The sequence below is a fragment of the Ruegeria arenilitoris genome, assembly GCF_013031355.1.
In the GTDB taxonomy this organism is placed as follows: domain Bacteria; phylum Pseudomonadota; class Alphaproteobacteria; order Rhodobacterales; family Rhodobacteraceae; genus Ruegeria; species Ruegeria arenilitoris_C.
Map to the genome: position 1 here is coordinate 285,651 of NZ_WPZO01000003.1, position 111,471 is coordinate 397,121.

112 protein-coding genes, 1 tRNA gene and 1 other RNA gene (1 of these 114 cut by a window edge) are annotated in these 111,471 nt (G+C 60.0%); 56 read left to right on the forward strand and 58 right to left on the reverse strand.

Annotated elements, in window-relative coordinates:
* The 4 genes from betC to GOX63_RS09940 all read right to left on the reverse strand — a co-directional run.
* Positions 1–1,092: the 5' portion of a choline-sulfatase gene (gene betC / locus GOX63_RS09925; RefSeq protein WP_170545633.1), read on the reverse strand. 417 nt of this gene lie to the left of the window's left edge; 1,092 of the gene's 1,509 nt are visible here — the first part of the coding sequence; it begins with the start codon at positions 1,090–1,092; its stop codon lies off the left edge, out of view.
* Positions 1,089–1,661, reverse strand: coding sequence for a choline-binding transcriptional repressor BetI (gene betI, locus GOX63_RS09930; RefSeq protein ID WP_170325809.1), 573 nt, complete (start codon positions 1,659–1,661; stop codon positions 1,089–1,091). Before betI ends, betC begins: the two co-directional genes overlap by 4 nt.
* Positions 1,662–1,751: 90 nt before the next feature.
* A complete protein-coding gene (locus GOX63_RS09935; protein WP_170545635.1) occupies positions 1,752–2,660 on the reverse strand; it encodes a DMT family transporter in 909 nt (302 codons plus the stop codon).
* Between the two features lie 40 nt (positions 2,661–2,700).
* Entirely contained in the window at positions 2,701–3,300 is a 600-nt protein-coding gene (locus GOX63_RS09940) for a LysE/ArgO family amino acid transporter (protein ID WP_170545638.1), read from the reverse strand.
* 87 nt (positions 3,301–3,387) lie between these two features.
* On the opposite strand from GOX63_RS09940, the gene GOX63_RS09945 reads away from it, so the two are divergent.
* Positions 3,388–4,278, forward strand: a complete 891-nt coding sequence (locus GOX63_RS09945) for a LysR family transcriptional regulator ArgP (RefSeq protein WP_170545641.1) — start codon at positions 3,388–3,390, stop codon at positions 4,276–4,278.
* 9 nt (positions 4,279–4,287) lie between these two features.
* Here the strand turns inward: GOX63_RS09945 and GOX63_RS09950 are convergent, their stop codons facing one another.
* Positions 4,288–5,553, reverse strand: a complete 1,266-nt coding sequence (locus tag GOX63_RS09950; RefSeq protein ID WP_170325813.1) for a permease — start codon at positions 5,551–5,553, stop codon at positions 4,288–4,290.
* 141 nt (positions 5,554–5,694) lie between these two features.
* Positions 5,695–6,435, reverse strand: a complete 741-nt coding sequence (locus tag GOX63_RS09955; protein ID WP_170325814.1) for a YebC/PmpR family DNA-binding transcriptional regulator — start codon at positions 6,433–6,435, stop codon at positions 5,695–5,697.
* A gap of 110 nt (positions 6,436–6,545) precedes the next feature.
* Here GOX63_RS09955 and GOX63_RS09960 point away from each other — a divergent pair, with 110 nt between their 5' ends.
* The 4 genes from GOX63_RS09960 (at position 6,546) to GOX63_RS09975 (ending at position 11,672) form a co-directional block, all read left to right on the forward strand.
* Positions 6,546–8,318: an SLC13 family permease gene (locus GOX63_RS09960; RefSeq protein WP_170325815.1), complete on the forward strand. Its 1,773-nt coding sequence runs from the start codon at positions 6,546–6,548 to the stop codon at positions 8,316–8,318.
* Between the two features lie 16 nt (positions 8,319–8,334).
* Positions 8,335–9,069 carry a glutamine amidotransferase gene (locus GOX63_RS09965; RefSeq protein ID WP_170325816.1) on the forward strand — a complete coding sequence of 245 codons (735 nt, stop codon included), beginning with the start codon at positions 8,335–8,337 and terminating at the stop codon, positions 9,067–9,069.
* A gap of 72 nt (positions 9,070–9,141) precedes the next feature.
* Positions 9,142–9,999 (forward strand): bile acid:sodium symporter family protein, encoded by an 858-nt coding sequence (locus tag GOX63_RS09970; RefSeq protein WP_170325817.1) that lies wholly within the window; start codon positions 9,142–9,144, stop codon positions 9,997–9,999.
* Between the two features lie 11 nt (positions 10,000–10,010).
* Complete coding sequence (locus GOX63_RS09975; protein ID WP_170325818.1) at positions 10,011–11,672, forward strand: FAD-binding dehydrogenase; 1,662 nt, start codon at positions 10,011–10,013, stop codon at positions 11,670–11,672.
* A 10-nt stretch (positions 11,673–11,682) separates the two neighbouring features.
* On the opposite strand, the gene GOX63_RS09980 is transcribed toward GOX63_RS09975, so the two are convergent.
* The 3 genes from GOX63_RS09980 to GOX63_RS09990 form a co-directional block, all read right to left on the reverse strand.
* Complete coding sequence (locus tag GOX63_RS09980; RefSeq protein ID WP_170545644.1) at positions 11,683–12,117, reverse strand: META domain-containing protein; 435 nt, start codon at positions 12,115–12,117, stop codon at positions 11,683–11,685.
* Between the two features lie 99 nt (positions 12,118–12,216).
* Positions 12,217–13,995: an SLC13 family permease gene (locus tag GOX63_RS09985; RefSeq protein ID WP_170325820.1), complete on the reverse strand. Its 1,779-nt coding sequence runs from the start codon at positions 13,993–13,995 to the stop codon at positions 12,217–12,219.
* An 80-nt stretch (positions 13,996–14,075) separates the two neighbouring features.
* Positions 14,076–14,891, reverse strand: a complete 816-nt coding sequence (locus GOX63_RS09990) for a TIGR00282 family metallophosphoesterase (RefSeq protein WP_170545647.1) — start codon at positions 14,889–14,891, stop codon at positions 14,076–14,078.
* 89 nt (positions 14,892–14,980) lie between these two features.
* On the opposite strand from GOX63_RS09990, the gene GOX63_RS09995 reads away from it, so the two are divergent.
* Entirely contained in the window at positions 14,981–15,214 is a 234-nt protein-coding gene (locus tag GOX63_RS09995; RefSeq protein ID WP_170325822.1) for a putative hemolysin, read from the forward strand.
* 5 nt (positions 15,215–15,219) lie between these two features.
* Here the strand turns inward: GOX63_RS09995 and GOX63_RS10000 are convergent, their stop codons facing one another.
* Both GOX63_RS10000 and mgtE read right to left on the reverse strand, forming a co-directional pair.
* Complete coding sequence (locus GOX63_RS10000; RefSeq protein WP_170325823.1) at positions 15,220–15,783, reverse strand: 5-formyltetrahydrofolate cyclo-ligase; 564 nt, start codon at positions 15,781–15,783, stop codon at positions 15,220–15,222.
* The gene (gene mgtE / locus GOX63_RS10005; RefSeq protein WP_170325824.1) at positions 15,780–17,174 is read right to left on the reverse strand and encodes a magnesium transporter; all 1,395 of its coding nucleotides are present in this window, start codon (positions 17,172–17,174) and stop codon (positions 15,780–15,782) included. The genes GOX63_RS10000 and mgtE overlap by 4 nt, the downstream gene beginning before the upstream one ends.
* Positions 17,175–17,314: 140 nt before the next feature.
* Here mgtE and guaD point away from each other — a divergent pair, with 140 nt between their 5' ends.
* The gene (gene guaD / locus GOX63_RS10010; RefSeq protein WP_170325825.1) at positions 17,315–18,604 is read left to right on the forward strand and encodes a guanine deaminase; all 1,290 of its coding nucleotides are present in this window, start codon (positions 17,315–17,317) and stop codon (positions 18,602–18,604) included.
* Positions 18,605–18,728: 124 nt separating this feature from the next.
* On the opposite strand, the gene GOX63_RS10015 is transcribed toward guaD, so the two are convergent.
* The 4 genes from GOX63_RS10015 to GOX63_RS10030 form a co-directional block, all read right to left on the reverse strand.
* Positions 18,729–19,211, reverse strand: coding sequence for a DUF995 domain-containing protein (locus GOX63_RS10015; protein ID WP_170325826.1), 483 nt, complete (start codon positions 19,209–19,211; stop codon positions 18,729–18,731).
* Between the two features lie 155 nt (positions 19,212–19,366).
* Positions 19,367–20,701 carry an 8-oxoguanine deaminase gene (locus tag GOX63_RS10020; protein ID WP_170325827.1) on the reverse strand — a complete coding sequence of 445 codons (1,335 nt, stop codon included), beginning with the start codon at positions 20,699–20,701 and terminating at the stop codon, positions 19,367–19,369.
* A gap of 116 nt (positions 20,702–20,817) precedes the next feature.
* A complete protein-coding gene (hisN, locus tag GOX63_RS10025) occupies positions 20,818–21,609 on the reverse strand; it encodes a histidinol-phosphatase (RefSeq protein ID WP_170325828.1) in 792 nt (263 codons plus the stop codon).
* 45 nt (positions 21,610–21,654) lie between these two features.
* Positions 21,655–22,026, reverse strand: coding sequence for a helix-turn-helix domain-containing protein (locus tag GOX63_RS10030; protein WP_058280151.1), 372 nt, complete (start codon positions 22,024–22,026; stop codon positions 21,655–21,657).
* A gap of 326 nt (positions 22,027–22,352) precedes the next feature.
* On the opposite strand from GOX63_RS10030, the gene GOX63_RS10035 reads away from it, so the two are divergent.
* Positions 22,353–23,309: an NADPH:quinone oxidoreductase family protein gene (locus tag GOX63_RS10035; RefSeq protein WP_170325829.1), complete on the forward strand. Its 957-nt coding sequence runs from the start codon at positions 22,353–22,355 to the stop codon at positions 23,307–23,309.
* On the opposite strand, the gene GOX63_RS10040 is transcribed toward GOX63_RS10035, so the two are convergent.
* Positions 23,306–24,187, reverse strand: coding sequence for a LysR family transcriptional regulator (locus GOX63_RS10040; RefSeq protein ID WP_170325830.1), 882 nt, complete (start codon positions 24,185–24,187; stop codon positions 23,306–23,308). The two genes, GOX63_RS10035 and GOX63_RS10040, sit on opposite strands and share 4 nt — an antisense overlap.
* A gap of 127 nt (positions 24,188–24,314) precedes the next feature.
* Between GOX63_RS10040 and GOX63_RS10045 the strand changes: the two genes are divergently transcribed.
* Together GOX63_RS10045 and GOX63_RS10050 are read left to right on the forward strand one after the other, a co-directional pair.
* Complete coding sequence (locus tag GOX63_RS10045) at positions 24,315–24,524, forward strand: DUF1127 domain-containing protein (RefSeq protein ID WP_170545649.1); 210 nt, start codon at positions 24,315–24,317, stop codon at positions 24,522–24,524.
* A gap of 183 nt (positions 24,525–24,707) precedes the next feature.
* Positions 24,708–25,478 (forward strand): Bax inhibitor-1/YccA family protein, encoded by a 771-nt coding sequence (locus tag GOX63_RS10050; protein ID WP_170545652.1) that lies wholly within the window; start codon positions 24,708–24,710, stop codon positions 25,476–25,478.
* Positions 25,479–25,644: 166 nt separating this feature from the next.
* Here GOX63_RS10050 and GOX63_RS10055 read toward each other — a convergent pair whose 3' ends face one another.
* Both GOX63_RS10055 and rpmG read right to left on the reverse strand, forming a co-directional pair.
* Positions 25,645–26,151 carry a hypothetical protein gene (locus GOX63_RS10055; RefSeq protein WP_170325833.1) on the reverse strand — a complete coding sequence of 169 codons (507 nt, stop codon included), beginning with the start codon at positions 26,149–26,151 and terminating at the stop codon, positions 25,645–25,647.
* Positions 26,152–26,355: 204 nt separating this feature from the next.
* Positions 26,356–26,523, reverse strand: a complete 168-nt coding sequence (rpmG, locus tag GOX63_RS10060) for a 50S ribosomal protein L33 (RefSeq protein WP_005630270.1) — start codon at positions 26,521–26,523, stop codon at positions 26,356–26,358.
* Between the two features lie 580 nt (positions 26,524–27,103).
* Here rpmG and GOX63_RS10065 point away from each other — a divergent pair.
* Positions 27,104–27,436 carry a GYD domain-containing protein gene (locus GOX63_RS10065; RefSeq protein WP_170325834.1) on the forward strand — a complete coding sequence of 111 codons (333 nt, stop codon included), beginning with the start codon at positions 27,104–27,106 and terminating at the stop codon, positions 27,434–27,436.
* Between the two features lie 8 nt (positions 27,437–27,444).
* Here GOX63_RS10065 and rnpB read toward each other — a convergent pair.
* The 5 genes from rnpB to gatC form a co-directional block, all read right to left on the reverse strand.
* Positions 27,445–27,842, reverse strand: an RNA gene (gene rnpB, locus GOX63_RS10070) — RNase P RNA component class A.
* A gap of 129 nt (positions 27,843–27,971) precedes the next feature.
* Positions 27,972–28,688: an N-acetylmuramoyl-L-alanine amidase gene (locus GOX63_RS10075; protein ID WP_170325835.1), complete on the reverse strand. Its 717-nt coding sequence runs from the start codon at positions 28,686–28,688 to the stop codon at positions 27,972–27,974.
* A complete protein-coding gene (locus GOX63_RS10080) occupies positions 28,627–29,340 on the reverse strand; it encodes a hypothetical protein (RefSeq protein ID WP_170325836.1) in 714 nt (237 codons plus the stop codon). Before GOX63_RS10080 ends, GOX63_RS10075 begins: the two co-directional genes overlap by 62 nt.
* Positions 29,341–29,380: 40 nt before the next feature.
* Positions 29,381–30,868, reverse strand: a complete 1,488-nt coding sequence (gene gatA / locus GOX63_RS10085) for an Asp-tRNA(Asn)/Glu-tRNA(Gln) amidotransferase subunit GatA (protein ID WP_170325837.1) — start codon at positions 30,866–30,868, stop codon at positions 29,381–29,383.
* Between the two features lie 3 nt (positions 30,869–30,871).
* Positions 30,872–31,159 (reverse strand): Asp-tRNA(Asn)/Glu-tRNA(Gln) amidotransferase subunit GatC, encoded by a 288-nt coding sequence (gene gatC / locus GOX63_RS10090; RefSeq protein WP_170325838.1) that lies wholly within the window; start codon positions 31,157–31,159, stop codon positions 30,872–30,874.
* A gap of 228 nt (positions 31,160–31,387) precedes the next feature.
* Here gatC and GOX63_RS10095 point away from each other — a divergent pair, with 228 nt between their 5' ends.
* Together GOX63_RS10095 and GOX63_RS10100 are read left to right on the forward strand one after the other, a co-directional pair.
* Positions 31,388–31,546, forward strand: a complete 159-nt coding sequence (locus GOX63_RS10095) for a hypothetical protein (protein WP_170325839.1) — start codon at positions 31,388–31,390, stop codon at positions 31,544–31,546.
* Positions 31,547–31,690: 144 nt separating this feature from the next.
* On the forward strand, positions 31,691–32,254 hold the full coding sequence (locus GOX63_RS10100; protein WP_170325840.1) for a DUF4202 domain-containing protein: 564 nt from the start codon (positions 31,691–31,693) through the stop codon (positions 32,252–32,254).
* A 3-nt stretch (positions 32,255–32,257) separates the two neighbouring features.
* Here the strand turns inward: GOX63_RS10100 and GOX63_RS10105 are convergent, their stop codons facing one another.
* Positions 32,258–32,914: a ceramidase domain-containing protein gene (locus tag GOX63_RS10105; RefSeq protein ID WP_170545655.1), complete on the reverse strand. Its 657-nt coding sequence runs from the start codon at positions 32,912–32,914 to the stop codon at positions 32,258–32,260.
* 60 nt (positions 32,915–32,974) lie between these two features.
* On the opposite strand from GOX63_RS10105, the gene GOX63_RS10110 reads away from it, so the two are divergent.
* Together GOX63_RS10110 and GOX63_RS10115 are read left to right on the forward strand one after the other, a co-directional pair.
* On the forward strand, positions 32,975–33,667 hold the full coding sequence (locus tag GOX63_RS10110; protein WP_170325842.1) for a metal-dependent hydrolase: 693 nt from the start codon (positions 32,975–32,977) through the stop codon (positions 33,665–33,667).
* A gap of 41 nt (positions 33,668–33,708) precedes the next feature.
* Entirely contained in the window at positions 33,709–34,683 is a 975-nt protein-coding gene (locus GOX63_RS10115) for a nuclear transport factor 2 family protein (RefSeq protein ID WP_170325843.1), read from the forward strand.
* Positions 34,684–34,704: 21 nt separating this feature from the next.
* Here the strand turns inward: GOX63_RS10115 and GOX63_RS10120 are convergent, their stop codons facing one another.
* Positions 34,705–35,157, reverse strand: a complete 453-nt coding sequence (locus tag GOX63_RS10120; RefSeq protein WP_170325844.1) for a nucleoside deaminase — start codon at positions 35,155–35,157, stop codon at positions 34,705–34,707.
* On the opposite strand from GOX63_RS10120, the gene GOX63_RS10125 reads away from it, so the two are divergent.
* From GOX63_RS10125 to GOX63_RS10195, 15 genes are all read left to right on the forward strand, one after another.
* Complete coding sequence (locus tag GOX63_RS10125) at positions 35,156–36,028, forward strand: pseudouridine synthase (protein ID WP_170325845.1); 873 nt, start codon at positions 35,156–35,158, stop codon at positions 36,026–36,028. The genes GOX63_RS10120 and GOX63_RS10125 overlap by 2 nt on opposite strands.
* Before the next feature lie 174 nt (positions 36,029–36,202).
* Entirely contained in the window at positions 36,203–37,117 is a 915-nt protein-coding gene (locus tag GOX63_RS10130; RefSeq protein ID WP_170325846.1) for a 5-bromo-4-chloroindolyl phosphate hydrolysis family protein, read from the forward strand.
* Positions 37,118–37,147: 30 nt separating this feature from the next.
* Complete coding sequence (locus tag GOX63_RS10135; RefSeq protein WP_170325847.1) at positions 37,148–38,338, forward strand: toxic anion resistance protein; 1,191 nt, start codon at positions 37,148–37,150, stop codon at positions 38,336–38,338.
* Complete coding sequence (locus tag GOX63_RS10140) at positions 38,313–39,308, forward strand: DUF2927 domain-containing protein (protein ID WP_170326021.1); 996 nt, start codon at positions 38,313–38,315, stop codon at positions 39,306–39,308. The genes GOX63_RS10135 and GOX63_RS10140 overlap by 26 nt, the downstream gene beginning before the upstream one ends.
* A 21-nt stretch (positions 39,309–39,329) precedes the next feature.
* Positions 39,330–40,478: an SPFH domain-containing protein gene (locus GOX63_RS10145; protein WP_170325848.1), complete on the forward strand. Its 1,149-nt coding sequence runs from the start codon at positions 39,330–39,332 to the stop codon at positions 40,476–40,478.
* A 35-nt stretch (positions 40,479–40,513) separates the two neighbouring features.
* Positions 40,514–41,605 (forward strand): TFIIB-type zinc finger domain-containing protein, encoded by a 1,092-nt coding sequence (locus GOX63_RS10150; RefSeq protein WP_170325849.1) that lies wholly within the window; start codon positions 40,514–40,516, stop codon positions 41,603–41,605.
* Between the two features lie 91 nt (positions 41,606–41,696).
* Entirely contained in the window at positions 41,697–42,365 is a 669-nt protein-coding gene (locus tag GOX63_RS10155) for a nitroreductase (protein ID WP_170325850.1), read from the forward strand.
* Between the two features lie 25 nt (positions 42,366–42,390).
* A complete protein-coding gene (dtd, locus tag GOX63_RS10160; protein ID WP_170325851.1) occupies positions 42,391–42,828 on the forward strand; it encodes a D-aminoacyl-tRNA deacylase in 438 nt (145 codons plus the stop codon).
* Entirely contained in the window at positions 42,828–43,931 is a 1,104-nt protein-coding gene (locus GOX63_RS10165; RefSeq protein WP_170325852.1) for a glycerate kinase type-2 family protein, read from the forward strand. Before dtd ends, GOX63_RS10165 begins: the two co-directional genes overlap by 1 nt.
* 51 nt (positions 43,932–43,982) lie before the next feature.
* Positions 43,983–45,974 (forward strand): CocE/NonD family hydrolase, encoded by a 1,992-nt coding sequence (locus tag GOX63_RS10170; RefSeq protein ID WP_170325853.1) that lies wholly within the window; start codon positions 43,983–43,985, stop codon positions 45,972–45,974.
* A 120-nt stretch (positions 45,975–46,094) separates the two neighbouring features.
* A complete protein-coding gene (locus GOX63_RS10175) occupies positions 46,095–47,681 on the forward strand; it encodes an ABC transporter substrate-binding protein (RefSeq protein ID WP_170325854.1) in 1,587 nt (528 codons plus the stop codon).
* Between the two features lie 15 nt (positions 47,682–47,696).
* Positions 47,697–48,653 (forward strand): ABC transporter permease, encoded by a 957-nt coding sequence (locus GOX63_RS10180; RefSeq protein ID WP_170325855.1) that lies wholly within the window; start codon positions 47,697–47,699, stop codon positions 48,651–48,653.
* The gene (locus tag GOX63_RS10185; protein WP_170326022.1) at positions 48,653–49,468 is read left to right on the forward strand and encodes an ABC transporter permease; all 816 of its coding nucleotides are present in this window, start codon (positions 48,653–48,655) and stop codon (positions 49,466–49,468) included. The genes GOX63_RS10180 and GOX63_RS10185 overlap by 1 nt, the downstream gene beginning before the upstream one ends.
* A complete protein-coding gene (locus tag GOX63_RS10190) occupies positions 49,465–51,102 on the forward strand; it encodes an ABC transporter ATP-binding protein (protein WP_170325856.1) in 1,638 nt (545 codons plus the stop codon). Before GOX63_RS10185 ends, GOX63_RS10190 begins: the two co-directional genes overlap by 4 nt.
* Positions 51,103–51,244: 142 nt before the next feature.
* Positions 51,245–52,081, forward strand: coding sequence for an alkaline phosphatase family protein (locus GOX63_RS10195; protein ID WP_170325857.1), 837 nt, complete (start codon positions 51,245–51,247; stop codon positions 52,079–52,081).
* Positions 52,082–52,085: 4 nt separating this feature from the next.
* Here GOX63_RS10195 and GOX63_RS10200 read toward each other — a convergent pair whose 3' ends face one another.
* The 8 genes from GOX63_RS10200 to GOX63_RS10235 all read right to left on the reverse strand — a co-directional run bounded on the left by GOX63_RS10200 (position 52,086) and on the right by GOX63_RS10235 (position 60,997).
* Positions 52,086–53,009: an alpha/beta hydrolase gene (locus tag GOX63_RS10200; protein WP_170325858.1), complete on the reverse strand. Its 924-nt coding sequence runs from the start codon at positions 53,007–53,009 to the stop codon at positions 52,086–52,088.
* 13 nt (positions 53,010–53,022) lie between these two features.
* Positions 53,023–54,912 (reverse strand): acyl-CoA synthetase, encoded by a 1,890-nt coding sequence (locus GOX63_RS10205; protein ID WP_170325859.1) that lies wholly within the window; start codon positions 54,910–54,912, stop codon positions 53,023–53,025.
* Between the two features lie 157 nt (positions 54,913–55,069).
* Positions 55,070–56,890, reverse strand: a complete 1,821-nt coding sequence (locus GOX63_RS10210; RefSeq protein WP_170325860.1) for an ABC transporter transmembrane domain-containing protein — start codon at positions 56,888–56,890, stop codon at positions 55,070–55,072.
* A gap of 128 nt (positions 56,891–57,018) precedes the next feature.
* A tRNA-Gly gene (locus tag GOX63_RS10215) sits at positions 57,019–57,093 on the reverse strand.
* A gap of 118 nt (positions 57,094–57,211) precedes the next feature.
* Positions 57,212–58,348, reverse strand: a complete 1,137-nt coding sequence (gene nagA / locus GOX63_RS10220; protein WP_170325861.1) for an N-acetylglucosamine-6-phosphate deacetylase — start codon at positions 58,346–58,348, stop codon at positions 57,212–57,214.
* The gene (locus GOX63_RS10225; protein WP_170325862.1) at positions 58,345–59,373 is read right to left on the reverse strand and encodes an SIS domain-containing protein; all 1,029 of its coding nucleotides are present in this window, start codon (positions 59,371–59,373) and stop codon (positions 58,345–58,347) included. Before GOX63_RS10225 ends, nagA begins: the two co-directional genes overlap by 4 nt.
* A gap of 18 nt (positions 59,374–59,391) precedes the next feature.
* Entirely contained in the window at positions 59,392–60,141 is a 750-nt protein-coding gene (locus GOX63_RS10230) for a GntR family transcriptional regulator (protein WP_170325863.1), read from the reverse strand.
* Positions 60,128–60,997 carry a BadF/BadG/BcrA/BcrD ATPase family protein gene (locus tag GOX63_RS10235; RefSeq protein ID WP_170325864.1) on the reverse strand — a complete coding sequence of 290 codons (870 nt, stop codon included), beginning with the start codon at positions 60,995–60,997 and terminating at the stop codon, positions 60,128–60,130. Before GOX63_RS10235 ends, GOX63_RS10230 begins: the two co-directional genes overlap by 14 nt.
* A 170-nt stretch (positions 60,998–61,167) precedes the next feature.
* On the opposite strand from GOX63_RS10235, the gene GOX63_RS10240 reads away from it, so the two are divergent.
* The 7 genes from GOX63_RS10240 to GOX63_RS10270 all read left to right on the forward strand — a co-directional run bounded on the left by GOX63_RS10240 (position 61,168) and on the right by GOX63_RS10270 (position 69,281).
* Positions 61,168–62,052: an N-acetylmuramic acid 6-phosphate etherase gene (locus GOX63_RS10240; RefSeq protein WP_254435920.1), complete on the forward strand. Its 885-nt coding sequence runs from the start codon at positions 61,168–61,170 to the stop codon at positions 62,050–62,052.
* Between the two features lie 26 nt (positions 62,053–62,078).
* Entirely contained in the window at positions 62,079–63,332 is a 1,254-nt protein-coding gene (locus tag GOX63_RS10245; protein WP_170325865.1) for an ABC transporter substrate-binding protein, read from the forward strand.
* 65 nt (positions 63,333–63,397) lie between these two features.
* Positions 63,398–64,312: a carbohydrate ABC transporter permease gene (locus tag GOX63_RS10250; protein ID WP_170325866.1), complete on the forward strand. Its 915-nt coding sequence runs from the start codon at positions 63,398–63,400 to the stop codon at positions 64,310–64,312.
* A 10-nt stretch (positions 64,313–64,322) separates the two neighbouring features.
* A complete protein-coding gene (locus GOX63_RS10255; protein WP_170325867.1) occupies positions 64,323–65,162 on the forward strand; it encodes a carbohydrate ABC transporter permease in 840 nt (279 codons plus the stop codon).
* On the forward strand, positions 65,159–66,193 hold the full coding sequence (locus GOX63_RS10260) for a Gfo/Idh/MocA family protein (protein WP_170325868.1): 1,035 nt from the start codon (positions 65,159–65,161) through the stop codon (positions 66,191–66,193). The genes GOX63_RS10255 and GOX63_RS10260 overlap by 4 nt, the downstream gene beginning before the upstream one ends.
* Entirely contained in the window at positions 66,190–67,182 is a 993-nt protein-coding gene (locus tag GOX63_RS10265; protein WP_170325869.1) for an ABC transporter ATP-binding protein, read from the forward strand. The genes GOX63_RS10260 and GOX63_RS10265 overlap by 4 nt, the downstream gene beginning before the upstream one ends.
* 209 nt (positions 67,183–67,391) lie before the next feature.
* Positions 67,392–69,281, forward strand: coding sequence for a PhoX family protein (locus GOX63_RS10270; RefSeq protein ID WP_170325870.1), 1,890 nt, complete (start codon positions 67,392–67,394; stop codon positions 69,279–69,281).
* 48 nt (positions 69,282–69,329) lie between these two features.
* On the opposite strand, the gene GOX63_RS10275 is transcribed toward GOX63_RS10270, so the two are convergent.
* Together GOX63_RS10275 and GOX63_RS10280 are read right to left on the reverse strand one after the other, a co-directional pair.
* The gene (locus GOX63_RS10275; RefSeq protein ID WP_170325871.1) at positions 69,330–69,893 is read right to left on the reverse strand and encodes a tetratricopeptide repeat protein; all 564 of its coding nucleotides are present in this window, start codon (positions 69,891–69,893) and stop codon (positions 69,330–69,332) included.
* A 30-nt stretch (positions 69,894–69,923) separates the two neighbouring features.
* The gene (locus GOX63_RS10280; RefSeq protein WP_170325872.1) at positions 69,924–70,412 is read right to left on the reverse strand and encodes an Lrp/AsnC family transcriptional regulator; all 489 of its coding nucleotides are present in this window, start codon (positions 70,410–70,412) and stop codon (positions 69,924–69,926) included.
* Positions 70,413–70,514: 102 nt separating this feature from the next.
* Here GOX63_RS10280 and putA point away from each other — a divergent pair, with 102 nt between their 5' ends.
* A complete protein-coding gene (gene putA / locus GOX63_RS10285) occupies positions 70,515–73,916 on the forward strand; it encodes a bifunctional proline dehydrogenase/L-glutamate gamma-semialdehyde dehydrogenase PutA (protein WP_170545658.1) in 3,402 nt (1,133 codons plus the stop codon).
* A 42-nt stretch (positions 73,917–73,958) separates the two neighbouring features.
* Entirely contained in the window at positions 73,959–74,702 is a 744-nt protein-coding gene (locus GOX63_RS10290) for a rhomboid family intramembrane serine protease (RefSeq protein ID WP_170325874.1), read from the forward strand.
* Positions 74,703–74,795: 93 nt separating this feature from the next.
* Here GOX63_RS10290 and GOX63_RS10295 read toward each other — a convergent pair whose 3' ends face one another.
* Entirely contained in the window at positions 74,796–75,581 is a 786-nt protein-coding gene (locus GOX63_RS10295) for an inositol monophosphatase family protein (protein WP_170325875.1), read from the reverse strand.
* 96 nt (positions 75,582–75,677) lie between these two features.
* A complete protein-coding gene (locus GOX63_RS10300; protein WP_170326024.1) occupies positions 75,678–76,583 on the reverse strand; it encodes a LysR family transcriptional regulator in 906 nt (301 codons plus the stop codon).
* A 94-nt stretch (positions 76,584–76,677) separates the two neighbouring features.
* Between GOX63_RS10300 and metF the strand changes: the two genes are divergently transcribed.
* A complete protein-coding gene (gene metF / locus GOX63_RS10305) occupies positions 76,678–77,544 on the forward strand; it encodes a methylenetetrahydrofolate reductase [NAD(P)H] (RefSeq protein WP_170325876.1) in 867 nt (288 codons plus the stop codon).
* 212 nt (positions 77,545–77,756) lie between these two features.
* Positions 77,757–78,410, forward strand: coding sequence for a DnaJ domain-containing protein (locus GOX63_RS10310; RefSeq protein WP_170325877.1), 654 nt, complete (start codon positions 77,757–77,759; stop codon positions 78,408–78,410).
* A gap of 53 nt (positions 78,411–78,463) precedes the next feature.
* On the opposite strand, the gene GOX63_RS10315 is transcribed toward GOX63_RS10310, so the two are convergent.
* Positions 78,464–78,982: a YHS domain-containing (seleno)protein gene (locus tag GOX63_RS10315; protein WP_170325878.1), complete on the reverse strand. Its 519-nt coding sequence runs from the start codon at positions 78,980–78,982 to the stop codon at positions 78,464–78,466.
* A gap of 230 nt (positions 78,983–79,212) precedes the next feature.
* On the opposite strand from GOX63_RS10315, the gene yghU reads away from it, so the two are divergent.
* Entirely contained in the window at positions 79,213–80,091 is an 879-nt protein-coding gene (gene yghU, locus GOX63_RS10320; RefSeq protein WP_170325879.1) for a glutathione-dependent disulfide-bond oxidoreductase, read from the forward strand.
* Between the two features lie 40 nt (positions 80,092–80,131).
* On the opposite strand, the gene GOX63_RS10325 is transcribed toward yghU, so the two are convergent.
* Both GOX63_RS10325 and GOX63_RS10330 read right to left on the reverse strand, forming a co-directional pair.
* Positions 80,132–80,920 (reverse strand): SseB family protein, encoded by a 789-nt coding sequence (locus GOX63_RS10325; RefSeq protein ID WP_170325880.1) that lies wholly within the window; start codon positions 80,918–80,920, stop codon positions 80,132–80,134.
* On the reverse strand, positions 80,913–81,500 hold the full coding sequence (locus tag GOX63_RS10330) for a uracil-DNA glycosylase family protein (protein ID WP_170325881.1): 588 nt from the start codon (positions 81,498–81,500) through the stop codon (positions 80,913–80,915). Before GOX63_RS10330 ends, GOX63_RS10325 begins: the two co-directional genes overlap by 8 nt.
* Before the next feature lie 228 nt (positions 81,501–81,728).
* On the opposite strand from GOX63_RS10330, the gene GOX63_RS10335 reads away from it, so the two are divergent.
* Genes GOX63_RS10335 through GOX63_RS10350 form a run of 4 tightly spaced genes read left to right on the forward strand, consistent with a single transcriptional unit; the run spans position 81,729 to position 86,290 of the window.
* Entirely contained in the window at positions 81,729–82,388 is a 660-nt protein-coding gene (locus GOX63_RS10335) for an ABC transporter ATP-binding protein (RefSeq protein WP_170325882.1), read from the forward strand.
* The gene (locus GOX63_RS10340) at positions 82,366–83,940 is read left to right on the forward strand and encodes a capsule biosynthesis protein (protein WP_170325883.1); all 1,575 of its coding nucleotides are present in this window, start codon (positions 82,366–82,368) and stop codon (positions 83,938–83,940) included. The genes GOX63_RS10335 and GOX63_RS10340 overlap by 23 nt, the downstream gene beginning before the upstream one ends.
* Positions 83,941–83,945: 5 nt before the next feature.
* Complete coding sequence (kdsA, locus tag GOX63_RS10345; RefSeq protein ID WP_170325884.1) at positions 83,946–84,779, forward strand: 3-deoxy-8-phosphooctulonate synthase; 834 nt, start codon at positions 83,946–83,948, stop codon at positions 84,777–84,779.
* Between the two features lie 14 nt (positions 84,780–84,793).
* Positions 84,794–86,290 (forward strand): phosphomannomutase/phosphoglucomutase, encoded by a 1,497-nt coding sequence (locus tag GOX63_RS10350; RefSeq protein ID WP_170325885.1) that lies wholly within the window; start codon positions 84,794–84,796, stop codon positions 86,288–86,290.
* Positions 86,291–86,325: 35 nt separating this feature from the next.
* Here the strand turns inward: GOX63_RS10350 and GOX63_RS10355 are convergent, their stop codons facing one another.
* Positions 86,326–88,287, reverse strand: a complete 1,962-nt coding sequence (locus GOX63_RS10355; protein WP_170325886.1) for an AsmA family protein — start codon at positions 88,285–88,287, stop codon at positions 86,326–86,328.
* Positions 88,288–88,383: 96 nt separating this feature from the next.
* On the opposite strand from GOX63_RS10355, the gene rimO reads away from it, so the two are divergent.
* Positions 88,384–89,772, forward strand: coding sequence for a 30S ribosomal protein S12 methylthiotransferase RimO (rimO, locus tag GOX63_RS10360; protein WP_170325887.1), 1,389 nt, complete (start codon positions 88,384–88,386; stop codon positions 89,770–89,772).
* A gap of 104 nt (positions 89,773–89,876) precedes the next feature.
* Positions 89,877–90,263, forward strand: coding sequence for a hypothetical protein (locus GOX63_RS10365; protein ID WP_170325888.1), 387 nt, complete (start codon positions 89,877–89,879; stop codon positions 90,261–90,263).
* A 16-nt stretch (positions 90,264–90,279) separates the two neighbouring features.
* On the opposite strand, the gene GOX63_RS10370 is transcribed toward GOX63_RS10365, so the two are convergent.
* The gene (locus GOX63_RS10370) at positions 90,280–90,636 is read right to left on the reverse strand and encodes a diacylglycerol kinase (RefSeq protein WP_170325889.1); all 357 of its coding nucleotides are present in this window, start codon (positions 90,634–90,636) and stop codon (positions 90,280–90,282) included.
* 129 nt (positions 90,637–90,765) lie between these two features.
* A complete protein-coding gene (locus GOX63_RS10375) occupies positions 90,766–90,954 on the reverse strand; it encodes a hypothetical protein (RefSeq protein ID WP_170325890.1) in 189 nt (62 codons plus the stop codon).
* 229 nt (positions 90,955–91,183) lie between these two features.
* Between GOX63_RS10375 and GOX63_RS10380 the strand changes: the two genes are divergently transcribed.
* Positions 91,184–91,426 (forward strand): CDGSH iron-sulfur domain-containing protein, encoded by a 243-nt coding sequence (locus tag GOX63_RS10380; protein WP_170325891.1) that lies wholly within the window; start codon positions 91,184–91,186, stop codon positions 91,424–91,426.
* Here the strand turns inward: GOX63_RS10380 and GOX63_RS10385 are convergent, their stop codons facing one another.
* From GOX63_RS10385 to GOX63_RS10405, 5 genes are all read right to left on the reverse strand, one after another.
* The gene (locus tag GOX63_RS10385; protein WP_170325892.1) at positions 91,427–91,687 is read right to left on the reverse strand and encodes a DUF6455 family protein; all 261 of its coding nucleotides are present in this window, start codon (positions 91,685–91,687) and stop codon (positions 91,427–91,429) included.
* The gene (locus GOX63_RS10390; protein ID WP_170325893.1) at positions 91,684–91,956 is read right to left on the reverse strand and encodes a DUF6455 family protein; all 273 of its coding nucleotides are present in this window, start codon (positions 91,954–91,956) and stop codon (positions 91,684–91,686) included. The genes GOX63_RS10385 and GOX63_RS10390 overlap by 4 nt, the downstream gene beginning before the upstream one ends.
* 15 nt (positions 91,957–91,971) lie before the next feature.
* A complete protein-coding gene (locus GOX63_RS10395) occupies positions 91,972–92,223 on the reverse strand; it encodes a DUF6455 family protein (protein ID WP_170325894.1) in 252 nt (83 codons plus the stop codon).
* 66 nt (positions 92,224–92,289) lie between these two features.
* On the reverse strand, positions 92,290–92,658 hold the full coding sequence (locus GOX63_RS10400; RefSeq protein WP_170325895.1) for a YigZ family protein: 369 nt from the start codon (positions 92,656–92,658) through the stop codon (positions 92,290–92,292).
* On the reverse strand, positions 92,655–93,362 hold the full coding sequence (locus tag GOX63_RS10405; RefSeq protein WP_170325896.1) for a M48 family metallopeptidase: 708 nt from the start codon (positions 93,360–93,362) through the stop codon (positions 92,655–92,657). Before GOX63_RS10405 ends, GOX63_RS10400 begins: the two co-directional genes overlap by 4 nt.
* 121 nt (positions 93,363–93,483) lie before the next feature.
* On the opposite strand from GOX63_RS10405, the gene GOX63_RS10410 reads away from it, so the two are divergent.
* Positions 93,484–93,732, forward strand: a complete 249-nt coding sequence (locus tag GOX63_RS10410; RefSeq protein ID WP_170326025.1) for a hypothetical protein — start codon at positions 93,484–93,486, stop codon at positions 93,730–93,732.
* Here GOX63_RS10410 and GOX63_RS10415 read toward each other — a convergent pair.
* Entirely contained in the window at positions 93,720–93,995 is a 276-nt protein-coding gene (locus GOX63_RS10415) for a DUF167 domain-containing protein (RefSeq protein ID WP_170325897.1), read from the reverse strand. The genes GOX63_RS10410 and GOX63_RS10415 overlap by 13 nt on opposite strands.
* 137 nt (positions 93,996–94,132) lie before the next feature.
* Between GOX63_RS10415 and GOX63_RS10420 the strand changes: the two genes are divergently transcribed.
* Both GOX63_RS10420 and GOX63_RS10425 read left to right on the forward strand, forming a co-directional pair.
* Positions 94,133–94,711: a nitroreductase family protein gene (locus GOX63_RS10420; protein ID WP_170325898.1), complete on the forward strand. Its 579-nt coding sequence runs from the start codon at positions 94,133–94,135 to the stop codon at positions 94,709–94,711.
* Positions 94,711–95,406 (forward strand): EI24 domain-containing protein, encoded by a 696-nt coding sequence (locus GOX63_RS10425; RefSeq protein WP_437436610.1) that lies wholly within the window; start codon positions 94,711–94,713, stop codon positions 95,404–95,406. The genes GOX63_RS10420 and GOX63_RS10425 overlap by 1 nt, the downstream gene beginning before the upstream one ends.
* A gap of 3 nt (positions 95,407–95,409) precedes the next feature.
* Here the strand turns inward: GOX63_RS10425 and GOX63_RS10430 are convergent, their stop codons facing one another.
* Together GOX63_RS10430 and mce are read right to left on the reverse strand one after the other, a co-directional pair.
* Positions 95,410–95,685: a DUF1467 family protein gene (locus tag GOX63_RS10430; RefSeq protein ID WP_170325900.1), complete on the reverse strand. Its 276-nt coding sequence runs from the start codon at positions 95,683–95,685 to the stop codon at positions 95,410–95,412.
* Positions 95,686–95,701: 16 nt separating this feature from the next.
* Positions 95,702–96,106, reverse strand: coding sequence for a methylmalonyl-CoA epimerase (gene mce / locus GOX63_RS10435; RefSeq protein WP_170545661.1), 405 nt, complete (start codon positions 96,104–96,106; stop codon positions 95,702–95,704).
* Between the two features lie 134 nt (positions 96,107–96,240).
* Here mce and GOX63_RS10440 point away from each other — a divergent pair, with 134 nt between their 5' ends.
* Positions 96,241–96,957 carry a response regulator gene (locus GOX63_RS10440; protein WP_170545663.1) on the forward strand — a complete coding sequence of 239 codons (717 nt, stop codon included), beginning with the start codon at positions 96,241–96,243 and terminating at the stop codon, positions 96,955–96,957.
* A gap of 190 nt (positions 96,958–97,147) precedes the next feature.
* On the opposite strand, the gene aspS is transcribed toward GOX63_RS10440, so the two are convergent.
* The 4 genes from aspS to GOX63_RS10460 all read right to left on the reverse strand — a co-directional run bounded on the left by aspS (position 97,148) and on the right by GOX63_RS10460 (position 101,400).
* Positions 97,148–98,923 (reverse strand): aspartate--tRNA ligase, encoded by a 1,776-nt coding sequence (aspS, locus tag GOX63_RS10445; RefSeq protein ID WP_170545665.1) that lies wholly within the window; start codon positions 98,921–98,923, stop codon positions 97,148–97,150.
* A gap of 79 nt (positions 98,924–99,002) precedes the next feature.
* Positions 99,003–99,674: a CPBP family intramembrane glutamic endopeptidase gene (locus GOX63_RS10450; protein ID WP_170325904.1), complete on the reverse strand. Its 672-nt coding sequence runs from the start codon at positions 99,672–99,674 to the stop codon at positions 99,003–99,005.
* Positions 99,671–100,318, reverse strand: a complete 648-nt coding sequence (locus tag GOX63_RS10455) for an aminotransferase class IV family protein (protein ID WP_170545668.1) — start codon at positions 100,316–100,318, stop codon at positions 99,671–99,673. The genes GOX63_RS10450 and GOX63_RS10455 overlap by 4 nt, the downstream gene beginning before the upstream one ends.
* Positions 100,273–101,400, reverse strand: coding sequence for an aminodeoxychorismate synthase component I (locus GOX63_RS10460; RefSeq protein ID WP_170325906.1), 1,128 nt, complete (start codon positions 101,398–101,400; stop codon positions 100,273–100,275). The genes GOX63_RS10455 and GOX63_RS10460 overlap by 46 nt, the downstream gene beginning before the upstream one ends.
* Before the next feature lie 176 nt (positions 101,401–101,576).
* Between GOX63_RS10460 and carB the strand changes: the two genes are divergently transcribed.
* Both carB and GOX63_RS10470 read left to right on the forward strand, forming a co-directional pair.
* Entirely contained in the window at positions 101,577–104,921 is a 3,345-nt protein-coding gene (gene carB / locus GOX63_RS10465) for a carbamoyl-phosphate synthase large subunit (protein WP_170325907.1), read from the forward strand.
* A 249-nt stretch (positions 104,922–105,170) separates the two neighbouring features.
* On the forward strand, positions 105,171–105,581 hold the full coding sequence (locus GOX63_RS10470) for a VOC family protein (RefSeq protein ID WP_170325908.1): 411 nt from the start codon (positions 105,171–105,173) through the stop codon (positions 105,579–105,581).
* Positions 105,582–105,600: 19 nt separating this feature from the next.
* On the opposite strand, the gene GOX63_RS10475 is transcribed toward GOX63_RS10470, so the two are convergent.
* Genes GOX63_RS10475 through GOX63_RS10485 form a run of 3 tightly spaced genes read right to left on the reverse strand, consistent with a single transcriptional unit; the run spans position 105,601 to position 110,154 of the window.
* A complete protein-coding gene (locus GOX63_RS10475; RefSeq protein WP_170545669.1) occupies positions 105,601–108,642 on the reverse strand; it encodes an efflux RND transporter permease subunit in 3,042 nt (1,013 codons plus the stop codon).
* A gap of 10 nt (positions 108,643–108,652) precedes the next feature.
* The gene (locus GOX63_RS10480) at positions 108,653–109,690 is read right to left on the reverse strand and encodes an efflux RND transporter periplasmic adaptor subunit (protein ID WP_170325910.1); all 1,038 of its coding nucleotides are present in this window, start codon (positions 109,688–109,690) and stop codon (positions 108,653–108,655) included.
* Positions 109,687–110,154 (reverse strand): MarR family winged helix-turn-helix transcriptional regulator, encoded by a 468-nt coding sequence (locus GOX63_RS10485; protein WP_170325911.1) that lies wholly within the window; start codon positions 110,152–110,154, stop codon positions 109,687–109,689. Before GOX63_RS10485 ends, GOX63_RS10480 begins: the two co-directional genes overlap by 4 nt.
* A 167-nt stretch (positions 110,155–110,321) precedes the next feature.
* On the opposite strand from GOX63_RS10485, the gene GOX63_RS10490 reads away from it, so the two are divergent.
* The gene (locus GOX63_RS10490) at positions 110,322–111,446 is read left to right on the forward strand and encodes a beta-ketoacyl-ACP synthase III (RefSeq protein ID WP_170545673.1); all 1,125 of its coding nucleotides are present in this window, start codon (positions 110,322–110,324) and stop codon (positions 111,444–111,446) included.
* Positions 111,447–111,471: the final 25 nt, after the last annotated feature.

A 111,471-nucleotide genomic window follows, 5' to 3' on the forward strand; every position in this document is an offset into this window, starting at 1 on the left:
TTGTGCCAATGGCACGAGGTCTTCGCCATCAGTCCATGGCGCAATCTCGTCCATATCTACGCCCGCTAACGTGCCCAAAGTCGGTGTGACGTCGATGGTCGAAACCGGCGTGTCGATCCGTCCGGCAGGCATATCCGGCGCTGAGATCATCAGTGGCACTCGGGCCGAACCTTCGTAGAAGTTCATTTTGAACCACAGACCGCGCTCACCCAGCATATCGCCATGATCCGAAACGAAGAGGATGATCGCCTCTTGCCGCGTGGTTTCCAGAACCTCGAGAATCTCTCCGATCTTGTCGTCCAGATACGAGATATTGGCGAAATACGCGCGACGTGATTTGCGAATATCTTCCTCAGTGATGTTAAAACTGCGCCAGTCGTTGGCATCGAAGATACGCTTGGAATGCGGGTCCTGATTGTCATAGCCCAGATCCGAGACCTCGGGCAGCAGGTGTTCGCAATCCTCGTAGAGGTCCCAGTATTTCCGGCGGGCCACATAGGGATCATGCGGGTGGGTAAAGCTGACGGTCACGCACCACGGACGGTCATCATTGCCACGCGCCAGATCGTACAGCTTGGCCTTGGCGTTGTATGCGACCTCGTCGTCATACTCCATCTGGTTCGAGATTTCGGCCACGCCCGCACCGGTCACCGATCCCATGTTGTGATACCACCAGTCAATCCGCTCACCCGGCTTGCGATAGTCCGGCGTCCAGCCGAAATCGGCGGGGTAGATGTCGGTGGTCAGACGATCTTCGAACCCGTGCAGTTGATCCGGGCCGACAAAGTGCATCTTGCCCGACAGGCAGGTGTAATACCCGGCGCGGCGCAGGTGGTGCGCGTAGGTGGGGATGTCGCTGCGGAACTCGGCGGCGTTGTCATAGACCCCGGTACGCGAGGGCAACTGGCCGGACATGAAGCTGGCCCGCCCCGGCGCACACAGCGGCGAGGCCGTGTAGGTATTGGCAAATCGTGTCGACCGCTCTGCCAGCTTTTTCAGGTTCGGAGCATGCAGCCAGTCTGCGGGACCGTCGGGAAAGAGGGTTCCGTTGAGCTGATCCACCATCAGGATCAGAATGTTTGGTTTTGTCATTTTTCAGCCTCGAGCAGAGTGTTGAGAACACGCATCGCGTGGTCCACGGCCAGTTGGGGTTCCTCAGGGGCGCTCAGCGCAGCGCGAATATACAATCCGTCAATCAGCGCGATCATATTCTCGGCCGCTTCGACCGGGTCGCTCAGCAACGGGCGCAAGGCGTCAACCAGATTGGACCGGAGACGCGCCTGATAAATCTGCCACAAACGCAGGGCGTCTTCGTTTGTCTGGGCCAGAACGTAAAACGTCATCCATGCCGAGATGACGTCCGGCGTAAAACAGGATGGTGCAAAGCAGGCGCGGATGATGGCCTGTGCCCGTTCCTTTGGCGCTGCTGTTTTCAGCTCCCCCCGCGCTTCGGCGCCAAAATCTGACAGGATGCGCCGCATTGCGGCCAGAAATATCTGGTCCTTGCCGCCAAAATAGTGATGCGCCAGGGCGCTGGACATTCCGGCCCGCTTGGCGATTTGGCTGACGGTCACGTCGAGGGACTTCTTCGACCCAAGCTCGGCGATCGTCGCGCGAACGATCGCGTCGCGACGGATTGGCTCCATTCCGAGTTTCGGCATAGCTATCCCCTCCCAACGATAAGTGGGGAAAACGCTACGGGGTTTTTATTGACTCGTCAATTAATAACCGCACACACGCGCAGAATACCGCTAAATCTTGGGCGCAATACTGGGAGTCGTCAGATTACTCCGGTTCAGAACCGCTTCGCGCCAGGCGATAAAGCTGACGGCAGACAGGATCAGTGTACCGCCTGCGACAACCCACGCATCGACGCTTTCATGAAAGACCAGTGCGCCGACCAACGTGGCCCAGATCAGTTGCAGGAAAGTTACCGGCTGCGTGACCGCCACAGGCGCCGCTTTTAACGCGATCGTCATGAAATAGTGTCCCGCTGTGGCAAAGCTGGCGACCAAGAAAAGTACACCCAGATCACGCAGACTGGGCGGCGTCCAGACCGCCACCGCAAATGGGATCAGGGCAATCGTCACCCAGATTGACATGTGCGCGACGACAACCGATGGCGGAAGATCACGCACAAGTGCCTTTGCGATCAGGTAGGACCCGCCCAGCCCCAGAGATGTACCCAGCATCGTCAAGTGGCCTGCTGAGACTTCGCGGAATCCGGGCCGCAGAATAATGAGGACGCCGATCACCGCCACACAGATCGCGGCAATCCGGCGAAATGCCAGCTTCTCGCCTAGAAACAGCGCCGCGCCCAAGGTGACATAGACCGGAGTCATGTAGTTCATCGCCGTGACCTCAGCCAAGGGAATCTGTGTCATCGAGAAAAACCACAGCATCACCGCCACTGCGTGCACGATCCCGCGTATTCCGAACAGCGTCAGGTGTCGTCGTGTCAGATGTGTTGTCAGGACAAGTTTCAGGGCGGGCAGCAGAAAAACCAGACCGAAGACAAATCTGATGAACGCCGCCTGTATCGGGTCCATCGTTGAGCCCAGCGACTTGACCAGCGCGGTCATGACAACAAAGGACACCCCGGCGGCAAACATCCAGAACATGCCCACCAGTGGGCGATAAGTGGGGGCAAGAGTTGTCATGTTAACGGTTGAACACCGAAACCCCAGCCGGAGCAACCCGTCACATCACCACAAGTTTGAGAGCAATCCCCAGCATGACCACCCCGATCACAACATCCAGAACCTGCCAGGCGCGCGGTCTGGCAAAGACCGGAGAGAGAACTCCGGCCCCATAACCCAAGGAAAAGAAGAACACGAAACTGGACGACATCGCGCCCAACGCAAAGGCCAGCCGATCGTCATATTGGGCTGAGATCGACCCGATCAGCACAACCGTATCCAGATAAACATGCGGGTTCAGCCAGGTGAAGGCCAGAACGGTTAGCAGTACCGACCGCAAGCTGGCACGCTTCCCTTCGGCCAGGTCCATCACCGCACCGCCGCGCCAGGCCGATTGCAGGCTGCGCAGACCGTACCATGTCAGAAAGATCGCCCCGCCGTAGCGCATGACCGTTTCGAACCAGGGCGCTGCCGAGGCCAGCGCGCCGAACCCTGCTACGCCCGCCGCAATCAGGATGGCGTCGGACACTGCGCAGGTCAGGCACAAGGGCAGTACATGCTCGCGCCGCAAGCCTTGGCGCAGCACAAAAGCGTTCTGTGCACCGATGGCGAGGATAAGGCTGAAGCCCAATGCGAAGCCTGCGATCAGGGATGTAGACATGTGACCTCCTGTGGTTTCGAGGCATTGACTACGGCTATTGCTGCCTTCTATCAAATTAAATATGTTGACCTCAGTTAAGTATGACTAATGCTGCTTGATCCCAATCATCTGTCGGCGCTGTCTTCCATCCTGCGCCACGGTAGCTTTGAAGCCGCCGCAGTCGAGTTGGCCGTGACGCCCTCGGCCATTTCACAGCGGATCAAAGCGCTGGAGGATCGCGTCGGCGCGGCCCTGATCCATCGCGGCACGCCCTGCACGGGCACCCCGGCCGGGTTGCGGATTGCGCAACATGCCGAGGATATCGGGCTGCTTGAGGCCAAGCTGGCCCGAGAACTGACCCTGGATCAGGCAAGTGGCCCGGCCCGCGTTCGCGTGGCCGTTCCCGCCGACGTTCTGGCGACATGGTTCATCGATGCCATGGCGCAGGTTGATGGCTTGCTGTTCGATCTGGTGGTTGATGATCAGGACCATTCCGCGGAATGGCTGCGGCGCGGAGAGGTCAGCGCTGCCATCACGGTGGGTAGCCAACTGGTGGCAGGTTGCGACACCACCGATCTGGGGGCCCTACGCTATATTGCGACAGCAAGCCCAAGCTATATGCACCAGTGGTTTGCCGATGGTGTGACCGCACATACGCTGGCACGGGCTCCCTGCCTGACATTCAACCGCAAAGATAGCCTGCAGAAATCGTGGATCACCGAACAAACCGGTCAGAGGATTGCGCCGCCCTCGCATTTCCTACCCTCACCGCAGGGTTTCGTGGACGCGGCAATGGCGGGGATGGGTTGGGGTATGAACCCAATCGGGCTGGCACAGCAAGCGTTGGATGACGGGCGGTTGGTTCCGCTGCTGCCCGACGCGCCCCTGGACGTACCGCTGACATGGCAAGTGGGCCGCGTATTGTCCTCTGCGCTGGCACCACTGACCGCTTCGGTCAAACAAGTTGCGGCACAGGCGTTGCTCCCCACTCAGCACTGACAGAACGCCTCAAGCCGCCTCAGGCTTTTTTGTGTTCGGCAACACCACCCGGTAACAGGTGATGGCAGCAAACAGGCTGACGAGCACGATGAAGAATACCGCCCAGGCGACCTCGTGCATATGCGCGACCGCCGCCAGTGCGGCCGACAGGATAACCGCCGTAATCCGACAGATACTCTTGATCGCCGCTGCCCCTTTGACGCGCTGATCCTTGGGGGCCACGTCCCAAAAATACAGTCTTCTGGCCCCGCTGATGCCCGTCACGGCCACGGTGACGATGAACAGCGCCACCGCGTGAAGATGCACCGCATGATCGATCCCCAGAAAATGCACCGCCAACAGCGTACCCCCGGTGAAGGCCACCATGAGGTTGCCCACCACCATCACGGCGCGGTGCGATTTCATATTCACCAATTGCCACAAAGGGGCCGAAACCAGATAGCCCGACGCGGATGAGATGATCATGGCCGTCAAACCTTTGGCTGACGCGTGATGCGCCTCGGCTGCAATCAGGGCAAAGAAGGGCACAGACAGAGACACCACAACCAAAGGCATGCGCATCATCATATAGCGGCGGAACCAGGCCTGATCGAACATGGCAAGGATGTCGGTGAAATTCTCCGAGAGCTTGCGTTTCCGCACAGCCGGTGCGTCACCCTTGCCCTCGGTCTTCTTGGCGATCTCGGACATGGCCAGAATGCACAGCCCCGACAGGACGAAGAACGTGACCGAGACGGCAATCACCGCGGAATGGCGCGAAAAGGGTGGGTTTTCCTTGGTGATCTCATGCACCAGCAGCGCCAGCCCGATGGCCCCCAACCCGCCAATGCCCAGCTGCAAATAGTGCAAGATCATCCGCGATTTGGAATGCACATGATCGCCGATGAGGTCGGTATACATCAACGACTGAATCTCTTCGATCAGACCGATCAGGAAGAAGGCCGCAACAAACGCCATGCCGATGGCGGGAACCACTCCGGTCGATGCCACCACCACCGCCATGACAAGGCAGGCGCCGATGGCAATTTCAGTCAGAGCAATCCCGCGTTTCTTCTGTTGGCGGGCCGCAATCGGCTGCGCCAGAAACACGTCCGAGATCATGCTGCCCGCCATTCGGATCGATACCAGAGCCCCGGCAATGAACATCGGCAGTTCCAGCGATACGGCCAGAAACGGCAGCACCACAGAGGGGCTGCCCAGCGTCCACGCGACCTGAGACAGAATGCTCTGCCCGGCCAGAACCGGAATGTTCCGCTTGGGTATGGCGTCGGTCATACGATCTCTTGCTTCATCTGCCCCACGGGAAAACTGCCTGCCAGCCTATAGGGTTCCAGGCAACCGGCCAAGAAGCACATGAACGGAAAAAGAAAAACCCGACCAGTGGCCGGGTTTTCTATGACTGCTATTTGGTGCGGATCAGAGCTGCGCCATGACCTCGTCCGTGGCCTCGAAGTTGGTAGTGACGCGCTGGACGTCATCATCGTCTTCCAAAGCATCGACCAGCTTCATCAGCTTTTGCATGTCGTCCAGACCCAACTCGGTCGTTGTGGTCGGCTTCCAGACCAGCTTGGTCGACTCGGACTCACCCAGCGCGGCTTCCAGCGCGTTCGACACGTCGTTCAGATCGGTATCGGCGCACCAGATGATGTGCCCTTCGTCCGAGCTTTCGACATCTTCGGCACCCGCTTCGATGGCTGCTTCGAACACGGTGTCGGCATCGCCAACAGCGGCGGTATAAACCACCTCGCCCTTGCGTTCGAACATGAATCCGACCGAGCCGGTCTCGCCCAGGTTTCCGCCGTTTTTCGAGAAGGTCGAGCGCACGGTCGACGCGGTCCGGTTGCGGTTGTCGGTCATCGTCTCAACGATCACGGCGACGCCGTTCGGGCCATAGCCCTCGTACCGGATTTCTTCGTAATCGTCGCCCTCGCCTGCAACCGATTTCTTGATCGCTCGGTCGATCACGTCCTTGGGGACCGAGTTCGACTTGGCTTCCTTAACAGCCAGACGCAGGCGCGGGTTCTTGTCGGGATCGGGATCGCCCATCTTGGCGGCGACGGTGATCTCTTTCGACAGTTTGGAAAACAGTTTGGACCGCGCGGCGTCCTGACGCCCCTTGCGGTGCTGGATGTTGGCCCATTTGGAATGGCCTGCCATGTTGCGTCCTCATGATAGTGATTGCGTATTCGGCGCTCATATAGACGTTTGCGGGGCATGGGATCAAGAGAGCGGCTTGTCCAAGACCGCCTTGCGGGTATGGTGGCGGCATGACGACAGATCAGATTATTCTTTTTGCCCTTTTCGCCACTGTATTCGGAATGCTTCTCTGGGGGCGCTTCCGCTATGATCTTGTAGCCTTTTCCGCGCTGCTGTTCGGAGTCGTGCTGGGGGTTGTGCCTGTCGACGACGCTTTTGCCGGATTTGGCCATCCGGCGACCATAATCGTGGCATTGGTTCTGGTCGTATCAGCCGGGTTGGTCCGGTCGGGCGCTGTGTTCCTGATCACCCGCACTCTGGTCGATGCCTCGCGGGGGCTGGGTGCGCATATCGCACTCATGGGCGGAATCGGCGCGATTTTGTCGGCCTTCATGAACAACGTTGCCGCGCTGGCGCTGCTGATGCCGGTCGATATCCAGACCGCGCGCAAGGCGGGGCGGTCGGTGGGCCTGACCCTGATGCCGTTGAGCTTTGCCACCATTCTTGGTGGCATGGCGACGCTGATCGGCACACCTCCGAACATCATCATCGCCTCAATCCGGCAGGAAACACTGGGCGAGCCGTTCAAGATGTTCGACTTTGCCCCGGTTGGTGGGCTGGCTGCGATTGCCGGGCTGGCTTTTGTCTCGCTGATCGGATGGCGGTTGATCCCGAACCGGGGCCCGCAGGAAGAAACGTCCGAGGCGCTGGCGGAATACATCGCCGAACTGACGGTTCCCCCGGAATCACCGCATATCGGCAAACGGGTGAGCGAGCTTTATGAGGCCGCCGAGAAGTCCGACGTCGCCATCCTCGGCCTGATCCGGGACGGCAAGCGGCGCTATGGCCGCTCGGCCCATGCTACGCTGAAACAGGGCGATGCGCTGGTGCTTGAGGCCCGACCCGAGGCGCTGGACGAATTTCGCGCCGCACTGAACCTCGATTTCTCGGACACACGGCGGCAGGAATTGCTGACCGCCGAGGGCGACGGGCTGGAGGTGATAGAAGTCGTCGCCCCCGAAAGTTCCCGCATCACCGGGCGCACGGCGCAAGGGCTGGGCTTGGCCTGGCGACAAAGCACCGTGCTGATGGGGATCTCGCGCCAGGGCCGCCGCATCACCGAACAGGTCCGCAAGACCGAGGTTGAGGCGGGCGACATCCTGCTGCTGCTTTGCCCGCGCGACCGGAGCGTGGATGTGACCGAGTGGCTGCGTTGTCTGCCGCTGGCCGAGCGTGGCCTGAACGTCACCGCCAATGACAAGGCTTGGCTGGCCATCGGCCTGTTTGCCGCCGCGGTGCTGGCGGCCAGTGTTGGGTTGATCTACCTGCCGATTGCTCTGGGGCTGGTCGTGGTGGCCTATGTGCTGACCAAAATCATGCCGATCGCCGATCTCTACAATCATATCGAATGGCCGGTCGTCGTGTTGCTGGGCTCGATGATCCCGCTGGGCAGCGCGTTGGAGACCTCGGGCGGCACCGAATTGATCGCCAATGCGCTGGTGCAGCTGACCGACGGCCTGCCCGCATGGGCGATTCTGACGGTGCTGATGATCGTCACGATGACCCTGTCGGACGTGCTGAATAACACCGCCACCGCGATCGTAGCCGCCCCAGTCGGAATCCAGATGGCGCGCACGCTTGAAGTTTCGCCCGATCCGTTTCTGATGACCGTCGCCGTGGCGGCCTCGGCCGCGTTCCTTACGCCGATCGGGCACAAGAACAATACGCTGGTTCTGGGTCCCGGCGGTTATCGCTTTGGCGACTATTGGCGCATGGGGCTGCCTCTAGAAATCCTCATCGTCGCGGTTTCCATTCCCGCCATTCTTGTCTTTTGGCCGCTTTGACGGGTAAAGGCACCGCATGAAACGATTTCTGATCCTGCAACTGCGCCCCGAAACCGAGGCGTCGGACGCCGAATACGCCTCGATCCTGGACAAGACCGGCCTGTCGCCGGACCAGACCCACCGCATTCGTCTGGATTGCGAGGACCTGCCCGCAGGGCTGAATGTCACTGACTATGCCGGCGTGATCGTTGGTGGCGGCCCCGGCTGCGTCAGCGACGATCCGGCCACGAAATCCCCAATGGATGCGCGTATCGAAGCGGCCATCATGGGTCTGATGCCACAGATCACCGCGAAGGATCATCCGTTCATGGGTTGCTGCTACGGCCTCGGCATTCTGGCTGCGCATCTGGACGGTAATGTCAGCAAGGACCAGTACGGAGAACCCGTCGGCCCCTCGACCTGTCACCTAACCGAAGACGGCGCGCGTGATCCGCTAACCTCCGGACTGGATCAGACCTTCGACGCTTTCGTCGGCCATAAAGAGGCTGTGCAGACCCTGCCCGACGGGTGTGTTCACCTTGTGGCCTCGGACCCCTGCCCGTTTCAGATGATCCGCTGGGGCCAGAACGTCTATGCCACGCAATTCCACCCCGAGGCCAACGCGCGCGATTTTGAAGAGCGCATCAATATCTACAAGCACCACGGCTATTTCCCGCCCGAAGACGCCCAGCGCCTGATCGATATCTGCCACGCCGCCGATGTCACCCAACCCGGCGAAATCCTGCGCCGATTCACTCAGCGCTATATGTGACCCAACGGCGCGGTTGCCTGACTCTTCACCCCTCGCATAGGCTGGTCCGAACGGCTTTGGGAGGAGTTGTTCTTGGATCTGCTTATCAATGTCGGCCTGCCGTTGTCGCTGGCCGTGATCATGCTGTCTCTGGGCGTCGGGCTGCATGTCGCTGATTTTCGACGCGTACTGACACGAGGCTACCCCTTCGCCATTGGTGCACTAAGCCAGGTGGTGCTGCTGCCTATCGCAGCCTTCGTGACCGTCAAGCTGTTCGCCCTGCCGCCCGAGATCGCGGTGGGCTTCATGCTGCTCAGTTTTTGCCCTGGCGGTGTGACCAGCAACATCCTGTCGAAACTGGCCAAGGGGGATGTCGCCCTGTCGGTCAGCCTGACTGCGGTCATAAGCTTGCTCTCCATGCTGACCGTTCCCATTCTGGCGGCCTGGTCCATCACTCACTTCATGGGCGAGGACGCCCCCGAGGTCTCGATCACCGGTCTGGCGGTCGCCCTGTTCCTGATCACCACCCTACCCGTGGCTATCGGCGTCAGCCTGCGCCATTTCGCGCCCACCTTTGCGGAACGGATTGACGCGCCTCTGTCCAAACTTGCGACTGCCCTTTTTGTCCTGATCGTCCTCGCAGCACTCGCCGGGAACTGGCGGCTGTTTATCGACAATCTTGGGATCATGGGGGCCGGGTTGGTCACCTTGAACATCGCTCTGCTGGCCATCGGGCTGGGGTTGGCGCGTGCCGCGAAACTGTCGTGGAATGAGAGTAAGACGGTCTCAATCGAAACCGGCATCCAAAACTCGACGCTGGGGATTACGCTGGCGGCGCTGATCACGGGAACGGATAGCGGGTTTAGCCCGCTGGCCCTGCCCTCGGCCGTTTACGGGATCATGATGTACGTCGTAGCCCTGCCCTATATCGCCTGGCTTCGCAGCCGCTGAAAGGACAAGACATGACCAACAACACTGCTGATGCCATCGTCGTGGGCGCCGGATTGGCTGGGCTGGCTGCCGCAGCCGAACTGGCGGATCGCGGCAAGAAAGTAATCGTACTGGATCAGGAACCCGAGCATTTTCTGGGCGGGCAAGCGTTCTGGAGCCTCGGCGGGTTGTTCATGGTCGACACCCCGGAACAGAGGCGGATGGGGATCAAAGACAGCCACGATCTGGCCTTGCGCGACTGGATGGGCAGCGCGCAGTTCGACCGCGACGAAGACGCCTGGCCGCGCAAATGGGCCGAAGCTTATGTCGAATTCGCCGCCGGAGAGATGCGCCCCTGGCTATACGAGATGGGCCTGCGCTGGTTCCCCATCGTCGGTTGGGCCGAGCGTGGCGGGTCTTATGCGGATGGTCACGGCAACTCGGTTCCGCGGTTTCACATTACATGGGGCACCGGGCCGGGCGTTTTGAAACACTTCATCCGCCGTGTGCAGGACCATGTCAGCGCCGGACTGATCGAGATTAAATTCCGCCACCAAGTCAGCCACATCATCATGCAGAACGGTGGCGCCAAAGGGGTATCGGGCGAGGTTCTGGCCGATGACTCCGCCCCTCATGGTGCCAAAACCAACCGCGATGAAGTGGGGGAATTCGAGGTCTATGCGCCCTCGGTCATCGTAACCTCGGGCGGGATCGGCGGCAATTTCGAGATGGTGCGCAAGAACTGGCCCCGCGACCGGCTGGGCGAGCCGCCAAAGGACATGGTGGCCGGCGTGCCGTTCCACGTCGATGGCCGCATGATCGGCATCAGCGAAAAGGCCGGCGGCCACGTGATCAACGGTGACCGGATGTGGCATTACACCGAGGGCGTGCGCAACTGGAACCCGATTTGGCCCTCGCATGGCATCCGTATCCTGCCCGGGCCCAGCTCAATGTGGTTTGACGCGCGGGGCAATCGGCTGAAACCGCCCTGTATGCCGGGGTTCGATACGCTGGGCACGCTGAAGGAGATCCTGAAAACCGGTCATGAATACAGCTGGTTCGTGCTGACCCAAAAGGTGATCAAGAAGGAATTCGCCCTGTCGGGTTCCGAACAAAATCCCGACATGACGGAAGGCGGCTGGCGCGAGGTGCTGTTCCAGCGCGTCCTGACCGGATCAAAAGCCACCGCGCCGGTTGAGGCGTTCAAGGAGCATGGTGAGGATTTCATCGTCGCCAACACTCTGACCGAGTTGGTCAGTGGCATGAACCAGTTGGGCGGCGGTCTGATCGACGAGGCGCATCTGCGCGCTCAGATTGAGGCGCGGGATAGTCAGGTCGACAACCCGTTCACAAAGGACGCGCAGATGGCAGCCATCCTTGCCGCGCGTAATTACCGGGGGGATAAGCTGATCCGCACCGCCAAGCCGCACAAGTTCCTTGATCCGGCCAATGGCCCGCTGATCGCAGTGAAGCTGCATGTGCTGACACGCAAGACGCTAGGCGGGCTGCAAACCAATCTCGACAGCCAGATGATCGGCGCAGATGGTCAGGTCGTCCCTGGCCTGTTCGCCGCCGGAGAGGTCGCCGGGTTCGGTGGCGGCGGCTATCACGGTTACAACGCGCTGGAGGGCTCGTTTCTGGGCGGCTGCATCTTTTCGGGCCGCAATGCGGGGCGGTCACGGGCGGTGGCCTGACCGCCCGGTCTTATGGCATACGCACAAATTTCAGCACCGGCTCACCCGCGCTGTCCAGCATGACCAGATTGTCCCCTGCTACAGCATAAGCAGTCACGTTTTGCAGCGCGTCCAAAAACTGGCGCTCAACCTGTTCCATTTCTGGCGGGCAGGCCATCAGGGTTGCCGCGATATTGTCCGGAAAGTCGATCTGCCCATCAGATATCTCGACCTGCCCTTTGATACGGTTGCAGCCTCCGCTGCCGCCAAAAGCCCCACCGGCCTCAAACGCGATTTCGGGGCGTTTATCCATGTCCAGAACGCCACCGTTCAACCCAATGGCGGACCATTTGGTATCTTCAAGGCTCACCGGTTCGTTTGTAGTTTGGGCAGTGCTGTAACCACCCAGCAACCCCAATACGACCGCACTGGCCACAATGGCCTGACCTATCTTTGGAAAAGGCATGATCCTGTCCTTTCTCTTCAGACGCTTTGAAGAGAAAGATTGGGGCGGGATCAGAGATTACAAGCTAAGCCCCTAAAAACCGGCGGTTCCGCGCCGATCTTAAAGGGGCCAGATAAACGGGATCAGCAAAGAGGCCAGCAAACCGACCGTCAAGTTCAACGGCACGCCAACTTTCAGGAAGTCGGTGAATCTATAGCCGCCGGGGCCGTAAACCATCATGTTGGTCTGATACCCGATCGGCGTAGCGAAGGAGGCCGAGGCCGCCACCATCACCGCCACCACCAGCGGGCGCGGGTCGATCCCGACCGCCTGCGCCAAACCGATGGCAATCGGTGTCACCACCACGGCCACGGCATTGTTCGACACCAGTTCAGTCAGCACCGAGGTCAGCAGGTAGACGGCCCAGATGATCAGGAAAGGCGGCAGCACGCTTAGGCCCGGAGCAATCGCTTCGACAATCAGCGAAACGGCCCCGGATTTGTCCAGCGCCGCACCGATGGCAAGCATAGAAAAGATCAGCGCCAACAGGCGGCCCTCGACAAAGGAAAATGCCTCATCCGCGTCGATGCAGCGGGTCAGCAGCACCACCGCGACCGCCAGAACCGACAGCAGCAGGATCGGCGCCACGCCCAGCGCGGCCAGCACGACGATCCCCACCAGCGCACCAATGGCGATCGGCGCATGGCTACGGCGGAACGCACGGGCCGAGGGTTGCGTTACGTCGACCATATCCATGTCGGACGCCAGTTTTTGGATGTCTGCGGGGGACCCTTCCAGCAGCAGCGTATCGCCGACCCGCACCACCAGATCATCCAGCTGACGCCCGATATTCTGGTTCCGCCGATGCACCGCCAGCACATAGACACCATACCGGCGGCGCAGACGCAGCGTGCCAAGCGTTCGGCCCACCATGCGGCAACCGGGAGTGATCAGCACTTCGACCGTCTTAGTTTCAACCGCCGAAACCTGATCGACGCGCTTGAGTTCCTTGTTGCTTTGCAGGCTCAGCAACTCGGTCATTTCAGTACGCAGAACCACGCGGTCACCGAGTTTCAGCTCAACCCCTTTCAGGTTGCGCCGCAGCGACTCGTCGCCCCGGATCACGTCGATCAGACGCACGCCGGGGCGTTTGAACAACTGCACCCCTGTCACTTCGCGCCCGATCAGGTTGCTGTCGGGGGGAATGACAGCTTCGGTGAAGAACTTCATCTTGGACCGGTCGGACAGCAGCGAGGCCATGCTGTCGCGGTCCGGCAACAGGCGTGGAGCTATGAAACGCAGGTAGACCATGCCATAGATCACCAGCGCGATGCCCAGCGGCGTAACCTCGAGGATCGAAAACGCCTTCATCCCCTGTGCCCGGGCCACACCATCGACCAGCAGGTTGGTCGAGGTCCCAATCAGGGTTAGCGTACCGCCCAAAATCGCCGCGTAGCTCAGCGGGATCAGCAGTTTCGAGGCCGGAACGTTCAGCGTGCGTGCGATTTGCACAAAGACCGGAATCATCACGACCACGACCGGCGTGTTCGACACCACGGCCGAGGCCAACACGACGAACGCCATCAACAGACCAATGGCAAAGCGCGGATTCACCTGCGCCTGCTTTTGCGCGGTCGAGGTAAACGCATCCAGCGCCCCGGTCCGCACCAATGCCCCCATGATGATGAACATTGCCGCGATCGTCCACGGTGCAGGGTTGGACAGCACCCCCAGCGCGCTCTGATACGGCAGAATGCCGGTCACCAGCATGATGGCAACGCCACCGATGGCGACCACCTCGGTCGGGTAAACCTCGCGCAGGAACATGACGAACATGCCCGCAACGACCATCAGCGCCACGATCGCGCTGCCCGTTTCTGTCAGTTGAAGGAATTGCATTCTTGGTTTTGTGTCCGAACCTTGACCTGGCTTGCGCGCCCGCCGGGCAGTTTCCCGCATTGCGCGCGGCAGAGCAAGCCTTACTGCGGCCCAGCCTGCTGCAAGCGCCCGCCAACGCGGACCATCTGCACAGATTTTGCCTGCCCGTCGCGGTCATCGGTCTCGACGAACACACCGCTCAGCGTTGCCTCGCCATTTGCAGGGGTGAACCGCGCCTTGGGCATTCCGGTGATGAAGCGGCGCATCGGTTCGATCTTGTCCATGCCGATCACCGAGTCATAGTCTCCGCACATCCCAGCATCGGTCAGGTAAGCTGTGCCACCTGGCAGGATCTGCGCGTCTGCCGTGGGCACATGGGTATGCGTCCCCACCACAAGGCTGGCGCGTTTGTCGCAGTAATGGCCCATCGCCATCTTCTCGGACGTCGCCTCGCAATGCATGTCAACGATGATGGCGTTTGCCTGCCCCCCGCGCGGGTGGGACTTAAGGATCGGTTCAATCGCCGAGAACGGATCATCGAAGGGCCGTTTCATGAACACCTGCCCCAGCACCTGCACCACCAGCACCTTGCGGCCTCCGGGTGCATTGAATAGGCGATGTCCCCGACCCGGCGCGCCTTTGGCAAAGTTCACCGGGCGTACGATGCGCGACTCTTTTTCAATGAATTGCAGCATGTCTTTCTGGTCAAACGCGTGATCGCCCAGCGTCAGACAATCGGCACCGGCGTCCAGCAGCAGCTTGGCGTGATCCCCGGTCAGACCCATCCCGTTCGAGGCGTTCTCGCCATTGATCACAACAAAATCCAGCCGCCATTCGTCACGCAAACGCGGCAGATGTTGCTGTACGGCCGTGCGTCCCGCGCGGCCCATGACGTCACCCAGAAAAAGTATCCTCATCCAACCTGTCCTAAGTGTGGTAATGGCCAAGCACAAGTGGTTAAGCTGCCTGCATAAACTGCCAAAGCCCTTTCAACAGGAGATTCTTGATGCCTCGCCCTCTTATTGCCGCTCTTGGCCTGATCGCACTCACCGCTTGTGATGAGGTGCCCGCGTCGGATTCATCGACGCAACTGGCAAATCCCGCTGCCACGTTCTGCGTGGAAAGTGGTGCAAGATACGAAATTCGCGACGGCGACAACGGGCAATCAGGCGTCTGCATTCTGCCCGATGGGCGCGAAGTCGATGCCTGGGAATACTTCCGCGAAAACAGCCCGACCTGAGGCGATCAGGCCGAAAAGGTCAGCACCCGGCTTTCGGTGATCACCATATCCAGCGGCTGATCGGTGGGCTCCAGCGGCAGCCCTTCGGCCTCTTGCGCGTCAAAGGCAAAACCGATGGCCAACGTAGGGCGTTTTGCGCGCAAGCCTTCCAGCGTGCGGTCATAAAAACCGCCGCCGTAACCCAGCCGCCCGCCCTGCGCATCGAAGGCGACCAGCGGTACGATCAGAATTTCGGGGTCGAAATAGTCATCGACCTCAGGCACCTTGGCGCCGAACGGGCCGTCTTTCAGCGCACCTTCGGGCGTCCAGCGCGAAAACTTCAGCGGTTGCCCGGCTGCTTGGATCACCGGCACACCAACGGGGCCATAAGCCGAGGCCTCGGCCATCGCAGCCAGCGGATCAATCTCGGTACGGATCGGCATGTAGCCAGACAGAGGCACGCCCCGGTGTCCGGCCAGAACCTCGGACAAACGTCCGGCGGCTCCGGGCAAACGGGTGTCGAACGCAGCCTTTCGGCGCGCAAAAGCCGCCTTGCGCGCGGCGGCTTTGATGTCGGTCAGATCGGTCACAGTAGCACCACGCTGGCAAGCCCAAGAAAGATGAAGAACCCCATGACATCCGTTGTGGTGGTCACGAAGGTCCCCGACGCCAGCGCAGGGTCAACGCCCATGCGGTCCAGCACCACCGGTACTACCGTACCTGCAAAGCCCGCGATGACCATATTCACGACCAAGGCCGACCCGATCACGACACCCAGCATCGGAGAATCGAACCACATCATCCCCACCGTCCCCAGCACGATGGCAAAACACAGCCCGTTCAGCATCCCCACCAGCAATTCCCGCCGGATAACGCGCATGACGTTGGCGTTGGTCAGGTCGCGCGTCGCCAGCGCCCGCACCGCAACCGTCAACGACTGCGTCCCCGCATTGCCGCCCATCGACGCCACGATCGGCATCAAAATCGCCAGCGCCACCAATTGATCAATCGCCGCCTCGAACTGCGAGATAACCAATGAGGCACAGATCGCCGTACACAGGTTCACCGCCAGCCACGGCAGACGCCGCCGGCTGGTGGCGGCCACACTGTCCGAGATCGAGCTTTCGTCGCTCACGCCCGCAAGGCGCAGAATGTCTTCTTCGTGTTCTTCATCCAGAACGACCATTGCATCGTCGATGGTGATCACGCCGACCAGCCGCCCATTCGCATCGACCACCGGGGCCGAGATCAGGTGGTACTGGTTGAAGGCATAGGCCACATCCTCTTCGTCCTGATCGACGGGGATCGAGTGGAATTCTTCCTCGGCGATGTCATGCAACGGCACGTCGCGCCGGGTCGCCATCAGCTTGCCCAGCGTGACCTGCGCCACGGGTTTCAGCCGCGGATCGACCAACACCACGTGATAGAACTGTTCCGGCAGATCGTCATTGGCCCGCATGAAGTCGATGGCCTGCCCAACCGCCCAATGCTCGGGCGCCATGACCACCTCGCGCTGCATGAGACGACCGGCCGAGTTTTCCGGGTAAGACAGCGCTTGTTCAGCCGCGACCCGTTCGGAATCCTCCAACGCGTCAAGGATGGCTTCCTGCTGCGGCTCTTCAAGGTCTTCCAGCAGGTCGACAACGTCGTCGCTTTCCATCTCGCGCACGGCGTCGGCCAGAACGTCGGGCTTCAGGATACCAATGATCTCTTCGCGCACCGCCTCATCGAGTTCCGAGAGGATGTCGCCGTCAAACTCCTTGTCATACAGGCGGATCAGGCGGGCCCGATCATACGGGTTGATCTGTTCCAGAAGGTCGGCGATGTCGGCCGGGTGCAGCGGCTCCATCAGCTCAACCAGCTTGTCGCGGTCGTCTACATCAACTGCATATAGTATGGCCGCTACGGTCTTGCGATCCAGCGCATAGACATCGTCGTCACTGGTTGACTCGTTTACGGGTTCATCAAAGCCTGTCGTCATGTCTGCCCCCGTATCATTCGGTCATTGGCCCCTAATTAGAAGAAGCTGCTACCGGAAAACAATGACAATACGGCGATTTACCGACAAGTTTCGCCCGCCTATGCTGTTTCGCAGTCCCTTACAGGCGGAGATGAAGGAAAATGGCGCAAAAAACGCTGCTGAAAGGACGTGTTCTGAGCTTCACCGGTTCACCGTTCGAAGGTGAGCCGACCGAGGCCGTCAAAATCAGCGAAGCAGTTCTGGTCGAAGACGGCCGCATTTCCGCTGTGGCGGATGCCGACAGCCTGCGCGCCGCCCATCCGAATGCAGACCTGATCGACTACGGCCAGCACGTCATTATGGCCGGGTTCGTGGACGCCCACGTGCATTATCCACAGACCGCCATGATCGCCAGTTGGGGCAAGCGCCTTATCGACTGGCTGAACACCTATACCTTCCCCGAAGAGATGAAGTTCGGCGACCCCGCCTATGCGTCCGAAATTGCCAACCGCTATCTCGATTTAACCGCGGCGCACGGCACGACGACCATGTGCAGTTTCTGCACCATCCATCCCGAAAGCGTCGATGCCTTCTTCGCCGCCGCGCAGCAACGCAATCAGCGCGTCGTGGCCGGCAAAACCTGCATGGACCGCAACGCGCCCGAGGGGCTGCAGGACACGGCGCAGACCGCCTATGACCAGTCAGCAGCTTTGCTGGAGAAATGGCACGGTGTCGACCGGCTGTCTTATGCCATCACTCCCCGCTTTTCCCCCACCTCCACGCCCGAACAGCTTGAAGCGATGGGCGCGCTCTGGGCCGAGCACCCGCATTGCCTGATGCAAACGCATCTGAGCGAACAGACCGACGAAATCGCGTGGGTCCGCGAGCTGTTCCCCGAGGCGCGCGACTATCTGGATACCTATGAGAATTTCGGCCTGCTGGGCGCGCATGGTGTCTATGGCCACGTCATCCATCTGGAATCGCGCGAGCGCGACCGGCTGCGCGAGGTGGACGCGGCGCTGATCCACTGCCCGACCTCGAATACGTTCATTGGCTCGGGTCTGTTCGACATGACCGGGCTGATGCGTGACGGTCACAGGGTCGGGCTGGCGACAGATACCGGCGGCGGGTCCAGCTTTTCGATGCTGCGCACAATGGCTGCTGCCTATGAAATCGGGCAACTGCGGGGCGCGCCGCTACACGCCGCACAGCTGCTGTGGCTGGGCACCGTCGGGTCGGCGCGCACATTGCGAATGGACGATTGCGTCGGCAACGTTGCACCGGGGATGGAGGCCGATCTGGTCGTCCTCGACCTTGCCTCGACCCCGGCCATCGCTCAGCGCGAGGCCTGCGCTGACGACTTGTGGGAGGCCATCTTCCCCACCATCATGATGGGCGACGACCGGGCGATCTCGGCCGTTTGGATCGGCGGAGAGCCCGTCGCACGGTAAAACGGGCATCGCCTAGTTTTGAGCGCAAACCAGAGACGAGGCGCTCAAGGCCTTTGGTCCGAACCATCGGGCAGCCAGATGACGGCTGCCTGATTTCCCCGATAAGTCGAAAGAGAAAGTAAGCCTATAGACCCAGCTTGCGAATATTCTTTCTTTTCTTCGATTTGAATTTGTCACCCTTCACTAGGGTGCTGTCCCCGGTTGCCCGCCACCATTCCTTATCGTCTGGCCATTTGCGCCAGATTTGACCATCCGGAGCGACAACATGCTCGATACAGCCCAGCTCATCCGGCTCGGAGTCGACGGAATCGCCTTTTGGCCAGTACCAGACCAATTCACGGCAAACGCGGGCCTTGCGGTCCACTTTCCACGTGCCGATAGCCACGTTGTCGCTGTGCTTTTTGCACCATGCGCTCGCCTGCCAGCCGGAACCAAAGTAAATTCCGCCCTCACATCCTTTCCAGATTTGCGTCTTGCCCCCATAGAGCTGTGCAATCACATTGGGGTCGGCAGGCTTCGCACCCTGCGGTTTGGGGTCAGCCCAGGCGAATGCTGAATTCAGAACGATCAGGACGGCAGTGCCAACAGAAATTGCTTTAAATTTCATCTAACCACTCCTTCTAAAATGAAGAAAAGATACCACAAAAACGCCAATTTCTCAAAAATCCGGCCGCCCCAAAAGCCTCACTACTGGGCGTCTTTTCTTGCTGTTGCAGCTAAACAGCCACCGCACCCAGCCTTGTGAAAGCGACGATACTCAGCCTAGCGTTGCAAGGCCTGCGCCAGACTGTTCTGGCGCTCGATGATCCTTGGCAGGTCTATCGTTGCAATCTGCCCGTGGCGCACGATCTGGCGCCCTTCCACGAACAGATGCTTCACATTCATCGGCCCGGACAATAGCAACGCCGCCGAGTCCCAACTGCCGGCGCTTTCAATCCCGCTCGTGTCCCAAACGGCAATATCGGCGCGCTTGCCGGGCTCCAGCCGCCCACAATCGGGGCGGTTCAGAACATCAGCACCGCCGCGCGTGGCAATCTCCAGCGCTTCACGGGACGACATCGCATCCGCACCGTTCGCGACGCGCTGCAATAGCATGGCCTGTCGCGCCTCGAGGATCAGGTTGCTGCTGTCGTTGCTGGCCGACCCATCGACCCCCAAACCAACAGGAACGCCGTGGTCGCGCATGGCACGCACCGGTGCGATACCTGACCCCAAACGGCAATTGGAACAGGGACAATGTGCGACACCGGTCTGGGTTCTGGCGAACAGATCGATCTCGGTCCCGTCCAACTTAACGCAATGGGCGTGCCACACATCCGAACCGGTCCAGCCCAGATCCTCGGCATATTGCCCTGGGCGACAGCCGAACTGCGCCTGCGAATAGGCGATGTCTTCGTCGTTTTCCGCCAGGTGGGTGTGCAGCATCACCCCCTTATCGCGCGCCAGAATTGCCGCATCACGCATCAGGTCGCGGCTGACCGAGAACGGTGAACACGGTGCCAGCCCGACGCGGCACATTGCGCCCTCGGAAGGATCGTGAAACGCATCAACGACCCGGATCATGTCATCGAGGATCGCGGCCTCGACTTCGACCAGCGCATCCGGCGGCAGGCCGCCGTCACTTTCGCCAATGCTCATGGCGCCGCGTGTGGGATGAAAGCGCAGGCCGATCTCAGCCGCCGCCGCAATCGTGTCATCCAGCCGCGCACCGTTCGGGTACAGATACAGGTGGTCAGAACTGAGCGTGCACCCGGACAGAGCCAGTTCGGCCAGACCGATCTGGGCCGAGACGAACATCTCTTCCGGCCCAAAGCGGGACCAGATGGGATAGAGCGCCTTCAGCCAGCCAAACAACAGCGCATCCTGCCCGCCGGGCACCGCGCGCGTCAGGGTCTGAAAAAGATGGTGATGGGTGTTCACCAAACCCGGCGTCACGACGCACCCAGCCGCATCATGAGTTTCGCCGGTGGTCTGCAGGTTGTGGCCAATCTGTTCGATCTGCCCGCCTCGGATCAGGATATCAGCGCCAGAGAGTTCACGGCGCGTGTCGTCCATCGTCAGGATGGTATCTGCGTTCTTGATCAGGGTTTCGGTCATTCCGCCCTCCTTGCAATACACCCGTTTCGTGCAAGAGGAGCGTCGGCTGGCGGAAAACGGGTACAAGAACCAGCCGGGCAAACCCTACCCGACCGGTTCAGACCCGGCAATCTTTTTCAGTGCTTGCGCAAAAGTTCCAGCGCCGCCGCATGCAGATCAGCGTTCGCGGCCGCCAAAACGCGGCCACCTTCATGCGCGGGACCGCCTTGCCAGTCAGTGACAACTCCGCCCGCAGCTTCGATCACCGCGATAGGCGCCTGAATGTCATAGGCGTTGAGGCCAGCCTCGATCACCAGATCGACCTGCCCCGCAGCCAGCAGCGCATAGGCATAACAATCCATGCCATATCGCGTCAGCCGAACATGCCGCGCCACGGCCTCGAACCCAGCGCGTTCGTCAGGGGTGCCAACCTCGGGGAAAGTGGTGAACAGAATCGCCTGGTTCAGACTGGACGTCGGGCGGGTCTTCAGTGGTGCCGTTCCGGTTGGGCCGGTCACTTGCGCGATGTCGGCTGATCCCACGAAACGCTCGCCGATATAAGGCTGGTCGATGACGCCCATGATCGGGCCGTCCTGCGTGCTTAGCGCGATCAATACACCCCAGGTGGGCGTGCCGCTGATAAAACCGCGGGTGCCGTCAATCGGGTCCAACACCCATGTTCGGCCGCTGGTGCCCTCATCCTGGCCGAACTCTTCGCCAAAGATACCGTCATCGGGCCGGTGTTTGGCCAGAACCGCGCGCATGGCCTGTTCGGCGTTCCGATCAGCAACGGTTACCGGGTCGAAGCCCTCGTCCAACTTGTTGTCGGTCTCAAGATTGGATTGTCTGAAAAATGGAAGAATGGCCGCGCGCGCAGCGTCGGCCATTTCTTCGGCAACTTCCAGATCGCTTAGAATGGTCTCTTGCATACGCTACCCGTGCGGTCCGCGCGTGCCAGAGTCAACCCCGTTCGCTCAGGCGACGTCGCTCAGCACACGTGCGAGCTCGAACAGGCGGCGGCGTTGGTTTTCAGGGATCGCATAGTAGGAACGTACCAAATCCAGTGCTTCCTTGTCCCCCATCAGATCAGCCGGAACCGATTTCTTGCCGGTTGCTTCTTTTTCGGCCTCTTCCAGACCTTCAAAGAAAAAGCTGACAGGCACATCCAATGCCTCGGCGATGTCCCACAAACGGGAAGCGCTGATGCGGTTGGCACCTGTCTCGTATTTCTGAATCTGTTGAAACTTAATACCAACTTGCTGCGCCAACTGCTGCTGGGTCATGCCAATCAGCCAGCGGCGATGCCGGACGCGCTTGCCCACATGGACATCGACGTGATGGGTCATTGGTATTCTCCTCTAAACTACACACACAACCGATCTGAGTGCGCGACATGCCTTTTTACGCAACACTAGCGAGCCGCCCTTAACCACTTCCTAATTAGGAACATGCCCCCAAATCAGCACCTCAGACAATATTGCGCTTTTTGGTTTTTTTTTCAAGAAGGTTGAATCTGATTCCCGGCGCAGAGATTTAAAGTTGTGCCACGCAAGCCTCGCACACGTCCCTGCCGTCAGGTAAGTCTGACGTGCTTGCCACACCCCCTGCCGGGTAAGAGATTGACAAACCCCAAGCAGCACGAACCTATGCCCCAAACCACAGGAGCAGACTCATGCTGGCCTACAGAATTCCGTCCCAAGGCGCCGCCGCCCGGCTTTGCGATATTGACGTCCCTCAACCTCTGGAAGGTCAGGTGCGGGTCGCGATCAAAGCCTGCGGCCTGAACTTTGCCGACTTGCTGATGCAGAAGGGTACGTATCAGGACACGCCGCCCGCCCCCTTCACGCAGGGTATGGAAATCGCCGGTGTGGTCGATGCGACGGGGCCAGGCGTATCGCACCTGCAACCAGGTGACCGGATCGCGGTCTATTCGGGTCAGGGCGGCTTGGCGGAGTTCGGAGTGTTCGACGCGGACCGCGCAATCCCCCTGCCCGATTCGATGAGCTTCGAAGACGCCGCCGCCATCCAGATCGCCTATGGCACCAGCCACATTGCATTGGATCACCGTGCCCGCCTGCAACCCGGCGAGACGCTGCTGGTCACCGGTGCAGCAGGCGGTGTCGGCCTGACAGCGGTCGAGATCGGCAAGCTTATGGGCGCAACCGTGATCGCTCAGGCCCGGGGCGCGGACAAGCTGGCTGTTGCGCAAGCCGCCGGGGCGGACCACCTGATCGACGCATCCGAGGATCTGCGCACGCGCGTCAAGGAACTTGGCGGCGCGGATGTCGTGTATGACGCAATCGGCGGCGATGTGTTCAAAGCCGCCTTCCGCGCCACCAACCCCGAAGGGCGCCTGCTGCCCATCGGTTTTGCGGGCGGTGAGGTACCGCAGATTCCCGCCAATCACCTGCTGGTCAAGAACCTGACAGTGATCGGGTTCTACATTGGAGGGTACCTGACCTTCCGGCCTCAGATCGTGCAGAACAGTTTTGAAACTCTGTTCCGCTGGCACGCCGAGGGGAAAATCAAGCCCCATATCAGTCACGTGTTGCCCTTGTCGGACGCCGAAAAAGGCCTGCAACTGCTGCGAGACCGTACGGCGACCGGCAAGGTCGTGATCACGCCCTAGCCGACAACGGCCTTCAGGGGGCTGCTGCCGAGCATACGGAAATTCTGCCGGACGAGGTCGGCCAGCGCCTCAACCACGGGGCCACGTCCGGGCTCCCCGCCGTACAGGTTGATCATATGCGCGGGCAGATCGGGCAGCACACCGCCGTCATCGATCTGCACCAGATGCGCGGCCTCGGTGCCATCCAGCATGGCGTGAATCGCCAAGTCGGCAGACACGGTGGCCTCAATGGTGCGGTCGTTTTCGGTTTCCACCGACAGCTCCCACGGAAGGCCCGCTTCATCCAGCGCCGCGATCATCTGCGGCCGGAACATGCAACGACGACCGACTGCAATGGGAATCGGCCGCTTGCGCCAAGCCGACCCGCCGGGCGCGCCAATCCAACGCAGCGGCAGCTCGGCAATGGTTTCCGCCGCCTCGCCGCCGTTCGCTTCGGTCGTTAGGATCAGGTCGCATTCGCCGCGCTTGAGCATGTCTTTCAGTTGCAGCGAGTATGAGGACACCAACTGCACCCGCACCCGCGGGAAATCCGCATTGAAGCGCTGCAACACCCGGGGAATAGCTGGGTACACAATGTCATGCGGCACGCCCAGCACCACCTCACCCTCGAACGCCTGATCGGTGAGCTTCGAGATCACCTCATCATTCAGCGCGATCATGCGGCGGGCATAGGCAAGCAGTTGCTCTCCCGAGGCGGTCAGCGCGATGGTACGGCCGCTGCGGTCCAGCAGTTCAAGGCCCAGCAGCTCCTCCAGCCGCTTCAACTGCATCGAAACGGCAGATTGCGTCAGGTGCAGGAACCCGGCGGCACGCGTCACGCCACCCTGATCGGCCACCGCCACAAAAGAACGCAAGGTTGTAATGTCCAGATTTCGCATGTTCACGAATCCTTATGTGTTACTTCATAAACATTCATTTTCAAAATGTGCCCTATTGCGCCATATAAATCAAGGAACTTGATGAAACCCCAAAAACTCATCGAGAAAGCATGAAAGGACAAACATTATGACCCAAATTGCAATTAACAGACCCTGCCCGCCCCGCCGCCGCTTTGGCCTGTCTCTGCTGTGGGATGCGCTTTCTCTGCACCGCCAGCGTCGCACTTTGGCAAGGCTGGACGCCCGGGCGCTGGAAGACATCGGAATCACGCGTGAACAGGCCGAGGCCGAAGCCGCCCGTCCCCTTTGGGATGCGCCGGAATTTTGGCAAAAATGATTCTGACACTCATCTTTTCCCGATGAATGGCGACCCGCTCCCGCAGGTCGCCATTTTTGTTTCGTGTTTTAGCCGGAATCCAGCGCTAAACCCTTGAAACATGACCCGCAGTTGCCGATATTTGCGAGGAACGGGGTCCGATTTTCGGACCACGAAAAGAATTATGTGAAGGGAGACCCTTTAATGGCACAATTTGACACGATCCGGACGGCGACCGGCGCGCGCGCTGCCCAGATTGACGAGGGCCTGCGCGCCCACATGAACAAAGTCTACGGCACGATGTCCGTGGGTATGCTGATTACGTTTGCAGCGGCCTGGGCAATTGCCGGTCTGGCGGTTTCGTCCGTACCGACAGAATACCAGATCAGCGCAAGCACTTACCTGACGCAGTTCGGTGCAACACTGTTCGCGTCGCCCCTTAAGTGGATCATCATGTTTGCCCCGCTGGCCTTTGTGTTCGGCTTCAGCGCCGGTATCAACCGCCTGTCCGCAGCAGCAGCACAGACGGTATTCTATGTGTTCGCGGCCGTTATGGGCGTGTCGATCAGCTGGATTTTCCTGGTCTTTACCGGGCAGTCGATCATCCAGGTGTTCCTGATCACATCCATCGCCTTCGCGGGCCTGTCTCTCTATGGTTACACCACCAAGAAAGACCTGTCGGGCATGGGCACGTTCCTGATGATGGGCCTGATCGGCCTGATCGTTGCGATGATCGTCAACTGGTTCCTGCAGTCGCCTGCAATGATGTATGCGATCTCGGTTATTGGTGTACTGATCTTCGCGGGCCTGACCGCTTATGACACGCAGAGCATCAAGAATACCTACCTTCAGATGGCTCACTCGGGCGATCAGGAATGGTTGGGTAAAGCCGCTATCATGGGCGCACTGAGCCTGTATCTGGACTTCATCAACATGTTCATGTTCCTGCTGCAGCTCTTTGGCAGCCGCGAATAAGGCTACAGCGACTTAAATATCCAAAGGGCGGGTCCTTGCAGACCCGCCCTTTTCTTTTGATGAGTTGGGAAATCGACCGATACGCCCTGTGATCCTCGCGCCCGACACGTACAAAAAAGGCCCCGTCCAGATGGCGGGGCCTCAATCATTGCATATGCTTGTTCGATCAGCTGCAGTTCAGCGCCACGGCGAAACCCGAACTGCGATCGGAATTGCCCTTGCGGTAGACATCACCCGCCGGCAGGCAGCCGGTGAACTGCTCGGCATCGCGGCCGAATGTTGCGCCGACCGCGTTATCCACTCGGGTGCTGTTGTTTGCGGTGCGCAGGACGCCGTACAGAGTACCATTCACGTTGACTGTGCTCAGGAACAGGTTGGTGTCCGATCCGGTCAGAAGCACCGCATCAGTGTCGCTGCGCCCGCCATTGTCGATTGCGACACGCGCAACTTTCTGCGGATCGGTCTGGTCGGTTACCACGGGAACTGCGGGCAGCACGGCCAATTCAGCCGGTACGTTCGTCGCAGGCGACAGGAAGGCAGCCGCTCCCTGAACATCCGAGATAGAGCGGGGTTCACCATCGATCCCCGTGAACCCGACGCCTTCGCGGTTATAGGGGTCTTCGCAGGCCGCAAGGGCCAGAACGGTCATTGTGGAAAACAAGATTTTTTTCATGACGGCCAACATTTTGGAACGGTTTGTTGAAGCGTATCGGCAAGCCTCTGCAAAAAGCAACCCACTGCGGACCCGATTGCCCTGCCCGCTGATGCTTCGTTGCAACGGAGTGAAGCGTCATGAAACCCTGCCCCAAAAGGTCCGCAAAGAAAAAGGGCCCTGCCGAGGCAGAACCCTATGAAACTGTCCAAGTTGGACGGCAGATTACTTAATCTTGCCTTCCTTGTACTCGACATGCTTCCGAGCAACCGGGTCGTATTTACGAACGGTCATCTTCTCGGTCATGGTGCGCGCGTTTTTCTTGGTCACGTAGAAGTGGCCCGTGCCCGCGGTCGAGTTCAGACGGATCTTGATTGTCGTCGGCTTCGCCATGGTTATCTCCTGCGTCCGAAAAGGCAGGGGCCTTTCGGTTGAATTCCTATGAGCGTGCGCTTTTACCCGGTCGCGCGGCTGAGTCAACCGGATTCCGCCCGGAAAGCGCACAAATCCTGCACTCGAAGCCCGCCCCGGTTTGGTTGGCTCACGGTTTTGTGATATGCTCACGCGATTATACCCTAAAAAGAAGCCGACATCAGGCTCGAACCCCGAGGCGCCGCGACCAGGCAAGACGTTCTGCCAGCAGAATCGAAATGATCACTTTGGGGGAAGTTGTCATGACAGGTGAAGACACTGACGGGATGGCGACGCCGCATGTCTTCGACTCCAGGACTCCAACGACGCAAAAATCTTCGCATGCCCCTGTGGGCAAAGACTTGGACCGGGAAAGGCGTACCGGGCGTTGCTTTCGCAATTCGCCACTGACGCGCAATGCGGTCAGCCAACCCTTTTCCGCCGGGTCCGCATGGCGTGTTCCCGGACTCAGAGAGGCATTTGAGAGGTCGCGACACGTGCAAGAAGGCTAAAGGACCAGCCTGATTACAGGTCCTGCATCAACTTTTTACAGGAGGTAGACATGCCTATTTTCATTACCTACGCGTCCTATTCGCAGGAGGGGGTCAAGGGAATGTTGAAGAAGCCCGTGGACCGTACAGCGCCTGTCCGGGCATTGCTGAAAAAGGTCGGTGGCAAGCTTTTGGGTTTCTACATGACAACGGGCGAAAATGACGTGGTGGTCATCAGCGAGGCCCCGGACGGCACGGACGCCGTGGCCGTCGGCATGGCGGTTGCGGCCTCGGGCGCGGTCTCGAAGGTTGAAACGGTGCGCGCATGGAAGGCGAAGGACTTTGTCAGCGTTGCCAAGAAAGCCGCGAAACTAAGCGGCGCCTATGCGCCACCAGGCAAGTGACAGGGAATACGCGCGGAGGGCCTATAAGCCGGATCTTGTTCCGGGGTTGCCCCCTTCGATGACCATTCCTCTAGGCCGCGCATTGCTGCGCGGCTCAAGCTGCCAACCCGGTCCCTCTCGGCCAAGACGCGCTTAGCGGTGGTATCGGCTGACGCCGACCATCCCGCGCGGGGACCCTATTTGGCATTGCTCCCGGTGGGGCTTGCCGTGCCGCCGCTGTTGCCAGCGGCGCGGTGGGCTCTTACCCCACCGTTTCACCCTTACCGTTGACCGAAGTCGCGGGCGGTCTGATTTCTGTGGCGCTTTCCGTCGGGTTGCCCCGCCCGGGCGTTACCCGGCACCGTTGTCTTGTGGAGTCCGGACTTTCCTCTCGGGCTTGCACCCCAGCGGCCATCCGGCCCTCCGCGCAGTGCGGTGGGTATGCTTTGGGTCAGGTGGCGTCAAGGGGTTAGGGCGCGAAGGGGCCTGCCCCTTCTTGGCCTGCGGCCTATTCAACCCCGAGATATTTTTGGCCCGATGAAGCCCGGATCGGTGTCTATCGGTCCAGCGGCGCGAAATCTGCAGGATGCAGGGTGCCCGTGGCCCACGGACGGTATCTGAGCCGGACCGCAGCCAGCAGTGTGTCGTCGTCGACCTCAAAAGAATACCCAGCCGCGCGTGCCGCGGCCCGGAAGGATTGCATCGTCAGGTGTTTCGGGGCTTTCCCCTCTCCGCGCCGCCCCACGAGGTTCAGGCGCTCTAGCCGTTGCCAGGGGAATCGGGGGCCGGGGTCGCATTTTCGTCCCGGCGCCATGTCGGAATGGCCGATCACGTGGTCCGGGCTGATCGACCACCGTTTCTGGATTTGGCGCAGCAGGGTTTCAAGCACGGCTATCTGAGGTTCTGAAAACGGGTGCGCCCCGGTATTGTCCAGTTCGATGCCGATTGAGCGGGAGTTTATGTCGCTCTGGCCGTGCCATTCACCTGCGCCTGCATGCCAGGCGCGGTGCTCCTCGTGCACCATCTGCCAAAGCGTGCCATCTCCGCCGATCAGGTAATGTGCCGAGACTTCATGTTCGGGATTACACAAGCGATCCAGCGCCGCCTGCGGGCTGTCCATCGCGGTATAGTGGATGACCACCAAGGACGGAGTCAGCCCGTCCCTTCGCTCACCAAAATTCGGGGACGGGTGCCATATGGGAGTCGGTGGTTCAGTTATTGACGGCACTGCGGAACGCGCTCGGGTCCCAGCCGCAGGCGAAACCGTCACCATCCGGGTCCAGACCTTTGCGATCCTTCTGCGGGCCGCCATTGGACAGGAAATCGATCTGCGCTTGATCGGCCGACGGGTAGCGGGCGCAGTTGCGCTGCGCCTTGGCCTGCAGATTGAACCCGGCGCGGCTGTAGAGCTGGGTTCCGACCGGGTTCGAGGTGTTCAGCGCATATTGGACAATATTGGGCTGACCGTCCGAACCACGGGCCGGAACGGCTGTTGGCGAAACAACCTCATAGGTCTGGCGGTTCTGTTCGATCCGCGCAGCATCGGATTCGATGGTTCGGCGATCCGAAACCGCGTCGAAGTCCTGTTCATCCGAGATCCCGTTATTGATGGGATCTTCGACCGTTGACGCGGGCGGTACATATGTGGGCTGTCCGGACGTGCTGGCCAATGCGGCTGCGGTTGCCGAGGCAAGGTCAGCATTCTCACCGGTTGGCAGAGGGGCACCAGCGCCCGGCGCGCCCAGTTGTTCCTCGGTCACCTCAGAGGGCCCAAGCAGCGGATTTCCGGTGTATCCCTGCCCTGCCAATTGCGCCTCACGCTGTGCCTGATAGGCGGGCGTGTTGAAATCCGGGCCACCTACCGGTGCCACCGTATCACAGGCGGCCACCAACCCGATTGCGAGGATCAGAAGCGTAAAGCGCATCCAGCTGCTCCGTCTTGCGTTGTCTTGCCTGACCTGAGGCTTACCACCATTTGCCTGGCTTGGCCACAAAGCCCGCTGCGTTCTCCAACGCGTAGGCTGTGTTCAGCAGATCGCCCTCTTCCCAAGGACGCCCGATCAGCTGCAGACCAAGCGGCAGACCTTGCTTGTCCAGACCGGCAGGCACCGAAACACCCGGCAGGCCGGCAAGGTTCACGGTCACGGTGAAGACGTCGTTGAGGTACATCTGAACCGGATCAGCCTCGGTCATTTCGCCCAGACCAAACGACGCTGACGGTGTGGCCGGGGTCAGGATCGCATCGACACCTGCGGCGAAGACATCTTCGAAGTCTTCCTTGATCAGAGTACGGACGCGGCGGGCGCGGTTGTAATAGGCGTCGTAGAAGCCTGCGGACAGAACATAGGTTCCGACCATGACGCGGCGCTGCACCTCGTGACCGAACCCCTCGGCGCGGGTTTTCTCGTACATCTCGGTGATGCCGTCGCCCTGCGCCAGCGTAGCGCGGCGACCATAGCGGACACCGTCATAGCGGGCGAGGTTCGAGGATGCCTCGGCCGGGGCAATCACGTAATAGGCAGGCAGCGCGTATTTGGTGTGCGGCAGCGAAATATCGACGATCTCAGCACCCGCGGCTTTCAGCATCTCGGCACCGTCAGCCCAGAGCTTTTCGATCTCGGCGGGCATACCGTCCATGCGGTATTCCTTGGGGATACCGATCTTTTTGCCCTTGATGTCGCCAGTCAGCATCGCCTCAAAGTTCGGTACGGCCAGTTCGGCGCTGGTCGAATCCTTGGGGTCGTGACCGCACATGGTCTCCAGCATGATCGCCGCGTCGCGCACGTTCTTGGTCATCGGTCCGGCCTGATCCAGCGAGGAGGCAAAGGCGACGATGCCCCAGCGCGAGCAGCGGCCATAGGTCGGCTTGATGCCGGTGATGCCGGTGAACGCGGCAGGCTGGCGGATCGAGCCGCCGGTGTCAGTACCGGTTGCGGCCAGACACAGGTCAGCGGCCACAGCCGAGGCTGAGCCACCCGACGAGCCGCCCGGGGTCAACTGCGCATCATCGTTGCCACGGCGCCACGGGCTGACCGCGTTGCCATAGACGGATGTTTCGTTGGACGAGCCCATGGCGAATTCGTCCATGTTCAACTTGCCCAGCATCACGGCCCCGGCATCTGCCAGTTGCTGCGACACGGTGGATTCGTATTCGGGTTTGAAGCCTTCAAGAATCTTCGAGGCCGCCTGCGAGGGCACGCCCTTGGTGCAGAACAGATCCTTGATGCCGATCGGCAGACCACACATGGCAGGCGCGTCGCCACCCTTGATCCGCTCATCCGCCGCCTTGGCGCGTTCCAGCGCGATTTCAGGCGTCTTGTGGACAAAAGCGTTCAGCGCGTCGGCCTCATCAATGGCCTTCAGGCAGGATTCGGTCAGCTCGACCGAGTTCACTTCACCCTTGCGCAGCGCGTCGCGGGCCTCAGCCAGGCCCAGTTTGTTCAGATCGCTCATGTCTTACTCCACCACTTTGGGGACTGCGAAAAAGCCTTCGCGCGCGTCGGGGGCATTGGCCAGAACCTTGTCCTGCTGGTTTCCGTCGGTGACCACATCCTCACGACGCTTCAGGCGCATCGGCTCGACCGAGACCATCGGCTCGACGCCTTCGACATCCACTTCGTTCAGTTGTTCGATGAACCCAAGGATGGTGTTGAACTCGGACGCCAGCGCGGGCAGCGCGTCATCCTCGACCTTGATCCGGGCCAGTTTGGCCACCTTGGCGGCGGTGCTTTGGTCAATCGACATCGGAAAACCTCATATGCGTTAGGGGGCATTTACCTGTCTGGGGTCCGGGTCGCAAGACCGGCTAGGGATCGATCGGTCCCGTTTCGACCTGCGCATGGTAACTGCCATTCAAATTTGCATATCCCCTATACGCAAAAGTAAACCGATTAGTTCATTTTGCACATTGAAAAAGTGAACCGAACTGTTCATTTCAAATGTTACGGCACAGCCTTAAACCGGAGAAAGACAATGAAAACGTTCATGACTGCTTTTGTATTGGCCACCACGGTTCTTGCCGCCCAGGCGCAGGCTTTTGGCCCCACCATGAACACCCTGACGCGCGACCTGACATTCCCCGAAACTGCCTCTCAACCTGTCACGCAGGATCAGGCCAAATTGGGTAATTGATATGACCCCCTGTCCGGGTCGGGTATTCGACGTCCGGCCCGGAAAAACTGCAATTGACTGCTGCGCATATTGCGTCCAACCGCTAGGGTGATCAAAGTGATCCGTCGAACCAAAATCAGGTTCGGCAAGCCAACGGAGCAGTAGATGAGCGCGCGCAAACAAGCAGTTCTGGACGCAATTGATGCGGCCAACACCCAAGACCCCAACCTTGATGACGGCCAGCCGGTCGAGCTTCTATACGGCCAGCGTATGAGCGCCGAGCTGGACAGGCTTTTCCCGAACGCTTCGGATGTGCTGCAGATTGCGGCTCGGGGTCAGCATGTTGAACGTTGGAAACTGGCGCGCAGCGAATACCCCGAAGGCCGCGCCGGATACTTGGCCTGGCGTAAGGCACAAGGTGTCCATCACGCCGACGTTGTCATGGCGATGATGGAACAGGCCGGTTACGGCGCGGATGAGATCGAAGCCGCCGGACGGATGCTGCGCAAACAGGGTATCAAGCGGGATGACGACGTTCAGGCATTGGAAGATGTGATCTGCTTCGTGTTCCTGAAATGGTACTTCGCGCCCTTCGCCGAGAAACACTCAGCTGAGAAAATCCAGAGCATCGTCGAAAAGACCGCCCGCAAAATGTCGACCGAGGGCCGCGCGCGGGTTCTGTCCGAATTCGATCTGCCAGAACATCTGGCCGCCGCATTTCAAGTCTGAGTTTCAGGACTGAGACGCGCGGGCCATGTGCCTGCGATAGACCTCGATCATCCAGCCAAGCATGGTGGCGTTCAGGATGTGCCACATGAAATGTGTGCCCAGTGGAAGCTGGGCGCAAAGGGGTTCGTCCAGTGCCCGGAAGGTGATCGAGGCGATCAGGATGCCCGCCCCGATCGCAAGGCCACGCGCTGTTTCGGGGACGCGATTGCGCAGCAAAAATGCGTAGATCAGAATCAGCAGCGGTACCGGAGCATATGCCGACGATCCACCCAGACCCGGAATGAACTGGAACAGAGGGACCGTGGCTGCGGCATAAGGCACGAACAGGACGGTGACGATCAGGGCATAGACTGGCCGCATGTGCCAGACATCCCGATTGATCGCGAAGATATAGACCAGAATGTACAGCAGGATCGGTGCGACATCGGCCATTGCGGCCCAGACCTGCGCGTGGGTGTGGAACAGATAGCTACCCACCCCGATCACCGCGAGGATGACCACCAGCCCCATCGCCAGAGGTATCCCCTGCCCGCGCACGCGCCGCCACATGATGAACGCCGCGATCAGAAAAGCTGCGTTTGTCACCGCGTTGATCGGCTCGGCCCAATAGGCGGGCGACAGGCGCTCGCAATATCCGTCAATTTCCTGAAACCAGTCCATGAACTTTTACATATCCGATGCTAGGTTGATGCCAAGAGTTTGTTTTGGGAGGACGTTTTCATGAACATCATTTGGCTGGGGCACGGCAGTTTCCGTATTGAAACCGAAGGACAGGTTCTGCTGATCGACCCCTGGCTGACCGGTAATCCGGCTCTGTCCGAGGAACAACACGATGCTGCTGTGGACGGTGCGACGCATATTCTTTTGACGCACACGCATTTCGATCATGTGGCCGACGTTGTGTCACTGGCCAAGCACCTGAAGGTGCCAGTGGTGGGCCAGTACGACCTGATGGGATATTGGAGCGAGGCCGAAGAGCTGGAGACCATCGGTTTCAACAAGGGCGGCACGGTGAACCTGAACGGGGTCATGGTGTCGATGGTGCCCGCGTCTCATAGTTCGACCTTCTCGACGCCCGACGGTCTTCGCACCGGTGGCAGCGAGGTCGGTTTCATGATCGCCTCGGAAGGGCACATGCTCTACGTCTCCGGCGACACAGATATCATGGCGGATATGGAGTGGATGGGGGACTACTACAAACCCGATATCGGAATCCTGTCGGCGGGCGGCCATTTCACCATGGACATGAAAGCGACGGCTTACGCGGCCAAGCGGTACTTCAACTTCAAGACCGTGATTCCCTGCCACTACAAGACCTTCCCGATTCTGGAACAATCGGCGAAGGCGCTGATCGACGGGTTGCCAGGCGTGGACGTTATTGAACCAGAAGTGATGACGCCGCTGAGGCTATAAGATATAGTCCGAGACGTATTTCGAGCCAAAATCCTCATGGAATGAAAGACCGTATCGCCACATCTCCTGAATTGGAGGCCATAGTTCAAAGGTGGGTCTCGGCATTCGGCGCGCGTGATACAGATGTCGTGATCAACCTGTTTTCAAGGTCCAAAGCTCTGACATATCTGGGATCAGCGGATGACGAGTTCTGGACCGGAGAAACGCTGCGGACCGGGTATAGGGCATATATTGAGGACGTCCCGAAGTTCATTATCAACGAGTCCAACATCGTCGCGCACGAAGTTGGCTCGGTCGGGTGGGCGATATGGCGGGCCAAAGTCTACGCGCCGGAAACCGAAAAAGCCGTGGATTTTAGAATTTCCTTTGTTTTCCTCCTTGAGGACGCGGTGTGGCGCATTGTTCAGATTCACAACTCCAACCCCGTTTCGAATATCGAGGCAATGGGGTTTGAAACCCAAAGTTTCGACGATCTGTTGCTGGCCGTAGATCAGGAAGAATTGCAGCAAACCCCTTCGGGTATCGCGTCGATCATGTTTACCGATATCGCAGATAGTTCGTCCATTGCCCAGACGATCGGCGATCATCTCTGGAATCGGGCCGTCAGGTACCACTTGGAAAACGTCGAAGTAGAGATCGATCGGACAGGCGGCAGAATGATAAAGTCTTTGGGGGACGGAACAATGTCCGCGTTCCCAACGGCCCGTAGCGCCCTTGAGGCCGCCCAGTCCATCCAACGAAAATTGCACTCGGAAAAAATCGAACCACGCCTTCGGGCCAGAATTGGCATTCATACAGGTGATGTTCTGGAAAACGACGGGGACTTTTTCGGAACTGTGGTCAACAAAGCCGCGCGGATCGCCTCAATGTGTGCGCCGGACGAGATTCGGGTATCCGACGCGACCAGGATTATGGTCGGAAGTGGGGCTCAGTTCTCGTTTTCCGATGCCGCAACCGTGCCTCTGAAAGGGCTGAAGGGCGCTCACAAGATCTACAAGCTTGATTGGCAGAAATAACGGCTATTTGCGGCCCCAATCTCAGGGCGCGCGCCGCTCTGCAAAAAAGGATCTCAGCAGATTTTCGGATTCCGTGGCCGAGATGCCGTCGTAGACCTCGGGCACATGGTGGGTTTGCGGATGCGAAAAAACGCGCGCGCCGTGCGCCACACCTCCGGACTTTGGATCGGCAGCGCCGTAGTAGATGCGCCGGATACGTGCCGCGGCCAGCGCCGCCGCGCACATCGCGCAGGGTTCCAGCGTGACGTAAAGATCATGGTCCGGCAACCGCTCGGACCCGGCCTCGGCGCAGGCGGCACGCAGGGCCAAAATCTCGGCATGGGCAGTGGGATCGTTCAGCTCACGCGTCCGGTTGCCCGCTGCGGCCACCACACGGTCGCCCAGTACGATAACGGCGCCCACCGGTACCTCTCCGCGATGTGCGGCTGCGCGCGCCTCAACCAGCGCTTTGTCCATATGCGATCTGAACTCCATGCCCCTGACTGCATCAGAAACCTGTCTTTCGCAAGCGGGCGGGATGCGCTATGGGCTGCGGATGACCAAAACCACTCCTCCCGGCGACCGGATCGCCAAAGTGCTTGCCCGCGCGGGCGTGGCCTCGCGCCGTGAAGCCGAACGCATGATCGAAGCCGGTCGTGTGACCGTGAATGGCAAGGCCATCGACAGCCCTGCCCTGAACGTCACTGGCAAAGACAAGATCACCGTTGATGGCAAACCGGTGTCCGAGCCCGAACCCTCGCGCCTGTGGCTTTATCACAAGCCGCCGGGGTTGGTGACCACGACACGCGACGAAAAAGGCCGTGCGACCATTTTCGACAACCTGCCCGAGGACATGCCCCGCGTCATGAGCGTTGGACGGTTGGACCTGAACTCGGAAGGGTTGCTGCTGCTGACCAATGACGGCGGCATCAAGCGCAAGCTGGAGCTACCCTCGACAGGATGGCTGCGCAAATACCGCGTGCGGGTGAATGGACGCCCCAAGGACGAAGACTTTGCCCCCCTGCGCAAGGGGCTGGTGATCGATGGCGAGCGGTTTCTGCCCATGGATGTTTCACTGGACCGCCAACAGGGCGCAAACGCCTGGCTGACCATCGGTCTGCGCGAAGGCAAGAACCGCGAAATTCGCCGCGCGATGGAGGATATCGGCTATGCCGTGAACCGCCTGCTGCGCGTGTCTTACGGCCCGTTCCAACTGGGCAGCCTGAAGCCCGGAGAGGTCGAGGAAATCCGCCGCCGTGTGATGCGGGACCAATTGGGTTTGGACGGCGAACCTGAAGCCAAGCCGAAACGCCCCGCGCGACCGCAACGAAAACGGCCCCCCATCGGCAAGAAAACTCGCAAGTGACGCGGGTTTGGCAACCTTCCCCCTAGCGCCAAGCCCTCGTATCGCCTAAATTTTCCCAGAGCGTTGCTTTTGGGGGGCGTCATGTCAGGGACCGGAGTGCAAAAACTGGCCTACGCGGCCCTGCTGGTACTGTTGTTCGGCGTCTGCACCGGCGTGCTGGGAGGGCTGTAGCGCATGTCACAGCGGTATGGCGGAAAATTCAGCCCTCAAGGTGGCGGGTCTGACGACGACAAACCCCCTCGTGGTCAATTCCACGGCGCACGGGTCGAACCGGCGGGCGCGCGGGTGAATATCCTGTTTCTGCCAGCTATTCCTTTGGTGTTTCTATCCCTGAACGACGGTGCGATCGGGATGACGATCGGGCTGATCGCAGCCGGCCTGCTGACCGGCGCGGCCTTTTTGCTGCGCGAGGGTCTGCGCGCCGAAGCCGCCTATAATGAGCGCCGTACCGCTCGCCGACCGGCCTTTCCCCGAAAGATTTTCGCAGGCGTTCTGACCGGGTTGGGAACCGCGCTGGCCGCGTATCGATCCGAATATCTGGACGCCGAGACTGCCGCGCAGGCCAGCCTGTTGGCTCCGATCCTGTTTGGGGCCGTGGCCTCGGTGCTGCATTCCGTGTCCTTCGGGCTGGACCCGATGAAAGACAAGGGCATGGAAGGGGTCGACACCTTTCAGCAGGACCGCGTGGCCCGGGTGGTCGAGGACGCCGAAACCCATCTGTCCGAAATGACCGACGCCATTAAACGCGCCGGTGATCGCCGGGTCGAGGCACGCGTCGAACGCTTCCAGGACACCGCCCGCGATCTCTTCCGCACGGTCGAGGAAGACCCGCGCGATCTGGCCGGTGCCCGCAAGTACCTGACCGTCTATCTGCAGGGCGCGCGCGATGCGACGGTTAAGTTCGCCGATGTCTATGCCCGCACCCGTGATGCGCAGGCGCTGGCCGATTACACGGCCTTGCTGGACGATCTGGAACAGAATTTCGCGGCCCGCACCCGCAAGATGCTTTTGGATGACCGCAGTGATCTGACGGTTGAAATTGACGTGTTGCGCGAACGTCTGCAACGCGAAGGCGTCCGGTTGGACTGACCGGACAGTTATTTGAGAAAGGATTACCCCATGTCCGATGCGATCAAGAACAAGGCGGTCGAGGCCGAAACGCTGGTGCAGGAAGTAACCGCCGTGGCCCTGCCCGAACCTACGGCCGAAGTTGTTTCGCTGGAAGAGGCCGACGAACCCGTCAGCGCCGAGATCCGCAAGCGGATGGACGAGATCGACATGGAGAACACCAACTCGATCGTGTCCTTTGGCTCGTCCGCTCAGGCCGAACTGCAGGAAATCAGCCAGGCGATGCTTGCCGATGTGCGAAATAAGGATGTCGGTCCCGCCGGGGACAGCCTGCGCAACATTGTAACCACGATCCGTGGTTTTTCGGTCAGTGAATTGGACGTGCGCCGCGAGCGGAGCTGGTGGGAAAAACTGCTGGGCCGCGCAGCGCCTTTCGCCAAGTTCACAGCTCAGTACGAAGAGGTTCAGGGCCAGATCGACCGCATCACCGACGATCTGCTGGGCCACGAACACACGCTGCTCAAGGACATCAAGTCGCTGGACCTGCTCTATGAAAAAACGCTGGGTTTCTACGACGAACTAGCGCTTTACATCGCGGCGGGCGAGGAAAAGCTGACCGAGCTGGACAGCCACGATATCCCGGAAAAAGAGGCCGAAGTTCAGGCCGCGCCCGAAGATCAGCAGGTGATGAAAGCGCAGGAACTGCGCGACATGCGCGCCGCACGCGACGATCTGGAACGTCGGGTCCATGACCTGAAGCTGACCCGTCAGGTGACGATGCAATCGCTGCCGTCGATCCGTCTGGTGCAGGAAAACGACAAGTCGCTGGTGACCAAGATCAACTCGACGCTGGTGAACACCGTGCCGTTGTGGGAAACCCAGCTGGCGCAGGCCGTCACCATCCAGCGCAGCGCTGAAGCCGCAGCCGCCGTGCGTGATGCCAATGACCTGACCAACGAGCTGCTGACCTCGAACGCGGCCAACTTGCGCGAGTCCAACAAGATGATCCGCGAGGAAATGGAGCGCGGCGTGTTTGATATCGAAGCCGTCAAGCAGGCCAATGCTGACCTGATCGGCACCATCAACGAAAGCCTTGCCATCGCGGATGAGGGCAAAGCCAAACGCGCCGCCGCCGAGCAGGAACTGGAGAAGATGGAAGCCGAACTGCGTGACACGCTGGCTTCGGCCAAAGCGCGGCAGGACGGCATCGGTGACAATGCCGGAACGGCGGTTCCGGGCTGACGGCGGGCTGCGCGTGCGGTTTTCGGGATATCTGAAGCCCCTTTTGGGTTTTGTCGCGCTGTTGGTTTTGGCCAATTGCGATGAAACTCTGACGTCTTCTGTTGTCCCGCAACCGCGCCCCGCGGCGCCCACGCCTGCACCCAATGCCTATGTCCCTCCGTCCGCGGCCAGTCAGGATCTGGCCCGATTCTATCAGCGGGTTGAACGAGACCTGCTGACCCGTGGTTTGTTGCGCATAGACGGTGGCGGCCCAGACACGCCTTATGACGCCGACGATCTGGCGCGCAATTTCGAGGCCATTGCGTTCTACAGCGAATATCCCGACCACGCGGTGACCGCGTCTTCGCGCAAAACGGACGGGCAGCTTAGCCGGTGGACGGGCCCGGTACGTGTGCAGACCGAATTCGCCCCGTCAGTTGCCCCCGAGTCGCGGGAACAAGATTCCGCGCAGGTCGAAGCCTTCACGGCGCGGCTGGCCAAACTGACCGACCACCCGATCTCGGTCGTCAATCGCAAGGCGAATTTTCACGTGTTCTTTGCGGGCAAGGATGACAGCAGCTATGTGGTCATGCGCCTCAAGCAGTTGATCCCGAACATCAGTCAGGCCTCGCTGGATCTGGTCGCAAATCCGCGCGCCAATATCGACTGTTTCGTGTTTGCCTCGGCCACAAGCAACGCACCGAACCGATATGTGCGGGCGGTGACGCTGATCCGGACCGAACTGCCCGATCTGCTGCGCCGCAGTTGTATTCACGAAGAGATTGCACAGGGCCTTGGACTGTCCAATGACAGCCCGGCTGCGCGGCCCTCGATTTTCAACGACGACGACGAGTTTGCGCTGCTGACCAGCCATGACGAGAAATTACTAACGATGCTTTATGATCCGCGTCTGACCCCCGGTGTGACGGCCGAAGACGCCCGCCCGGTGGTGCGGATCATTGCGCGTGAATTGATGGGCCAGAAGCTCTGAGCCCAAGGAAAGGAGACCCCGATGGGTATTTTCGATTTTCTGACCGGAGAGTTTATCGACGTCATTCACTGGGTCGATGACACCCGCGACACCATGGTCTGGCGGTTCGAACGTGAGGGGCACGAGATCAAATACGGCGCCAAGCTGACCGTGCGCGAAGGCCAGGCGGCCGTGTTCGTGCATGAGGGGCAGCTGGCGGATGTGTTCACGCCCGGTCTCTATATGCTTGAGACCAATAACATGCCGATCATGACGACCCTGCAGCACTGGGATCACGGCTTTCAGTCTCCGTTCAAGTCCGAAATCTATTTCGTCAACACGACGCGGTTCAACGACCTGAAATGGGGCACCAAGAACCCGATCATGCTGCGCGATCCCGAGTTCGGCCCAACCCGTATCCGGGCTTTCGGAACATATACCGTGCGTGTGAAGGACGCGGCGAAATTCCTGGTTGAGATCGTGGGCACCGATGGTGAGTTCACGATGGACGAGATCAGCTTTCAGATCCGCAACATCATCGTGCAGGAATTCAGCCGCGTGATCGCCGGGTCGGGTATCCCGGTTCTGGACATGGCCGCCAATACTGCCGATCTGGGCAAATTGATTGCGGCAGAGGTATCGCCCGTATTGGACAGCTATGGGTTGGAGATGCCCGAGTTCTACATCGAAAACATCTCGCTTCCGCCTGCGGTTGAGGCCGCGCTGGACAAACGCACCTCAATGGGGCTGGCGGGTGATCTGGGCAAATTCACCCAGTATTCTGCAGCCGAGGCAATGACCGCCGCCGCCAACAACCCCGGACAGGGCGGCGGCATGGGCGCAGGTCTTGGCATGGGCATGGGAATGGCGATGGCACAGCAGATGTCGAACATGGCAGCGGGTCAACCGAGCGGTCCGTGGGGCAGTTCCGCCCCCGCTGCCCCGCAACCGGCAACGCACTCGGCGCCGCCGCCCCCTCCGCCGGTGGAGCATGTGTGGCATATCGCTGTCGATGGGCAGTCCAGCGGGCCATTCTCGAAGGCCAAGATGGGGCGCATGGCGACGGACGGAGAGATCACCCGCGACACCTATGTCTGGACCGCTGGTCAGGACGGCTGGAAAAAGGCCGGAGACGTGCAAGAACTGGCGCAGCTGTTTACGATCCTGCCACCGCCTCCGCCCGGAGCCTGACCTTTCAGACGTCGGCGTAGGAACAGGGTTGCACGATGACCGAAGAACACAGATTTCCCTGCGAGCAATGCGGCGCGGATTACCGGTTCAATCCCGGTGACGGCAGCCTGACCTGCGATCATTGTGGGCATTCCGAAGCAATCGGCGCTGGCCCCTGGGGCGGTGCCAGCCTGAAAGAACTGGATTTCGATGCGGCCATTGCGGACCGCCTGCCCGACAGCGAGATTGAGGAAACTCGTGTTCTGTCCTGCCCCAACTGCGCAGCTCAGGTCGAATTCGACCCGGCGACCCACGCCGCTGAATGCCCGTTTTGCGCGACGCCGGTTGTGACCGATACTGGGGTCAATCGACACATCAAGCCCCGGGGCGTTCTGCCCTTTGCGCTGGACGAACGCGCGGCGCATAAGGCGATGGGGGATTGGCTGGGCCGGTTGTGGTTCGCGCCGAACGGGCTGAAGGATTACGCCCGAAAGGGACGCAAGATGCAGGGTATCTATGTGCCTTATTGGACGTTTGATGCGGACACACAGTCCAACTACCGCGGCGAGCGCGGCACCGTCTATTATGAGACCCGAACCGTTATGCGGGACGGAAAGCGGGTGCAGCAACAGGTGCCCAAGGTGCGATGGTCTCCGAAATCCGGGCGGGTAAAGCGGTTCTTTGACGACGTGCTTGTGCTGGCCTCGCGGTCCTTGCCCAAAAGCTATACCGACGCGCTGGAACCCTGGGACCTTCCGGCGCTGGAGCCTTATCAGCCGGAATATCTGGCAGGCTTCCGGGCCGAAGCCTACACAGTCGAATTGCAGGAAGGCTACACCGAGGCGCGCGGGTATATGGCGCGGGTGATCGAGCGGGATGTGCGCTTTGACATTGGTGGCGACCGCCAGCGGATACACACGATCGATACCGATTTACGCAACGTGACCTTCAAGCATATCCTGCTACCGGTCTGGATGGCGGCCTACAAGTATCGCGGCCAGACATATCGCTTCGTGGTGAACGGCCGCACCGGTCGCGTTCAGGGTGAGCGCCCCTGGTCCGCTATCAAGATCACTATCGCCGTTATTGTGGGTCTGCTTGTGGCCGCTGGTGTCGGATATCTTATGGCGACCGGCCAGCAAGGCTAACACTGCTTCGATAACTGCAATTGTTAGCGCTTGAACTTCGCGCAATCAGACGCCATTCTGCGCCGCGTCAACGCCGAGCGGGGAGGCCTGTGTGACACTATCCGATCTGAACCAGTTGCTGACCGCACGGTATTCCTGTCGCGCGTTCCGTCCCGACCCGGTGCCAAAAGAGCAGATCGAACAAATCCTGACCAGCGCCGCACGTGTGCCCAGTTGGTGCAATGCCCAACCTTGGCACGTGGTTCTCACCAGCGGTGAAGAAACCGACCACTTTCGAGAGGCGATGCAGAACGAGGCCATGACCGGCGCCCCTGCCCCGGACCTACCGTTTCCGACCTCCTATTCCGGTGTTTATCAGAACCGCCGCCGGGCCTGCGGCTGGGCCTTGTATGAGGCGGTGGGCGTGGAACGTGGCGACCGCGCGGCCTCGGCCCGGCAGATGATGGAGAATTTCTCGTTGTTCGGCGCACCGCATTGCGCGATCATCACCAGCCCGAAAGAACTTGGGGCCTATGGCGCGCTGGATTGCGGCGGGTTCGTCACAGCCTTTTCACTGGCCGCACAGGCGCTTGGTGTGGCCACGATCCCACAGGCAGCGATCGCCACCTACGGCCCATTCCTGCGCAGCTATTTCAACATCCCAGACGCCCGGATGATTTTATGCGCGATTTCTTTTGGCTATGCGGATACGGACCACCCAGCCAACAAGTTTCGCACCGACCGCGCCGATCTGAGCGAGATTGTCGAATGGGTCGGATAACAAACGCATCAAGCGGAGAGTAAATTTGCGCGCAGTCCTACAACGAGTTTCACGCGCCAGCGTATCAGTGGAGGGTCAGGTCATCGGCCAGACCGGACCGGGATTGATGATTCTGGTTTGCGCGATGCAGGACGATGATGAAACGAAGGCGGATCAACTGGCCGCCAAGGTCTCGAAACAGCGCATCTTCAAAGATGACGCCGGAAAAATGAACCGCTCGGTGAAAGATATCGAAGGCTCGGCGCTGGTGATCAGCCAGTTCACACTGGCCGCCGATACGTCCCGCGGCAACAGGCCCGGCTTTTCCGAAGCCGCGACGCCGGACCTTGGCAAGCATCTGTATGAGGTGTTCGCCCAGCGACTTGCGGCGCATGGCGTGCCTGTGGAAACCGGTGAGTTCGGGGCGGATATGGCAGTAGAGCTGGTCAATGACGGGCCAGTCACGATTTGGGTGGAAAGCTGATGGACAGAAAAGAACAGGCAATTCGCATCTGGCAGGCCGGTGTCGATGCCGTGGGCGGTCATGCGGCGACCAGCAAGGTGCTAAACGATATCCCCGCCCCAGATCAGATCCTGGCCGTGGGCAAACCCGCGGCTGCTATGGCCCGTGCCGCGCTGGAACACTTCGGCCCGCGCCCGACGCTGGTGGTCACCAAGGACGACCATGGGCGCGATCTGCCGGATCATGTGACAGTGATCGAGGCGTCCCATCCCGTTCCCGACAATCGCAGCCTTCAGGGTGGTCAGGCCCTGCGCGAAGCGATCGAAGCGATGCAGCCCGGCTCGCACCTGCTGTTGCTGGTGTCCGGCGGGGCGTCCTCGCTGGCCGAGGATTTGCTGCCGGGCAAAACGCTGTCTGATCTGGAGCAGTTGAACAAGAAGCTGCTGGCCGAGGGGCTGGACATCACGGCCATGAACGCCGAACGCCGCAAACTGTCCCGGATTAAAGGCGGCGGGCTTCTGTCTCATTTCCAAGGGAAAAAGGCGACCGTACTGGCGATTTCTGATGTACCCGGAGATGACCTGAATGTTGTCGGCTCGGGGATCGGGGCACTGCCGGAGAGCTATGATTTCGAGGCAAGCACGCAGATCGTGGCATCGAATGCTCATGCCCGCGCGGCTGCTGCGGGTTTGGCGCAGGATGAGGGGCTGAAGGTGCTCGCTGACGAGGAATGCCTGCATGATGACTTTCTGAAAGTCGCCAAAGCGCTGGGTGAGCGTATCCGCTCCATGCCCAGCGGCGTCATGATCTTTGGCGGAGAGCCGACGGTCGTCCTGCCCGAAAACCCGGGGCGTGGCGGGCGCAATCAGGGGTTGGCGCTGGCATTGGCACGCGAGATTGCAGGAACAGAAGGGCTTACCGTGGTCGTAGGCGGTACAGATGGAACGGACGGCCCGACAGATGCCGCCGGGGCGGTCATTGATGGAACCACCTGGGGCGAAGGCGCGGAACAGTCCCTGCAGCAGGCGGATAGCGGCAGCTATCTGGATCGCACGGGTGCGTTGCTGGTGACAGGCCCCACGGGAACAAACGTAATGGATCTACTTGTCGCAATCCGCAACTGATCTGACGATTTTGAGCCAACCTGATTTGAATTTCCCACGGACAGTGTGGAAATGACGCCGCCTGCCAATGCGCTACGCACCATCGAAGACCTTCCTGACGTAGGCATTGAAATGCCCGATGGCTGTCGCTTGTCTGCGCGCGTCTGGCGTCCGACGGATGCGACGGACAACCCCGTCCCCGCCATTCTGGAGTTTCTGCCTTATCGAAAACGCGACGGCACCACGGTGCGTGATGCGCTGACGCACCCGTGGATTGCCGAACGCGGCTATGCCTGCATCCGCGTCGACATGCGCGGCAATGGTGACAGCGAAGGGCTGATGGAGGACGAGTACACCCAGCAAGAACTGGATGATGCCGTCGCAACGATCCATTGGCTGGCGCAGCAACCCTGGTGCACGGGTTCGGTTGGGATGATGGGGATCAGCTGGGGTGGGTTCAACGCGCTTCAAGTTGCTGCGCTGCAACCCGAACCGCTGAAGGCGATCATCACCCTGTGTTCGACCGCCGACCGCTATGCGGACGACATCCATTATAAAGGTGGCTGCCTGCTGAACGAGAATCTGGGTTGGGGCGCGACGATGTGGTCTTACTCGTCCCGTCCGCCCGATCCCGACCTGCGTGCGAACTGGCGTGAACTTTGGTTGGAAAGGTTAAAGCACGAACCGTTTCTACCCTCGGTCTGGCTGCGTCACCAACGGCGGGACGCTTATTGGCAGCACGGTTCGGTTTGCGAGGATTTCGGCGCCATTCAGGCGGCGACTCTGGCGATTGGCGGCTGGGGAGATGCCTATAAGAACACGGTACCTTTGCTGGTTGAGCAACTTAAGGCCCCGGTCAAAGGGATCGTTGGGCCTTGGGTGCACAAATATCCTCATTTCGCGGTGCCCGAACCGCGAATCGGGTTCCTGCAAGAGGCCCTGCGCTGGTGGGATCACTGGCTGAAAGGCATCGATACTGGCGTCGAAACCGACCCCGCCTATCGCGCCTATCTGATGGATGGCGTGCGGCCGCAGCGCTGGTACAGCGAACGACCCGGGCGCTGGATCGCTGAGGCTGACGGGGTCACATCCCACCTGCCCGGCCTGACGCTGGGCCTGTCGGATGAGGGTCTTGGGCAGGACGGCCCGCTGGACGTTAGTGTGCGATCACCGCAGACCTGCGGCCTTGAGGGCGGCGAGTACTGCGCTATCTGGCTGGGCCCCGACATGCCCGGAGATCAGCGCGCCGACGATGCGCTTTCGGCCTGTTTCGATGGTGCACCACTGGCTGAGGACATGGATATCGTGGGCGCCCCGCGCGTCCGCCTTCGTCTGAGCGCCGACCGACCGCAGGCTCAGATCGCCGTTCGGCTGAACCATGTGCACCCGGACGGGGCCTCTACGCGCATTACCTATGGCGTGCTGAACCTGTCGCATCGCGACAGCCACGCAGAGCCAACACCGCTGACACCGGGCACCGAATATGACGTTTCGCTGGATCTGGACCACATCGCCTATCGTGTGCCCAAGGGGCACAGGCTGCGGGTCGCAATCTCCAGCGCCTATTGGCCGCTGATCTGGCCCTCGCCCGAACGTACCGAACTGCACCTGACGCAAGGCGACATCACCATACCGCAACGCCCGTCCGGTGATGACGAGTACGCGTTTCCCCCGCCCGAGTCGGCCCCGGACCTGGGTCAGGCATCACTACGTGCGCCGAATAATTCGCGGCGGGTTGAAACGGACATGAACTCGGGCGAAACCCACCTGATCATCGAGGATGACTTTGGCCTGGTCACCAACAACGACCACGGCCTGACTCACGGCGGAACGGCGTATGAACGCTGGACAATCCATCCGGACGATCCACTTTCTGCGCATGGAGTGTGTCGATGGACACAGGAAATCAGGCGGAACGATATCGCCCTGCGCACCGAAACCTCTTGCGAAATGTGGGCGGATAAGAACACCTTTTTCCTCAAGGCCCGCCTAGATGCCTATGAGGGCGACACACTGGTATCAACCAAGCAACTGGAGGATGCCGTACCTCGGGATCAAATGTGATGCGGGTCACTCAAGTGTCAGACATTTGTTCTTGCCCGCCCGACCGAATTCCGCCTACTTTGACTCATGCGTCAATAAAAAGCCCAAAAGGGCAACAATCCAATCAACTGGGAGACCATAATGAACGAACAAATCACTCACATGACCAAGCAGGTCACAGCCGGCAAGCTCACCCGTCGTGAATTCATGGGGAAAGCAGCGGCCTTGGGTGTGTCCGCGGCCATGGCCAGCACCATGTTTGCAGACGCCGCACGCGCGGCTGGCCCGAAAAAGGGTGGCACACTGAAGTTCGGCCTGCAGGGCGGTGAATCCACCAACTCACTGGACCCGGCAACCTATGCAAGCTCGGTTCCGTTCCAAAACGGCAAGCAGTTCGGCGACCAACTGGTCGAGGTTGCGCCCGACGGTACAATCGAACCTCGTCTGGCCGAAAGCGTCGAAGGCAGTGCCGATGCCAAGGTCTGGACCTTCAAGCTGCGTCAGGGCGTGGAATTCCATAACGGCAAAACCATGACCAGCGAAGACGTGCTGAAGACCATGCAGCGTCACTCGAACGAAGATTCGAAGTCCGGTGCCCTGGGCATCATGAAGGGCATCGAATCGATGAAGGCCGATGGCGACAACTTCCAGGTCACCCTGTCCGAGCCGAACGCCGACCTGCCCTATCTGATGGCGGACTACCACCTGATCATTCAGCCGGACGGCGGCATGGAAGACCCCGGCGCGGGTATCGGCACCGGTCCTTATCAGGTGGAAGTCAACGAACCCGGCGTCCGCCACGTGTACAAGAAGTTCGCAAACCACTGGAACCCGGACTTCGGTCACTTTGACAGCGTCGAAGTGGTTGTCATCAACGATGCAACCGCCCGTACCGCTGCGCTGCAATCCGGTCAGGTCCAAGCGATCAACCGGGTTGAACCGAAAGTGGCTGACCTGCTGGGTCGCGCACCTAACCTGACAGTGCATTCGACCGCTGGTCGTGGTCACTATGTGTTCATCATGCATTGCGACACCGCGCCGTTCGACCAGAACGAACTGCGTCTGGCGCTGAAATATGCGATCAACCGTCAGGAACTGGTCGACAAGGTTCTGCGCGGCTATGGCACCGTGGGCAACGACATGCCGGTCAACGCAGCCTACCCGCTGTTTGACGGCTCGATCCCGCAGCGCGAATTCAGCATTGAAAAAGCGGCCGAGCACTACAAGAACTCGGGCCACGATGGTTCGCCGATCATTCTGCGCGTTGCTGATGGTGCCTTCCCGGGTGCCGTGGATGCCGCAGCCCTGTTCCAGCAGACCGCCGCGCAGGCCGGTATCCCGCTGGAAATCAAGCGCGAGCCCAACGATGGCTACTGGTCCGAAGTCTGGAACGTTCAGCCCTTCTGCGCATCCTACTGGGGCGGCCGTCCTGTACAGGATCAGATGTACTCGACCGCTTACCTGTCGACCGCAGACTGGAACGACACCCGCTTCAAGGTACCGGCATTCGACGAGATGCTGTTTGCGGCGCGCGCCGAGTTGGACAACGACAAGCGCAAGGACATCTACAGCCAGATGGGCATGATGGTCCGCGACGAAGGCGGCCTGATCTGCCCGATGTTCAACGACTTTGTCGAGGGCGTCAGCAATCAGCTGGAAGGTTGGGAAAGCGACCCGACCCAAGAGATGATGAACGGCAACATGTCCCGCAAGATGTGGTTCGCCTAATAGGAACCACGGATCATGCATCCTATCATCAAACTGGTTTCCCAGCGCCTTGCGCTGGGAATCCTGCTTCTCTTCGGTGCATCGGCTCTGATTTTCGGCCTCACTGAAGCCCTTCCCGGGGACGCGGCGCAAGCGGTCCTTGGCCAATCCGCAACCCCCGAGGCGCTGGCAAACCTGCGCGAGGAAATGGGCCTCAACCGTCCCGCTCTGACCCGCTATTTCGAATGGCTGGGCGGCATCCTACAAGGTGATCTGGGTCAGTCTCTGACTAACAAGCTCGACATCGCTGAGAGCATCGGCAAGCGATTGGGGAACACCCTGTTTCTGGCCTGTGTAGCAGCGATCGTGTCCGTTCCGTTGGCCATCTTTCTGGGCCTGCTGGCCGTCCGGTTCCGCAACCGCTGGCCGGATAAACTGATCTCGGCGATCACGCTTACAACAGTTTCCATCCCGGAATTCCTGATCGGTTACGTGGTGATCTACTTCATCTCAGTGAAACTGGGCTGGTTTTCCTCTCTCGCAATGATCAATGAATCGATGTCTTTCGGGGAAAAACTCAATGCGATCGCCTTGCCTGCCTTCGTGCTGACGCTGGTGGTTCTGGCGCAGATGATGCGGATGACCCGCGCGGCGATCCTGAACCTGATGCAATCGGCCTATATTGAAACAGCTGAACTGAAAGGCCTGTCGAACTTTCAGGTCATTGCACGCCATGCCTTCCCCAACGCAATCTCCCCCATCGTCAACGTCGTGATGCTGAACCTGGCCTATCTGGTCGTGGGCGTCGTCGTTGTAGAGGTGGTGTTCGTCTATCCCGGCATGGGGCAATACCTGGTGGATTCGGTGACCAAACGTGACGTGCCGGTCGTTCTGGCCTGCGGTGTCGTCTTTGCCGCCGTTTATATCGGACTGAACATGGTGGCCGATATTGTGTCGATCCTCGCCAACCCAAGACTGAGGCATCCGAAATGATGAAGAATGTTCCTATTTCGGCTATGATCGGTCTGTTTTTCACAGGGCTGTACTTTTTCATAGCCTTTGCAGCTCCGCTGATCGCCCCCTACGGCATGGCCGAAGTTGTCGGCGATGTGTGGGAACCGTCAAGCGCCGAGCACCTGCTGGGCACTGACAACATCGGGCGCGACCTGTTGACCCGCATGATCTACGGTGGCCGTACGACCATCTTTATCGCCGCGGCAGCCACGATCCTCAGCTTTGTCACCGGCACCTCTCTGGGTCTGCTGGCGGCCGTGCTGGGCGGATGGGCCGATCAGGTGCTCAGCCGGGCAGTTGATCTGGTCATGTCGATCCCGACACTGATCCTGGCGCTGGTTATTCTGGCAATCGTTCCGGTGACCGTTCCGATCCTGATCCTTGTTATGGGCCTGCTGGACGCCACGCGGCCCTATCGCCTGTCGCGATCCGTCGCCGTTGACATCAACGTGATGGACTATGTCGAGGCCGCAAAGCTGCGCGGTGAAGGTCGGGGCTGGATCATCTTCCGGGAAATCCTGCCCAATGCTCTGTCGCCTCTGGTGGCTGAGTTTGGGCTTCGGTTCATCTTCATGGTTCTGTTCATCTCGACTCTGTCATTCCTGGGTCTGGGCGTTCAGCCGCCGCTGGCGGACTGGGGCGGCATTGTGAAGGAAAACAAGGACGGCATCGTCTATGGCATCGGCGCGGCGCTTTACCCTGCTGTGGCCATCGCGACGCTGGCCATCTCGGTCAACCTGGTGGCTGACTGGGTCCTGAACCGTACCACATCGCTGAAAGGAGGCCGGGGATGAGTGATATCCTTCTCAAGGTCCGCGACCTCAAAATCGGCGCGACCGTCTATCCGCCGGGCGAAAAGCCCCATGACATCGAAATCGTGCACGGGGTCAGCTTTGACCTCGAACGCGGCAAGGTGCTGGGTCTGATCGGTGAATCCGGCGCCGGTAAATCCACCATCGGTTTGGCCTCGATGGCCTATGGCCGGGGTGGTGTGAAAATCACCGGCGGCGAGGTCTGGGTGAACGGGCGCGATATCCTCAAGACGTCTCATGGGGATATCCGCAAGCTGCGCGGGGGAGAGGTCACTTATGTGTCCCAATCCGCTGCCGCGTCGTTCAACCCCGCCAAGAGGATCATGGATCAGGTGGTCGAAGCAGCTGTCGAACAGAAGAAATTCACCCGCAAAGAGGCCGAGGCCCGCGCGCGTGAACTGTTCGCCAAGCTGGGCCTGCCTGACCCGGACAATATCGGTGAGCGCTACCCGCACCAGGTTTCGGGCGGTCAGTTGCAGCGTTGCATGACGGCGCTGGCGCTGTGTCCCGAACCTGATCTGGTGGTATTCGACGAACCCACGACGGCCTTGGACGTGACCACTCAGATCGACGTTCTGATGGCCATCAAGGAAGCCATCGCAGATACCGGCGTTGCCGCGCTCTACATCACCCACGACCTGGCGGTTGTGGCGCAGGTGAGCGACGACATCATGGTTCTGCGGATGGGGAACACGGTCGAATACGGCAACACCGATCAGATCATCAACAACCCGCAGGAAGACTACACCAAGGCGCTGGTCTCGGTGCGGTCGATCGAGCACGAAGAGAAAAAGCCCACACCCGAAGCGGTGCTGAGCGTTGACGGTATCACCGCGCGCTACAAGGGTCTGAACTTCGACGTGCTGCACAATGTCAATGTCGAGCTTCATCCGGGGCAGACACTGGCGGTTGTGGGTGAGTCAGGCTCGGGCAAGTCGACACTGGCACGGGTGATCACCGGCCTGCTGCCGCCTCGTGATGGTGAGATCACCTTTAACGGGCGCAAGCTGAGCCCCGATCTGAAGGGCCGTTCACTGGAAGACCTGCGTGAGCTGCAGATGATCTATCAGATGGCTGACACGGCAATGAACCCGCGTCAGACCGTTGGCACAATCATCGGTCGCCCGTTGGAGTTCTACTTCAACATGCGCGGATCCGAGAAACGCAAGCGCGTCATCGAATTGTTGGATGAGATCGAGCTGGGCGAAAAGTTCATCGATCGCTATCCGGCAGAGCTGTCAGGTGGTCAGAAACAGCGTGTCTGTATCGCCCGGTCACTGGCGGCCAAACCCAAGATGATCATCTGCGATGAGGTCACCTCGGCACTGGACCCGCTGGTTGCGGACGGCATCCTCAAACTGCTGTTGGACCTGCAACAGATCGAGGATGTGGCCTATCTGTTCATCACCCACGATCTGGCGACTGTCCGCGCGATCAGCGACAGTATCGCGGTGATGTACCAGGGCCGCGTGGCGCGGTACGGGTCGAAGAGCGAGGTGCTGACACCGCCGTTCGACGACTATACTGACCTGCTGCTCAGCTCGGTGCCCGAGATGCATCTGGGTTGGCTGGAAGAGGTTGTCGCCCACCGCAAGATGGAGAGCGCGGGGAACTGATCCCCCCTCTCAAAAAAGCTTCGAAATCCCGGCGCTTGTCACAAACAAGTGTCGGGATTTTGCTATTCGGGGCGCGAATTGGCAGCCCATGCTTGGCGAATCCCCTAGGCTCGCCTGAAGTGTTAAAGAAAAGGGTCAGACTATGGACCGCAAACTCCTCCTCATCATTCTGGACGGTGTTCCGTGGCGCAACTTTCGCCGGTTGTTCGGCAACCTCGAAGGCTGGGTCGACAGTGGCGAGGCGCAGGTCTGGAAGCTGCGCGCAGTACTGCCATCGACCTCGGCCAGCTGCTATGCCTCGATCCACACCGGCGTCACACCGCAGGAACATGGCTGCACCGGTAATGGCAATGTATTCCGCCTGAGCCACAAGGACGTCTTCAGCCAGGTGCGTGAGGCAGGTGGCGTGACCGGAGCGGTTACTCACAGCTATTGGTCGCAGTTCTTCAACCGCCACCCGTTCGACTATGTCCGTGACATCGAATATGACGAACCGGACAGCAAGACCATCAATCATGGTCGCTTTCACACGATGACGGGGTATGGCAAAGCCAACCAGATGACCCCGTCGGACGTTGATCTCTACGGGACACTGACCAATCTTTGTCTGCGGTTTGGGCTGGATTACGGCATCCTGCACACCTGTACGCTGGACAGCATGGGGCACCGTTTCTACCACGACTGTGAAGAGATGGACCACGCCTGTTTCGTTGCGGACGAAATGCTGGCCCCCTTCATCCCCCGCTGGCGGCAGTTGGGCTACGAGGTCATCGTCACCGCCGACCACGGCCAGGACGAGCGCGGCCACCACGGCGGACGCAGCCCGTTACAGCAGGAAACCGCGCTGTACTATTTCGGCGACGCAAAAGGCCCCGAGGCGGACGCTGTGATCGACCAGCTACAGCTGGCGCCCACGATCCTGAACCGCATGGGCGCACCGATTGCCGAAACGATGAAGGCCGCGCCGTTCCTGAAATAGGGGATCAGTCGTAGGGCCAGACCTGTTGGCCCAACGCTTCAATGGCGATCGAAATCCGCTCAAAACTGTCTGCGGCGCGCTTTACCGAGGTTCGCGCCCGCAGATAGCCATGCACAAGGCCGGGTTCATTGATCCAATGCGCCTGCCCGCCGGCAGCTGCGATCTGTTCGCAATAAATCGCCCCGTCATCGCGCAAGGGGTCGCAATCTGCCGTCACGACCACGGTCGGCGGCAAGCCCGAGAAATCGGTATCATGCAAAGGCGCAAATGTCGGGTCGCTTTGCGGAACCGTGCCGCCACAGCGCACTTTCTCGTAGAACTTGATTTCGTCCAGTGTCAAAAGCGGCGCATGTGCGTGTTCGATGTAGGACCCGGTCGATGTGTCTCCGCCCAGACCGGGATAGACCAGGACCTGCCCCAGCACGCCCTCAAGGCGCCCGCGGCCATAATGCACGACCGCAGCCGCGAGGTTCGCCCCCGCGCTGTCCCCCGCCAGAACCAGAGGGTCGCTGAATTCTTTTGCTGCCCAGTTGGTGGCTGTCCAGCCGTCCTCAAACTGCGCGGGATGCACATTCTCAGGGCACAGGCGGTAATCCACGGCAACCACCCGATACCCGGTCTGTGCGCAAATCTCGGCGCAGACGTCGTCGTGGCTGTCCAGCCCGCCGACGACAAAACCGCCGCCATGAAAATAGACGACGGTTCGTGTCGGATCTCCGGCGGTGTAAACGCGGACAGGCACGCCATCGGCGGACCTGTCCTGTACCTCCAGACCCGGAGGCCGGGGCTGGCGAAAGTCCTGACACATCTCGTTATAGACGCGGCGCTGGTCTTCGATTGAAAGATCAACTGCATCCTCAGGATAGCTTTCAGCCGTTCGTCTTATGAACGCCCAGGTTTCTTCATCGATCAGACGTTCATAATCCATTGTCCCTCCGCGGTCAGGCAGCCCATTCCCATGGCCGGGTGAACGATCCCAGCACCTTACCGACATCGTCCTCCGAGGAGCCGTTCGCGTCAAGCTGCGCGACAAGCCCGCGCTTCTTGTCGTCGATCACAGAGACAACGCGTGCATCCACCCCGGCCTTTTCCAGCGCGCCGTTATAGATGCGGGTAATCGCCTGTTTGCGAAGCTCAGGCTTGAACACCTTGCCCACCGCGGTTTTCGGCAGTTCATCCAGAATGGTCATGTGCTTGGGCTGTGCTGCGCGCTCATGGACATGCACACCGCAATACTCCATCAGCTCTTTCTCGGTCACGCTGGCCCCATCGACCAGTTCGACAAAGGCACAGGGCACCTCGCCCGAATAGGCGTCGGGCTGACCGATGGCACCTGCAAAGGCAACGGCATCGTGGCCCAGCAGAGCTTCTTCGATCTCGGCCGGGTCGATGTTGTGACCGCCGCGAATGATCAAATCCTTGGCGCGGCCGGTGATCCACAAATAGCCATCTTCGTCAAACCGCCCCAGATCTCCGGTGCGCAGGTATTTGTCGAAGTGGTAGAGGTCTACGTTCTTGTCGACTTCGGTATAGGTGTTGCCCGCATAGACACCAGGGTTCGAGATGCAGATCTCGCCGATCTCATCCGCGCCGCATTCCTTGGGTCCATCCGGCCCGTCCTGCAGGATTTTCACATCCGTATAGGGGAACGGTATCCCGATCGAGCCAATCTTCTTTTCACCATCCACCGGGTTGCACGACACAAGACAGGTTGCCTCGGTCAGACCATAGCCTTCGACGATGGTCACGCCGGTTGCGTCTTCAAAGCGGCGGAACAGTTCGACGGGCAGCGGGGCCGAGCCCGAAAACGCCGTTTTCACCGTCGAGATATCCGCGTCCACCGGGCGCTGCATCTTGGCGGCAATGGCAGTGGGTACGGTGATGATGAAGGACACTTTCCAACGTTCGATCAATTTCCAGAAATTGTCGAACACGCCGTCGCCGCGATAGCCCGCAGGGGTTGGGAAGACCACATGCGCACCCGACGACACCGCCGCCATCACGATCACATGCACGGCAAAGACGTGGAACATCGGCAGCGGGCACATGATCACGTCTTCGTCCGTGAACAGCAGCGTGTTGCCCAACCATCCGTTGTAGATCAGGCCCGAATATTTGTGCTGCGCCACCTTGGGCATACCCGTGGTGCCGCCGGTGTGGAAATAGCAGGCAACACGGTCTTCCTTGCTGTCCTCGAAGGTCAGCGTCGTGGGTTGCTTGGCCAGTTCCTGGTTGAAATTCTTGTAATCCGCGTGGGCCAGATGCTCCTTGTCGCCCATCTTTGGGCGCAGGAATGGCACCAGCCAGGATTTCGGCGGTGTCAGGTATCGGTTGAGGTCAATCTCAAGAATGGTGTTGACCTTGGGCGCGTGACGCACCGCCTCTTCGACCTTTTGCGCCACGTCGGTCTTGGGGAAGGACTTCAGCGTCACAACCACCTTGGCGCCGGTTTCCCGAAGGATTGCGGCGATCTGTTCGGGTTCCAGCAGAGGGTTGATCGGGTTGACGATCCCGGCCACTGCACCGCCCATCATGGTGACCAGCGTCTCGTTACAGTTTGGCAGCACATAGGCCACTACGTCTTTCTCGCCAATGCCCAAGGACCGGAACAGGTTGGCGGCCTGGTTGACCTTGCCCAGCAGTTGGGACCAGGTCAGCGTTTCAGCCTTGTCGGTCGGGCCGGACAACAGCTGAAAGCTGATCGCATTGCTGTTGGGAAACTTCTCTGCCGTGCGTGACAGCAACTGGTGGAAAGTGACCGGAACGTCGCGGTCCTCCCACGACATTTCCTGCTCCATCCTTGCCTTGTCTTCCAAACCCACAAAGGCCATGTGGTTCCTCCCTTATCTCTCCCATGTCCAGCACGGGTTTTGAATCCACCGCCAAGATGGAAGCAAAACCGCGCAGGTTCAAGAAAGGCCTTAGCTGTGAAGCCAGCAAAGAGGTAGAATTACGCTGCGGACTTAGCCGTATTGCCCCAGCGTCACTTTATTCGGCGGCCATACCGTCGGTGAACTGCAGACGCGCCAGGCGGGCATACAGGCCGTCCTGCGCCACAAGATCATCATGAGTACCCTGTGCAACGATGCGCCCGGCCTCCATCACCACGATCCGGTCAGCCTTTTTCACTGTCGCCAGACGGTGCGCCACGATTAGCGTAGTGCGGCCCGCTCGCATCTGGTCAACAGCGCCCTGCACCGCACGTTCGCTTTCCGCATCCAGCGCCGAGGTCGCCTCGTCCAGTAGCAAAACCGGCGCGTCGCGTAGGATCGCGCGGGCGATGGCAATGCGCTGTTTCTGGCCGCCCGACAGCATCACGCCGCGTTCGCCGACAAAACTGTCATAGCCTTCGGGCAGCGCAGAGATGAAATCATGCGCGGCGGCGGCGTGGGCGGCAGCTTCGACCTCAGCATCCGAGGCGTCCAAACGGCCAAAGCGGATGTTCTCACGAGCCGAGGTGGCAAAGATGATCGGGTCCTGCGGCACCAACGCCATGTGGCGGCGGAAGTCGGCCCGGTCGATGTCGCGCAGGTCGACGCCATCCAGCATGACCTGCCCCGAGGCCGGATCATAGAACCGCTGGATCATCTGAATGACGGTTGTCTTGCCTGCCCCCGAGGGGCCGACAAACGCCACCGTCTCACCCGGATTGACCTGCAACGACAGGTGCTCCAGCGCAACAACATCCGGGCGCGAAGGATAACGGAATGTCACGTCGTCAAAGCGAATCTCACCCCGGACCGGTGACGGCAAAGCGGCCGGTTTTGCCGGGTCGTTGACCGTGTCCTGCGCGTTCAGCAGCTCGACCAGACGCTCGGTCGCGCCGGCGGCGCGCTGCAGTTCGCTCCAGATTTCGGACAGGGCCGCCACGGACCCCGCCATGATGATCGAGTAGATCACGAACTGGATCAGCACCCCTTCGGTCATCACACCATTGCGGACGTCATTGGCGCCCATCCACAGCACGCCGACAATGCCGGTGAACACCAGGAAAATCACGATGACCGTCAGAACCGCGCGGGTCTGAATGCGACGTAGCGAGACAACATAAGAGGTCTCGGTCATGTCATCGAACTGCTTGCGGCTGGCTTGTTCGTGGGTGAACGCCTGCACCGTTTGCACCGCGCTCAGCGCCTCGCCCGCGTTACCGGACGACGCCGCGATCCAATCCTGATTTTCGCGGCTGATGACACGCAGACGCCGCCCCAGCAGCAGAATCGGCACCACGACGATCGGGATCAGCAGCATCACCATCCCGGTCAGCTTGGCCGAGGTCAGCAGCATCAGCACCAGACCACCCAGGAACAACAGCATGTTTCGCAGCGCAATGGACACGGACGAACCCAAAACCGATTGAATCAGGGTCGTGTCGGTGGTGATCCGGCTCAGGACTTCTCCGGTCATGATGCGTTCGTAGAACTCGGGGCTCATGCCAATGACGCGATCGAACACCGCTTTGCGGATATCGGCCACTACGCGTTCACCCAGACGAGTCACCAGCGCATAGCGCAGGCCGGTTCCCACGGCCAAAACTGCGGCAATGACCAGAGCGGCCAGAAAATACCAATCCAGCAGTTCGCCATCTTCGATGCGGAAATTATCGACCACACGGCGCACGGCCAGTGGCAGCGTCAGGGTCATGCTGGCGGTCAGAACCAGTGCCAGTGTCGCACCGATCATCAACAACCGGTATGGCCGCATGAACGGCCATAGGGATGCCAGAACGCCAATTTTCTTGGACCCGGCGCGCTCTTCGCTGGCGCCTGGCGCGGATTGCTGTGCTGGACTGGCTGAGGCTCGTCTTGCCATGCTTGGCCCTTAACTCATGTTCGCATTCATTTTCCCGCTTCTTGGAGGTACCGAAACGCGGGGTCAAGCTGTGCGTCGCGAATTGGTCCCTTCACAGGGCCATTTGACGCAGAATTTTCGGGCTGACTTGGAGCGGGCGGCGGGAATCGAACCCGCTTCATCAGCTTGGAAGGCTGAGGTAATAGCCAGTATACGACGCCCGCTCAGCGCAGGTCGGTTTAAGCGATGCACCTGACGCCGTCAAGCGCCGTTCGACGGTAGAGTTCAATTTCTGCGCACACTCTTTCCGACGGATCTGGCGAACCGCAAACACCGGCCCAACTAGCCCAGCTCCGGTAGCCATTCACAGGCGTCGAGACCTGACGAAATGCGGATCATCGCCTCATATTGCAGCGGCTGCGCAGTCGTTTGGCCGATCAGTGACGCCGGATAGGTCGTTACGGCGGCCAGCGCCTCGTGCAGCGGTACCCCCACCTGAGTGACAAGATTGTGGATGGCTGTGGTCAGGTCCAGATCGGCCCCAGCCAGGGTTCCGTCGTCAAGCGTCAAACGACCGTCGGTTCGCGCGATCCGGCGGCCTTCCAGTTCGAACGAGGTTTGATCCGTACCTGCAACGGCCATGGCGTCGCTGACCAGAAACACCTGACCGGGCGCGGTTTTGGCGGCCCACGCGGCGCGCATCACCTCGGAGTGAACATGGATCCCGTCAGCGATCAGCCCCGCCGACAAGCCGCCATTGGCCAGCGCCGCACCGACCAGCCCCGGTTCGCGGCTGCCCAACTGGCTCATGGCATTGAACAAATGCGTCACACAGCGCGCACCCGCCGCCGCATAGCGCTGGCAGGTCGCGAAATCCGCATCGGTATGGCCCAGCGACACCAGAACACCGGCGTCAAACAACGCGCTCACCTGCTGCTCGGACACGGATTCAGGCGCGAGGGTCACCTTGAGGCACGGCAGTTCCTCCGCCGCCGCGATCAAATCCGCCAGATCCTCGTCCTCCATCGGACGGACCAACGCTCCGTCATGGGCACCCTTTCGCGCAACCGACAGGTGCGGCCCCTCCAGATGCAGCCCGACCACCCCCGGGACACCCGCGCGCGCAGCCTGTATCGCGGCCGCGATGGCGGCCTGCGTTTTCTCTGGTGTGTCGGTGATCAGGGTCGGCAGCAAAGACGCCACGCCCAGCCGGCGATGCGCACTGGCGATACGTCGGATCGTGTCGACCGAGGGGTCATCGTTTAACATCACTCCATCGCCGCCATTGACCTGCAGATCGACATACCCGGGGCTCAGGATATCCCCACTCAGGTCGATGACCTGCCCTTCGTTCTTCGCCTGCTCTTCCGGTACAAGCGCGACCAGTGCGCCGTCACGAAATACAATCGCCCGACCGAAATGCAGGCGCCCACCATCGAACAGGGCCCCATTGCGAAATGTCACTGAACCTGAGGTCATACCGTCTCTGTCACCTTTCTCAGATGGCGCGGCGCGTCCGGATCGATTCCACGGGCGCGGGCCACGGCCTCGACCATACTGTAAAACGAGGTGATGGTGGCAATGGGGTCGGTCAGCCAGTGATCGGTGCGCGTCACCGGCAGGCTCTGTGCACGGGCCACCTTTTCGGTGGCCGCAAAAACCGCAGCCCCTTTGACGGCCAGAGCATCCGCAGCCTCGGCCGTCGTCTGCTCCGCCGCATCCGCTGCAGCGAATACGATGGTGGGGAACCCTTCTTCGACAATCGAGACCGGCCCATGCAAAACCTCGGCCGCCGAATAGCTTTCGGCGTGAATTTGGCAGGTTTCCTTGATCTTCAGCGCGGCCTCGTTGGACATCGCAAAGGATGGACCGCGGCCCAGCGTGAACAGCGACCGGCCCGTGATCGCCTCGGCTGCGGCCGACCAGTCGCCTTGTGCAGCCTGCGCCAGATGACCCGGCAGGGATCGGATCGCGCCGGACAATTCGCTGTCGCGCTTGATCTCTGCCATCAGCCACAAACCAGCCACCAGCGAGGTGACAAACGTCTTGGTCGCGGCCACGCTCAGTTCCGGCCCCGCGTGCAGAGGCAGTACGGCGTCTGTCACTCCGGCCAGTCGCGAGCTTTCGTCATTGGTGATGGCTACGGTCAGCCCGCCGCCGGATTTCAACGACCGTGTCATTCCCACGATATCGGGGCTTTGGCCGGACTGGGATACCGACAGGCACAACGCCCCCTTAGCCCGCAGGTCCACGCCATAGATCGAACTGACCGACGGCCCGACGGACGCCGCAGGCAGTTTCAGCAGCAACTCGGCGGCGTATTTCAGATACAGGCAGGCATGATCGGACGATCCCCGCGCTACCGTGATCAGAAACCGGGGATCGGCGTCCTTGACCAGCCTTGCCGCGTCCAGAATGTTGGTCGCACCCTGGCTCAGCAACCGATCAACGGCGTCGGGGATCTCCAGAATCTCCTGACGCATTTTCGAACTGTGTTCAGTCATGTTTTCCGGCCTTTCCGGTTACAACCGCAACTCGGCGACAAAATCATAGGCGTCACCGCGATAAAGCGACCGGGTCAGTTCCGCGACCCGTCCGTTTTTGAGGAATGAAATTCGTTCGATGTTCAACCCGGCGGCCCCTTCGGGCACGTCCAGCAACTCGGCCTCGCGCGCCGCCAGATTGAGCGCCGAGATCTTCTGCACCGCGCGCACCGGCCGCCGGCCCAAACCGTCCAACACCTCGTAAAGCGAGGTTGTCACCTCAATCGGGTTCGGCAGGATATCCAGCGGTAGTGCCGCGCGCTCAAGCGCCAGCGGACGGCCGTCCGCCTCGCGCAGGCGGTAGATGCGGGAAATCTGTTCGCCATCTTTCAGGCTCAGCGCCTTGACCTCTTCCGGGGTGGGCGCAAAGACACCGCGTTCCAGCCATTTCGAGGTTGTGCGCATTCCCCGGCTCGACATGTCCTCGGTAAACGATGTCAGATGCGTCAGCGATTGCTCGACCCGCGGCACAGGTTCGCGAATGAACGAGCCAGAGCCTTGCCGCTGTTCGATCACGCCCTCCTGAACCAGTTCCTGAATTGCCTTGCGCACGGTGACCCGCGACAGATCGGTGATCTCAACCAGTTCCCGTTCCGAAGGCAGAGAAGTGTTCGGAGCCAGTACGCCGGTATCGATCCCCTCTTGCAGCCTACGCCGCAACTGGACATAGCGCGGGCCTTTTTCGGGGCTCAGCCATTGATCGGCGCGCAGGAAGTCAGCGATGCTCATGACGTACCTCCTTGGCCATGGCCAACGCGCCGGTCAGGGGTTCACCTTGCGGAGGGCGAATGGCGGATTGCATCTCGTCCGGCAGATAGGGCCCGTAGTGCCCCGCGATCCCGCCGGTCAGACAGATCGCCCCACCCGATTGCCAGCCCAACCGCTTCGCGGTTTCGGTGATGTAATCAGCCCCGGCCTTCAGGATTTCCACTGCAACGGAGTCGCCGGCCTGTGCGGCAGACGTCACTGCGGGCGCAAGCGCACCGAACTGCGCGGGCGTCGCAGAGCCCGCGAAAGACACGATGCCTGCCGGACCGTGCAAGTCAGCCAGCAGCTTTTGCGTCAAGCCGGTCTGAACCTGAGTGCCATCATAGGCGCACAGCGTTTCGGACAAGGCCCGGCGCCCGACCCACTGGGCCGAGGCCTCATCCCCCAGTACCGACCCCCAGCCCCCGGCGAACCGCATCGCACCATCCAGCTGAACCGCAAGGAATGATCCGGTGCCGCAATGCGCTATCAAACCGTCCTGTGCACCCAAAGCGCCGCGCACGGCGGCGGGGCGATCATCCTCGACCCGCGCGCAAGTCAGGCCCAGCGCATCGCGCAAACGCCCGGCGATGACATCATCGGTCACACCTGCAAGGCCAACAAATGCAGGCCAACTGCGCAGGTCCGCGACCTCAACCTGACGGGACAAGGCGTCAAGCCCGGTTCGAATCTGGTCAAGCGCCCCGTCAAAATCGGTCGAGACATTGGCAGCGCCCGTTTCAACGCAATGGGTCACCCCATTGATTTCACAGGCCACCCGGCAGCGCGTTCCGCCACCATCCACCGCCAATACGGCGCTATTTCGAGACTCGGTCATGACAATACCATTATAATACCTATTGAGGATAAGAAAGCCCGCATTTCGAAAAAATCTTGGCGCAGAGCCCAGTTTTACTGATTTAGCCGCAGAAATCTCACGGTGAAAGAAAAATCTAGACAAGTGGTATTAGATAGGTATCGTATAACGAACACACGAGGGGGATTCTCTTGACGCTGCCGCCGACTGAACAATTGCACCCTGACGCCTTACAGCTGACCCCAGGCAATCTGGTCGGTGCGGCGCGCGCGCTGGCCGAGGGGCAGATCGCCGCGGCCACCGCCGTCCGCGACGCGCTGGACAACATCGCGCGCGGCGCCGAGGCTATGGCCGAAACGATCCGCACCGATGGCGTGCTGCATTTCGTGGCCGCCGGATCGTCGGGGCTGATGGCGGCAGCCGACGCGCAAGAGTTGGGCGGCACTTTCTCAATCGCCCCTGCCCGCCTGCGCATTCATATGGCCGGAGGCCTGCCAACTGGTGTCCAGATGCCAGGCGGAGCCGAAGACGCGACCGACGGTCTCGACGACGTACTGAGCGCACTGACCCCGCACGACACGGTGATCGCAGTGTCGGCCAGCGGATCCACGCCCTATACATTGGCGGCCGCGAAGATCGCCAGCGCACGCAACGCCACCGTGATCGGCATCGCCAACAACGCTGGCAGCCCATTGTTACAAGGCGCAAATATTCCGATCCTTCTAGCCACACCGCCCGAGCTGATCTCGGGCTCGACCCGCATGGGCGCGGGAACGGCACAGAAGATCGCGCTGAACATGCTGTCCTCACTGATGGCGGTCGAGTTGGGCCATGTGCATGGCGGGATGATGGTCAATATGCGCGCTGATAATGACAAGCTGCGGGCGCGCGCAACCGGGATCGTCGCCCGGATCGCCGAAGTGGACACCAACACTGCACAGCAGGCGCTGGATGCGGCAAACGGAGAGGTAAAACCCGCCATCCTGATCGCCGCAAAGGGCCTGTCGCTGGCGCAGGCCGAAGCCCGGCTGCAGGCCAGCAAAGGAATTCTGACCGCAGCACTGACGCAATACTGACAAAGACAAACAAACGGGAGAGAACAATGACATACAGAAGCCTGAAGTTGGCCTTGCTAGGCACGACCCTGATAGCGACAAGCGCCCTTGCCGAGGACGTGACGCTGACCATTGAAAGCTGGCGCAACGACGACCTGACCCTGTGGCAGGACCAGATCATTCCAGCCTTCGAAGCCGCGCACCCCGGCATCAAGATTCAGTTCACCCCCTCAGCCCCGGCGGAATACAACGCCGTGCTGAACTCGAAACTCGACGCGGGCTCGGCTGGCGACCTGATCACCTGCCGCCCGTTCGACGCCTCTCTGGCGCTGTATGAAGCCGGCCACCTGACCGACCTGTCGGGTGTCGAAGCGATGGGCAACTTCTCGGACGTTGCGAAATCGGCGTGGCAGACGGATGACGGCGCGGTCAGCTTCTGTGTTCCGATGGCCTCGGTGATCCATGGCTTCATCTACAACAAGGACGCGTTCAACGAACTGGGCATCGAGGTTCCCACCACTGAGGATGAGTTCTTTGCCGCCCTCGACAAGATCAGGGAAGACGGCACCTATGTTCCTCTGGCCATGGGTACCAACGACCAGTGGGAAGCCGCCACGATGGGCTACAACAACATAGGTCCGAACTATTGGAAGGGTGAGGAAGGCCGCCAGGCGCTGATCTCGGGCGAACAGAAACTGACCGATGAGGTCTGGACTGCCCCCTACGCGACCCTCGCCCGCTGGGCCGAATATATGGGCGACGGGTATGAGGCGCAGACCTATCCCGACAGCCAGAACATCTTTACTTTGGGCCGGGCCGCGATTTATCCCGCCGGATCTTGGGAAATCTCGGGCTTCAACGCGCAGGCCGATTTCGAGATGGGCGCGTTCAAGCCTCCGGTCCGGAATGCGGGTGACACCTGCTATATCTCGGACCACACCGATATCGGCATCGGCATGAATGCAGCCACAAAACACCCTGAGGCGGCTGAGATCTTCCTCGCATGGGTTGCAAGCCCCGAGTTCGCCGAGATCTTCGGCAACGCCCTGCCCGGCTTCTTCCCGCTGTCCAGCACTCCGGTCGAACTGCAGGACCCGCTGGCTAAGGAAATCGTCGGCTGGCGTGAGGAATGCGAGTCGACCATCCGCTCGACCTATCAGATCCTGTCGCGCGGCACGCCGAACCTTGAGAATGAGACCTGGGGCGCGTCGGTCGCTGCCATCAAGGGCGCCAAATCGCCCGAGGAACTGGGCGCCGAGCTGCAGGAAGGCCTGTCCAGCTGGTACGCCCCGCACCAGTAAGCTGACACCTACCCGGGCGGAAATGCCCGCCCGGGTACACCCTACACTCCGTTGAAAGCAGTCCAATGAACCGCCCCCGCATCCGCTGGCATATCGTCGTGTTTCTGGCACCGGCCGTACTTGTCTATACGGCGGTGATGATCTTTCCGCTGTTCAACACGCTACGTCTGGCGCTGTTTACCGAAGTCGATCAGACCCGCGTGTTCGTTGGATTGCAGAACTTTAAGACGCTGTTTTTCGATCCAGTCTGGTCCGAGCAGTTCTGGAATGCACTGGGAAACAACTTCTGGTTCTTCCTGATCCACATGCTGGTGCAGAACCCCATCGGGATCGCACTGGCAGCGCTGCTGAGCCACCCGCGCCTGCGGTTTGCCGCGCTGTACCGCTCGGCGATTTTCATTCCGACAATCCTCAGTTTCGTGATCGTTGGTTTTGCGTGGAAACTGATCCTGTCTCCGATCTGGGGCATCGCTCCGTCGATGCTGGACGCCATCGGGCTGAAATCGCTTTTCGCGCCATGGCTGGGGAAAGAGGAATACGCCCTGACCACGCTAGCGCTGATCTCGGTCTGGCAGTTCGTCGGCATCCCGATGATGCTGATCTACGCCGCCCTGCTGACCATCCCCGAAGAAATCCTTGAGGCCGGAGAAATCGACGGCATCACTGGCGCCTCGGCCTTCTGGAAGATCAAGTTGCCGCTGATCCTGCCGTCGATCGGGATCATCTCGATCCTGACCTTCGTGGGGAACTTCAATGCGTTCGACTTGATCTATGCGTCCCAAGGCGCACTGGCGGGGCCGGATTTCTCAACCGACATTCTGGGCACCTTCATGTATCGCACCTTCTTTGGCTTCCAGCTGCAACTGGGCGACCCGCATATGGGATCGGCCATCGCCGGGGCCATGTTCGCGATCATCCTCGTGGGCGTCTGCATTTACCTGTTCGGCATCCAGACCCGGATGCGCCGGTATCAACTGTGAGGGCGCAGGGATGAACAAAGCACGCCAAAACCCGCTGAATACTACCGCGATGCACGGGGCGCTGATCCTTTACACGCTGATCGCACTGTTCCCGGTCTTCGTGATCCTGATCAACAGCTTCAAAACCCGCCGCGCGATCTTTCGCGAGCCGCTGGCCCTGCCGAATGCCGACAGTTTCTCGCTGATCGGGTATGAGACGGTGATGAAGCAGGGGGATTTCTTCCTCTACTTCCAGAACTCGATGATCGTCACCGTGGCGTCGCTGTTCTTCATCCTGCTGTTCGGAGCCATGGCGGCCTACGCGCTGTCGGAGTACCAGTTTAAAGGCAACCTGCTGATGGGGCTCTACCTAGCTCTGGGGATCATGATCCCGATCCGTATCGGCACCGTGGCGATCCTTGAGATGATGGTGGCCACCGGGCTGGTGAACACGCTCTGGGCACTGATCCTTGTCTACACGGCGCAAGGCTTACCCTTGGCGGTGTTCATCCTGTCCGAATTCATGCGGCAAGTCAGCGATGACCTGAAGAACGCAGGACGCATCGACGGGTTGTCGGAGTATACGATCTTTTTCCGGCTGGTGCTGCCTCTGGTTCGGCCGGCAATGGCGACCGTGGCCGTGTTCAACATGATCCCGATCTGGAATGACCTCTGGTTCCCGCTGATCCTTGCGCCTGCCGAAGAGACCAAGACTCTCACGCTGGGCAGTCAGGTCTTCATTGGCCAGTTCGTCACCGACTGGAACGCGGTTCTGTCTGCCCTGTCGATGGCGATCCTGCCGGTGCTAATTCTCTATGTCATCTTCTCGCGCCAGCTAATCCGCGGCATCACTTCAGGAGCTGTCAAATGACCCGTGTTCTGATTGCAGGCCTCGGCAATATGGGGCTGAGCCATGCGCTGGCCCATCACCACCACCCGGACGCGCAGATCGTGGGATTGGTGAACCGGTCCGGCCGCGTGGATCACCCGGACCTTGCGAACTATCCAGCCTATTCGGATTTTCAGACTGCGCTGACCGAGACGAAGCCCGATCTGGTCGTGATCGCCACCTATTCCGACAGCCATGCTGATTATGCCTGTGCCGCGATGGAGACCGGGGCGCATGTGTTTGTCGAAAAGCCCCTGGCCACCAACGTCGCCGACGCACGGCGCGTGGTCGAAACCGCCACCCGGCTGAACCGCAAACTGGTCGTAGGTTACATCCTGCGCCATCACCCCTCATGGATGCGCCTGATCGCCGAGGCGCGGGATCTGGGCGGGCCGTACGTGTTCCGGCTAAACCTGAACCAGCAATCCTCCGGCGCTGAGTGGGAAACGCATAAAGCACTCATGCAGACGACTTCGCCCATCGTGGATTGCGGCGTGCACTATGTCGACGTGATGTGCCAGATCACCGATGCCCAGCCCGTTCGCGTGCACGGCATGGGCCTTCGCCTGTCCGATGAGATCGCCGAGGACATGTATAATTACGGGCAGTTTCAGGTGATCTTCGACGATGGTTCGGTCGGTTGGTACGAGGCCGGATGGGGCCCGATGATGTCTGAGACGGCGTTCTTCGTAAAAGACATCGTCTCGCCCAACGGTTCAGTTTCGATCACCGATGGCAACAAAGGGGCATCGGCCAATATCGACGGCCACACCAAGGTTGGCGGCTTACTGGTCCACACGCCAAGCGGAGATCGCACCATCGAGATGCCCGATGAGCCCGGCCATCAGGAACTCTGCGATGCCGAGCAAGCCTATATGCTGCACGCCATTGCGGAAGACATCAACCTGACACGTCACATGAATGACGCCGTCCAATCCCTTGCCATTTGTCTGGCCGCCGATGAAAGCATCCGCACCGGCCACCCCGTTTCGCTAAAGGAGCCCACATCATGACCGCTCTGACCCTGACCAATGTGAACAAATCCTTTGGCAACGTACATGTCCTGAAAGACATCACGCTGGAGGTGGAAGAAGGCGAATTCGTCGTCTTCGTCGGCCCTTCGGGATGCGGTAAATCCACCCTGTTGCGGGTGATCGCGGGGCTCGAGGATGCGTCCTCGGGCGAGATCAATATCGGCGGCCAACAGGTCAATCTGGTGCCCCCCTCCAAACGCGGGATCGCGATGGTGTTCCAAAGCTATGCGCTCTATCCCCATCTGAACGTGCGTGGAAACATGACGCTGGCGCTTAAGCAAGAGAAACAGCCCAAAGCGGTAATCGAAGAGCGCGTCGCCAAGGCCAGCCGAATGCTGAACCTTGAGGACTATCTGGACCGCTACCCGTCCGAGCTGTCCGGCGGGCAGCGGCAGCGCGTCGCCATCGGGCGCGCCATCGTGCGCGAACCGAAACTGTTCCTGTTTGACGAACCACTCTCGAACCTCGACGCCGCCCTGCGGATGAACACGCGGATCGAAATCGCCAACCTGCACCGGGCGCTGGATGCCTCGATGATCTATGTCACCCATGATCAGACCGAGGCGATGACGCTGGCCGACAAGATCGTGGTACTGCGTGATGGACGGGTGGAACAGATCGGCACCCCGATGGAGCTGTATAACAACCCCGCCAACCAGTTCGTTGCAGGCTTTCTAGGCTCACCGTCGATGAACTTTTTGCCCGAAGATCTGCTGGGGGATGGTGAGAACACCATTGGCATCCGCCCCGAAGACCTGTTCCTGTCCGACGACGGCCCGTTGGCCGCACAGGTCAGCCACGTGGAAAAACTGGGCGGAGATACCAATGTCATCGCCAAGGTGCAGGATCATGCGGTGACGGCACGGTTGTTCGGCCAGCACGCGATCGCGGAAGGTCAGGAGTTGAGATTCGCCTTTTCCGCCGACAAGGCCTATCGGTTCGATCCGGCGGGCCAACGCCTTCGCTGAGAGCACGTTTCACGAGAAGGTGATATTGGCCCGTTGTCATGATCCGCCGCGAAGCTTGTACTTATTTCAGTGTTCAGCCTGTTTTTTAGCGTCGGAAAAGCCATTATTAGATGCCTCGGGTAGCGTCCTTCAGGTTGCTGTCAACACCCTGTCACAAAGACCCCCTAAATCCATTTCATCACTCTTTATAGGACAGCCAGGAGCCATCCATGACCACCATAGACCCCACCACTTTATCTGCCGACGATTGGGACGAAGTGCACTTCCCCCGCCCCGAGGAAAACGACTTTGACCGCGTTGTCGAAAGCGCCCTTTCGCGCCGTGGCTTCCTGGGCGGCGTGCTGGCCTTTGGCTCGGGTGCTGCCGCTATGGGCGCGGGTCTGATGGGGTCGACTGCGGCCCACGCTGTCGGCGCCTCGCGCTTTGCCTTCACTCCTATTGCTGCACAAACCGATGGCACCGTGCATGTCCCGGAAGGGTACGAATGGAAAATGCTGATGCGCTGGGGCGACCCGCTGTTCTCCGACGCGGACGGCTATGACCTGACTGACGGCGGCGCGGTCGAGAAATCGGATCGCGTGTTTGGTGAAAACACCGACGGAATGGAGACCTTCTCGTTCCAGGGTCACGAGTTGATTGCGATCAACCATGAATACCCGAACCGCAAGATCAACCTGCCCGCCGCGAACGAAGGCGTTCCGGCAAATGCCGACGATGTTCTGAAACTGCAGAACCTGCAGGGCGTCACCGTGATGGAAATCACCGAAGGTCCCGACGGCTGGTCGGTTGTCAAGGACAGCCCCTTCAACCGCCGCATCCACCACAATACCCCGATGAAGATCGTCGGCCCCGCGGCCGGTCACGACCTGCTGAAGACCGCCGCTGATCCGACCGGCACTACTTCGCTGGGCACCATGAACAACTGTGGCGCGGGCAAGACCCCATGGGGCACCTACCTGACTTGTGAAGAGAACTTTAACGGCTATTTCGGCTCATCCAACGAAAACGCCAGCTATGACCAGAAAGTCGCGGATGGCATGGCGCGCTACGGCATCAAAGCGACAAGCTGGAACGGGTATGAACTGTTTGATCCACGCTTCGACACCTCGAAAAACCCGAATGAACCGCACCGCGCGGGCTGGATCGTGGAAATCGACCCGACCAATCCTGACAGCACGCCAGTCAAACACACCGGTCTGGGCCGCTTCAAGCACGAAAACGCCGAGGTGACGCTGGCCGCCGATGGCCGCGTGGTCGTCTATATGGGCGATGATGAGCGGGGCGAGTATCTGTACAAGTTCGTCTCGAACGGCACCTACCAGCCCGGCGGTGAGACCGAGAGCCTGCTGAACGATGGAACGCTTTATGTCGCCAAGTTCAATGATGACGCAACAGGTGCGTGGCTGCCTCTGACGCCGGAAACCACCGGCATGGACGCGGCCGAGATTCTGATCTTTGCCCGCATGGCCGCGTCGGCCGCCGGCGGCACCACCATGGACCGTCCGGAATGGGTCGCCTCCAGCCCGGTTGCGGCCGAGGCCTATTGCTGCCTGACCAACAACAAGAATCGCGGCGTCAAACCGAATGCCGGTGGGGATGACACCTCGGTCAACGGTCCCAACCCGCGCGAGGCAAACAAATACGGCCAGATCGTGCGCTGGCGCCCGGCCAATGACGACCACGCCGCCGAAGCCTTCGACTGGGACCTGTATGTCATGGCCGGCAACCCGACCGTACATTCGGACGCATATGCAGGTTCGCCGAACGTGAACGAGGGCAACCTGTTCAACTCGCCGGACGGCATGGCCATCGACACGACGGGCCTGATCTGGATTCAGACCGACGGCAATGACGGCAACGAGGAAGATTTCGCAGGCCACGGCAACAACCAGATGCTGGTTGGTGACCCGGTCACCGGTGAAATCGCGCGCTTCATGACCGGCCCGAACGGCTGTGAGGTTACGGGGCTGGCCTGGTCCACCGACCTGCGCACCATGTTCGTCGGCATCCAGCACCCGGGCAGCAACTGGCCCGATGGCGGCACGCCACGGTCCTCGGTGATAGCGATCAAACGCGCCGATAACGGTCTGATTGGCTAAACCTGAATGAAACGCCCCCGGCCTTTTGGTTTCAGGGGCGTTTCTTCGTCAGATATCCTGCCCCGGAGGCTCCAGTGGCCCGCCCGGACCCAGAAGATGGCGCTCCGATAGCCACGGGTTCAGTTCCAAAGCCTGGTTCAAAGCCTCCCGCGCTTCATCAAGCCTTTTCAACTCCAACAAGGTCAATGCCCGCCCGCTGATCGCAGCCACATGGTTCGGCGACAGTTCGATGGCCTTGTCCAGATCGGGCAAGGCGGCTTCGAAATCCCGCCCCAGATAAAACGCAAAGGCGCGTTGGTTATACCCTTCGGCGTAAGACGGGCAGTAGGCGATCAGCTTATTGAAATCCTCGATCGCACCCAGCAAGTCCGAAGCCCTGAGACGCGCCATTCCCCGATCCAGTGCGGCTTGCGCGCTTGAATCCGGCGCATCGGTCCAGAACTCCCACAACCGGCTCGACAAGTCGCGGGCGGCTTGTTCAGTTTCGGCCTGCTGGATTTGGGCAATTACTCCGTCAACATCGGCGGCGTGGTCCGGCGCAACAGGACAGTCCCCGGCCCGCACAGCCGTGGACGCGACAAGTAAGATGGAAGCAAGGGCTATCTGTTTCATGATCCAATGGTGACGCCACTGGGCCTTTCGTCAACCCGCGCCTTCAATCGCCCCGGACACGCCCATCTCTTTCACCGCCTCCATCGCAACGAAGGTCGACGTATTCGCCACGTGCGGCAGGGATGAGATTTTCTCGGCCAGAACCGCGCGGTATTCCGACATCGAACCGGTGCGAATTTTCAGCAAATAGTCGAAATTTGACGCGATCATATGGGCTTGTTCGATCTCGGCCACCTTGCGCACCGCTGCGTTGAACTCGGCCAGGGCCTTCTCGCGGGTGTCAGTCAGGCGCACCTCGACAAAGGCGACATGGTCCAGCCCAAGGCGGATCGGGTCCAGCAAGGCGCGGTATCCGGTGATGATCCCTTCGGCCTCAAGCCTTTTCACACGTGCTTGAGTCGGGGACTTCGACAGCCCGATACGCCGCGCCAGATCGGCGACCGAGATACGCCCGTCCTCGGCCAGAATCGTCAGGATCGACCGGTCAAACCGATCCAGATCAGGGCGGTTCATTTGCATCGTTTTACTTCACCAAATCAGTTCATTTGCCTTCAGAAACCATAAATCAAGGCAGTTGTCCCGCAAAATCGATCCTATATTTAACAAAAGCCCGGAGGATTCATGACACACAGCCTGCGTACCCATATCGACGGCCAGACCTATGCCGATCAGTCCGAAATTCTGAATGCCCTGATCGCACAGGCCGAGTTGAGCGAACCCGATCGCGCCGCAATCTGCGCGGCGGCGGCGCAGTTGGTGCGCGACATCCGCTCCAGCACCTCCCCCGGCATGATGGAGGTTTTCCTCGCCGAATATGGCCTGTCCACCGATGAAGGTGTTGCACTGATGTGTCTGGCCGAGGCGCTGTTGCGGGTCCCGGACGCCGAAACGATCGACGCGCTGATCGAAGACAAAATCGCGCCGTCCGATTGGGGTAAGCACCTGGGGCAGTCGTCCTCGTCACTGGTGAACGCGTCGACCTGGGCGCTGATGCTGACGGGCAAGGTTCTGGACGAGGGCAAGACGTCTCCGGTCAGTGCCCTGCGCGGAGCGATAAAACGGCTGGGTGAGCCGGTCATCCGCACCGCCGTCGGGCGCGCGATGAAAGAGATGGGGCGTCAGTTCGTTCTGGGCGAGACCATTCAGGCCGCTATGGACCGCGCGAAAGGGATGGAATCCAAAGGGTACACCTATTCCTACGACATGCTGGGCGAGGCCGCCCGCACCGAGGCCGATGCCGCCCGCTATCACCTGTCTTATTCCCGTGCGATTGCTGCCATTGCAGACGCCTGCACCCACAACGACATCCGCGCCAATCCGGGCATTTCGGTGAAACTGTCGGCGTTGCATCCGCGCTATGAAATCGCGCAGGAGCACCGAGTGATGGACGAACTGGTGCCGCGCGTTCGGGCCTTGTGTCTGCTGGCCAAGGCGGCCGGAATGGGTCTGAACGTGGACGCCGAAGAGGCCGACCGTCTGTCACTGTCCCTTCAGGTGATCGAAGCGGTAATGGCCGAGCCTGCCCTGGCCGGATGGGATGGGTTCGGGATCGTGGTCCAGGCTTACGGCCCCCGTGCGGGGATCGCTCTGGACACACTCTACGAAATGGCTGAACGCCACGACCGCAAGCTGATGGTACGCCTGGTCAAAGGTGCGTATTGGGATACCGAGATCAAGCGCGCTCAGGTCGAGGGCGTCGATGGGTTCCCCGTGTTCACCCGCAAAGAGGCGACTGACATTTCGTACATCGCCAACGCGCGCAAATTGCTGGGCATGACAGACCGGATTTACCCGCAATTCGCCACTCACAATGCGCATACGGTCAGCGCGATCCTGCATATGGCTGATGATCAGCCGTTCGAGTTTCAGCGCCTGCACGGGATGGGTGAAACCCTGCACCAGATCGTCAAGGATCAAAGCAAAACGCGCTGCCGGATTTACGCCCCCGTTGGCGCGCACCGGGACCTTCTGGCCTATCTTGTGCGGCGCCTGCTGGAAAACGGCGCAAACTCATCCTTCGTGAACCAGATCGTAGATAAAGCAGTGCCGCCGGAAGAGGTAGCCGCTGACCCGTTTGTCACCATTCAGGGGCCGAAATCCCCACTTCCGACAGGGCCCGAGCTATTTCAGCCAGAACGCCCGAACTCCAAGGGGTTCGACCTGCACCATACGCCGACGCTCGACCAGGTTGACGCGGCCCGGGACGAATTCCGCGCCCATCACTGGTACGCACAGCCGCTGCTGTCGGCGGATGCGCATCCCGGCGAGGACGAACCTGTCATCAACCCGGCACAACCGCAGGATCGACCAGGCGCCGTGGCCCCGACCAGCGCGGAAGATGTTGAGCTGGCCTTGGCTTCGGCCAGCCCGTGGCAATCCCCCGCCGCGGATCGGGCGCGCATCCTGAATGCCGCTGCTGATCTGTACGAGGCGCATTTCGGCGAGCTATTCGCCCTGCTGGCCCGCGAGGCAGGCAAGTCCGTCCCCGACGCAGTCGCCGAACTGCGCGAGGCGGTCGATTTCCTGCGTTATTATGCGGCCAACATCCCTCAGGCAGAACCGGCGGGCACGTTCACCTGCATCAGCCCGTGGAACTTTCCGCTGGCAATCTTTACCGGCCAGGTTTCGGCGGCTTTGGCCACAGGCAACGCCGTGCTGGCCAAACCTGCGCCGCAGACACCGCTGATTGCCCATCGTGCAGTCCAGTTGCTGCACGAGGCTGGTGTCCCCCGCGATGTACTGCAACTGCTGCCGGGTGGGCCGCCCGTTGGGGCAGCTCTGACTTCGGATCCGCGGGTGTCGGGGGTGGCCTTCACAGGCTCGACCGCGACGGCGCTGAAAATCCGCAAGGCTATGGCCGAGAACCTACGACCCGGCACACCTCTGATCGCGGAAACCGGCGGGCTGAACACAATGATCGTGGACAGCACCGCGCTGCCAGAACAGGCCGTGCAGTCCATCATCGAAAGCGCCTTTCAGTCCGCGGGCCAACGGTGCTCGGCCCTGCGTTGCCTTTATGTGCAGGAGGATATCGCGGACGATCTGCTGACCATGCTTACCGGCGCGATGGAGGCGTTGCAGGTTGGTAACCCATGGTTGCTGTCCACCGATTGTGGCCCGGTGGTCGATGAAGATGCACGTAAGGGCATTGCCGATCACATTGCCAAAGCACGCACCGAAGGGCGGGTTTTGAAAGAACTGAACACGCCGCCCGAAGGCACCTACATTGCCCCTACCCTGATCGAGATCTCCGGCATAGCGGCGCTTGAACGCGAGATCTTTGGCCCCGTGCTGCATGTGGCACGGTTCAAGGCATCCGAAATCGATCAGGTCATCGCCTCGATCAATGCCACTGGCTACGGGCTGACCTTCGGCCTGCACACCCGCATCGACGACCGCGTGCAGCACATCACCGAGGCGGTTCACGCAGGCAACATCTATGTCAACCGCAACCAGATCGGAGCCATCGTCGGCTCGCAACCTTTCGGCGGCGAAGGTCTGTCTGGCACCGGACCCAAGGCGGGCGGCCCGAACTATATGGCGCGTTTCTGTGCGCCCGACCGTCAGACCAGCGAGGCCAAATGGGACACTACCATGGGCGACATACCTGCCCCGCAGGGCCAACCCGCCGCCGTTCGCACCCAGTCCCTGCCCGGCCCGACCGGTGAATCCAATCGGCTGAGTGAAATCCCCCGCGCGCCCCTGCTGTGCATGGGACCGGGGGCAGAGGCCACAAAGGCGCAGGTCGAGGCCGTCACGGCCTTGAGCGGCACAGCCATTCAGGCAACCGGAATGGTTGACCTGCACAGGCTGGAAAACGCCGCCGGGTTCTCGGGTGTGCTTTGGTGGGGGGACGAGGACACCGCGCGTGAGATCGAATGCCATCTGGCCCGCCGTGACGGCCCCATCCTGCCGCTAATTCCCGGCCAGCCAGACCGCGCTCGGGTGCTGGGCGAGCGTCATGTCTGCGTCGATACAACCGCTGCAGGCGGCAACGCCGCGCTATTGGGTGGTGCGGCGTAACCGTACCTTGACGCTGGGCCGGGAAAAGCCCAGCGTCCCCCCATGTTTCCGATCCGTGACCATAACCCCTCGGGGCGCACGCCATACGTCGTCTATCTTCTGATGGCGGCCAATATCCTGATTTTCCTCAGCTATGTGGGGTTCATGGGCAACGATCAGTTCATGAACCGGTTCTATTTCGACTACGCGGTCATCCCTGCGCGGATCACCGACGGGTTTGCGCTGGAAACACTGTTGACCTCGATGTTCCTGCACGGCGGCTGGATGCATCTGGCGGGTAATATGCTGTTTCTATGGATCTTCGGAGATAACCTCGAAGACGAGATGGGCCATCTGCCCTTTCTGCTGTTCTATCTGATCGCCGGCATTGGTGCGGGTCTGATCCATGTCGTCACCGCCCCGGAATCGGTGGTGCCGACCATCGGTGCGTCGGGTGCAATCGCTGGGGTGATGGGGGGCTACCTTCTGCTATTCCCAAAGGCCCGCGTAGACGTCCTGTTGATCCTGATCGTGTATTTTCGGGTCTTCACCATACCGGCCTTTATCATGCTGGGCATTTGGCTGGGCATCCAGTTCGTGGGCAGCCTTGCCAGCAACCCGGATGAAGGCGGCGTCGCCTATTGGGCGCATACAGGCGGGTTTGTTGTCGGCCTGATCCTGTGCATCCCACTTTGGCTGAAACGCGGCGGGCCAGAGTACTGGAGCCGCACCCACGGTCACCCGCCCCACCCCGAGCACAAATACAAGCTGTCGCAGTCCCGCATTCCGCGCGTCCCGCGCAAATAGGACTCAGCCCTTTGATTGGGGCATCTGCCCTTCGCTGAGATACAAACGCGCGCCTCGAACGGGGCGCGCTAGTTCAACGGGTATTTCGGGCGATCAGCCCCGGATCACCTTGGCGAATTGATCAAAGATCGGCTCATTCGAACAGATCACCTCACCATCCTCCAGCACGCTGCCTTCGGGGTTCAAGGCCTGTACGAAACCGCCCGCCTCTTTCACGATGATGATTCCGGCCGCAACATCCCAAGCGTTCAGACGGCGTTCCCAGAAGCCTTCGTAACGGCCAGCAGCCACATAAGCCATGTCCAGCGCGGCAGCGCCCCAGCGGCGCACACCGGCGCAGGCCGGCATCAGGCGAGCCAGATCCTGCAACGTCGCGGGCAGATCTGAACGGCCGCCAAAGGGCAATCCGGTCGAAAAGATCGACTCGATCATGCGGTGGCGACCCGAGACACGGATACGGGTATCGTTCATCCACGCGCCCTCGCCCTTTTCGGCAAAGAACATCTCGTCCTTGGCGGCGTCATAGATCACACCGGCAACGATTTTGCCCTTGTGCTCCAGCGCGATCGAGATTGCCCAGTGCGGCAGGCCGTGCAGGAAATTGGTGGTGCCGTCCAGCGGGTCCACGATCCAGCGGCGGGTCGGGTCTTCGCCGGCGATGGAGCCGCCCTCTTCGGCCAGCCAGCCATAAGTCGGACGCGCGCCCAGCAGTTCCTCTTTCAGGATTTCCTCGGCTGCAATATCGGCCTTGGAGACAAAGTCACCCGCGCCTTTCATCGACACCTGAAGGTTCTCGACTTCACGAAAATCCTTGACCAATGAACGCCCCGCCTTGCGCGCGGCTTTGATCATGATGTTGAGGTTTGCACTGCCAACCATTGTCCAAAGGCTCCTGTCCGGTCAAACCGCGCGTATACTGGGGCAATGCGCCCTTGCCAAGAGGAATGATGCGCATAGCAGACCCGCGTTTGCTGCCTATTGCTCTTGCAGCTTGCGCGCCTCTGCTCCGGCCAGTTCGATCAGTTCCTGCACATAGGGTTTTTCAAGGTCTTCGGTCCGCACCGCCGCGTATAGCGTGCGGGTAATCCCGTCCTTGGTCAACGGGCGGGTGACATAGTCCGAGTTGTACTTTACCTCGCGCACAACCCAGTCGGGCAGCGCTGCAACGCCCCGGTTCGAGGCCACCAGCAGCAAGATCACCGCGGTCAGCTCTACCTGCCGGACTGTCGCGGGCTCAACACGCGCCGGGATCAGCAACTGGCTGAAGATATCTAGTCGGGTGCGTTCGACCGGATAGGTGATCAAAGTCTGGCCCCGGAAATCCTCGGCCTCGATGTAATCCTTCTGCGCCAAGGGGTGCGACGAGGCGGCAACGAAAACCGCGTCATAGTCGAACAGCTCGATGAACTCGACGCCCGGCAGGTCCTCGGGGTCAGACGAGACAACCAGATCGACCTCTTCTTTTTGTAAAGCGGGCAATGCGTCAAAGGCCAGACCGGGACGGATATCGACATCCACATCGCCCCAGGATTTGCGGAACGATTCCAGCACCGGGAACAGCCATTCGAAACACGCGTGGCATTCGATGGCGATATGCATCCGCCCGGCACGCCCGTCGCGCAGGGATGAAAACTCCTGCTGGGTTGCCTCGACCTGCGGCAGGATCTGCTCCGCCAGCCGCAACAGGCGCAGCCCCGCCGCTGAAAGCTTCATCGGCTTGGACCGGCGCAGGAACAGCTCGACCCCGGCCTGATCCTCCAACCCTTTGATCTGATGGCTCAAAGCCGATTGCGTGATGTTCAGCTGATCTGCCGCACGGGCCAGCCCGCCGCATTCGTGTATGGCCTTGATCGTACGCAGGTGCCGGAATTCGATGTGCATTGCAATGAGACTCATGTTGTTCTTGAGTAATATGAGTTTGTCTCACAATGCAGGAACTGGCACAAGGGCCCCAGATTGGACCTGTGAGGCAGATATGACGACACCTGAGATTTCATTCGAGTTCTTCCCGCCGCAAACGCTGGAGGCGTCGTTCCGTCTTTGGGATACGGTTCAGACCCTGGCGCCGCTGGAGCCGCGCTTTGTATCGGTCACCTATGGCGCGGGAGGCACAACCCGAGAGCTGACGCGCGATGCAGTGGCGACGCTGCACAAATCATCCGGACTGCCGGTCGCCGCGCATTTGACCTGTGTTGACGCTTCGCGTCAGGAGACGTTGGAAATCGCCGACACCTTCGCACGCGCCGGAGTTCAGAACATTGTCGCCTTGCGCGGCGATCCGCCCAAAGGTCAGGACCGGTTCGCGCCCCATCCCGACGGGTTTGCCAATTCGGTCGAACTGATCGAAGCCTTGGCCGAGACCGAAATGTTCAGCATCCGCGTCGGCGCTTATCCCGACAAGCACCCCGAAGCACAGGATTTCCAGGCCGACATCGACTGGCTCAAGGCCAAGCTGGACGCTGGTGCAGACGAGGCCCTGACCCAGTTCTTCTTTGAGGCCGAGACGTTTTTCCGGTTCCGCGATGCCTGCGAAAAGGCTGGGATCGACAAGCCCATCGTGCCCGGCATCCTGCCGATCGAAAACTGGAAGGGCGCCCGCAATTTTGCCCGCCGCTGCGGGACACATATCCCCGACTGGATCGAACACGCCTTTGAAAAGGCGATTCGCGATGATCGTGAGGATCTGCTGGCCACCGCCCTATGCACCGAGCTGTGTTCTGACCTGATCGATGGCGGCGTGGACAAGCTGCACTTCTACACGTTGAATCGCCCGGAACTGACACGTGATGTGTGCTTTGCACTGGGTATCACGCCACGGGCCGAACTGCAGAACGTCGCTTAAAACCTTCCTGTTGGTCACTTTTGCCCGGATCCTGCTCAGGCTCCGGGCTTTTTTGTTGCGTTGCGCTTGGCAGCCGCAGGTCAAGCGTGAACAATTGGGCACGCCCAAACCAACTGTCCCTGAAATAGCAATAAAATTCCGCTAAAATTTGACAAAACCCAGCACCTCTTCAAATTGAGGTTGTGGTGTTTTTTTAAAGAGTTGTTTTGGGTATGGAGCCTGTCGAAAAGATAAATGCACGCGCTGATGCACTGGCGGCTCTGGGTTTGGACCAGACAGCAGGGTCCGACGATATCCGGGATGCCTGGCGTCATATCGCATTTCGCGCTCATCCTGATCACAGAAACGGCGACTGCACTCATTTTGCGCGGGCCAAAGAGGCTTATGACTTTTTGCGCCGCGAAGGGCTGACCACCAAAGGGAAAACTACCGGCGGGCCCCGACGACCGAAGCTGCGCAAGCGCGTGATCGAACTGGAAAGCACCGACATCGACGCATGCCGCATGTTGCTGAATAATGCTCTGGCGCACGATCCGGACAGCAACGGATCAAACCCAAACTCGCAGGGCACGACCGATGCGGACCATGTCCCTGATGCGGTCGGGTTCTATGGCCGCCATCTGACCTATTTTGTCTCGACCCCGGTGCAGGAAGGGTCGAACCGGATAGCGCTGCCAACTTCGTTCCTGGCTTCGGCCCGGCGAATGGAAACCGAGGTGCTGAGCTTTCAGTCCAACGACACTGGCGCGGGCGAGGTTGTGGTTCCGGAAACGATCACGGCACGCAAATTCCCCGGCGCCAAGAGCGTCCGGATCAAGTTCGACGCGGATCAGCAGATGCGCGACGACTTCTGGCTGGCCAGCTGACAGCGAAAAACCCGGCCTGGTGACAGCCGGGTTCATTCTTCATGAGTGGTGACTTAATTCGCTACCGGACCTTCCGAGGTGAATTTGGGGATCACGCTGGTCGATGCAGCATCGCCTTCAATCCCGGGCCAGTTACCCTCGGCCAGATTGATATTGCCCGGAACGTCTTCTTCCCAGAAACCGACAACTACATCAGTGATGTTCAGATACAGTTTGTCATCGACGATCCGCCACAGGTTCGGGTTTGCCGGCACTTTGCCGCCTTTCGATACGCCGTAGGCGCAATGCCCGTCATACTGCGGCGCATAATAAGCTGGATTTTCAAGGAACTTGTCGCGGTTCTCTTCGGTCGAGAATGCCCAGGTCGCACCGTTGTAATCTGCCGTGATATCAGCATGACCACGTACCGGTTCGGGCTGGGACTGGCCAACCGGCACTTGATCCAGACTGCGGTAGGCAACAACGTCATAACCCGACACGGCAAACCCGGTGCCGTCCACGTATTGATCCCCGGCAAAAGCCGGAACAGCAAGGGTCAGAGCAGTCGCAAAAGTCAGGGCAAAGCGTTTCATATGGTCAATCCTTTTGTCCTTTGGGTTGGGCGTTGCTGAGAGAATAGGTATTTTCGCACTGATGGGCAGTCCCGCTCGCGCCGCTGTGAGGTCGGATGAAGAAACGTGAAAGGTTCGCACCCATTTGTTACAAAACCTCTTTGACATACGGGGTTGGACTCGGCGCTTTGCAACATTAGCTGTTGTGGCGGACGGACAATTCACCCGAACTTTGCTGAGAAAGACAACAGATGACCGAGCAATCCCCATACACGCCTCCCAAAGTCTGGACCTGGGACAGCGAAAGCGGCGGCCAGTTTGCCAATATCAACCGCCCCATCTCTGGCGCCACCCATGACAAGGACCTGCCGGTCGGGCGCCATCCGCTACAACTCTATTCGCTGGCGACCCCCAACGGTGTCAAAGTGACCGTGATGCTAGAAGAGCTGCTGGCACTGGGTCACGAAGGCGCCGAATACAATGCCTGGCTGATCAATATCGGCGAGGGCGACCAGTTCAGCTCGGGCTTTGTCGAGGCGAACCCGAACTCGAAAATCCCCGCGCTGTGGGATCGCTCGGGCGACGCGCCCGTGCGTGTCTTCGAAAGTGCCTCGATCCTGTTCCATTTGGCTGAAAAGTTCGACGCGTTCCTGCCGAAATCCGGCCACGAGCGGACCGAGGTCATGAATTGGGTCTTCTGGCAGATGGGCAGCGCGCCGTATCTGGGCGGCGGGTTCGGCCATTTCTACGCTTACGCGCCCGAGAAATGGGAATACCCGATCAACCGCTTCGCTATGGAAACCAAGCGTCAGCTGGACGTGCTGGATCGTCAACTGGCCGACAACACCTATATCGCGGGTGAGGACTATACCATCGCCGACATGGCGATCTGGCCCTGGTACGGCCAGCTCGTACTGGGCCGCCTGTACAGCGCGGCCGAGTTCCTGGATGTAGAATCCTATAAAAACGTGATGCGTTGGGCCAAGGCCGTCGATGCGCGGCCCGCCGTTCAGCGCGGCCGTATGGTCAACCGCGCGTTTGGTGAGCCGCATACTCAACTGCACGAGCGCCACGACGCCAGCGACTTTGAAACCCGCACGCAGGACAAGCTGGAAGCCGCAGCGGAATAACAAAGCACGGCCCCGCAACCTGACCGGTTGTGGGGTCTGCTTATTTCAGAATCGGCGGCTTGTCCGGATCACTGCCCGGTGTGATGTGTTGAACGACCCTTTGTTCGGGTTGCGGCAAATCGAATTTCAGACCGACACGCGCCAACGCGGCTGCGGCTACGTCGTGTGGGCTGAAAAAGCCCACATCCATCGCCCCGGCCTCGATACCTGAAAAAGTCAGCGCCTCCGAGGCCGCCTTGGCCAATGCAGGCTCAGCCCCCTCAACCGCGCCGACAAACCCCAGCAGATGTCCCGCGCCTCCGTCCACTGATTTGGTTCCGACCAGAAACGCGGCCTCGGCCAAGCCAACGGCCGTTGCCAGCTTCGCGTCCAACGCCTGCAGAAGATCATCCGGCAGGCCAACCGGGGGCAGGAACTCGGCCAGTCGTTGCTGCACCTCTTCTGGTGCATGTTCCAGCGTGGTGGCTAACCAGCCCAGCGCTTCGGCCGGGATCAGCATCGAGGACGGCGCGACCTCAAGGTTCAACCCCAGACCAATCCCCTGCCCTGCGAGCATCCCCGACAGCACCCGCCCGGACAAAGCCACATAAGGCACTGGGCGTTCGGCGAAACGGGCCAGCCGGTCCTCGCGGTCGAAGGCCAGAACGAACCGGCCATCGGCAACATCGAACAGTTCCGGCGTGATGTTTTCATCCTGCGCCTCTTCGGCCAGCAGCAGGAACAGCTCGCTGTCGGCCAGCCGTTCAAAGAACCGCAGCCGCGCCGCGTCGTCCTGCGGGTTGGCCTCCATCGCGGCGTGGGCAGTATCAAGGGCGGTTGTGTCAGTCATTCAAAACCTCTTTCACCCGCGCGCGCAGAACCGGCAGCAGCTCGGCCTCGAACCACGGGTTTTTCTTCAACCATGCCGTATTGCGCCAGGACGGATGAGGCAAGGGAAAGACCTGCGGCGCATGGTCTTGCCAGCCCCGCACCGTGTCCGTGACCGAACCGCGCGCACCAAGGTGATACTTATGCGCGTGCCCGCCGACCAGAACGGTCAGCGGCACCTGCCCCAGTTCGTTCATTACCCTGTTGTGCCATGTCTGCCCACAGATCGGCGGCGGCGGCAGATCGGCCTTGCGTGCGTCATATCCCGGAAAACAGAACGCCATCGGCACAATCGACACGCGGGAACGGTCATAGAACACGGTTTCATCAATCCCCAGCCAGTCGCGCAAACGATCACCGGACGGATCGGTGAACGGACGGCCCGAGGCCTGAACCCGCGCGCCTGGTGCCTGCCCTGCAATCAGCAGAGGTGTGCCCTGCCGGAACCACACCACCGGGCGCGGCTGATGCGCCGTATGCGTGGCCCGAAATCTGTCCGCGCAAATGCGGCAGGCTTCAATCTCTTTCTGCAGCGAATTCATCAGATCGCAAGATTTCCTGCATCAAACTGGTTGACGGTCGAAGTGAAAGATAGTCAACGCGTTGCCGCGGTCCAACCGATGCATTAGTCACAGTGCCGAATGGTCGGTTTCACGCGCATTGATCATTTGTTTCACAATTCGACATAATGTAGCCAACATGGATCGGTAAGTTTTCCGTTCCTTCGCCGGCCCGATCGGTGCAACAAACGCAAGAGCAGCAGGCCTTGAATGCTTGAGTTCGAGAATGTCAGCAAGTCCTTCTGGACCGGGACCCGCCGCAAGGTGATCCTGGATCAGGTCTCGTTCCGGATCGAGCTTGGCCGGTCCATCGGCATTCTGGCCCCCAATGGCACTGGCAAGACGACCCTGATCAACATGATGGCCGGGCTGGAAAAACCCGACGAAGGTGTGATCCGCAAATCCTGCCGGATCTCGTTCCCGATGGGGTTTTCGGGCGGCGTAGCCAAGAAGCTTTCTGCGCTAGAAAACGCCCGTTACATCGCAAAAATCTACGGCATGGATCCCGATTATATCGAGGCGTACTGCAAATGGCTGTGTGGTCTGGGTGAGTATTTCGACCAACCGCTAGGAACCTATTCCTCCGGAATGCGGGCGCGTTTCACCTTCGCTCTGATGTTGGCGCTGGATTTCGACATGTACCTGATTGACGAAGGGATGCCGGCGACAACGGATGTGGAGTTCAACCGGAAAGCGGGCGACATCCTGAAAGAACGGTTGCGCACGACGACCCTGGTCATCGTATCGCACAGCCCCGCCGTTCTGGAGAGATTTGCACAGCAGGCCGCCGTACTTCTGGACGGTCAGCTTTACATGTTCGAAACCTTGGAAGAGGCACGACAGCTATATGACTACCAAACCCAAGGCTAAGAAATATCGCTGGCGACGTGACCGCCAGGGCGCGGACTCGGCGAACGCACGGGCCGATGCAATTTCGCGCATCAGAAAGGCTACGCAACCGCCCGAGGCCGCAAATGACGCGCAACCAGCGACCGATATCGACGCGATCAAACGAGAAGGCCTGACTGGGCGACAACTGCGCGTAGCCCGGCGCCTGGCGCAGAAGAACGGTCTGGCTGCGACGTCTGATTACGATGCGGTGCGGTTGTTGCGTCAAAAGGGCATTGATCCCTTTGAGCGGGCCAATCTGTTGGATCTGGCGGCCGAAAAGAAAGACGCGGAAGACAAGGCCAAGGACAAAATCACCATCCAACTGCCGCAGACGATCAAGGAAACACCCCAGACCCTGCCCGGCCCCGAGCTGAGCCCTGCAGAGCGGCGCAATCTGGAAATCGGTGAAATCCAAAAGAACATCGCGCGCCGTCGCAGACGCAAGCTGTTCGCGCTGTTCGCGCGGCTGGCCGTGTTTGTACTGCTTCCAACCGTGATCGTCGGCATTTATTTCTACCGGATTGCGACACCGATGTACGCAAGCGACTCGGCCTTTTCGATCCTGCAGGCGGATGGGGGGGGCGCGTCCTTTGGCGGGTTTCTGGCAGGCACTCAATACGCCACCGCGCAGGATTCTGTCGCCACGCAGGAATTTCTGGAATCAAAAGACGCGCTGGTCCGGCTTGAGAACGACACCAACTTCTCGGAAATCTTCAAACAGGAGTGGATTGACCCGATCCAGCGCCTGCCTCAAGACGCGACCCTTGAGGAGACCTACAAGCTATTCAAGCGGGTGATCACCATCGGGTATGACCCAAGTGATGGCATCATCCGCATGGAGGTGGCGGCCCCGAGCCCGGAAATATCGGTCGAGCTGTCCTCTCTGCTGCTGTCCTACGCCGAGGAAACCATCAACGGTTTGACGGAGCTGAAGCGCGAAGACCAGATGCGCGACGCACGGGCCGGGTTTGAGCTGGCACAGGAAGAACGCAGGAAAGCGCAGGAAGAGCTGATTAAGCTGCAACTTCAGGGGGCGGTTCTTGACCCGGAAAACGTCCTTGCCGGTCTGCGGGGGCGCATCAATGCAATCGAAGTCGAGTTGCAGGAAAAGGAACTGCAACTGGCGGCCCTTCTGGACAACCTGCGCCCGAACCAGGCCAAGGTGGACGGTGTCCGGGCAGACATCAAACGGCTTGAGGTTGTGTTGGCAGATCTGAACGAAGAAATGCTGGACGTCTCGGCAGGCGAAAACTCACTGGCAAGGTTGAGCGTGCGGATTCAGATGGCGCAGGCCGACCTGGTGGCGCGCGATATGATGCTGCAAACCGCGATGGAACAGATGGAAACCACACGGACCGAAGCCAACCGCAAAGTGCGTTACCTGTCTGTTTCGGTAAACCCGGTCGCCAGCGAAGAACCCAGCTATCCGCGCAAGTTCGAAAATACGATTTTGGCTTTCCTGTTGTTTGCTGGTATCTACCTGATGATCTCGCTTACCGCGTCGGTCCTTCGTGAACAGGTATCCTCGTAAGACACATGAAACATGTAAAAATCTCCGATCTCACGGTCGGCAATGATCTGCCCCTGACGATCATTGCCGGTCCCTGCCAGCTTGAAACCGCCGATCACGCCCAGATGATCGCGGGTAAAATGAAAGAGGCCTGCGATGCTGCCGGTGCGCAGTATGTCTTCAAGGCCTCGTACGACAAGGCCAACCGGACGTCGCTGTCCGGCGCCCGCGGCATGGGAATTGATGCCGGGCTGAAGGTTCTGGACGACATCCGCAAAACGATGGGCATCCCGGTTCTGACCGATGTTCACACCGAGGCGCAATGTGCCGTTGCCGCCGATGCGGTGGATGTTCTGCAGATTCCCGCCTTCCTGTGCCGCCAGACCGATATGCTGCTGGCTGCAGGCAACACCGGTGCCGTGATCAACGTCAAGAAGGGCCAGTTCCTCGCCCCGTGGGAAATGCCCAACATCGTCGCCAAGATCGAAAGCACCGGGAACACGAACATCCTGCTGACGGAACGCGGCTCGTCGTTTGGGTACAACACGCTGGTTGCCGACATGCGGTCGCTGCCGCAAATGGCCCAGACGGGCTACCCGGTGGTGATGGACGCCACCCATTCGGTGCAGCAACCCGGCGGACAGGGTGGTTCGTCTGGCGGACAACGAGAATTCGCCCCGGTCATGGCACGGGCCGCGGTGGCCGTTGGTACCGGCGCTGTGTTCATGGAAACGCATCAGGATCCGGACAACGCGCCCTGCGATGGTCCGAACATGATCTATCTGGATCAAATGCCTCAATTGATTGACACATTGATGCGCTTTGATGCATTGGCCAAAGCCAACCCAATTCAGATTTAATCAAGAGCGATAATATGACCAAACCCATCCCCGAGGTGACGCCGAACACCTGGAGCTTTCTGCGCGACCCGATGATCAAACCCACCGGGTTCCGCGAATACGACGCCCGCTGGAAATACCCCGAAGAGATCAACCTGCCCGGCATGACGGCCTTGGGTCTGGGTCTGGGCACCCAGATGCGCAACCGCGGGATCGAGCCTGTGATCGCGGTTGGCAACGACTATCGCGACTATTCACTGGCGATCAAAAACGCCCTGATCCTCGGCCTGATGCAGGCCGGTATTCAGGTCAAGGACATTGGTCCGGCGCTCAGCCCGATGGCCTATTTCGCGCAGTTCCATCTGGACGTCCCAGCGGTGGCCATGGTCACGGCCAGCCACAACCCGAACGGCTGGACGGGCGTCAAGATGGGCTTTGACCGGCCTCTGACCCACGGCCCGGACGAGATGTCCGAACTGCGCGATATCGTTCTGAACGGTGAAGGCGTTCCGCACGAGGGCGGCTCATACGAGTTCGTTGAAGGCGTGAAAGAGGCCTATATCGACGATCTGGTCGGGGATTTCAAAATGTCCCGCCCGCTCAAGGTTGTATGCGCGACCGGCAACGGAACGGCCTCGGCCTTTGCCCCCGAGATTTTCGAACGGATGGGGGTCGAAGTCGTGCCCAGTCACAACCGACTGGATTACACCTTCCCCAACTACAACCCCAACCCCGAAGCAATGGAGATGCTGCACGACATGGCCGAAACCGTGAAATCCAGCGGTGCCGATATGGCGCTGGGGTTTGATGGTGACGGTGACCGGTGCGGTGTTGTGGATGACGAAGGCGAGGAAATTTTCGCCGATAAAGTCGGCGTGATCATGGCCCGCGATCTGGCCAAGCTGTACCCCAACGCGACCTTTGTGGCCGACGTCAAATCGACCGGTCTGTTCGCCAGCGACCCTGAATTGCGGGCCCATGGCGTCAAGGCGGATTACTGGAAAACCGGGCACAGCCACATGAAGCGCCGGGTCAAGGAAATCAACGCTCTGGCCGGGTTCGAAAAGTCCGGTCACTATTTCCTGGCCGAACCGATCGGGCGCGGCTATGACTGCGGCATGCGCGTGGCGGTTGAAATTTGCAAATTGATGGACCGCAACCCGGACAAGAGCATGTCGGACCTGCGCAAGGCGCTGCCGAAGACTTGGTCAACGCCCACCATGTCACCCTATGCCGCGGACACCGAGAAATACGACATTCTCAAGCGTCTGGTCGACAAGCTGGTCGCCAAGGCCGACGCGGGCGAGGCATTCGCCGGTCGCGCGATCAAAGAGGTGGTCACCGTCAACGGCGCGCGGGTCATTCTGGACAATGGCAGCTGGGGTCTGGTGCGTGCCTCATCGAACACGCCGAACCTTGTTGTGGTCTGCGAAAGCAGCGACAGCGAAGACGAAATGCGAGCCATTTTCGCGGATATCGACGCCGTGATCCGGACCGAACCTGGTGTCGGCGACTACGACCAGACGATCTGATCCAATCCGGAAAGGGGCGCCCAAGGGCGCCCTTTTCAGTTTCCGCCCAACAGTTTGAGCAGCCCTTTTTTGGCTTCTTCTTCCAGCTTGTTTTTCAAAGCGTCCTCGGCGCTTTCGCTGTCGGTCACCACGGTTCCCAGCTCATCACTGACCTTTTCCAGAACCTTTTGCTTGGCGTCGTCTTCAATATCCTTGAGTTTCCCTTCGGCGGCGGCTTCGATCACCTTGCTCAGGTCTGGCTTGATAGACGGATCGCTCCACGGCCCGACAATCCGAACTGGCACCGCGAGCCCCTGACCGGAATTGGCACGCAGCGCAACAGGCGTGAACAGATAGTCAATCGTGCGCGCCCCAATGTTGACCTGCCCGGTTCCGTCCGCACGGAAATTATCCAGCGACATCAGCAGATCATTGTTGGTCAGAATACCCTGATCGATATTGAAACTGGCGGTCAGACTGTTGAACACCGTCGTCCCGCCTGCGTCCTTGCCCCGCCCCATCAGGCGATCCAGATCAAAGCCCGATATGACGCCCTGCCCCACATTCAGGCCGCCCTTTCCACTGAGGGACCGCATGATCTGGTCCTCAGTCTGGCCGACACCCAGAAACTCGAAATCACCAGACCCCGAACCTGTTAAACGATCGACCCCTGCAAGCGTTGACAGAGCTTGCTGCAGATCGATGCCTTGCGCATTCAGTTTACCGCCTACGGACAAGCCGTTTCTGTTATTGGCCACCACCTGCCCGGTCACCTGCCCCGCAAACAAAGTGGCCGGGTTCATTTGCAAAACAGCCCGGGACCGGTCAAGGCTCAGCGCCAGATCGCTGGGCCCTAGAGTTATTTCAGGCACTGCGATGGAAGAGGCCGTCAGGCGAATCTCTCCGTTTGCTAGTGCAAGGGCTGAGGCATCAATTGGATCGGTGGACCAACCACTGTCCGGCGCTGATGCAGATGCCGTACCGGAACCACCCCCGGCCGTTGCGGGCGCATCATTGTAGCGGGACAGGTCGATATCCCCGCCTTTCAGACGCGCCGTGATTTTGGGCGGGTCCGATATCTCGATATCTGCCTCTCCGGTGAATCGGTTGTGATCCAGTTGCGCCACCAAGTTGCGCAGCGACGCGCGGCCTTCTTTCGTATACGTCATATGCCCCGACACGTCGGCCACTCGACCCAGCCCCAGCGGAACCCCGACACCCGCCTGACCAAAGGCGGCCAGCATCTTTTCCGTATCCTTGGTTTTGACTTCCAGATTGCCGTCCATCTCTCCGGCAAGGTTGACCCGACCATCAAATCCAAACTCGCCGCCCGGCGCGGTCAGCGCCAGTTCCAGCGGCGTGACAGCACCTGAGGCATAGGCGGGCAGGTCGGGTATCCTGAGGTCCACATTCACCTTGCCACCCGGAACGGCCATCCGTGCTTCCATTATCAATGGCGCGGCTGGATCGGGCCAGCTGGCAGACAAGTCGACGTTCGAAAAATCGAACTTTGTTGCGCCGTTTTCCGTATAGATCAGCCGCGCGTTGGTCAGTTCCAGCCGATCCAGTGTCACAACCCCCTGCGCCGAGGCTTCAGACGGCGCAGCGCTGCTGCCAGAGCTGGGCTGAGAACTTGCGGCGCTCATCTCCCAGTTTCCGCGCCCGTCCGACAGTTCCAGCCGCAGAGTCGGCTGATCCGCAAAGACGCGACGAATCCGAAAATCACCATTCCACAAACCGGCGGCATCAACCCCAACGGCCAAACTTTCGGCACTCAGCATAGGCTCCGAGCTTGCCCAAGGGGCATTGCCAAAGGTGACCGGGCCGGTCTCCATCCCCAGCACAGGCCAGAAGGACAGGTTCACATCGCCCGTCAACTTCAGCTCACGACCGGTCTCGCTTTTGACCTGTTCGGCCAGAATCGCAGCCAGTTTGTCGCCCGGCATCAGCAACAACGCGCCGATGACAAGGCCGAAGGCGACCACGAATAGGAAGAGTATGCGCAACAGCCACTTCATTTTTCTGCTCTCCGCTTATTGGGCATGCGTTGAAAAGATCATTCAAAGCCTAGCCGCCATTTGCAAGGGGAAGCGTTCCCCACTATATGCCGCGCCATGAGCACGAACCCGCCAAACCTCCGCCCCGACCTGGCACCCTCTGCCCGGATCACCGACACGCCGCGCCCAAACCAGCCCACGATTGGTATGGTGTCGTTGGGCTGCCCGAAGGCGCTGGTCGATAGTGAGCGGATTCTGACCCGCCTGCGGGCCGAAGGATACGGTATTTCACCGGACTATTCCGGAGCCGATGCCGTGATTGTGAACACCTGCGGGTTCTTGGACAGCGCCAAGGCCGAGTCGCTGGATGCCATTGGCGAAGCTCTGGTGGAGAACGGCAAGGTCATCGTGACCGGCTGTCTGGGCGCAGAGCCGGATTACATCCGTGAACATCACCCGCGCATCATGGCGGTGACGGGGCCGCATCAGTACGAACAGGTGCTGGATGCCGTCCATACGGCTGTCCCGCCCGATCCGGACCCCTTCGTGGACCTGCTGCCCGCGGCCAGTGTGCAACTGACCCCGCGCCACTACAGCTATCTCAAGATTTCCGAGGGCTGTAACCACAAGTGCAAGTTCTGCATCATTCCCGACATGCGGGGCAAGCTGGCCAGCCGCCCGGCCCATGCGGTTCTGCGCGAGGCCGAGAAACTGGTCGACAATGGCGTGCGCGAATTGCTGGTGATCTCGCAGGACACCTCGGCCTATGGGCTGGATCGCAAATACGATGTGAACCCATGGAAAGATCGCGAGGTGCGCAGTCACATCACCGACCTGGCGCGCGAGCTGGGGCAGCTCGATGCCTGGGTGCGCCTGCACTATGTCTACCCCTACCCGCATGTTCGTGAACTGATTCCGCTGATGGCAGATGCAGGCTGCAACGTGCTGCCCTATTTAGACATTCCCTTCCAACACGCCCACCCGGACGTTTTGAAACGCATGGCCCGCCCGGCCGCGGCCGCCAAGACGCTAGACGAGATTGCCGCATGGCGCGCGACCTGCCCCGACATTACCCTGCGGTCGACCTTCATCGTCGGTTACCCCGGCGAGACCGAGGCCGAATTCCAGACATTGCTGGACTGGATGGATGAGGCACAGCTGGATCGGGTCGGCTGCTTCCAATACGAAAACGTAGATGGCGCGCGGTCGAATGACCTGCCTGATCACGTCCCAGCCGAGGTCAAGCAAGAGCGCTGGGAACGGTTCATGGAAAAGGCGCAGGCGATTTCCGAGGCCAAGCTGGCGGCGAAGGTCGGCCAGACCATCGACGTGATCGTGGACGAGATCGATGACGAGGCCGCCACCTGTCGCACCAAGGCGGATGCCCCCGAGATCGACGGCAACCTGTTCATCGACGAAAGCTATGAAACCCTCAAACCTGGCGACATCGTCTCGGTCGAGGTCGACGAGGCCGGCGAATACGATCTGTGGGGCAAGCTGATCTGACCCTGTCACCCGGCCTCGGCAAAGCGTGAGCCGAGTTTATTGGCCTTTTCTGCACGATTCGTGGATCATGACAGGACATTCCGCCTTGTGTGAAGGAGGGTTCAATGTCCTGTCTGCGCCCCTTTGGCCTGAAATGTATCGCGGTAATTCTGGCGACCCAGCTTTATACTGTACCCGCAATTGCTGAAAGCATCAGCTCGGGCGGTTTCATAGTCATCGGCTCCAAACAGCTAAGCCTTCATCTTCGCAGCACGCACCATGTGCACAGGTACTATGGCGCGCCCAAAGCTTACTACCCCAAGGCTAAGGTTTATCATCACAAGCCCAAACCCAAGGTCCACTATCAAACGACCAAGCCCAGGGTGTATTACGTGAAGCCGAAAAAACGGCACCACCGTCCGGCGCGCGGTTTCCCCAATAGGCACGCCTCGCCTTACCACATACCGCAAAACTACGGCATTCAGCGCCGGGGTTATCACTTTGGCTGGTAGGAAAACTGTCGTTTCTTCAGAACAGGCTGATAAGCCCGACAATCCAAGCCACCCCAGTGGCCACGGCTGTCAACGCGACGGCCGCGCTGGCTGCATCCTTGGCCTGACCGGCCAGTTCACTACGGTTGGTTGAGGTGTGATCAACGGCACGCTCTATCGCGGTGTTGAACAATTCGGCTACCAGAACAAGCAGTCCCAAAACCAGAATCAACGCGCGTATTCCATCGCCCAACGGCAGCCAAAGCGCCAAAGCTGCGGATATCAGGTTCGCCCAAACCCATGTCCGGAACGAGTATTCCGCGTGCCATGTGGCGACGACGCCCTGCCAACTCCAGCGGGTGCGGTCCTTGAGACGGGTAAAAAAGGTTCTCATCTGCCCTCGACTGTTTGGCTGAAACTGAAACCGGAATCGTGCCCTGCAGACAAGAAAAAACCGCCCCGCAGGCGGCTGTGTCGGTGATATTTGTGCGGGCGGCTCAGGTAAAAGCCGCCCGCGGAATTCTTATTGTGCGACCGGATTACAGACGGTCTGACCAGCTTCGGTCGTGGCCAACTCGGTACCCGCCGGGCAGCTCGGTGTGCCGTACTTGTCGTACTCAGGCGTGATGTAAACCGGGGCCGGCTCTTCCTGTTGCGAGCAAGCAGCCAAAACAAGGGCAAATGCACCAACGGCAGCAAATTTAAGTTTCATGTCCGTCATTCCTCTATTAATTTCCTGATATTGCCCAAGAATTCGGGGCCGAGCACAGAATAGGGCCTTGATTGTATTTTTGCAACGAATTCAATCACGCGCTTGTGATTAAAGGCGGAACCACGCTCGTAACCCCCTCAGAAACAGCGGATTTATGAGCAATTGCTACCGTTTTCCACGTATCGTTCTACACTGTTGAGGTGACACCAGCCAACGACGGAGTAGCCCCATGTCAGACAGCCCCACCATCGCGCAAAAAGGCCCCTTCCCGGTCGAGGTCACCGAAGGGAAAAGCTATTTCTGGTGTGCATGTGGCCAATCCAAACGGCAACCGTTTTGCGACGGATCGCACAAGGGCACCGGGTTTGAGCCGGTCAAATACACCGCGGACAGCAGCAAGAAAGTCTTTTTCTGTGGGTGCAAACACAGCACGAATCCGCCGCTGTGTGACGGGACTCACTCCAAGGTCTGATTAGGACTTCAACCCGTTTAATAGATCGGCATTGGCGCAAAAATCCGGGGCCGCGCGGGCCTCGGACTGTTGTTCCGACAACCAGATTGCGCATTGGCCACTGCAATTCGAAGCCCGGCAGCGAGTCACCAACTCAGCATATCGATCAGGTGACAGTCGACCTTCGGCCATTGCTTCGGTCAGCGAGATGTTCATGCACCTCGCCACAGATCGGGTGAGCCAAAAGTGTTTCTCGACATCTCCCAGAGCAACCCGTTTCATGCGTTTTCCTGCTCTAGCGTTGTTTTCAGCGCCGCAAACCGTTGCCGGTTGCTGCAGGTATGCGGAGCACCGACCACGGTTTCATGTTGATCCAGCCAGTCGGGACACCGGTTGGCCCAACTGCAGCCCCGGCAGTATTGGATCATCTCTGCCCAGTCCTGCTGGGTCAGGTGCCCTTTCTGATGCGCCTCGACCATGTCCGTTCCCGTCACCTGCCCCATATGCAGGACAAGACGCAAATGGGTCATGATCTCTCCGAGATGCGGCATCGGACTCTCCTGTCGTTAGGGGGCGAGCCTGCCAAGCAGTTCCTGATTGCGGCAATATTCCGGTGTTCTGGATACCAAGGTGGGTTGATCCAGAAAACGCAGGCAATGGCCGGGATTCGGGCAGTCCGTGCAGTTCAGCACAGCGTCGGACAACTGGTCGATCGACACGTCACCGCCGATCGCTGCTTCTTGCAAATCCACCCCCAGTTTGGAGGCCATCCGGTCCACCAGACCGGCATGGAGTTTCAGAACTTCACGGTTGGGCATCGAAGATCCTTTCTGTCGCGTCCAGAACAGAATATCTCAACACCCCAAATGGGCCTTTGACTCAGGTCAAGGCCCCATTCCAATATGATCCAGATAGGCCCGCGTGGCGTCCTGCACCCGGCGGAAACGATCCCCGCCCAGCTTTTTTCCGCCGTACCAGCGGGTGACGATCACCACATGACTTTCCATCCCGGCGCGTTCCAGCATACGCAGGATCACCATGCCCGCACCGCTTTCGCCGTCATCCGCCTTGAGCGCTCCCGTGGGCAAAACTGCTGCCCAGGTGTTGTGCGTTGCCTTGGCATAAGCCTTGTCCGACTTGAGGTCCTGCAGAACCGCATCGACATCGGCGCGCGTGCTGACGGTCGCACCCGAAACGGCATATTTCGACCCGCGGTCTGTCAGGATCACCCCCAGCCGTATCAAAGATGTCATTGCGATAGCCCCAGTTGCCTTGCTGTCTCCAAAACGATCTGAACCCGCTCTGCGTTTGGGGGATGCGTGCTCAGAAACTTATCGGCCGGATCGGGAAGACGGTCGAAATACTTTGCGCCGATCAGCGGGTTGTACCCCGCATTATAAGTGATGATGGTGCCCAACTGATCTGCTTCCAGCTCAAATCTCTTCACGTTGACCTGCACCCCAACTTCGGCCCCAAGTTTCTGAGTACGTTCGAGGTCTTTCCCGTTTTCGCCGTGCAGCTTGCCCAGATCGTTGAAGATCGCCGCGCTTTCCTGCGCATTTTTGGATTGCCGGTCGATATGCCCCAAAACATGATGCGCCGCTTCATGCCCCATCACAAAGGCCAGTTCATCGGCGTTTTGCGCCGATTGGATCATCGACCGGGTAAAGATGATCACCGGCTGATCATTGTCATCCAGCGTCTGAAACGCGTTGGCCTGAGCACGTGGGTTCAAATCGACAAGAACCGTGAAATCGCAATTGTCGACTCGAGCCTGTCGCAAACACTCTGCTCGGGCCTCTTTGCTCACCGCGCTGTTAACCTCGCGAAAGACTGCGGCGCTGGCGGATTCGGCAGACGTGAACCCACGCCATTCCGAGGCAGGAGCCACGCGCAGTCTGTCCGTCGCGCATGCCGACAACAGCAGGGAAACAAAAAGAAAAAAGAAAGAGCGCATCAAGTGTCCTCTGAGCCGGTCAGGCGTTGATCTCAGCATAGCCGCAGCAATCAGGTTGTACCATTGCGGTCTGGGTTGGAAACGGGTTGCATTGCAGTTCCTTGCCCTGCACTCTCGCCACATGTTTTCGATTGAGCATGAATTCGACTCGACAGTCATTACTCTGGTGGACGAAGGCGAAAAGCCTTTGCAAGAGGATGTCGTCATCAACAGCTTCGCCGAATGTGTGACGCTTGAGCAATTGGACCCCCGGACGGACCAAATTCAAAAGATAACCCTGTCGCCCGAACAGGTGCGCGATCTGGCCGCCGCGCTGGACCTGCCCGAGGGCGTGTATCAGATCCACGAAAGACCGGATCAGGGCGCATAGACAAACAGCTTGTCGCGTGCGGTCTGCCCCTGTTTCAGGGTCAATTCGGACGGGGCCACGCCCATGGCCGTGGCCAGTATTCGTCGCACCGCGTCATTTGCTTTGCCGTTCTCGGGCGGGGCAGTCACGGTTATGCGGATTGCGCCCTTATCCACCACAATACTGTCTTTCGCCGCTTTGGGCGTCACCCGGACCGGAATCGCCGTGCCGGGTGTGGCATAGGCGCTTAAGTCCGGCACATCGCGCAGTTTTGGTTTCGCCATCTTTTTCCTCTTGCTCGCAAACACTCTTGCACGAGCGTTCGGGGAATGAAATTGATCCCGCATCTCCAGCTGTTTGCACTTGAAACGCGCCAGAGGCTCAACCAGATACAGACTGCCCATGTAAAGGAAGTTAACATATGTCCTTGAAGAACCCGGCCGCCTTGGAATTTCTGCAATCGCGCCGGTCGCGCCCCGCGAAAACTTTGGTCGCTCCGGCTCCGACACGCGAAGAGCTGCTGCCCCTGCTGACCGCCGCCGCCCGCAGCCCGGATCACGGCAAGTTGGAACCGTGGCGTTTTATTGTTCTCGAGAAGGGCGCAATGGACCGCCTGTCGGCGCTGACGCAAGACTGTGGCACGCGGCTGGGCAAAGCTCCCGAGGACATCGCAAAGGCCCGCAGCCAGTTCGACATGGGCCATCTGGCCGTGGCGGTGATCGAGGTTCAGAAGCCGTCGGAAAAAGTCCCGGCCATCGAACAAACCTATTCCGCCGGAGCCGTGTGTCTGGCGCTTCTGAACGCCGCGCTGGCGGCCGGTTGGGGCGCGAACTGGCTGTCCGGCTGGCAGGTTCATGACGCCGCGTTCTGTCAGCAGGCCTTTGGACTTCAGGACAACGAACGCGTCGCCGGCCTGATCCATATCGCCACCGAGGGCAGCACCCCACCCGAACGTCCCCGCCCCGATATGGCAGCAATCACCGAATGGGTTACCGAATGATGATCCTCAACGCGTTCTTTGCAGCGCTTGGCCAGATCGGAGACCCAAAGTTCCGCGCAGTCTTGCTGCGCGGAGTAGGTCTGACGATTGCCCTGCTGGTTGCCGCTTGCGCCGGTGCAATCTGGTTGATCAACTGGCTGTCGGGCGACGAGATTTCGCTGCCCTGGATCGGTGCCGTGCCGTGGCTGAACGACGTGTTGAACTATTCCGGCATCTTCGTGGTGCTGATCCTGCCGGTGTTCCTGATGATGCCGGTCGCCTCGGCCATCATCTCGATGTTTCTGGAAGAGGTCGCTCAGGCGGTCGAGGACAAGCACTATCCCAAATTGCCCGCCGTACCCGGCATCCCGTTCAGCGAAGGGATGCGCGACACGGCGGAGTTCATGAGTGTGTTGATCGTCGCCAACCTGCTGGCACTGATCCTCTATGCGATTTTCACGCCACTGGCGCCCTTCATTTTCTGGGGAATGAACGGGTTCCTGCTGGGCCGAGAGTATTTCACGCTGGCCGCTATGCGCCGCATCGGGCGGGACGGCGCGCGCAAACTACGCGCCAAGCACACGCCCACAATTTGGCTGGCGGGTACCCTGATGGCCATCCCGCTGTCGGTTCCGCTGGTGAACCTAGTGATCCCGATCCTCGGGGCTGCCACCTTTACCCATATCTATCACAAGCTGTCAGGGCCTACGCCCTGACGCTCATTCACGCGGCTCCAACTGGTTCAGCCAGTCGAAATCGCGCACCGAGATCACGCCCGAGAGGATAATCCCGGCGATCATCGCCCAGAGCACCACCGAAATCCCGGTGGTGATCCAGAGCTTTTTCTTCATGTGATGCACTTCCGGCGCGCCCGCATGGGTGCCCGGAACAATGTCGCCCAGATCTCCCTGCGTCTTGATGCGGATCGGCAGCACGATCAACAGCGTCATGAACCAGATGACGGCAAACAGGACCAGTGCAGCGGTGATCGTCATGACAACCTCGCTTGGGTCAGACCTGTTCCAGCTCGACCAGGCATCCGTTGAAATCCTTGGGGTGCAGGAACAGCACCGGCTTGCCATGCGCGCCGATCTTGGGCTCTCCGGACCCCAGAACGCGGGCACCGGTTTCCTCCAGATGGTCGCGGGCAGCGATGATGTCGTCGACTTCATAGCAGACATGGTGAATGCCACCAGCCGGGTTCTTCTCCAGAAAGCCGTTGATCGGGCTGTCATCGCCTAGCGGATACAGCAGTTCGATCTTGGTGTTGGGCAATTCGATGAACACGACGGTCACGCCATGATCGGGTTCGTCCTGCGGTGCCCCAACCTTGGCACCCAGCGCGCTGCGATACTGCTCGGATGCGGCCTCAAGGTCTGGCACGGCAATGGCGACATGGTTCAGACGACCAATCATGGAACTCTCCTCCGTTCTGCGTTGCAGCGGTTATGGGGGCTGTTTGGGCAAAGAACAAGTGCGCCAAATTGCCGTTAACGTCGTGTTAGCCAGAACTTCCTAGCGTGGGGCATCTGCTGATTAGGAGTTCTGCCATGGACGATTCGAGCCCCTTCGCCTCTCCCGCGCAGCCGACGGCCACGCGGCCTCTGCTGGGTCAAACCATTCTGGTTGTCGAAGACAGCCGCTATGCCTGTGACGCGATCCGGCTGATGTGCCTTCACAGCGGCGCCCGCATCCGGCGCGCGGATTGCCTGACCTCGGCGCGGCGTCATCTGCAGATATACCGCCCTTCGGTCATTCTGGTAGATATCGGCCTGCCGGATGGCTCCGGTGCCGAATTGATCGCCGAACTGACCGAGGCCAGCCCGCGGATTGGCGCCATATTGGGGATGTCCGGCGATGATGACGCAAAGGACTCCGCGCTGCAGGCCGGGGCCGATGGATTCTTGCACAAACCGCTGAAGTCACTTTCCCACTTTCAGAAGTTCATTCTGGAAAGCCTGCCTGAGGATCGCCGCCCCAACAGCCTGCACGCGGTCCGGGATGAGGTCATTCGCCCCGACCCGATGGCCTATCAGGACGACATGGCACATATCGCGGATGTTTTGGCGGGGCCAAACGATCACCGCACATTGGACTATGCGGCGCAATTCCTGCGCGGCGTTGCCCGCGACGCCGAAGACACTATTCTGGCCGATGCGGCGCAAGAGCTGGCGGACTCGCGTGCATGCGGCACGCCCGTCACCGCTCTGGCTGCGCAGGTTGCTGGCATCGTTCAGGCGCGGCTGGAACAGCGCGAGGCGATCTGAGATGGCGACAGCTTACTTTCTGACCGCCACGCTCCTGAGCATCTGGGCTTACTATCAGACCAGAACAACAGCTCGGAATATTCGTATGGCGCGTGGTACACGCCCCTGCCCTTTGTGCTTAGCAACGCATTCAGGCGCGGCACCCCCATCAAAAGAAAGACCCGCCGCAGGGTCTGCGACGGGTCGTTGATCATTCCTGCGGGATGATGCGCAATCCCAGTTCCATCAACTGATCCGAGGTTGGATCGGATGGCGCATCCATCATCAGGTCTTCGGCGCGCTGGTTCATCGGGAACATCATGACCTCGCGGATGTTGGCCTCATCGGCCAGCAGCATCACGATCCGGTCGATCCCGGCAGCACAACCACCGTGCGGCGGGGCACCATAGTGGAAAGCGCTGAACAGGGCGCCAAAGCGGGACTTCACTTCATCCTCGCCATAGCCTGCCAACTCAAACGCCTTCAGCATGATCTCGGGCTTGTGGTTCCGGATCGCGCCCGACACCAGCTCATAACCGTTACAGGCCAGGTCGTATTGATAGCCACGCACGTCCAGCGGATTGCCGTTCAGGGCTTCCAAACCGCCCTGCGGCATCGAGAACGGGTTGTGTTCAAAATCGATCGCGCCGGTTTCTTCGTCCTGCTCATAGATCGGGAAATCCACAATCCAAGCAAAGGCAAAGCGATCTTTCTCGGTCAGGTTCAGCTCGTCGCCGATCACGTCACGGGCCTTGCCTGCGACCTTTTCAAAGGCTTTCGGCTTGCCACCCAGGAAGAACGCCGCATCACCGACGCCCAGACCCAGCTGCTGACGGATCGCCTCGGTGCGCTCGGGGCCGATGTTCTTGGCCAGCGGACCTGCGGCCTCCATCCCTTCGCCCTGATCCCGCCAGAAGATGTAACCCATGCCGGGCAGACCCTCTTTCTGAGCAAAGGCGTTCATACGGTCACAGAACTTGCGGCTGCCGCCGGTCGGCGCTGGGATTGCACGGATTTCGGTGCCCTCCTGCTCCAACAGCTTCGCGAAGATCGCGAAGCCAGACCCGCGGAAGTGGTCGGAGACCACTTGCATTTTAATAGGATTGCGCAGGTCGGGTTTGTCGGTGCCGTACCACAGTGCCGCGTCCTTGTAGGAAATCTGCGGCCACTCCTGATCGACCTTGCGGCCACCGCCGAACTCTTCGAACACGCCGGTCAGAACAGGTTGAATCGTGTCGAACACGTCCTGCTGTTCGACAAACGACATCTCGAGGTCAAGCTGGTAGAAGTCGGTGGGCGAGCGGTCTGCGCGCGGGTCTTCGTCACGGAAGCACGGCGCGATCTGGAAATACTTGTCGAAGCCCGAAACCATGATCAGCTGTTTGAACAGCTGCGGGGCTTGGGGCAGCGCGTAGAACTTGCCCGGATGCAGACGTGAGGGCACCAGAAAGTCGCGCGCACCTTCGGGCGAAGACGCGGTGATGATCGGCGTCTGATACTCACGGAAGCCTTGGTCCCACATGCGTTTGCGCATCGAGGCCACAACGTCCGAACGCAGGGTCATGTTCTGCTGCATCGCCTCGCGCCGCAGGTCCAGATAGCGATAGCGCAGGCGAGTTTCCTCGGGGTATTCCTGATCGCCGAACACCATCAGCGGCAGTTCGTCGGCAGCGCCCAGAACTTCCAGTTCGCGCACGTAAACTTCGATCTCACCAGTCGGCAGCTTCGGGTTCACCAGCTCTGGGTCGCGGGCTTTGACGTTCCCGTCGATGCGGATACACCATTCGGAGCGGACCTTCTCAAGCTCGGCAAACGCCGCGCTGTCGCCGTCGCACAGAACCTGCGTTACTCCGAAATGGTCGCGCAGGTCGATGAACAGCACGCCGCCGTGATCTCGGACACGATGCACCCAACCGGACAGGCGGACGGTTTCACCGACATTGGCGGCGGTCAGAGCGGCGCAGGTGTGGCTGCGATAGGCGTGCATGGATCATATCCCTTCGGGCGCAGAATTCGTCGCGCCGATACACCCCGTCAGGCTTGGAAAGTCAAGGCAGGTATACCGCTCAAAACGGCCTTTGCACGTTGCCCGAGTAGAAATAGATGCCCAGACCGGCAGCAAAGATGATGTTCCCCGCAATCGCATGCAGCAGGACGGCATAAAAAAACGATCCGCGCCTGCGATAGGCCCAGGTGAACAGCAGCCCTCCGGCAAAGGTCATGACGGCAACAATCCAGCTCCAATACATCAGGTGCGCCAGCGAAAAGAGTGCGGCGTTCAGCAGATAAGACGACCGCCCATTCGGCAGGATCGCGTGGTAGCGGCGGAAGAACAGCGAGCGGAACAGCAGTTCTTGCGGCAAGGCCGACAGCAGCGGATAGCCAAGCCAGATAACCAGCAGAAACTCAGGTCGGTTACGCAGCAGAAAGAACGCGGCCTCGGGCCGGGTGGCCATCACAAGGACGGCGCAGAAAGAGGTCATCGCTACCGCGAATAACGTGACTTCGCCCCATGACCAGTTACGCCAGTTGTATCGCAACTCGGCCCAGGCAAAACCCGGCGTGAAATGCAAAAGCACAATCCCGATGGCTGTGAAAGTAAACAGAGACGGGAACATCCAGTTCGGAGGGAAAAACACGGCGATCAGCACCGGTACGGCGATGAAGAACATCCCGAATTCCAGTCGCAATCGCAGATGTGGGACTGCGCTGTCCGCCCATTCGGTTTGTTTACTCACTGTTCTGCCAACTCCGCCCGGATCAGACCACGCAAGGAATTTCCCATATAGATTTTTGATGCGTTTTTCAGGTCGGTCAAGGTCAGGGTGGCTTCGGCAACCTGTTTATTATCCAGCAGTTCTTCGCGCAGGATACCCGGCAGGACACCACTGGTCAAAGCAGGCGTCAGGTGGCGGCCATCGGGCATATGCAGAAACAGGTTGGTGATGGTGCCTTCGCACAGCTCATCGCGTTCATTCAGGAAAAGAACTTCGTCGATCCCGTCAGGCAAGGACGCACGGGCAGCGTCGTAAAGCGCGCGTTGGGTCGTTTTGTGCCGCAACCAGATATCATCTGCGGTCAGGCGGGTCTGAGCAACCTCCACCCGCCAGACCGGAGGGTTGTCGGCCAGCGCCCCTGTTGTCACTTCCAGTTGCCCCTCAGCGCCCAGCGTCAACCGACAGCGCAGCGGTGACACGCCCGCCACCGCATCCAGCTGTTCGGCTGCCAAGGCATCATCGAATGGAAAACCAAACGCCTTGGCCGAGCGCGCCATGCGGGCCAGATGCCGGTCCCGCCGCACAAATCCCTGCCCCGGCCGAAAAGCCAGCGTTTCAATCAGGCGGAAGTCAGGGTCAGTTGGTGCGCAAAGCGGGCTTTCCATAGCGCTTCCTCGTACTCTGATGGGGCCGTGCTGTCCCAAACCACACCGCCGCCCACGTTCAGCGTGGCTTTGCCATCCTCGACCATCAGCGTGCGGATCGCCACATTGAACTCGGACCGTCCATCCGGCGCGGCCCAACCGATGGCGCCGCAATAGATATCGCGGGGCCAGGGTTCGAGGTCGGACAAAATCTCCATTGCGCGGATCTTCGGCGCGCCAGTGATCGAACCGCAGGGGAACAGGGCCATTAAGATATCTGACAGTTCCGCCCCCAGATGCAGTTGCGCCTGCACCAGCGAGATCATCTGATGCACGGTGGCGTAGGTCTCGACCTTGAACAGCTCGGGCACTTTGACCGAACCGGGCAGCGCGACGCGGCTGATGTCGTTACGGAGAAGGTCCACGATCATCAGGTTCTCGGCCCGGTTCTTATCGTCGGTCGAGAGGAAGGCGCGGCGGCGCGCGTCTTCGGCCATATCTTCGCTGCGGGGCTGGGTGCCTTTCATCGGGCGGGTTTCGATCATCCGGTCCGCATCCGTGCGAAAGAACAGCTCGGGTGAACGGCTGAGCAAGTCAGGCAGACCGTCCTGCTCGACCAACGCGCCGTGACCCACCGGCTGACCCGAGGCCAGTGCGGCATACAACTCAGCGCTGTCGCCTTCGACGGTCAAGTCGATTGGGAAGGTCAGATTGGCCTGATAGATATCCCCGGCCCCGATGGCATCGTGGACCTGTTGAAAAGCACGCGTATAACGCGCCTCATCCCAGCGCGGCTCAAAACCGGTTACACCGCCCACCGCTCGGGGCAGATCACGTTGCGCAGGTGCATCATAGACGCCAAAGCACAGCAGAGGCAGTCGGCGGTCTTGTGGCAGACGGTCGGCCAGACGGGGTTCCAGCGCATAGCCCAGCTCATAACTGGCATAGCCCGCCAGCCACGCACCGTCGGCGCGCGCCTCATCCAGCGCCTCCAGCGCGTGGGGCACGTCTTCCGCCTTGTCTGCGCGGATCACATTGGCGGGCCGGTCGAAACTGGTTCCGGACCCGGCTGGCCCCTGATCAAAACGAATACGCAATTGCATCCTCATTTGCCGTGTTGCGCGGTATAGAGAATACGGCGGCAAGGGAAAGAGGGGAAAGCGGCAATTTCACACCCAATTCCGATACCCCTTGAACCTTTTCGCGCGGTCCCTATAACGCAGGACAATTTGGGCGCTTGGGGGCGCCCTGACTCGCGAACAATCAAAGGAATGTGGCCATGCCGAGAAGAACCGACATCAAGTCGATCATGATCATCGGGGCGGGCCCCATTGTTATCGGTCAAGCCTGCGAGTTCGACTATTCCGGTGCTCAGGCCTGTAAGGCGCTGCGCGAAGAAGGATACCGGGTCATTCTGGTGAACTCAAACCCTGCCACGATCATGACCGATCCTGGGTTGGCGGACGCCACCTATATCGAGCCGATCACCCCCGAAGTTGTCGCCAAGATCATCGAGAAAGAACGCCCCGACGCCCTGCTGCCCACGATGGGCGGGCAGACCGGCCTGAACACCTCGCTGGCGCTGGAAGAGATGGGCGTGCTGGACAAGTTCGGCGTTGAGATGATCGGCGCCAAGCGCGACGCCATCGAAATGGCCGAAGACCGCGCCCTGTTCCGCGAGGCGATGGATCGGCTGGGTCTTGAGAATCCCAAAGCGACCATCGTGACCGCCCCCAAGCGCGAGGACGGCAGCACAGACTTGGATGCAGGCGTTCAAATGGCGCTGGACGAGTTGGAAGAAATCGGCCTGCCCGCCATCATCCGCCCCGCATTTACGTTGGGCGGCACCGGTGGCGGTGTGGCCTATAACCGTGAGGATTACATCCATTTCTGCCGCTCGGGCATGGATGCGTCGCCGGTGAACCAGATCCTGGTGGATGAAAGCCTGCTGGGCTGGAAAGAATATGAGATGGAGGTGGTGCGCGACACCGCCGACAACGCCATCATCGTCTGCTCGATTGAGAACGTCGATCCGATGGGCGTGCACACCGGTGACTCGATCACCGTGGCCCCTGCCCTGACCCTGACCGACAAGGAATACCAGATCATGCGCAACGGCTCGATTGCCGTTCTGCGTGAGATCGGCGTGGAAACCGGCGGTTCGAACGTGCAATGGGCGATCAACCCCGATGATGGCCGCATGGTTGTGATCGAGATGAACCCGCGCGTGTCGCGCTCGTCTGCGTTGGCCTCAAAAGCGACCGGTTTCCCGATTGCCAAGATCGCCGCGAAACTGGCCGTCGGCTATACGCTGGATGAGTTGGACAACGATATCACCAAGGTCACCCCGGCCTCGTTCGAGCCGACCATCGACTACGTTGTCACTAAGATCCCGAAATTCGCCTTTGAGAAATTCCCGGGCTCGGAACCCTATCTGACCACCGCGATGAAGTCGGTGGGTGAGGCCATGTCCATCGGCCGCACCATCCACGAATCGATGCAAAAGGCTCTGGCGTCGATGGAATCAGGTCTGACCGGCTTTGACGAAATCGAAATCCCCGGCCTGAACGTGGGCCTCTGGGACGAAGCCGACGACAAGGCCGCTGTGATCAAAGCGATCAGCCAGCAGACCCCCGACCGTCTGCGCACCATTGCACAAGCGATGCGTCACGGCCTGAGCGATGATGAAATCTTCGGCGTTACCAAGTTCGACCCGTGGTTCCTGGCACGCATCCGCGAGATCATCGAGGCCGAGCGTCAGGTGCGCAAGGATGGCCTGCCAGTGACCGAGGAAGGCATCCGCAAACTGAAAATGCTGGGCTTCACCGATGCGCGTCTGGGCAACCTGACCGGTCGTGACGAAGACAACGTCCGCCGCGCCCGCCGCAATCTGGGTGTGAAGGCCGTGTTCAAACGCATCGACACCTGCGCAGCTGAGTTTGAAGCGCAGACGCCCTACATGTATTCGACCTACGAAGCCCCGATGATGGGCGAGGTTGAGTGTGAGGCACGCCCGAGCGACCGTAAGAAAGTTGTAATCCTCGGTGGTGGCCCGAACCGGATCGGTCAGGGCATCGAGTTCGACTATTGCTGCTGCCACGCCTGCTTCGCGCTGACCGAGGCGGGGTACGAGACCATCATGGTCAACTGCAACCCCGAGACGGTGTCCACCGACTATGACACCTCAGACCGTCTGTATTTCGAGCCGCTGACGTTTGAGCACGTCATGGAAATCCTGACGAAAGAGCAGGAGAACGGCACCCTGCACGGCGTGATCGTTCAGTTCGGCGGCCAGACCCCGCTGAAACTGGCGAACGCGCTTGAGGCCGAAGGCATTCCGATCCTCGGCACAACGCCCGACGCCATCGACCTGGCCGAAGACCGTGAACGCTTTCAGGCGCTGGTCAACGATCTGGGTCTGAAACAGCCCAAGAACGGCATCGCCTCGACCGACGAACAGGCGCTGGCCATTGCAGATGAGATCGGCTTTCCGCTGGTGATCCGCCCCTCCTACGTTCTGGGTGGTCGCGCGATGGAAATCGTGCGCGATATGGAGCAACTGAAGCGCTATATCAACGAGGCCGTCGTGGTCTCGGGCGACAGCCCCGTGCTGCTGGACAGCTATCTGGCGGGAGCGGTCGAGTTGGACGTGGATGCGCTGTGCGACGGCACCGACGTGCACGTGGCAGGCATCATGCAGCATATCGAAGAGGCTGGCGTCCACTCGGGCGACTCGGCCTGTTCGCTGCCGCCCTACTCGCTGTCGAAAGAGATCATCGGCCAGATCAAGGATCAGGCGTTCAAACTGGCCAAGGCGCTGAACGTCGTGGGTCTGATGAACGTGCAGTTTGCGATCAAGGATGATGAGATTTACTTGATCGAAGTGAACCCCCGTGCCTCGCGCACCGTGCCGTTTGTGGCGAAGGCGACCGACAGCGCGATTGCATCCATCGCCGCGCGTGTCATGGCTGGTGAGAAACTGTCGAACTTCCCGATGCGCCCGCCCTATCAAGAAGGCAAGGACACCAAGATCGCTGACCAGATGACCCTGGCCGACCCGGACATGCCGTGGTTCTCGGTGAAAGAGGCCGTACTGCCCTTTGCCCGCTTCCCGGGCGTCGACACAATTCTGGGTCCAGAAATGCGCTCGACCGGTGAGGTCATGGGCTGGGACCGCGACTTCCCGCGCGCCTTCCTCAAGGCGCAGATGGGGGCCGGTATGGTTCTGCCGTCCTCGGGTCGCGCGTTTATCTCGATCAAGGATGCCGACAAGACCGCGGCGATGCTTGAGGCCGCGCAGGTCCTGACCGAGCAAGGGTTCAAGCTGATTGCGACCCGTGGCACGCAAAGCTGGCTGTCTAACCACGGCGTGGACTGTGACGTTGTGAACAAGGTCTATGAGGGCCGTCCGGACGTCGTCGACATGCTGAAAGACGGTCAGGTTCAGCTGTTAATGAACACCACCGAAGGCGCACAGGCGGTTGAGGACAGCAAGTCCATCCGCTCGATCGCGCTCTATGACAAGATCCCCTATTTCACCACCGCTGCTGCCAGCCATGCAGCCGCGCTGGCGATCAAGGCGCAGGCCGAAGGGGATGTCGAGGTGAAATCCCTGCAGGGCTGACTGGCCCGAAACCGCTTAAATGCAACACATTTCACGCGCCCGTTGACCCCGTGTCTTCGGGCGCGCATCTTTGCTGCAAACGAGCAGAAGGAAAAAAGAAATGCGCAGGTTTATGGTTCTCGCCGCTTTGATGACGCTGGCCGCATGTGACGTACCGCTGGTTCCGCTGATCTGACGCTTAGGCACTGTTTTCACTGTCCATGCGCTTGCGCAGGCTGCATGATGCTGTCCTGAAACCAACAGGAAGCCATGCGCCTTTACACCACATACGGCACCAATGACCTGCAACGGGCCATTCGGTTCTACGACGCAGTCTTTTCCGTTCTGGAACAGCCCCGCCTTCCGGGATGGACCAAAGATTGCGCGGGATGGGGAACCGAACCCGAAGCCGGAACTGGGTTTTGGGTCTGCACGCCCTTTGACGGTCAAAAGGCCAACGCGGGCAATGGGACAATGATTGCCTTCCCGGCCCGCAGCGCCGCGCAAGTCAGGCGGTTTCACGCGACTGGGTTGGAGCATGGTGGCACTGACGAAGGCAAACCGGGTATTCGTGACTACTACGCGACCGATTTCTATGTCGCCTACTTACGCGACCCCGACGGCAACAAACTGTCCTGTTTTTACTACCACTACGACCCGGAAAAGGACCCGGGCGACTAAGACAGCCGCCCGGAGTTTATCAGGTCGCGGCGGCTTCGCGTTTCTCATCCCGCGCAAAGAACACGAGATAAAAGACCGGAGCCGCAACCATGGTCAGGATCGTGGCAAAGGCCAGACCGCCCATGATCGTCACCGCCATAGACCGGAAGAACGCATCCGTCAGCAGCGGAGCCATCCCCAGAATGGTAGTGATCGCCGCCAGCATCACGGGGCGCAGACGCGATACCGAAGCCTCGACGATCGCCTCACGCAGAGGTTTGCCAGTGGCACGGACCAGGTCGATCTCCTCGACCAGAACAATGCCGTTCTTGATCAGCATCCCCGACAGGCTGAGCAAGCCCAGCAGCGCGGTGAAGGTAAACGGCAGACCAGTGCCCAACAGGCCGATCACGACCCCGTTCACCGACATCGGCACCAGCAGCCAGATGATGACAGGCTGGCGGATGGCGTTGAAGATCAGCACCGAGATCAGCACCATGATCAGCAAGCTCAGCGGCAACTGGCGCCCAAGACTTTCATTGGCTTCACCCGCGTTTTCGAACTCACCGCCCCATTCCATCCGGTAACCCGGCGGCAGTTCCATGTCTTCGATGGCGGCTCGGACTTCCGAGTGGACCTGTGCCGCCGTCATGTCCGGCGGGATATCGGCCCCTACGGTAATCGTCAGCACCCGGTCGCGGCGATGGACCAGCGTGCTTAGCGGCTTGTATTCGAACCCATCGACCATTTGCTCGATAGGAACAAACCGTTGCGATTCATCCGAGTACACAACCTGGTCCACGATCGAGTAATCCCCGTCCGCAGGGCGACGCAGGATGATGGGGATCAGGCGATCCCGCTCACGGAAGCCCCCGGCAGTGATCCCGTCCGTCGAAAACTGAAGGGTTGCGGCAATGTCCTCGCGTGAAACTCCAGCGGTTTGGGCCCGCTCGGTCGCGTAAATCGGCTGGACGGCCAGTTCCTGCTCGCGCCAGTCGTGATAGACGTTCAGCGCGTTGGGCGAAGCCTCACGCATTTTCAGCACCGCAGCGTCGGCCAGTTCACGCAGAACCGCCGGATCACTGCCCGAGAACCGCGCCTGAATCGGATCGCCGCCACCGGGGCCAAAGATCAGGCGTTTGGTGCGGAATTGGCCTTCGGGGAATTGTGCCTGACCGAAGGCTTCCAGATCGGCTTGAAGGGCCGGAATGTCATCCAGCGTTTCGGTTCGGATGATCATGTGACCATAACTTGGGTTCGGTTTTTCTGCCGAGTAGGTCAGAAGGAACCGGGTCGCGCCCTGCCCGACAAAGGTGGCAACAGACACAACATCGTCACGCTCGGCCAGCCAGTCTTCGAACACGGCCATGTCTTCGGCGGTGCGGGCAATCGGTGTGCCTTGGGGAAGGTTGTAATGCACAAAGAACAGCGGCGTATTCGAGTCCGGAAAGAACTGCTGTTTCACCAGACCGAAGCCCGCAAAACAAACTACCGTGACCCCGGTCAAGGCGGCAATCACCAGCCACCGCATCCGAAGCGACCAGCGCAGGATCGCCCCGTAGACGCGGAACATGATGCCGCCATAGGCATCAACCGCACCCTCTTTGCCCTGTTTGAAGAAATAGTGCCCCAACAAAGGCGTCACGGTCAGCGCCAGCACCCAGCTCAGCATCAGCGAGATACCAATCACCGCAAACAGCGAGAACAGGAACTCCCCCGTCGCATCGGGACTGAGACCGATCCCGGCAAAAGCCATGATGCCGATGACCGTCGCCCCCAACAGCGGGATTTGCGTCTTGGACGCAGCCTCGTCCGCCGCATCGCGCGAGTTTTTGCCGCGCAGCATGGCGATCTGCATCCCCTCGGCGACGACGATGGCGTTGTCCACCAGCATCCCCATGGCAATGATCAGGGCCCCGAGTGAAATCCGCTCCATCTCGATCGAGAAGAGCGACATGAACAACAGCGTCCCCACTACGGTCAGCAACAGGGTCGAACCCACGACCACCGCCGCGCGCCACCCCATAAAAATGCCCAGCACCGCAACCACGATACTGACGGACATTGCAAGGTTCACCAGAAAGTCGTTCGAGGCCTGCTCGACCACCACGTGCTGCTGATAGATCGGCAGGATCTCTACGCCAAAGGGGATTTGCGAATCCAGTTCGGCGAACTTGGCATCGGCGCGTTGGCCAACTTCGACAATGTTCTCGGTCGATAGCCCCGCGATACCCAGCGTGAACGCTTCTGCGCCGTTGAACCGGATCATGACATCCGGGTCAGTTTGGCGGCCGCGGTACACGTTGGACATATCGAACAGGTTGATCACCTGCCCTTGCGACCCCACGGACAACCCTGCAATGGCCGAGACGGAATCCGACCCTTCGGCTGTCAGGATGGTGGTGCGGTTGTTCTCGGACCGGACGGAACCCGACGCGTTCACCGAATCCGCGTTGGCGATGGCTTCGTTCACAGTCTGAATCGGCACATTCTGGTTCACGGAAATGGCTAGGTCAGGCTCAACAAAGATCGCCTCTTGCGGCAGGCCCATCACCTCAACATCCGCCACACCGGAAACGGTCAGCAGCTCGCGCCGCAGAAAGGTTGCCAATTCGTGTTTCTCGGCATCTGAAAAGCCGTCAGCGGTGACCGCATAGAACAGGCCGAACACGTCCCCAAAGCCGTCATTCACCATGGGCTGACCAACGCCCGGAGGCAAGCTTCGCGCGGCATCGCGCATCTTGGCGCGCAGTTCGGTCCAGATGCGAGGAAGTTCAGTGCCGTCGTAGGTGGACTTGATTTCAACCTCAATCAGCGAAAATCCGGGTTGGTTGACCGACGTGATCGTCTTGACTTCACCCATTTGCTGAATCGCGGATTCCAGAGGCTCGGAAACCTCCAGCGCCACTTGTTCCGCCGTGGCGCCGGGATACTGTGTCGCAATGACCGCGTTTTTGATGGTGAAGGCCGGATCTTCCAGACGGCCTAACGAAAAGAACCCCCAGATACCGCCAAACAGGGCAAGCAGGATTATCAGCCAAGTATAGAGCGGCCGATCAATTGAGGCGCGTGCGATGTTCATCTGTCTGCCCTCAATTCGCGAAACCGATAAAACGGCGCACCGCCTGACCGTCGGTCAGGGCCCCGCCTCCGGCGACAACGATTTCGTCGCCATCCGAAAGGCCGGTCAGCACGCGAACCTCGCCTGTCTGGGTCGGCTCGATCGTGACAGGAACGTGACGAATGGTGCCTTCATCGGCACCTACCGGCGAAAACACCATGACGCCCAGCGCGCCTTCGGCATCCGCAACAATGGCCGAAGCCGGGATAACGATACCGGTCCGGGTATCTTGCACCTTCACGTTCACGGTAACGGACGAGCCTGGTAGAATCTGCAGCCCTTCGGGCGGAGTCAGTCCGAACTGGATGCGGAACGTCTGGCCAACGCTGGAGGTTTCGGCATCAAACTCGCGGATCTCAAGGGGAAACACTTCATCACTGGCAGGAAACTTCGCCGTAATTGCCAGCTCATCTTCTTGAGAAGACCGCTGGAACAGAATTTCGGGCACATCGACCTCGATCCGCAACTCGGACATGTCGTGAATGCGGACAATGGGCGCACCAGCCGACACCGTGGTAAAGGCCTCGACCGTCCGGCTGGACACCAACGCATCGAACGGTGCGGTTAGCGTAGCGTGTTCCAGATCGTATTCCGCATCCCGCACCGCGATCTCGGCCAGTTGTGCAGCCGTTTCCGCATCATCCACCGCCACCTGGCTGGCCGTCGTTCCGCGTAGGCGCGACAGACGGGCCAGGGTTCGATCGGCCTGATCCTTTTGCAGCACAGCTCGGTCATAGCGGCGCTGGAACGGGGCCTGATCCAGTTGCGCAATCAACCCGCCCTCGGGGATCACAAAGCCCTCGGTCACCGGCATTTTCACAATTTGGCCTGAGACCTGAAAGGCCAGATCAACAGTCTGCCGAGCGGCCACGCGCCCGAAGAACTGCCGTGAAAACCCGGGCGAGGTTTCTCGCACCTGCATCAGCTTGACCGGTTTGGCCGTGTCTTGTGCGACAACCGTAGTCGCCAGTGCGATCAGGGTCGCACTCAGAACAGAGAGGAGTTTCATTTCGTCAGTCCCTCGGGAATTCCCGTTTTCAGAATGTTGTCTCGAATTTTGCGCGCCAGTCGCGCGAATTGGGCAGTTTCTTCCGCATCCAGACCAGAGGCGCGGTGAAACAGGTCTCCGGCCACGGACACCAGCATGTTGCGCATCTCTTCGCCTTGCTCCGTAAGAACCAGCAGCCAGGCCCGACGGTCTTCCGGGTCGCGTTCGCGGGTCAGCAGCCCCGCCTTTTCCAACCCGTCCGCCGTCGCCGTAATGGTCGAAGGAACGGTCAGCATATCCGTGGCCAGAACGCCCATACGCTTGGGCTGATCCAGTTTGATCACCATGTGACATTCGGCATGGCTGAGATCCGTTTCGACACAGTCAAACGCCTCTTCCAGTTTCCAGTACAGTGCATACACCCCCATGATGGCCTGAATTTCAGGGCTGAGGCGGCCAAGCCTAGTGCTGATATCGTCTGACATACGTACTCTCCGGATGAGTCAGGCTGGTCATATACTTCGAATTTTGAACTATTCAAGATATGAAGCTGAAATAGGTTGAACCCCGCACATTCCGTTAGGTCACCATACCTTGATCAAACCCGGCTGTGACTGCATTTTAGGCGAACTCGAAACGTCCAGGACCCGCCATGTATACCCCTGCAATCACCGGCACCGGTGTTTTCACGCCCGAAAGCGTCATCACCAATGCCGAGCTTGTCGCCGCCTTCAACGCGTATGCCGACAAGCAGAACGCCGCGAATGCCGAAGCGATAGCAGCGGGCGAGATGGAGCCGATGCAGCACTCGTCAGAAGAGTTCATCCTCAAGGCGTCGGGTATCGAGAACCGCTATGTCATGAACAAATCGGGCGTTTTGGACCCAGATGTGATGCACCCCCTGCTGCGCCAGCGTAGTGACGACGAGCCGGGCATCATGACCGAGATGGCGGTGGACGCCTGCAACAAAGCGCTGGCTCAGGCCGGGCGCAGCGCCGAAGATGTCGATCTGGTGATCTGCGCCGCGTCGAACCACGAACGCGCCTATCCCGCGATTGCGATCGAGATTCAGCAGGCGCTGGGGATCAAGGGGTTCGGCTTTGACATGAATGTCGCCTGTTCATCGGCCACGTTCGGCATCCAGGCGGCGGCGGACATGATCCGCTCGGGGTCCGTGCGGTCGGCGCTGGTGGTAAACCCCGAGATTTGTTCGGGCCATCTGGAATGGCGCGACCGCGATTGCCACTTCATCTTTGGCGATGTGGCCACGGCCACGCTGATCGAACGGATCGAAGACGCGCAAGGCCCTCATTTCGAAATCCTCTCGACCCGCTGCGCCACCTCATTCTCAAACAACATCCGCAACAACAACGGCTTCCTGCGCCGCTCGCGTCCTGCCGGAGTGGTGGATCGTCGCGACATGCAGTTCATGCAGAACGGCCGCAAGGTCTTCAAGGAAGTGCTGCCGATGGTCAGCAAACACATCTCGGATCACATGGAGTCCGAAGGCGTGAGCAGCAGTGATCTGAAACGCCTATGGCTGCATCAGGCCAACAAGACGATGAACGATTTCATTGGGAAAAAGGTGCTGGGCCGCGAACCGGAAACCGGCGAGCAACCCAACATCCTTCAGGACTATGCCAACACATCCTCGGCCGGTTCGATCATTGCGTTCTCTAAATATTCCGATGATCTGACAGACGGAGATGTCGGGCTGATCTGTTCCTTCGGGGCCGGTTATTCCGTTGGCTCAGTGATCGTGAAGCGGCACGGGTAGCCCCGTCGTTCCAGCAGAGGAGATC

What these genes read in the sequence shown, in the direction of transcription:
- betI (WP_170325809.1), bottom strand. Translation starts at nt 1,661, where the DNA reads ATGCCGAAACTCGGAATGGAGCCAATCCGTCGCGACGCGATCGTTCGC.
- GOX63_RS09935 (WP_170545635.1), bottom strand. Translation starts at nt 2,660, where the DNA reads ATGACAACTCTTGCCCCCACTTATCGCCCACTGGTGGGCATGTTCTGG.
- GOX63_RS09940 (WP_170545638.1), bottom strand. Translation starts at nt 3,300, where the DNA reads ATGTCTACATCCCTGATCGCAGGCTTCGCATTGGGCTTCAGCCTTATC.
- GOX63_RS09945 (WP_170545641.1), top strand. Translation starts at nt 3,388, where the DNA reads ATGCTGCTTGATCCCAATCATCTGTCGGCGCTGTCTTCCATCCTGCGC.
- GOX63_RS09950 (WP_170325813.1), bottom strand. Translation starts at nt 5,553, where the DNA reads ATGACCGACGCCATACCCAAGCGGAACATTCCGGTTCTGGCCGGGCAG.
- GOX63_RS09955 (WP_170325814.1), bottom strand. Translation starts at nt 6,435, where the DNA reads ATGGCAGGCCATTCCAAATGGGCCAACATCCAGCACCGCAAGGGGCGT.
- GOX63_RS09960 (WP_170325815.1), top strand. Translation starts at nt 6,546, where the DNA reads ATGACGACAGATCAGATTATTCTTTTTGCCCTTTTCGCCACTGTATTC.
- GOX63_RS09965 (WP_170325816.1), top strand. Translation starts at nt 8,335, where the DNA reads ATGAAACGATTTCTGATCCTGCAACTGCGCCCCGAAACCGAGGCGTCG.
- GOX63_RS09975 (WP_170325818.1), top strand. Translation starts at nt 10,011, where the DNA reads ATGACCAACAACACTGCTGATGCCATCGTCGTGGGCGCCGGATTGGCT.
- GOX63_RS09980 (WP_170545644.1), bottom strand. Translation starts at nt 12,117, where the DNA reads ATGCCTTTTCCAAAGATAGGTCAGGCCATTGTGGCCAGTGCGGTCGTA.
- GOX63_RS09985 (WP_170325820.1), bottom strand. Translation starts at nt 13,995, where the DNA reads ATGCAATTCCTTCAACTGACAGAAACGGGCAGCGCGATCGTGGCGCTG.
- GOX63_RS09990 (WP_170545647.1), bottom strand. Translation starts at nt 14,891, where the DNA reads ATGAGGATACTTTTTCTGGGTGACGTCATGGGCCGCGCGGGACGCACG.
- GOX63_RS09995 (WP_170325822.1), top strand. Translation starts at nt 14,981, where the DNA reads ATGCCTCGCCCTCTTATTGCCGCTCTTGGCCTGATCGCACTCACCGCT.
- mgtE (WP_170325824.1), bottom strand. Translation starts at nt 17,174, where the DNA reads ATGACGACAGGCTTTGATGAACCCGTAAACGAGTCAACCAGTGACGAC.
- guaD (WP_170325825.1), top strand. Translation starts at nt 17,315, where the DNA reads ATGGCGCAAAAAACGCTGCTGAAAGGACGTGTTCTGAGCTTCACCGGT.
- GOX63_RS10015 (WP_170325826.1), bottom strand. Translation starts at nt 19,211, where the DNA reads ATGAAATTTAAAGCAATTTCTGTTGGCACTGCCGTCCTGATCGTTCTG.
- GOX63_RS10020 (WP_170325827.1), bottom strand. Translation starts at nt 20,701, where the DNA reads ATGACCGAAACCCTGATCAAGAACGCAGATACCATCCTGACGATGGAC.
- hisN (WP_170325828.1), bottom strand. Translation starts at nt 21,609, where the DNA reads ATGCAAGAGACCATTCTAAGCGATCTGGAAGTTGCCGAAGAAATGGCC.
- GOX63_RS10030 (WP_058280151.1), bottom strand. Translation starts at nt 22,026, where the DNA reads ATGACCCATCACGTCGATGTCCATGTGGGCAAGCGCGTCCGGCATCGC.
- GOX63_RS10035 (WP_170325829.1), top strand. Translation starts at nt 22,353, where the DNA reads ATGCTGGCCTACAGAATTCCGTCCCAAGGCGCCGCCGCCCGGCTTTGC.
- GOX63_RS10040 (WP_170325830.1), bottom strand. Translation starts at nt 24,187, where the DNA reads ATGCGAAATCTGGACATTACAACCTTGCGTTCTTTTGTGGCGGTGGCC.
- GOX63_RS10045 (WP_170545649.1), top strand. Translation starts at nt 24,315, where the DNA reads ATGACCCAAATTGCAATTAACAGACCCTGCCCGCCCCGCCGCCGCTTT.
- GOX63_RS10050 (WP_170545652.1), top strand. Translation starts at nt 24,708, where the DNA reads ATGGCACAATTTGACACGATCCGGACGGCGACCGGCGCGCGCGCTGCC.
- GOX63_RS10055 (WP_170325833.1), bottom strand. Translation starts at nt 26,151, where the DNA reads ATGAAAAAAATCTTGTTTTCCACAATGACCGTTCTGGCCCTTGCGGCC.
- rpmG (WP_005630270.1), bottom strand. Translation starts at nt 26,523, where the DNA reads ATGGCGAAGCCGACGACAATCAAGATCCGTCTGAACTCGACCGCGGGC.
- GOX63_RS10065 (WP_170325834.1), top strand. Translation starts at nt 27,104, where the DNA reads ATGCCTATTTTCATTACCTACGCGTCCTATTCGCAGGAGGGGGTCAAG.
- GOX63_RS10075 (WP_170325835.1), bottom strand. Translation starts at nt 28,688, where the DNA reads ATGGTGACGGTTTCGCCTGCGGCTGGGACCCGAGCGCGTTCCGCAGTG.
- GOX63_RS10080 (WP_170325836.1), bottom strand. Translation starts at nt 29,340, where the DNA reads ATGCGCTTTACGCTTCTGATCCTCGCAATCGGGTTGGTGGCCGCCTGT.
- gatA (WP_170325837.1), bottom strand. Translation starts at nt 30,868, where the DNA reads ATGAGCGATCTGAACAAACTGGGCCTGGCTGAGGCCCGCGACGCGCTG.
- gatC (WP_170325838.1), bottom strand. Translation starts at nt 31,159, where the DNA reads ATGTCGATTGACCAAAGCACCGCCGCCAAGGTGGCCAAACTGGCCCGG.
- GOX63_RS10095 (WP_170325839.1), top strand. Translation starts at nt 31,388, where the DNA reads ATGAAAACGTTCATGACTGCTTTTGTATTGGCCACCACGGTTCTTGCC.
- GOX63_RS10100 (WP_170325840.1), top strand. Translation starts at nt 31,691, where the DNA reads ATGAGCGCGCGCAAACAAGCAGTTCTGGACGCAATTGATGCGGCCAAC.
- GOX63_RS10105 (WP_170545655.1), bottom strand. Translation starts at nt 32,914, where the DNA reads ATGGACTGGTTTCAGGAAATTGACGGATATTGCGAGCGCCTGTCGCCC.
- GOX63_RS10110 (WP_170325842.1), top strand. Translation starts at nt 32,975, where the DNA reads ATGAACATCATTTGGCTGGGGCACGGCAGTTTCCGTATTGAAACCGAA.
- GOX63_RS10115 (WP_170325843.1), top strand. Translation starts at nt 33,709, where the DNA reads ATGAAAGACCGTATCGCCACATCTCCTGAATTGGAGGCCATAGTTCAA.
- GOX63_RS10125 (WP_170325845.1), top strand. Translation starts at nt 35,156, where the DNA reads ATGCCCCTGACTGCATCAGAAACCTGTCTTTCGCAAGCGGGCGGGATG.
- GOX63_RS10120 (WP_170325844.1), bottom strand. Translation starts at nt 35,157, where the DNA reads ATGGAGTTCAGATCGCATATGGACAAAGCGCTGGTTGAGGCGCGCGCA.
- GOX63_RS10130 (WP_170325846.1), top strand. Translation starts at nt 36,203, where the DNA reads ATGTCACAGCGGTATGGCGGAAAATTCAGCCCTCAAGGTGGCGGGTCT.
- GOX63_RS10135 (WP_170325847.1), top strand. Translation starts at nt 37,148, where the DNA reads ATGTCCGATGCGATCAAGAACAAGGCGGTCGAGGCCGAAACGCTGGTG.
- GOX63_RS10140 (WP_170326021.1), top strand. Translation starts at nt 38,313, where the DNA reads ATGCCGGAACGGCGGTTCCGGGCTGACGGCGGGCTGCGCGTGCGGTTT.
- GOX63_RS10145 (WP_170325848.1), top strand. Translation starts at nt 39,330, where the DNA reads ATGGGTATTTTCGATTTTCTGACCGGAGAGTTTATCGACGTCATTCAC.
- GOX63_RS10150 (WP_170325849.1), top strand. Translation starts at nt 40,514, where the DNA reads ATGACCGAAGAACACAGATTTCCCTGCGAGCAATGCGGCGCGGATTAC.
- GOX63_RS10165 (WP_170325852.1), top strand. Translation starts at nt 42,828, where the DNA reads ATGGACAGAAAAGAACAGGCAATTCGCATCTGGCAGGCCGGTGTCGAT.
- GOX63_RS10170 (WP_170325853.1), top strand. Translation starts at nt 43,983, where the DNA reads ATGACGCCGCCTGCCAATGCGCTACGCACCATCGAAGACCTTCCTGAC.
- GOX63_RS10175 (WP_170325854.1), top strand. Translation starts at nt 46,095, where the DNA reads ATGAACGAACAAATCACTCACATGACCAAGCAGGTCACAGCCGGCAAG.
- GOX63_RS10180 (WP_170325855.1), top strand. Translation starts at nt 47,697, where the DNA reads ATGCATCCTATCATCAAACTGGTTTCCCAGCGCCTTGCGCTGGGAATC.
- GOX63_RS10185 (WP_170326022.1), top strand. Translation starts at nt 48,653, where the DNA reads ATGAAGAATGTTCCTATTTCGGCTATGATCGGTCTGTTTTTCACAGGG.
- GOX63_RS10190 (WP_170325856.1), top strand. Translation starts at nt 49,465, where the DNA reads ATGAGTGATATCCTTCTCAAGGTCCGCGACCTCAAAATCGGCGCGACC.
- GOX63_RS10195 (WP_170325857.1), top strand. Translation starts at nt 51,245, where the DNA reads ATGGACCGCAAACTCCTCCTCATCATTCTGGACGGTGTTCCGTGGCGC.
- GOX63_RS10200 (WP_170325858.1), bottom strand. Translation starts at nt 53,009, where the DNA reads ATGGATTATGAACGTCTGATCGATGAAGAAACCTGGGCGTTCATAAGA.
- GOX63_RS10205 (WP_170325859.1), bottom strand. Translation starts at nt 54,912, where the DNA reads ATGGCCTTTGTGGGTTTGGAAGACAAGGCAAGGATGGAGCAGGAAATG.
- GOX63_RS10210 (WP_170325860.1), bottom strand. Translation starts at nt 56,890, where the DNA reads ATGGCAAGACGAGCCTCAGCCAGTCCAGCACAGCAATCCGCGCCAGGC.
- nagA (WP_170325861.1), bottom strand. Translation starts at nt 58,348, where the DNA reads ATGACCTCAGGTTCAGTGACATTTCGCAATGGGGCCCTGTTCGATGGT.
- GOX63_RS10225 (WP_170325862.1), bottom strand. Translation starts at nt 59,373, where the DNA reads ATGACTGAACACAGTTCGAAAATGCGTCAGGAGATTCTGGAGATCCCC.
- GOX63_RS10230 (WP_170325863.1), bottom strand. Translation starts at nt 60,141, where the DNA reads ATGAGCATCGCTGACTTCCTGCGCGCCGATCAATGGCTGAGCCCCGAA.
- GOX63_RS10235 (WP_170325864.1), bottom strand. Translation starts at nt 60,997, where the DNA reads ATGACCGAGTCTCGAAATAGCGCCGTATTGGCGGTGGATGGTGGCGGA.
- GOX63_RS10245 (WP_170325865.1), top strand. Translation starts at nt 62,079, where the DNA reads ATGACATACAGAAGCCTGAAGTTGGCCTTGCTAGGCACGACCCTGATA.
- GOX63_RS10250 (WP_170325866.1), top strand. Translation starts at nt 63,398, where the DNA reads ATGAACCGCCCCCGCATCCGCTGGCATATCGTCGTGTTTCTGGCACCG.
- GOX63_RS10255 (WP_170325867.1), top strand. Translation starts at nt 64,323, where the DNA reads ATGAACAAAGCACGCCAAAACCCGCTGAATACTACCGCGATGCACGGG.
- GOX63_RS10260 (WP_170325868.1), top strand. Translation starts at nt 65,159, where the DNA reads ATGACCCGTGTTCTGATTGCAGGCCTCGGCAATATGGGGCTGAGCCAT.
- GOX63_RS10265 (WP_170325869.1), top strand. Translation starts at nt 66,190, where the DNA reads ATGACCGCTCTGACCCTGACCAATGTGAACAAATCCTTTGGCAACGTA.
- GOX63_RS10270 (WP_170325870.1), top strand. Translation starts at nt 67,392, where the DNA reads ATGACCACCATAGACCCCACCACTTTATCTGCCGACGATTGGGACGAA.
- GOX63_RS10275 (WP_170325871.1), bottom strand. Translation starts at nt 69,893, where the DNA reads ATGAAACAGATAGCCCTTGCTTCCATCTTACTTGTCGCGTCCACGGCT.
- GOX63_RS10280 (WP_170325872.1), bottom strand. Translation starts at nt 70,412, where the DNA reads ATGCAAATGAACCGCCCTGATCTGGATCGGTTTGACCGGTCGATCCTG.
- putA (WP_170545658.1), top strand. Translation starts at nt 70,515, where the DNA reads ATGACACACAGCCTGCGTACCCATATCGACGGCCAGACCTATGCCGAT.
- GOX63_RS10290 (WP_170325874.1), top strand. Translation starts at nt 73,959, where the DNA reads ATGTTTCCGATCCGTGACCATAACCCCTCGGGGCGCACGCCATACGTC.
- GOX63_RS10295 (WP_170325875.1), bottom strand. Translation starts at nt 75,581, where the DNA reads ATGGTTGGCAGTGCAAACCTCAACATCATGATCAAAGCCGCGCGCAAG.
- GOX63_RS10300 (WP_170326024.1), bottom strand. Translation starts at nt 76,583, where the DNA reads ATGCACATCGAATTCCGGCACCTGCGTACGATCAAGGCCATACACGAA.
- metF (WP_170325876.1), top strand. Translation starts at nt 76,678, where the DNA reads ATGACGACACCTGAGATTTCATTCGAGTTCTTCCCGCCGCAAACGCTG.
- GOX63_RS10310 (WP_170325877.1), top strand. Translation starts at nt 77,757, where the DNA reads ATGGAGCCTGTCGAAAAGATAAATGCACGCGCTGATGCACTGGCGGCT.
- GOX63_RS10315 (WP_170325878.1), bottom strand. Translation starts at nt 78,982, where the DNA reads ATGAAACGCTTTGCCCTGACTTTTGCGACTGCTCTGACCCTTGCTGTT.
- yghU (WP_170325879.1), top strand. Translation starts at nt 79,213, where the DNA reads ATGACCGAGCAATCCCCATACACGCCTCCCAAAGTCTGGACCTGGGAC.
- GOX63_RS10325 (WP_170325880.1), bottom strand. Translation starts at nt 80,920, where the DNA reads ATGACTGACACAACCGCCCTTGATACTGCCCACGCCGCGATGGAGGCC.
- GOX63_RS10330 (WP_170325881.1), bottom strand. Translation starts at nt 81,500, where the DNA reads ATGAATTCGCTGCAGAAAGAGATTGAAGCCTGCCGCATTTGCGCGGAC.
- GOX63_RS10335 (WP_170325882.1), top strand. Translation starts at nt 81,729, where the DNA reads ATGCTTGAGTTCGAGAATGTCAGCAAGTCCTTCTGGACCGGGACCCGC.
- GOX63_RS10340 (WP_170325883.1), top strand. Translation starts at nt 82,366, where the DNA reads ATGACTACCAAACCCAAGGCTAAGAAATATCGCTGGCGACGTGACCGC.
- kdsA (WP_170325884.1), top strand. Translation starts at nt 83,946, where the DNA reads ATGAAACATGTAAAAATCTCCGATCTCACGGTCGGCAATGATCTGCCC.
- GOX63_RS10350 (WP_170325885.1), top strand. Translation starts at nt 84,794, where the DNA reads ATGACCAAACCCATCCCCGAGGTGACGCCGAACACCTGGAGCTTTCTG.
- GOX63_RS10355 (WP_170325886.1), bottom strand. Translation starts at nt 88,287, where the DNA reads ATGAAGTGGCTGTTGCGCATACTCTTCCTATTCGTGGTCGCCTTCGGC.
- rimO (WP_170325887.1), top strand. Translation starts at nt 88,384, where the DNA reads ATGAGCACGAACCCGCCAAACCTCCGCCCCGACCTGGCACCCTCTGCC.
- GOX63_RS10365 (WP_170325888.1), top strand. Translation starts at nt 89,877, where the DNA reads ATGTCCTGTCTGCGCCCCTTTGGCCTGAAATGTATCGCGGTAATTCTG.
- GOX63_RS10370 (WP_170325889.1), bottom strand. Translation starts at nt 90,636, where the DNA reads ATGAGAACCTTTTTTACCCGTCTCAAGGACCGCACCCGCTGGAGTTGG.
- GOX63_RS10375 (WP_170325890.1), bottom strand. Translation starts at nt 90,954, where the DNA reads ATGAAACTTAAATTTGCTGCCGTTGGTGCATTTGCCCTTGTTTTGGCT.
- GOX63_RS10380 (WP_170325891.1), top strand. Translation starts at nt 91,184, where the DNA reads ATGTCAGACAGCCCCACCATCGCGCAAAAAGGCCCCTTCCCGGTCGAG.
- GOX63_RS10385 (WP_170325892.1), bottom strand. Translation starts at nt 91,687, where the DNA reads ATGAAACGGGTTGCTCTGGGAGATGTCGAGAAACACTTTTGGCTCACC.
- GOX63_RS10390 (WP_170325893.1), bottom strand. Translation starts at nt 91,956, where the DNA reads ATGCCGCATCTCGGAGAGATCATGACCCATTTGCGTCTTGTCCTGCAT.
- GOX63_RS10395 (WP_170325894.1), bottom strand. Translation starts at nt 92,223, where the DNA reads ATGCCCAACCGTGAAGTTCTGAAACTCCATGCCGGTCTGGTGGACCGG.
- GOX63_RS10400 (WP_170325895.1), bottom strand. Translation starts at nt 92,658, where the DNA reads ATGACATCTTTGATACGGCTGGGGGTGATCCTGACAGACCGCGGGTCG.
- GOX63_RS10405 (WP_170325896.1), bottom strand. Translation starts at nt 93,362, where the DNA reads ATGCGCTCTTTCTTTTTTCTTTTTGTTTCCCTGCTGTTGTCGGCATGC.
- GOX63_RS10410 (WP_170326025.1), top strand. Translation starts at nt 93,484, where the DNA reads ATGTTTTCGATTGAGCATGAATTCGACTCGACAGTCATTACTCTGGTG.
- GOX63_RS10415 (WP_170325897.1), bottom strand. Translation starts at nt 93,995, where the DNA reads ATGGCGAAACCAAAACTGCGCGATGTGCCGGACTTAAGCGCCTATGCC.
- GOX63_RS10420 (WP_170325898.1), top strand. Translation starts at nt 94,133, where the DNA reads ATGTCCTTGAAGAACCCGGCCGCCTTGGAATTTCTGCAATCGCGCCGG.
- GOX63_RS10425 (WP_437436610.1), top strand. Translation starts at nt 94,711, where the DNA reads ATGATCCTCAACGCGTTCTTTGCAGCGCTTGGCCAGATCGGAGACCCA.
- GOX63_RS10430 (WP_170325900.1), bottom strand. Translation starts at nt 95,685, where the DNA reads ATGACGATCACCGCTGCACTGGTCCTGTTTGCCGTCATCTGGTTCATG.
- mce (WP_170545661.1), bottom strand. Translation starts at nt 96,106, where the DNA reads ATGATTGGTCGTCTGAACCATGTCGCCATTGCCGTGCCAGACCTTGAG.
- GOX63_RS10440 (WP_170545663.1), top strand. Translation starts at nt 96,241, where the DNA reads ATGGACGATTCGAGCCCCTTCGCCTCTCCCGCGCAGCCGACGGCCACG.
- aspS (WP_170545665.1), bottom strand. Translation starts at nt 98,923, where the DNA reads ATGCACGCCTATCGCAGCCACACCTGCGCCGCTCTGACCGCCGCCAAT.
- GOX63_RS10455 (WP_170545668.1), bottom strand. Translation starts at nt 100,318, where the DNA reads ATGGAAAGCCCGCTTTGCGCACCAACTGACCCTGACTTCCGCCTGATT.
- GOX63_RS10460 (WP_170325906.1), bottom strand. Translation starts at nt 101,400, where the DNA reads ATGCAATTGCGTATTCGTTTTGATCAGGGGCCAGCCGGGTCCGGAACC.
- carB (WP_170325907.1), top strand. Translation starts at nt 101,577, where the DNA reads ATGCCGAGAAGAACCGACATCAAGTCGATCATGATCATCGGGGCGGGC.
- GOX63_RS10470 (WP_170325908.1), top strand. Translation starts at nt 105,171, where the DNA reads ATGCGCCTTTACACCACATACGGCACCAATGACCTGCAACGGGCCATT.
- GOX63_RS10475 (WP_170545669.1), bottom strand. Translation starts at nt 108,642, where the DNA reads ATGAACATCGCACGCGCCTCAATTGATCGGCCGCTCTATACTTGGCTG.
- GOX63_RS10480 (WP_170325910.1), bottom strand. Translation starts at nt 109,690, where the DNA reads ATGAAACTCCTCTCTGTTCTGAGTGCGACCCTGATCGCACTGGCGACT.
- GOX63_RS10485 (WP_170325911.1), bottom strand. Translation starts at nt 110,154, where the DNA reads ATGTCAGACGATATCAGCACTAGGCTTGGCCGCCTCAGCCCTGAAATT.
- GOX63_RS10490 (WP_170545673.1), top strand. Translation starts at nt 110,322, where the DNA reads ATGTATACCCCTGCAATCACCGGCACCGGTGTTTTCACGCCCGAAAGC.